This is a genomic window from Patescibacteria group bacterium (assembly GCA_041665365.1).
In the GTDB taxonomy this organism is placed as follows: domain Bacteria; phylum Patescibacteriota; class Patescibacteriia; order UBA9570; family UBA9570; genus UBA9570.
This window is the reverse complement of the sequence record JBAYIY010000002.1, coordinates 57,672-146,552: the sequence shown is the minus strand read 5'-3', so window position 1 is coordinate 146,552 and position 88,881 is coordinate 57,672. Positions and strand designations below refer to the sequence as shown.

At 41.7% G+C, this 88,881-nt stretch carries 106 protein-coding genes and 5 tRNA genes (1 of these 111 cut by a window edge); 95 read left to right on the top strand and 16 right to left on the bottom strand.

Annotated elements, in window-relative coordinates:
* The 4 genes from WCV88_01925 to WCV88_01910 all read right to left on the bottom strand — a co-directional run.
* Positions 1-362 (bottom strand): hypothetical protein (locus WCV88_01925; protein MFA6474939.1); only part of this gene is annotated, 362 nt, incomplete at its 3' end.
* Positions 349-708: a hypothetical protein gene (locus WCV88_01920; GenBank protein MFA6474938.1), complete on the bottom strand. Its 360-nt coding sequence runs from the start codon at positions 706-708 to the stop codon at positions 349-351. The genes WCV88_01925 and WCV88_01920, both read right to left, overlap by 14 nt.
* 24 nt (positions 709-732) lie before the next feature.
* Positions 733-819 (bottom strand) — tRNA-Ser (locus WCV88_01915).
* A gap of 32 nt (positions 820-851) precedes the next feature.
* Positions 852-938, bottom strand: a tRNA-Ser gene (locus WCV88_01910).
* 58 nt (positions 939-996) lie between these two features.
* Here WCV88_01910 and WCV88_01905 point away from each other — a divergent pair.
* Together WCV88_01905 and WCV88_01900 are read left to right on the top strand one after the other, a co-directional pair.
* Positions 997-1,485 (top strand): hypothetical protein, encoded by a 489-nt coding sequence (locus WCV88_01905; protein ID MFA6474937.1) that lies wholly within the window; start codon positions 997-999, stop codon positions 1,483-1,485.
* 29 nt (positions 1,486-1,514) lie between these two features.
* Positions 1,515-1,587: transfer RNA gene (locus WCV88_01900), tRNA-Arg, on the top strand.
* Between the two features lie 29 nt (positions 1,588-1,616).
* Here WCV88_01900 and WCV88_01895 read toward each other — a convergent pair.
* From WCV88_01895 to WCV88_01865, 7 genes are all read right to left on the bottom strand, one after another.
* Positions 1,617-2,210 carry a phosphoribosyltransferase family protein gene (locus WCV88_01895; protein ID MFA6474936.1) on the bottom strand — a complete coding sequence of 198 codons (594 nt, stop codon included), beginning with the start codon at positions 2,208-2,210 and terminating at the stop codon, positions 1,617-1,619.
* A complete protein-coding gene (locus WCV88_01890; protein ID MFA6474935.1) occupies positions 2,195-2,740 on the bottom strand; it encodes a transposase in 546 nt (181 codons plus the stop codon). The genes WCV88_01895 and WCV88_01890 overlap by 16 nt, the downstream gene beginning before the upstream one ends.
* Positions 2,741-2,861: 121 nt before the next feature.
* Positions 2,862-5,315 carry an ATP-dependent Clp protease ATP-binding subunit gene (locus tag WCV88_01885; GenBank protein ID MFA6474934.1) on the bottom strand — a complete coding sequence of 818 codons (2,454 nt, stop codon included), beginning with the start codon at positions 5,313-5,315 and terminating at the stop codon, positions 2,862-2,864.
* Positions 5,293-6,075 carry a hypothetical protein gene (locus WCV88_01880; protein ID MFA6474933.1) on the bottom strand — a complete coding sequence of 261 codons (783 nt, stop codon included), beginning with the start codon at positions 6,073-6,075 and terminating at the stop codon, positions 5,293-5,295. Before WCV88_01880 ends, WCV88_01885 begins: the two co-directional genes overlap by 23 nt.
* A 9-nt stretch (positions 6,076-6,084) precedes the next feature.
* Positions 6,085-6,969: a M48 family metallopeptidase gene (locus tag WCV88_01875; GenBank protein ID MFA6474932.1), complete on the bottom strand. Its 885-nt coding sequence runs from the start codon at positions 6,967-6,969 to the stop codon at positions 6,085-6,087.
* Complete coding sequence (locus WCV88_01870; GenBank protein ID MFA6474931.1) at positions 6,969-7,532, bottom strand: LemA family protein; 564 nt, start codon at positions 7,530-7,532, stop codon at positions 6,969-6,971. The genes WCV88_01875 and WCV88_01870 overlap by 1 nt, the downstream gene beginning before the upstream one ends.
* A 17-nt stretch (positions 7,533-7,549) precedes the next feature.
* Positions 7,550-8,014, bottom strand: a complete 465-nt coding sequence (locus WCV88_01865; protein MFA6474930.1) for a hypothetical protein — start codon at positions 8,012-8,014, stop codon at positions 7,550-7,552.
* 69 nt (positions 8,015-8,083) lie between these two features.
* Between WCV88_01865 and WCV88_01860 the strand changes: the two genes are divergently transcribed.
* The 65 genes from WCV88_01860 to rplU all read left to right on the top strand — a co-directional run bounded on the left by WCV88_01860 (position 8,084) and on the right by rplU (position 59,834).
* The gene (locus tag WCV88_01860; GenBank protein MFA6474929.1) at positions 8,084-10,216 is read left to right on the top strand and encodes a hypothetical protein; all 2,133 of its coding nucleotides are present in this window, start codon (positions 8,084-8,086) and stop codon (positions 10,214-10,216) included.
* Positions 10,217-10,439: 223 nt separating this feature from the next.
* Positions 10,440-10,856 carry a hypothetical protein gene (locus tag WCV88_01855; GenBank protein MFA6474928.1) on the top strand — a complete coding sequence of 139 codons (417 nt, stop codon included), beginning with the start codon at positions 10,440-10,442 and terminating at the stop codon, positions 10,854-10,856.
* A 255-nt stretch (positions 10,857-11,111) separates the two neighbouring features.
* A complete protein-coding gene (locus tag WCV88_01850; protein ID MFA6474927.1) occupies positions 11,112-12,287 on the top strand; it encodes an ATP-binding protein in 1,176 nt (391 codons plus the stop codon).
* 281 nt (positions 12,288-12,568) lie between these two features.
* Positions 12,569-13,021, top strand: coding sequence for a putative metal-binding motif-containing protein (locus WCV88_01845; GenBank protein MFA6474926.1), 453 nt, complete (start codon positions 12,569-12,571; stop codon positions 13,019-13,021).
* Positions 13,022-13,323: 302 nt separating this feature from the next.
* A complete protein-coding gene (locus tag WCV88_01840) occupies positions 13,324-13,734 on the top strand; it encodes a hypothetical protein (GenBank protein MFA6474925.1) in 411 nt (136 codons plus the stop codon).
* 196 nt (positions 13,735-13,930) lie between these two features.
* Positions 13,931-14,122, top strand: coding sequence for a hypothetical protein (locus tag WCV88_01835; GenBank protein ID MFA6474924.1), 192 nt, complete (start codon positions 13,931-13,933; stop codon positions 14,120-14,122).
* Positions 14,123-14,358: 236 nt separating this feature from the next.
* Positions 14,359-14,586 (top strand): hypothetical protein, encoded by a 228-nt coding sequence (locus WCV88_01830; protein MFA6474923.1) that lies wholly within the window; start codon positions 14,359-14,361, stop codon positions 14,584-14,586.
* On the top strand, positions 14,565-15,245 hold the full coding sequence (locus WCV88_01825; GenBank protein MFA6474922.1) for a nucleotidyl transferase AbiEii/AbiGii toxin family protein: 681 nt from the start codon (positions 14,565-14,567) through the stop codon (positions 15,243-15,245). Before WCV88_01830 ends, WCV88_01825 begins: the two co-directional genes overlap by 22 nt.
* Positions 15,246-15,265: 20 nt before the next feature.
* Positions 15,266-17,737: a hypothetical protein gene (locus tag WCV88_01820; GenBank protein MFA6474921.1), complete on the top strand. Its 2,472-nt coding sequence runs from the start codon at positions 15,266-15,268 to the stop codon at positions 17,735-17,737.
* A gap of 28 nt (positions 17,738-17,765) precedes the next feature.
* Positions 17,766-18,878, top strand: coding sequence for a pilus assembly protein PilM (gene pilM / locus WCV88_01815; GenBank protein ID MFA6474920.1), 1,113 nt, complete (start codon positions 17,766-17,768; stop codon positions 18,876-18,878).
* Between the two features lie 5 nt (positions 18,879-18,883).
* A complete protein-coding gene (locus tag WCV88_01810; GenBank protein ID MFA6474919.1) occupies positions 18,884-19,864 on the top strand; it encodes a hypothetical protein in 981 nt (326 codons plus the stop codon).
* Positions 19,848-20,426, top strand: coding sequence for a hypothetical protein (locus tag WCV88_01805; GenBank protein MFA6474918.1), 579 nt, complete (start codon positions 19,848-19,850; stop codon positions 20,424-20,426). The genes WCV88_01810 and WCV88_01805 overlap by 17 nt, the downstream gene beginning before the upstream one ends.
* A complete protein-coding gene (locus WCV88_01800) occupies positions 20,423-21,322 on the top strand; it encodes a hypothetical protein (protein MFA6474917.1) in 900 nt (299 codons plus the stop codon). The genes WCV88_01805 and WCV88_01800 overlap by 4 nt, the downstream gene beginning before the upstream one ends.
* On the top strand, positions 21,312-23,030 hold the full coding sequence (locus WCV88_01795) for a GspE/PulE family protein (GenBank protein ID MFA6474916.1): 1,719 nt from the start codon (positions 21,312-21,314) through the stop codon (positions 23,028-23,030). Before WCV88_01800 ends, WCV88_01795 begins: the two co-directional genes overlap by 11 nt.
* An 8-nt stretch (positions 23,031-23,038) precedes the next feature.
* A complete protein-coding gene (locus WCV88_01790; protein ID MFA6474915.1) occupies positions 23,039-24,034 on the top strand; it encodes an ATPase, T2SS/T4P/T4SS family in 996 nt (331 codons plus the stop codon).
* A 6-nt stretch (positions 24,035-24,040) separates the two neighbouring features.
* Positions 24,041-25,252, top strand: a complete 1,212-nt coding sequence (locus WCV88_01785; protein MFA6474914.1) for a type II secretion system F family protein — start codon at positions 24,041-24,043, stop codon at positions 25,250-25,252.
* 77 nt (positions 25,253-25,329) lie between these two features.
* Complete coding sequence (locus WCV88_01780) at positions 25,330-25,872, top strand: prepilin-type N-terminal cleavage/methylation domain-containing protein (protein ID MFA6474913.1); 543 nt, start codon at positions 25,330-25,332, stop codon at positions 25,870-25,872.
* A gap of 232 nt (positions 25,873-26,104) precedes the next feature.
* Positions 26,105-26,632, top strand: a complete 528-nt coding sequence (locus WCV88_01775; GenBank protein ID MFA6474912.1) for a prepilin-type N-terminal cleavage/methylation domain-containing protein — start codon at positions 26,105-26,107, stop codon at positions 26,630-26,632.
* 96 nt (positions 26,633-26,728) lie between these two features.
* On the top strand, positions 26,729-27,502 hold the full coding sequence (locus WCV88_01770; GenBank protein ID MFA6474911.1) for a prepilin peptidase: 774 nt from the start codon (positions 26,729-26,731) through the stop codon (positions 27,500-27,502).
* Positions 27,477-28,001 (top strand): prepilin-type N-terminal cleavage/methylation domain-containing protein, encoded by a 525-nt coding sequence (locus tag WCV88_01765; protein MFA6474910.1) that lies wholly within the window; start codon positions 27,477-27,479, stop codon positions 27,999-28,001. The genes WCV88_01770 and WCV88_01765 overlap by 26 nt, the downstream gene beginning before the upstream one ends.
* 4 nt (positions 28,002-28,005) lie before the next feature.
* Positions 28,006-28,656 (top strand): hypothetical protein, encoded by a 651-nt coding sequence (locus WCV88_01760; GenBank protein MFA6474909.1) that lies wholly within the window; start codon positions 28,006-28,008, stop codon positions 28,654-28,656.
* Positions 28,643-29,194 carry a prepilin-type N-terminal cleavage/methylation domain-containing protein gene (locus WCV88_01755; protein MFA6474908.1) on the top strand — a complete coding sequence of 184 codons (552 nt, stop codon included), beginning with the start codon at positions 28,643-28,645 and terminating at the stop codon, positions 29,192-29,194. The genes WCV88_01760 and WCV88_01755 overlap by 14 nt, the downstream gene beginning before the upstream one ends.
* On the top strand, positions 29,184-29,993 hold the full coding sequence (locus tag WCV88_01750; protein MFA6474907.1) for a hypothetical protein: 810 nt from the start codon (positions 29,184-29,186) through the stop codon (positions 29,991-29,993). Before WCV88_01755 ends, WCV88_01750 begins: the two co-directional genes overlap by 11 nt.
* Positions 29,990-31,981, top strand: a complete 1,992-nt coding sequence (ligA, locus tag WCV88_01745) for an NAD-dependent DNA ligase LigA (GenBank protein MFA6474906.1) — start codon at positions 29,990-29,992, stop codon at positions 31,979-31,981. The genes WCV88_01750 and ligA overlap by 4 nt, the downstream gene beginning before the upstream one ends.
* A gap of 5 nt (positions 31,982-31,986) precedes the next feature.
* Entirely contained in the window at positions 31,987-32,286 is a 300-nt protein-coding gene (gene gatC / locus WCV88_01740) for an Asp-tRNA(Asn)/Glu-tRNA(Gln) amidotransferase subunit GatC (GenBank protein MFA6474905.1), read from the top strand.
* Positions 32,267-33,676 (top strand): Asp-tRNA(Asn)/Glu-tRNA(Gln) amidotransferase subunit GatA, encoded by a 1,410-nt coding sequence (gatA, locus tag WCV88_01735; protein ID MFA6474904.1) that lies wholly within the window; start codon positions 32,267-32,269, stop codon positions 33,674-33,676. Before gatC ends, gatA begins: the two co-directional genes overlap by 20 nt.
* 5 nt (positions 33,677-33,681) lie before the next feature.
* Positions 33,682-34,050: a response regulator gene (locus WCV88_01730; protein ID MFA6474903.1), complete on the top strand. Its 369-nt coding sequence runs from the start codon at positions 33,682-33,684 to the stop codon at positions 34,048-34,050.
* Complete coding sequence (gene ndk / locus WCV88_01725) at positions 34,047-34,511, top strand: nucleoside-diphosphate kinase (GenBank protein MFA6474902.1); 465 nt, start codon at positions 34,047-34,049, stop codon at positions 34,509-34,511. Before WCV88_01730 ends, ndk begins: the two co-directional genes overlap by 4 nt.
* A gap of 20 nt (positions 34,512-34,531) precedes the next feature.
* On the top strand, positions 34,532-35,104 hold the full coding sequence (locus WCV88_01720; protein ID MFA6474901.1) for an aminodeoxychorismate/anthranilate synthase component II: 573 nt from the start codon (positions 34,532-34,534) through the stop codon (positions 35,102-35,104).
* 1,666 nt (positions 35,105-36,770) lie between these two features.
* On the top strand, positions 36,771-37,835 hold the full coding sequence (locus WCV88_01715) for a M20/M25/M40 family metallo-hydrolase (protein ID MFA6474900.1): 1,065 nt from the start codon (positions 36,771-36,773) through the stop codon (positions 37,833-37,835).
* Positions 37,828-38,961: an alcohol dehydrogenase catalytic domain-containing protein gene (locus tag WCV88_01710; GenBank protein ID MFA6474899.1), complete on the top strand. Its 1,134-nt coding sequence runs from the start codon at positions 37,828-37,830 to the stop codon at positions 38,959-38,961. Before WCV88_01715 ends, WCV88_01710 begins: the two co-directional genes overlap by 8 nt.
* Before the next feature lie 138 nt (positions 38,962-39,099).
* Positions 39,100-40,284: a glycine C-acetyltransferase gene (locus WCV88_01705; protein MFA6474898.1), complete on the top strand. Its 1,185-nt coding sequence runs from the start codon at positions 39,100-39,102 to the stop codon at positions 40,282-40,284.
* A gap of 2 nt (positions 40,285-40,286) precedes the next feature.
* A complete protein-coding gene (locus WCV88_01700; protein ID MFA6474897.1) occupies positions 40,287-40,568 on the top strand; it encodes a 2Fe-2S iron-sulfur cluster-binding protein in 282 nt (93 codons plus the stop codon).
* 2 nt (positions 40,569-40,570) lie between these two features.
* The gene (locus tag WCV88_01695) at positions 40,571-41,209 is read left to right on the top strand and encodes a site-2 protease family protein (GenBank protein MFA6474896.1); all 639 of its coding nucleotides are present in this window, start codon (positions 40,571-40,573) and stop codon (positions 41,207-41,209) included.
* A 36-nt stretch (positions 41,210-41,245) separates the two neighbouring features.
* A complete protein-coding gene (gene rpsL / locus WCV88_01690) occupies positions 41,246-41,665 on the top strand; it encodes a 30S ribosomal protein S12 (protein MFA6474895.1) in 420 nt (139 codons plus the stop codon).
* A gap of 3 nt (positions 41,666-41,668) precedes the next feature.
* Complete coding sequence (gene rpsG / locus WCV88_01685; GenBank protein ID MFA6474894.1) at positions 41,669-42,133, top strand: 30S ribosomal protein S7; 465 nt, start codon at positions 41,669-41,671, stop codon at positions 42,131-42,133.
* A 51-nt stretch (positions 42,134-42,184) separates the two neighbouring features.
* Entirely contained in the window at positions 42,185-42,631 is a 447-nt protein-coding gene (locus WCV88_01680) for a hypothetical protein (protein ID MFA6474893.1), read from the top strand.
* 169 nt (positions 42,632-42,800) lie between these two features.
* Positions 42,801-44,966 carry an elongation factor G gene (gene fusA, locus WCV88_01675; protein ID MFA6474892.1) on the top strand — a complete coding sequence of 722 codons (2,166 nt, stop codon included), beginning with the start codon at positions 42,801-42,803 and terminating at the stop codon, positions 44,964-44,966.
* Between the two features lie 168 nt (positions 44,967-45,134).
* Positions 45,135-46,325: an elongation factor Tu gene (tuf, locus tag WCV88_01670; GenBank protein MFA6474891.1), complete on the top strand. Its 1,191-nt coding sequence runs from the start codon at positions 45,135-45,137 to the stop codon at positions 46,323-46,325.
* 49 nt (positions 46,326-46,374) lie between these two features.
* Positions 46,375-46,680 carry a 30S ribosomal protein S10 gene (rpsJ, locus tag WCV88_01665; GenBank protein MFA6474890.1) on the top strand — a complete coding sequence of 102 codons (306 nt, stop codon included), beginning with the start codon at positions 46,375-46,377 and terminating at the stop codon, positions 46,678-46,680.
* Between the two features lie 95 nt (positions 46,681-46,775).
* The gene (gene rplC, locus WCV88_01660) at positions 46,776-47,402 is read left to right on the top strand and encodes a 50S ribosomal protein L3 (protein ID MFA6474889.1); all 627 of its coding nucleotides are present in this window, start codon (positions 46,776-46,778) and stop codon (positions 47,400-47,402) included.
* Positions 47,403-47,405: 3 nt separating this feature from the next.
* On the top strand, positions 47,406-48,041 hold the full coding sequence (rplD, locus tag WCV88_01655) for a 50S ribosomal protein L4 (protein ID MFA6474888.1): 636 nt from the start codon (positions 47,406-47,408) through the stop codon (positions 48,039-48,041).
* Entirely contained in the window at positions 48,028-48,369 is a 342-nt protein-coding gene (locus WCV88_01650) for a 50S ribosomal protein L23 (protein MFA6474887.1), read from the top strand. Before rplD ends, WCV88_01650 begins: the two co-directional genes overlap by 14 nt.
* A gap of 3 nt (positions 48,370-48,372) precedes the next feature.
* Positions 48,373-49,209 (top strand): 50S ribosomal protein L2, encoded by an 837-nt coding sequence (rplB, locus tag WCV88_01645; GenBank protein MFA6474886.1) that lies wholly within the window; start codon positions 48,373-48,375, stop codon positions 49,207-49,209.
* A gap of 4 nt (positions 49,210-49,213) precedes the next feature.
* Positions 49,214-49,546: a 30S ribosomal protein S19 gene (gene rpsS / locus WCV88_01640; protein MFA6474885.1), complete on the top strand. Its 333-nt coding sequence runs from the start codon at positions 49,214-49,216 to the stop codon at positions 49,544-49,546.
* Positions 49,547-49,549: 3 nt separating this feature from the next.
* On the top strand, positions 49,550-49,897 hold the full coding sequence (gene rplV, locus WCV88_01635; GenBank protein MFA6474884.1) for a 50S ribosomal protein L22: 348 nt from the start codon (positions 49,550-49,552) through the stop codon (positions 49,895-49,897).
* A gap of 3 nt (positions 49,898-49,900) precedes the next feature.
* A complete protein-coding gene (gene rpsC, locus WCV88_01630) occupies positions 49,901-50,674 on the top strand; it encodes a 30S ribosomal protein S3 (protein ID MFA6474883.1) in 774 nt (257 codons plus the stop codon).
* Between the two features lie 4 nt (positions 50,675-50,678).
* The gene (gene rplP, locus WCV88_01625; GenBank protein ID MFA6474882.1) at positions 50,679-51,086 is read left to right on the top strand and encodes a 50S ribosomal protein L16; all 408 of its coding nucleotides are present in this window, start codon (positions 50,679-50,681) and stop codon (positions 51,084-51,086) included.
* On the top strand, positions 51,083-51,331 hold the full coding sequence (rpsQ, locus tag WCV88_01620; protein MFA6474881.1) for a 30S ribosomal protein S17: 249 nt from the start codon (positions 51,083-51,085) through the stop codon (positions 51,329-51,331). The genes rplP and rpsQ overlap by 4 nt, the downstream gene beginning before the upstream one ends.
* Positions 51,328-51,699 (top strand): 50S ribosomal protein L14, encoded by a 372-nt coding sequence (rplN, locus tag WCV88_01615; GenBank protein ID MFA6474880.1) that lies wholly within the window; start codon positions 51,328-51,330, stop codon positions 51,697-51,699. The genes rpsQ and rplN overlap by 4 nt, the downstream gene beginning before the upstream one ends.
* Entirely contained in the window at positions 51,699-52,007 is a 309-nt protein-coding gene (gene rplX, locus WCV88_01610; GenBank protein ID MFA6474879.1) for a 50S ribosomal protein L24, read from the top strand. The genes rplN and rplX overlap by 1 nt, the downstream gene beginning before the upstream one ends.
* Positions 52,008-52,015: 8 nt before the next feature.
* On the top strand, positions 52,016-52,555 hold the full coding sequence (gene rplE, locus WCV88_01605) for a 50S ribosomal protein L5 (GenBank protein ID MFA6474878.1): 540 nt from the start codon (positions 52,016-52,018) through the stop codon (positions 52,553-52,555).
* 4 nt (positions 52,556-52,559) lie between these two features.
* Positions 52,560-52,745, top strand: coding sequence for a type Z 30S ribosomal protein S14 (locus WCV88_01600; GenBank protein ID MFA6474877.1), 186 nt, complete (start codon positions 52,560-52,562; stop codon positions 52,743-52,745).
* 24 nt (positions 52,746-52,769) lie between these two features.
* Positions 52,770-53,162 carry a 30S ribosomal protein S8 gene (gene rpsH / locus WCV88_01595; protein ID MFA6474876.1) on the top strand — a complete coding sequence of 131 codons (393 nt, stop codon included), beginning with the start codon at positions 52,770-52,772 and terminating at the stop codon, positions 53,160-53,162.
* A 5-nt stretch (positions 53,163-53,167) separates the two neighbouring features.
* The gene (gene rplF, locus WCV88_01590) at positions 53,168-53,710 is read left to right on the top strand and encodes a 50S ribosomal protein L6 (protein MFA6474875.1); all 543 of its coding nucleotides are present in this window, start codon (positions 53,168-53,170) and stop codon (positions 53,708-53,710) included.
* 15 nt (positions 53,711-53,725) lie between these two features.
* Entirely contained in the window at positions 53,726-54,079 is a 354-nt protein-coding gene (rplR, locus tag WCV88_01585; GenBank protein MFA6474874.1) for a 50S ribosomal protein L18, read from the top strand.
* Positions 54,080-54,084: 5 nt separating this feature from the next.
* Positions 54,085-54,567: a 30S ribosomal protein S5 gene (rpsE, locus tag WCV88_01580; protein ID MFA6474873.1), complete on the top strand. Its 483-nt coding sequence runs from the start codon at positions 54,085-54,087 to the stop codon at positions 54,565-54,567.
* A gap of 4 nt (positions 54,568-54,571) precedes the next feature.
* Positions 54,572-54,985, top strand: a complete 414-nt coding sequence (locus WCV88_01575; GenBank protein ID MFA6474872.1) for an uL15 family ribosomal protein — start codon at positions 54,572-54,574, stop codon at positions 54,983-54,985.
* Entirely contained in the window at positions 54,970-56,244 is a 1,275-nt protein-coding gene (gene secY, locus WCV88_01570; protein MFA6474871.1) for a preprotein translocase subunit SecY, read from the top strand. Before WCV88_01575 ends, secY begins: the two co-directional genes overlap by 16 nt.
* Before the next feature lie 10 nt (positions 56,245-56,254).
* Positions 56,255-56,887 carry a nucleoside monophosphate kinase gene (locus tag WCV88_01565; GenBank protein MFA6474870.1) on the top strand — a complete coding sequence of 211 codons (633 nt, stop codon included), beginning with the start codon at positions 56,255-56,257 and terminating at the stop codon, positions 56,885-56,887.
* On the top strand, positions 56,884-57,633 hold the full coding sequence (map, locus tag WCV88_01560; GenBank protein MFA6474869.1) for a type I methionyl aminopeptidase: 750 nt from the start codon (positions 56,884-56,886) through the stop codon (positions 57,631-57,633). The genes WCV88_01565 and map overlap by 4 nt, the downstream gene beginning before the upstream one ends.
* A 12-nt stretch (positions 57,634-57,645) precedes the next feature.
* Positions 57,646-58,047: a Holliday junction resolvase RuvX gene (gene ruvX / locus WCV88_01555; GenBank protein ID MFA6474868.1), complete on the top strand. Its 402-nt coding sequence runs from the start codon at positions 57,646-57,648 to the stop codon at positions 58,045-58,047.
* Entirely contained in the window at positions 58,044-59,120 is a 1,077-nt protein-coding gene (locus WCV88_01550) for an MraY family glycosyltransferase (GenBank protein MFA6474867.1), read from the top strand. Before ruvX ends, WCV88_01550 begins: the two co-directional genes overlap by 4 nt.
* Positions 59,086-59,499 (top strand): DUF192 domain-containing protein, encoded by a 414-nt coding sequence (locus WCV88_01545; protein ID MFA6474866.1) that lies wholly within the window; start codon positions 59,086-59,088, stop codon positions 59,497-59,499. Before WCV88_01550 ends, WCV88_01545 begins: the two co-directional genes overlap by 35 nt.
* Before the next feature lie 23 nt (positions 59,500-59,522).
* Positions 59,523-59,834 (top strand): 50S ribosomal protein L21, encoded by a 312-nt coding sequence (gene rplU, locus WCV88_01540; GenBank protein MFA6474865.1) that lies wholly within the window; start codon positions 59,523-59,525, stop codon positions 59,832-59,834.
* A 65-nt stretch (positions 59,835-59,899) separates the two neighbouring features.
* Here rplU and recR read toward each other — a convergent pair whose 3' ends face one another.
* From recR to dnaB, 3 genes are read right to left on the bottom strand one after another with little or no spacing between them, the layout of a single operon-like run.
* A complete protein-coding gene (gene recR, locus WCV88_01535; GenBank protein MFA6474864.1) occupies positions 59,900-60,505 on the bottom strand; it encodes a recombination mediator RecR in 606 nt (201 codons plus the stop codon).
* The gene (locus tag WCV88_01530; protein ID MFA6474863.1) at positions 60,505-60,816 is read right to left on the bottom strand and encodes a YbaB/EbfC family nucleoid-associated protein; all 312 of its coding nucleotides are present in this window, start codon (positions 60,814-60,816) and stop codon (positions 60,505-60,507) included. The genes recR and WCV88_01530 overlap by 1 nt, the downstream gene beginning before the upstream one ends.
* Positions 60,817-60,830: 14 nt before the next feature.
* The gene (dnaB, locus tag WCV88_01525; GenBank protein ID MFA6474862.1) at positions 60,831-62,174 is read right to left on the bottom strand and encodes a replicative DNA helicase; all 1,344 of its coding nucleotides are present in this window, start codon (positions 62,172-62,174) and stop codon (positions 60,831-60,833) included.
* A 63-nt stretch (positions 62,175-62,237) separates the two neighbouring features.
* On the opposite strand from dnaB, the gene WCV88_01520 reads away from it, so the two are divergent.
* The 14 genes from WCV88_01520 to gap all read left to right on the top strand — a co-directional run bounded on the left by WCV88_01520 (position 62,238) and on the right by gap (position 74,797).
* A complete protein-coding gene (locus tag WCV88_01520) occupies positions 62,238-62,906 on the top strand; it encodes a DedA family protein (GenBank protein MFA6474861.1) in 669 nt (222 codons plus the stop codon).
* Between the two features lie 18 nt (positions 62,907-62,924).
* Positions 62,925-62,996: transfer RNA gene (locus WCV88_01515), tRNA-Lys, on the top strand.
* Between the two features lie 87 nt (positions 62,997-63,083).
* Positions 63,084-63,353, top strand: a complete 270-nt coding sequence (locus WCV88_01510; protein ID MFA6474860.1) for a GIY-YIG nuclease family protein — start codon at positions 63,084-63,086, stop codon at positions 63,351-63,353.
* A 114-nt stretch (positions 63,354-63,467) separates the two neighbouring features.
* Positions 63,468-64,607, top strand: a complete 1,140-nt coding sequence (locus tag WCV88_01505; protein ID MFA6474859.1) for a hypothetical protein — start codon at positions 63,468-63,470, stop codon at positions 64,605-64,607.
* A 52-nt stretch (positions 64,608-64,659) separates the two neighbouring features.
* Positions 64,660-64,863, top strand: a complete 204-nt coding sequence (locus tag WCV88_01500; protein MFA6474858.1) for a hypothetical protein — start codon at positions 64,660-64,662, stop codon at positions 64,861-64,863.
* Complete coding sequence (locus WCV88_01495) at positions 64,850-67,474, top strand: HAD-IC family P-type ATPase (protein ID MFA6474857.1); 2,625 nt, start codon at positions 64,850-64,852, stop codon at positions 67,472-67,474. The genes WCV88_01500 and WCV88_01495 overlap by 14 nt, the downstream gene beginning before the upstream one ends.
* Before the next feature lie 21 nt (positions 67,475-67,495).
* Positions 67,496-68,791, top strand: a complete 1,296-nt coding sequence (asnS, locus tag WCV88_01490) for an asparagine--tRNA ligase (GenBank protein ID MFA6474856.1) — start codon at positions 67,496-67,498, stop codon at positions 68,789-68,791.
* Positions 68,792-68,795: 4 nt separating this feature from the next.
* Positions 68,796-70,187: an amino acid--tRNA ligase-related protein gene (locus WCV88_01485; protein MFA6474855.1), complete on the top strand. Its 1,392-nt coding sequence runs from the start codon at positions 68,796-68,798 to the stop codon at positions 70,185-70,187.
* Positions 70,171-70,872: a segregation/condensation protein A gene (locus tag WCV88_01480; protein ID MFA6474854.1), complete on the top strand. Its 702-nt coding sequence runs from the start codon at positions 70,171-70,173 to the stop codon at positions 70,870-70,872. Before WCV88_01485 ends, WCV88_01480 begins: the two co-directional genes overlap by 17 nt.
* Positions 70,863-71,456: an SMC-Scp complex subunit ScpB gene (locus tag WCV88_01475; GenBank protein MFA6474853.1), complete on the top strand. Its 594-nt coding sequence runs from the start codon at positions 70,863-70,865 to the stop codon at positions 71,454-71,456. The genes WCV88_01480 and WCV88_01475 overlap by 10 nt, the downstream gene beginning before the upstream one ends.
* Positions 71,431-72,129 (top strand): pseudouridine synthase, encoded by a 699-nt coding sequence (locus tag WCV88_01470; protein ID MFA6474852.1) that lies wholly within the window; start codon positions 71,431-71,433, stop codon positions 72,127-72,129. Before WCV88_01475 ends, WCV88_01470 begins: the two co-directional genes overlap by 26 nt.
* A 3-nt stretch (positions 72,130-72,132) precedes the next feature.
* Positions 72,133-72,969, top strand: a complete 837-nt coding sequence (locus WCV88_01465) for a hypothetical protein (GenBank protein ID MFA6474851.1) — start codon at positions 72,133-72,135, stop codon at positions 72,967-72,969.
* A gap of 30 nt (positions 72,970-72,999) precedes the next feature.
* Positions 73,000-73,749: a hypothetical protein gene (locus WCV88_01460; protein MFA6474850.1), complete on the top strand. Its 750-nt coding sequence runs from the start codon at positions 73,000-73,002 to the stop codon at positions 73,747-73,749.
* A gap of 37 nt (positions 73,750-73,786) precedes the next feature.
* Positions 73,787-74,797 carry a type I glyceraldehyde-3-phosphate dehydrogenase gene (gene gap, locus WCV88_01455; GenBank protein MFA6474849.1) on the top strand — a complete coding sequence of 337 codons (1,011 nt, stop codon included), beginning with the start codon at positions 73,787-73,789 and terminating at the stop codon, positions 74,795-74,797.
* A gap of 5 nt (positions 74,798-74,802) precedes the next feature.
* On the opposite strand, the gene WCV88_01450 is transcribed toward gap, so the two are convergent.
* Positions 74,803-75,978, bottom strand: coding sequence for an ATP-binding protein (locus WCV88_01450; GenBank protein MFA6474848.1), 1,176 nt, complete (start codon positions 75,976-75,978; stop codon positions 74,803-74,805).
* A gap of 101 nt (positions 75,979-76,079) precedes the next feature.
* Here WCV88_01450 and WCV88_01445 point away from each other — a divergent pair.
* The 3 genes from WCV88_01445 (at position 76,080) to WCV88_01435 (ending at position 77,980) form a co-directional block, all read left to right on the top strand.
* A tRNA-Glu gene (locus WCV88_01445) sits at positions 76,080-76,151 on the top strand.
* Between the two features lie 4 nt (positions 76,152-76,155).
* Entirely contained in the window at positions 76,156-76,392 is a 237-nt protein-coding gene (locus tag WCV88_01440) for a GIY-YIG nuclease family protein (GenBank protein ID MFA6474847.1), read from the top strand.
* 67 nt (positions 76,393-76,459) lie between these two features.
* Positions 76,460-77,980 carry a hypothetical protein gene (locus tag WCV88_01435; GenBank protein MFA6474846.1) on the top strand — a complete coding sequence of 507 codons (1,521 nt, stop codon included), beginning with the start codon at positions 76,460-76,462 and terminating at the stop codon, positions 77,978-77,980.
* Between the two features lie 30 nt (positions 77,981-78,010).
* Here the strand turns inward: WCV88_01435 and WCV88_01430 are convergent, their stop codons facing one another.
* On the bottom strand, positions 78,011-78,763 hold the full coding sequence (locus WCV88_01430) for a hypothetical protein (GenBank protein MFA6474845.1): 753 nt from the start codon (positions 78,761-78,763) through the stop codon (positions 78,011-78,013).
* 96 nt (positions 78,764-78,859) lie between these two features.
* On the opposite strand from WCV88_01430, the gene WCV88_01425 reads away from it, so the two are divergent.
* The 11 genes from WCV88_01425 to dnaK all read left to right on the top strand — a co-directional run.
* Complete coding sequence (locus tag WCV88_01425) at positions 78,860-80,653, top strand: RecQ family ATP-dependent DNA helicase (GenBank protein MFA6474844.1); 1,794 nt, start codon at positions 78,860-78,862, stop codon at positions 80,651-80,653.
* A gap of 99 nt (positions 80,654-80,752) precedes the next feature.
* Positions 80,753-81,175: a response regulator gene (locus tag WCV88_01420; GenBank protein MFA6474843.1), complete on the top strand. Its 423-nt coding sequence runs from the start codon at positions 80,753-80,755 to the stop codon at positions 81,173-81,175.
* A 153-nt stretch (positions 81,176-81,328) separates the two neighbouring features.
* Positions 81,329-82,705 carry a hypothetical protein gene (locus WCV88_01415; GenBank protein ID MFA6474842.1) on the top strand — a complete coding sequence of 459 codons (1,377 nt, stop codon included), beginning with the start codon at positions 81,329-81,331 and terminating at the stop codon, positions 82,703-82,705.
* Positions 82,706-82,822: 117 nt separating this feature from the next.
* Positions 82,823-83,857 carry a histidine kinase N-terminal 7TM domain-containing protein gene (locus WCV88_01410; GenBank protein ID MFA6474841.1) on the top strand — a complete coding sequence of 345 codons (1,035 nt, stop codon included), beginning with the start codon at positions 82,823-82,825 and terminating at the stop codon, positions 83,855-83,857.
* Between the two features lie 3 nt (positions 83,858-83,860).
* Complete coding sequence (locus WCV88_01405) at positions 83,861-84,790, top strand: EamA family transporter (protein MFA6474840.1); 930 nt, start codon at positions 83,861-83,863, stop codon at positions 84,788-84,790.
* A 25-nt stretch (positions 84,791-84,815) separates the two neighbouring features.
* Positions 84,816-86,450 (top strand): HAMP domain-containing sensor histidine kinase, encoded by a 1,635-nt coding sequence (locus WCV88_01400; protein ID MFA6474839.1) that lies wholly within the window; start codon positions 84,816-84,818, stop codon positions 86,448-86,450.
* Positions 86,451-86,454: 4 nt separating this feature from the next.
* Positions 86,455-86,856: a response regulator gene (locus WCV88_01395; GenBank protein ID MFA6474838.1), complete on the top strand. Its 402-nt coding sequence runs from the start codon at positions 86,455-86,457 to the stop codon at positions 86,854-86,856.
* A 76-nt stretch (positions 86,857-86,932) separates the two neighbouring features.
* Positions 86,933-87,655, top strand: coding sequence for a hypothetical protein (locus WCV88_01390; GenBank protein ID MFA6474837.1), 723 nt, complete (start codon positions 86,933-86,935; stop codon positions 87,653-87,655).
* A 3-nt stretch (positions 87,656-87,658) separates the two neighbouring features.
* Positions 87,659-88,147, top strand: a complete 489-nt coding sequence (locus WCV88_01385) for a nucleotide exchange factor GrpE (GenBank protein ID MFA6474836.1) — start codon at positions 87,659-87,661, stop codon at positions 88,145-88,147.
* 86 nt (positions 88,148-88,233) lie between these two features.
* Positions 88,234-88,599, top strand: coding sequence for an Hsp20/alpha crystallin family protein (locus WCV88_01380; protein MFA6474835.1), 366 nt, complete (start codon positions 88,234-88,236; stop codon positions 88,597-88,599).
* A gap of 45 nt (positions 88,600-88,644) precedes the next feature.
* Positions 88,645-88,881 carry the start of a molecular chaperone DnaK gene (gene dnaK / locus WCV88_01375; protein MFA6474834.1) on the top strand. 1,683 nt of this gene lie beyond the right edge of the window, so 237 of the gene's 1,920 nt are visible here — the first part of the coding sequence; the start codon lies at positions 88,645-88,647; the stop codon falls past the right edge of the window.

Sequence of the window (88,881 nt, the reverse complement as noted above, 5' to 3'; positions counted from 1 at the left end):
CCCCCTCCACCGCCGCCTTCCCCGCCGCCTCCACCGCCGCCTTCACCGCCGCCTTCACCGCCGCCTTCACCGCTTGGACTTACCCGTGAAGTGGGTTGTTTCTGAGTAGGTTTTTTATTTGTCAAGGCCGGTGACAATTCAGCTGTAGCCGCACTAGAAGCGTTATCAAAACTTTTCGCCGTGCCTTGATTCACATTGTTTCGGAGTTGTTCAATGGCCACAGTAATAGTGACCGTCGAATTTGGTGGTAGATTGGAAATATCATTAGTCAGCGCTGTCATTAACTGGTTACGTAATTCCGGAGTAACCGGAACAGGTAGTTGGTTCAAACCTTGATTGATAGCATTACTAATGTTGAACATAATAGGTAATATCGGCTATGACTTGTTTACATTCATTAAACAAAGCCTGAATCTGAGTTGGTTTATCACTATCAGAAATTGTAAAAGATAATTGGATAATACGGGCACGATAGTAATATATTTTCACCAACTCAGCCACAATCTGGTTAAAGTATTGTTCTTTAACCCGTGGGTCAGTGAGGTTTTGTATAATTGGTAGCTGGTCTAATAAATGATTAAACTCAGCTGTAATTTTGTGTGCTTGCGGTATGTTTGAAAACCACTTTGGTTGTTGTATATCATCATCACTGACAGTGGCCTGGCTATCCCTTTTCGCTGCCGCTAACTGATGTTGCCATTGATCCATGTTCAGATTATAGCATTATTTCTGCGGAGAGGGAGGGATTCGAACCCTCGGTACCCGTGAAGGTACTGCAGTTTTCAAGACTGCTGCGTTCAACCGCTCTGCCACCTCTCCAAATTATACCTGGCTATTGCGGATTTATCCTGCGGAGAGGGCGGGATTTGAACCCGCGAGGGCGGTAAAGCCCTACCTCGTTAGCAGTGAGGCGCTTTCGACCACTCAGCCACCTCTCCAGGCAGTCGTGAGTATAGTGAAATAGACGCTTTTAGGCAAGTGATATATACTGGAGTCATGATCGGAGAAAATACAAAATATGGTCGCATTTTGGCTGAATGGAACATCCCTGAGTTCATTCAATATGAACACACGATTGGTTGGTATATTGTTGTGGGTGGTTTAGGAATTGTGTTATTAATTCAGGCACTGGCCACAGGAAATTTCTTATTTGCTATTATCATTTTGTTAGCCGCCGCCATTGTTTATATGCATGAACGGCGGCATCCGGAGATGCTCGAGTTTATGATTTTAGAAGGTGGCATTATGCTGGGTACAACTTATTATCCCTATAAAGATCTCAAAACTTTTTGGGTAATTTACGAACCAGGCGTGAAACTGCTATATTTTGGTGTTAATCAAGTGCTGCGTAAAGAATTGCCGATTCACTTAGAAGAACAAAACCCACTAGTGATTCGGCGCATATTGCTCAATTATTTAGAAGAAGATATTGATAAGGAAGATGAGTCAACCGAGGAGGCTCTTGCCCGCTTCATGCGTTTATAGTAGCATACTAGAGCTTAACAGCGTGTTTTGCCCTCGTAGCTCAGTGGATAGAGCGTTCGGTTGCGGTCCGAGAGGTCATAGGTTCGATTCCTACCGAGGGCACTAGGTAAGAAGTAAATAGTAAAGCGGTTTCAAGAAGTGGATACTATTTCAGTGCTTTTAAAATTGGCTGAATAAGCTAACACCGCCACTTGTACTTGTTTAGCACCAGCTTGATAAAGTAAATTTGTACAAAGTTGTGTAGTAGTTCCTGTCGTATAAACATCATCGATTAACAAAACCCTCCGGCCAGTAATATACTGGGCGTAGGGTTGGTTAATTGTAAATGATCCGGTTAAGTTTTTTAGTCGGTCTTGGCGGTTCAAAGTGGCTTGAGCTTGGGTGGCTCTGATTTTTTTCAAAGCCGGCCAAACGGGTTTAGGAAATTGTTCAGCAATAATCTGAGCTTGATTATAACCACGCGCCCAACGTTTTTTCCAATACATCGGTACAGGCACAATCACATCATAGCTAGCCTCCGGAATGCGGTGGGCGAGGGTTTGTCCCAAAATAACAGCGATTGGTTTACCGCCACCATATTTCATGATGTGCAGCGCCTTTTTCAAAACCGGATGATGGTATTCTCCGGGTAAATCTGGAATACAATGTGCACACAACCACACATCGTATGTACCACACCCCAAACATTGAATCGGGAATAATATCCCAATTAACCATGGCCACATAAATATTTTTTTGGGTTATTAATTATATACCGTTGAATATTATGAAATGCCTGTTCATTACGAATGATATGTTCATAATATCTGGGTTGCCATTGGAAACCGGATTGATGTTGTCGACACCAACGGGTGACGGCGGATTTGTATTGATTAACAATCATCGGTATCGATTGGGATATTGGTTTTGAAAATTTATTGAATTGATGATCATAATGTTTGATTTGATCCGCGTGTAGAGACATGCCATGGCATGTCTCTACCGGTTCACGAATCCATATGATTCCATGCATATGATCCGGCATAATAACAAATACATCCAATGATACATTTGGAAAATGTTTGGGAATATCAAACCAATATCGATGCGCCATGGTACCGATGTTCGATAAACACATATATCCGTTTTTTATATAACCAAACGGTTCTCTATACCGTTGTTCGACGCAAATGGTAATAAAATAATAACCAGGTGTGCGATAATCCCAATTTGATAATCTAATCGATTCTACACGATATCTGCCTTTGTATAACATAAAAACGCCCCCTCACATTGGGCGGCGCTTTCTCATAACGATATTATCACAGACAATTATTTTGTGCAACAGATCGTAGAGACGTCCCGCCGGGACGTCTCTACGATCTGTTATCTATTTATTATTTAACCGTCAAGTTTATGGCACCATTTCTAAAACCAATGGCCACGGTATTACCGGCCTTGGCTTTATCCGCCAACATATACTCCGCGAGTCGGTTTTCGATGTGTTCTTGAATTGTGCGACGAATGGCGCGGGCGCCTTGTTGTGGGGTGTAACCAATGGCGGCAATGTGTTTCACCAACTGTTTGGTGTAAGTGAGGGTTAATGATTTTTCTTTAGCTCGGTCACTTAATTCTTTGAGTTGTAATTCCACTATTTGTTGGATCGCCGTTAGATCCAATGGTTTAAAGACAATGGTTTTATCGATGCGGTTAAGAAATTCCGGACGAAACTGACGGTTTAATTCTTGTAAAACTTTGTCTTTTACCACATCATAACCCGGTGTGATTGTGGTGGTATGAGCCGAATTAAAGCCAAGAGCCGCGTGATCTTGAAATTCACGCAGACCAATATTTGACGTCATGATAATAATCGTATTTTTGAAATTCACTTGTTTACCAGTGGCATCAGTTAGGTGTCCTTCATCCAGAATTTGTAAAAGCACATTAAAAATATCGCGGTGTGCCTTTTCAATTTCATCAAATAAAATTAAACTATATGGCCGGTGACGCACTTGGTCGATCAGTTTAGAACCCTCTTTGTAGCCGACATAACCGGCTGGAGCACCAATCAGTTTTGAAGCGGTGAAGGGCTCGGAAAATTCAGACATATCTAAGCGAATCAAGCTTTTTTCGTCACCAAACACGGTGGCGGCTAAAGTTTTAGCCAGTTCAGTTTTACCCACTCCAGATGGACCTAAGAATAAAAACGACCCAATTGGTCGATCCGCCTGCGTTAAGCCAGCGCCAGAGCGCCGGATAAACTCAGCTACCGCCGTAGTGGCTTCAGTTTGACCAACAACGTGCTCATTTAAGATGTTCGCTAGATTCAGTAAATTTTTCTTTTCAGGAGCCAACAGATTCTGGATAGGTATTTTTGTAATGCGTGCTACCACAGTGGCGATATCTTCAGCTGACACTGTTCCTAGTACCAGTTGATCTTCCTTGGTAATACGTTTTTCGAGTTGAGCTAATTGGCTACGTAAATCAGCTTCCGTTTTTTTGTCTTGTTGCACCGCTTTTATTTTTTCGGTGAGATCACGATAGGCTTCGTCCAACGGGTTAGCCGGACGACGGATGCGCAGGCGAGCGGCACCTTCATCAATTAAGTCAATCGCTTTATCGGGTAGCCATTTATCTTGAATATAGCGCACGGATAATTTTACCGCGGCTGTGATGGCTTCATTGGAAATGCGCACATGATGGTAAGTTTCATAGCTGTCTTTAATGCCTTGTAATACCTTAATGGCATCTTCCATACTTGGTTCTTCTACAATAATGGGTTGGAAGCGTCGTTCTAAAGCTGAATCAGCTTCAATATAACGGTGATATTCTTTTAGGGTAGTCGCGCCAATACAACGAATTTCACCGCGGGCTAAACCGGGTTTTAAAATATTAGCTGCATCCATTGTGCCACCACCACTGCCGGCTCCAACCACAGTATGAATTTCATCGATAAATAAAATAATATCTGGGTTATCAGCCAATTCTTCAAGAATTTGTTTAAAACGTGCCTCAAATTCACCACGAAACATGGTGCCGGCTACCACCAAACCTAAATCCAGGCGAAAGATAGTTTTATCTTGCAATACGATTGGGACAGATCGATTAACGATCCGTTTGGCTAAACCTTCCACAATGGCGGTTTTGCCCACACCTGGTTCACCTAACAACACTGGATTATTCTTCGTGCGGCGCGATAGAATGTGAACCAATCTTTCAATTTCATCATCTCGGCCCACCACTGGGTCAATCTTATTTTGTACATTGGGTTCAGTTAGATTAGTTCCAAAAAAATCTAGCGCCGGTGTTTTTGAAGTTGGTTCTTCGGTTGGTTCACCTGGCTGTGATTGTTTTACTTCGGCCAGTTCTTCCTTAAACAGAGCGGCCATATCTGGAAAGCGTGAGGTACTATTTAACAGATTGATAACTTGTTGGCGTAATTGGGCAGTATCGACATGTTGATCATGATAAGTCTGTTCCAGGAGTTCATCGGGCAACTCAACTAAGCTAAGCAGTAAATGCTCGGTGCCGATAAACTTGTGTTGATGTTCAAACGCCACTACCGCCGCATGTTCCAGTACGCGCACTGTGTCATCGGCTAGTTGCGGCAGAGCATAACTGGCTTGATTGTTAGACTCCGCCAATTTGTTTAATACAATATGAAGTTGTTCTGGCGTGATGGCATTTTTTTCCAGCAATTCATGCGCGACACTGCCGGTTTGTTCACTTAAACTAATCAATAAATGTAACGGCAAAACAAACGGGTGTTTCAGCCGAATCGCCAAATTAATCGCTCGCACCAAAGTATTTTTTAGGTTGGTGGTGAACTTATTGAGAATGTCCAGCGCCATTGAACTCTTGGTAGACAAAATAATTATAGACTGTCAGTAAAACAGTGCCGAAAATATAAGACAGTATTCCTCCCACAGAAGGAATGAATTGTAAGACAAATGACACTAATATAATAATAGTAGCAATCAGGAGAACGCGCATGACCACTGATACAAGATGATGCCAGACTAAATTAATACTTTTTAATATGGCCGGCCAAGCTTCAATATTTTGGTCAATCAAATAGTATGGAGCAAACTGTAACAATATCGCGTAACTGATTAACGCTAAACTCGGGACAATATTAGATAATGTATCCACTGTTGTGCCGATCAAACCAATGTTGAACAAACCAATCACAGTGCTGATGAGCATAATAATTAAAAAGCTCCCAATTTCAATTAAAATGGCACCCACAATAACGATGATTGATAATACAAAATATGACCAAAAATATTTAACGGTTTTGGGTAATAGATTGGTTAAGGTGATTTGATCAGTCTTAATAGTAATAAGCGGTCCAGCGATCCACCCCATAATATTGATTGCCAATACTATTACGGCCGTGATCAAAAATGAATAGGTGAGTGGATTACCAAAAGAAAAGAGTTGCACAAACTCGTCGTATGATGCGGTGCTTTTAATGCGATTAATGGTAACACCAATCGTCAGCCATAATAAAACATAGGATAGTAGCAGGGGCACAGCACTGGCAATTACTAACAGTAAAAGGTGCTTTCTAATAAATGAGGCGGTGTTTTGAAATAGGGTAGCGATCATACGGGTATATTACGCCATTGTGCGCAAGGCGGCAACGCGGTCAGCAATGGGTGGGTGAGTGGAAAACAAATTGGTCCACCGGCGTTTTTTGCCAAACGGGTTAGCAATAAACAAATGAGCCGTAGCACCATCGGCGTGTTGCATGGGCTGAGCGGCCTGGTCGATCTTTTCTAAAGCACGGGCTAAACCATCTGGAAAGCGGGTGAGCAGTACTCCGGAGGCATCGGCGAGAAATTCTCGTTTGCGTGAAATGGCCAGTTGAATGAGCTTGGCTATGAGAGGGGAAAATATTAGTAAGATAATACCCAGTAGGAAAAATATCAAACCTAATTGATTGTTTTTACGATTACCACCTAAACCACCAATGCGAAAAAAAATCTGTGCCATGATACTCACAATTCCTACACACACAATCACTACTGTCATCAACCGGGTATCGTAATTTTTAATATGTGATAACTCGTGCGCCACCACACCTTCCAGTTCTTCATTTTTCAGTAATTGAATAATACCAGTAGTAAAAGCCACCGAGGCATGTTGTGGGTCGCGTCCCGTAGCAAAAGCATTGGGAGCACTATCTTCAATTAGATAGACTTTGGGCATGGGAATTCCAGCGGTAATAGCGACATTTTCCACTAAGCGATATAAGTAGGGATTTTGTTCTTGAGTAATCGGACCATGTGCACCATTGGTGAGCAAAGCCACTTTATCACCGCCATAATAACTAAATAATGCCATTACTACAGCGATAATAACGGATAATACTACACCGCCAATCCCACCTTCAAAACCATAAGATAAAATAATACCGAGTAAAACAATACCAACAAAAAACATCACCACCAACAGGTTACTTTTAAATTTATTCGCAGAAATTTGTTTGTAAGCGGTCATCAGAATTTCACCGACACATTTTCGCGCTCAGCCGCATTCTCTATTTCAAAAAACTCCCGGGCTTTAAAACCCAAACTTGAAGCTACCATATTTGAGGGGAAGACTTGCATTTTGATGTTGAAATCACGCACCACACCGTTGTAGAACCGGCGCGCCGCTTGGATTTTATCTTCGGTATCGGCTAATTGATCCATTAACTGCACCATAGTTTGATTAGCCTTCAAATCCGGGTAAGCTTCAAAGGCTACCCGTAAATTACCCAATAAATTACCTAAATTACCTTCAGCTTTGGCTAAACCTGCCGTATCACCACTGGCTTGTGCCGACATAGCTGTCGAGCGCGCTTTGGTGATATTTTCCAACAAGGTGCGCTCATGCGTCATGTATCCTTTGGTACTTTCTACCAAATTTGGAATTAAATCATGGCGGCGTTTTAATTGTACATCAATATCTGACCAACCTTCATCAACCTGATTTTTTAGTTTGATTAAACCGTTGTAAATCATTACTACCCACAGTACTATCAAGACGATAGCACCGAGGATGATAAATAGGGGAATCATGAACATATGTTTGTTTGTTAGGAATTAGTTATTTTGCTATCTATTATTTTTTGCACTTTTGTCACGTGTTTATCGGTGGCGGTTTTAATATTTTCTTGAGTATATACCGTGATATAGTCACCGACTAATAAATCAGCTGGTGTAATGTCAGTTTCTATGGCTGAGGGTGAATTGTATTCATCTACACCGGTGGCGAGTGTAGCATATAAGGTGGCATCTGTCAGGATAAAACCAATATTATCCACAGTGATATGATCTTTTGTAATGGTTGTGATCTTACCAGTATAACTGTGTATCTCGAAATCACCACTGGCGGCCTCAAGTGAAGAATCAGGACGCAGGCGATCAACAATCTCAGCCTGAGTGATCTCTTTGTTTATATCCGGCTCGCTATTTAAGTTAATACTTGGTGGTATAACTACAAATCGATCGCGGTAAGTGTAGCCTAAACCAATACCCAGCACGAAGGCCAGTAAGATCACGATTATAGTCAGATTCCAACGACGTAGCACCAGGTGATTATAATACGGATTTGTGTTATAGTAAATGGCATGAAACGGGGAGTATTATTAACTCTATTATTAGTTGTCTGGCCGGCCACCAGTTTTGCTACTTGGGTTGACCCAACCTGTGATCCAGCCACTGATCCGACAACATGTAATATTTTACCCCCACTCAATGTTTCTAGTGTCACTCAAGCTAAAGACGGCACCTTGCAATTAAATGGCAATGAAGTATCCGACACGTTTACTTTTTCTGGTTTGGCCGCTAATTTTTCAATAACAGCTAATTCGATTGATGATGCTGAGGTATCAGATACATTGACTGCCTCGAAATTTGTTGGTCCAGGTTCAGCTAGCCCAGTCGTTGATCTTGATACTTTAGAAGTGAACGGTACATTACCATCCGGTTCTGTCACCGATGTGTGGGTGAATACAACCGGTGATACTATGACCGGTACTTTGGATATTGAGATTCCTAGTTCTTCTTCAGATAAAGGGATTAATATTCTGTCACAATCAACTACTAGTAGTGCCATCGCCTTGAGTGTTATGACAACCGATGCTGTGGCCAAAGCTGTCTCGGTGGTTAATACAGCCACGTCTGGTTACGGAGTTTATTCACTGGCGCTTGGTACCAGTGGTATTGGTGTGTATGGCAATGGTTTTTCTACTGGAGGCACAGGTGTGTATGGTACTGGGGAAGCCTATGGTGTGAAAGGAACTTCCACCGATGGAAATGCAGGTTACTTTTCAACTACTGGCAATCAATCTACCACTGTTTATGTATCAAACACAGGAACACCATCCGAGACTCCGTCTTATGGCGTAGATATTAGTACCGTTGGTGCTATAGGTATTAGAGCCCAAAGTGATAGTGGTACAGCTGGTTATTTTAAATCTACTACCGGTGCAGCCGGTGAATTTGAATCTTCGAATAATATTGCTGGTAAATTTACTGCCACCTCAGGCACGGCAGGTTATTTTAAATCCACTTCTGGTACAGCCGGAAATTTTATCAGTACCAGTGGTACAGGTGTAAATGTAGACGTAGGGGATTTCGGTAAAGCCATCGAGGCTAACGAAGGGGATATTCACAATGCCGGTAGCTTTACTGGTGGGCAGTTTTATCCGAATGCTTTAGCTGGTAACGGAGCCTTTCCAAATGTTGCCCTTGAGGTGTTTAGCAGTAAAGATGTTAGTGTGTATCATCCGTTTCAAATTGTTTATGATGGTAATCAAGTTTTTTTAGCGACGTATCATGATACTGCCACAGGTACTTTTCAAATTTATGATCAATCAACTGGTGCACAAATTCGGTCTTATGATCATGACTTGGTAGCGAGTATTGCCGGTATGACAACGTACGGTAAATACGTTTATGTGTTTGATAGTGGCTCGGATAGTTTTTTTCGATACAATCGTTTATCTGGTGTGACGGTAAGCGGTGGTACAACCGGTGCGACCACTTATCCTACGACGGTGGCGAGTGATGGTGAAGTGATGTGGATTGGTACAGCCACCACTTTACAAACTTGGACGGGTTCTGGCACTCCCACTACGCGTGTATCTAGCTTAAATAGCATTACTGATATTATTACTACCGATAAGTATATTTATGCCAGTTCCAGTAGTGCTGGAGTAATATATAAAGTATTACGAGCCAGCCCTTATACTAAATCAACTATCACTACCGGTGGATTGCCGGTTGGTAAAATGGTTTATGATGGACAATATATTTGGGTAGCTGATAACGGTGCTGGTTTGATTAGAATAAATACAGCGAATAGTAGCTTAACTACTTATAGTGTCTCGAGTGGGGGATATTATCCAAAAACGTTGGCCTTTGATGGAGTTAATTTATGGATTGGTTTTAATGGTCCATTGATCGGTAAATATAATATCGCTAGTGGTACTATAGTTGATACTGAAACATTAACGTATGGTGGATCTGGCCCACTAATTAGTAGTATATTATTTGATGGGACATATATCTGGGCAGGCGTTTCAAGTAGTACTGGTGGATATCTTTACCAACTACCGGCCGGTACTGGTCATGGTACAAGTACAACTACTATTAGGCGCGGGTTGATGATGTACAATGTCGATGGTAATCCATATTGTGTTTATTTGAACAGTTCCGGTGCACTAACAACTTCAGCTACTACAACCAATTGTTTGTAAAAAAATATCAGGGTGTAGTATGACAGTTGGCTTGACATAATGGCTTATTTTTGTTCAGATTGTCTTGTATTTAGTGTTCTTTAATAATCCATCACGGCATTTCCGGAATGGTTTCTGTTGTCTGATGGTGCAACTATGATTTGAGCTAATCCCAAATCATGATTGCACTATCAGAACCTAACCATTTCCGGTTCGGGTTCTCGCATAGGAGAAATAAATCATCATGTCACGCTATTTCGTGGTCTCTTTCGTTTTTTGTCTTTCCTGTGTTGTCGAGGGGATGACCTTCCCTGTCGGCACTGATACCGCTTTTGATACCGCCACCGACGACTCCCCGGATTGCTTGGCCGGGTCGAAGTCTTTTTTCGTCGTCGTTGACGGTGGGGAGCACGCGCCCCAGTACGTCGTTGTTTTTCCGAACGAAATTTCGTTGACCACCCACGACGGGTGGCTCGAGGTGTTGTCGGGAAACGACTGGGGGCTGTCCTTCCGGGTCATCACCCCGGACGGTATTGAACTCTCCACCGAAGAGGTGGTGGAGATGTTCCAGGTTCTCCCGGTTTGGGAGGATTACAGCACCGGGCCGAGCCTGGTGCCCGAGCCCGACCCACCATGGGTCGACTGGGTCTGCCCGCCGTGATGGCCCGAGAGTCGATTTGAAGAACAACACGTGTTTCTTCTTTTCGGCTCTCGGTGTTCGTCTTTTAAGATTTCAGCCGCCAAATGAGGCGGTTTTTTTGTGATCTTTTTTCAGTGCCTGCCCGACAGTGCCAGTCATGACAGGCGGGTTTTCATCTTTATTCATCTATTCAGCGATCCGTCGGAGTGGATATGTGATTTTTCTACTGAGGTAGAAAATCTTTACAAGATTATTTGACTATGGTAGAATAATCACATGATCAATAAAAGGTATCTTTCTCAGTATATTATTGATGATTTATCCAATAAAATGGTGTTTATTGGTGGTCCTAGGCAGGTAGGAAAAACTACCTTGGTACAGCACTTGGGTCAATCAGTCTATCCAGATTACCAATATCTGAATTGGGATAGACAATCACAGCGTCAAGCCATTCGGGCAGAACGGTTTGAGGCATCGGCTAAATTGTTGATTTTTGATGAATTGCATAAATATCGTCAGTGGAAAAATTATGTGAAAGGCATTTATGATACCCAAAAAGAGCAGTACCATATTTTAGTAACTGGCAGCGCTCGCTTGGATCTGTACAAAAAAGGGGGAGATTCACTCATGGGACGTTATCATTATTATCGCTTACATCCATTTTCAGTCGCTGAATTATTACAACACCAGGTGTTACCCGAACCCTTTACCGAATTGCAATTTGTACATTATCCGACAGCCCCAGCATTATTTACGGACTTATTGAAATTTAGTGGTTTTCCTGAACCGTTCTTTGCCAAACAACCACGTACCCTACGGCGGTGGCAAAATACCAGGTTAGATCGTTTAATTAAAGAAGATGTGCGGGATATTGAATCAATTCGTGATCTATCCGCTCTGCAAGTGTTGGCGGAATTATTACCACAGCGTGTGGGTAGTCAATTATCATTAAATGCGTTACGGGAAGATTTGGGTGTGGCTCATAAAACGGTGGCCTTGTGGATGGAGGTGCTCGAGCGCTTCTATTATCACTATAGAATCTATCCATTTATGCAACGTGGTTTTGCTGCCCTGAAAAAAGAACCAAAATTGTATCTGTGGGATTGGACACCAGTGACTGAACCTGGAGCTCGGTTTGAAAATATTATTGCCTCACATTTATTAAAGTTCGTGCATGGGTTACATGATATCTTAGGGCACAAGGCGGTGTTGTGGTATATCCGAGATATCTCCGGTCGGGAAGTAGATTTTTTGGTGACAGTTAATAATCAGCCGTGGTTTGCCGTAGAAGCTAAATTGTCTGATCGAACTCCCAGCAAACCTTTGCGTTATTTTCAGGATAAATTACACATACCCTATGTTTATCAAGTGGTAGCTGAAACCGGGATTGATGAACGCGTAAAAAATATTCGTGTCCTAAGTGCTGACTTATTCTGTACGGCTTTATTGTAAAAACTTGAATATCGCATTGGGGTAATATGATACCTGGCTTGACAAATTTGCTGGATACTGTTCAACTTATATAAGCAAATGGGAAATAGTAGTAATTGACCCTTTTGTGTTCTTTGAGAAATAAATCATCCACCACTATTAAGCTTAAAAAGTAGCTATGGTTAGCTTCGTGGTGAACAAAAAGGTCATGTATCCATACGTGGTTTTTTTGTTCACTACGGACGACCTGGCTATTAAGCAGGTCGTCCCTTCACTTGAAGGGTTCAAACATGTTCGCAACTATGTTTGTGATGTTCTTCTCGTGTTCTTCTTCCACCCCGGCGACCATTCGCACCCCCCCGACCCCGACCGTGCAGACCGACTGCGCCCACGTCGATCCGGCCACCCACCCGGAGTGTCCGCACTCCGGGAACCAGTGGAACGTCCCCAATCCCAGCAAGGAAGCGCTGGTAGTCGCAGTGATCTGGTCTCTGACCGCCAGGTCCAGGTACGGCACCAGCGGTCCATCGGAAGACGCCCACAGTGATCAGTTCACGAACTGTCACGACGGCTCGCCCGACGACATCGACGACGATGGCGACGGGTACACCGAAGAGCAGGGCGACTGCGATGACTGCGAGCCCAGAAAATACCCCGGCGCCGTCGAGATCTGCGACATGCTCGACAACGACTGCGATGGTCACGTCGACAACGACGCGATCGATGCGAACGAGATGGGGTACTGCGACCAGTAGCCAAGTAGTTGGTGGATGAGCCGGGGAGTTGATTTTGATAGTGGATTTGTTTCGTACAACAATCCACATCAATTCAACTCCTCGGTGTTCGTCTCTTTTTAAGAAAGAGAATTAAGAATAATGAATTAGGAATTAAGGATAGAAGGAATAGTAGATAGGGATTAGTAGCTAGTAGTTAGGGGTAGAAAAAACAATCAAATATAATAACACAGCCGCCAGATGAGGCGGTTTTTTGATTTGACGATAAGTTTTTCTTATGGTATGTTAATTTTGTAGTAAGCGCTGCCTAACGGGGCGCTTTTATGTTTATTTTTCAGTCTAGTTTTGGTAAATTATCTGGTAGTAATTATTCTGAAGTATTAGCCCAAGCTTGGCTGTATTATTTACCTATAAAACGAAAAACTAAACGTCGACCATATGTTCGATCTTGTTTCTTTCAAAAAGATAAAATATTTTTAGATAGATTTTGGTCACATTTAATGGAAAAGAGCTGGTCTGATCGTACTAGACGTTTAAAGTTTTTTGCTTGCGGATTAGATTTATTGCAACATTCACATGCCGCGCCATCTTCAAAAGATAATCCAAATAAACACCAGGAAATATTACATCGTTTTTCAGGAATAACCAGGGATGGAGAATTATTTTTTGTACAAGTTCGTGAAAATACGGTAACCAGCCAAAAGAGTCTGATTTCAATATTTCCTGGAGATTAAAAGAAAAAGACCTCCCGCCAAGTGTGGTGTATAAACCACGGCCGAAAGCCTTTTCAAGAATGATATTATCATATAAATTGGCTTTGTCAATGGTAATTATTAAATAGTAGATAGGTAGTAGTAGCTAGTAATCAAGAGGCGGTTTTTTGATTTGGTAGCCCTTGATTTATTGGGTGGTTTTTGCTAGGATGTTTTTATGACACAATTGCAACTGCAAAAAAAAGTAATGAATCTTGAAGCCGAACTGGCTGTTTTACGTGTGGCTATACAATCAGAACCAGATAATTTGATTGATGAAAGTAATTGGAAAAAAATTCAACCGACCGTTAAGGCTGTACGGGCAAAACTGTATAAGCAGCGCTATGGCAACATTGTACGCATTTATTAACATTAGATAATGATTTTTTTCAACCGGAGGTATTAGATGCGATACAATCTTATGATTTAATCATACTTAAACCGCAACAACTTATTCACAGTCTACGTGTAGATAGGGTGTAGTAGTTAGGGGAGAAGAAAGACAATAAAATATAACAACACAGCCGCCAGATGAGGCGGTTTTTTTGATTTTAAAGTCCATAATTTCTATTTGTAATTGTAGTTGAAATATGGTACAATTCATTTATGAAAATGAAGTTTAGGCAAAGCTTATTTTGGGATGTTGACCCAAAAACTATTGATCCAAAAAAACATGCTCGGTATATAATTGAACGCATCATGGATTTTGGTAATGACAAGGAAGTACGCTGGATGTGGCACAATTATACAAAACCAAAACTGCGCGATGTTGTAGTAACATCCAGATCTTTATTACCTAGAAGTCGTGCTTTATGGGAAGAAGTCGTCAAGTAATACCTCAACTGGGTCAGTGGCAGACACAAGTTTTACCAAAAGCTACTCAAAAAGCTTTACAGTATTTAGCTGGACAAGCCTGGTTGAAGCAGTCTAGTTGGTATTTAGCCGGTGGTACAGCTTTAACTTTACATTTTGGACATCGTCAGTCAGTTGATTTAGATTTTTTTACACCACAAAAGAATTTTTTAGCTCGACAACTAGTTGGTCATTTCACTGATGATATTTGGCAGGTTGACATTCTGACGGATGATACTGTTTATGGAAAACTACACGGAGCCAAAGTGAGTTTTATTGCTTATCCATTTTTTTTCCACCAACAACCATATCATTGGGTTGGGCACGTTCGAATGCTTGATCCGAAGGATATAGCGGTTATGAAAATTATCGCTATTAGCCAGCGGGGACGTAAGCGCGATTTTCTTGATTTATATTGGTATGTCAAACAGCAAGAATCTTTAACTGATATATTATTACGTTTGCCAAAACAATATCCAACGGTCGCTCATGATTATAATCATATATTAAAAAGCCTCATGTATTTTGTTGATGCCGAAGAAGATCCGATGCCACAACTATATTTTACCGTTTCATGGGAGGAGATAAAAAAATATTTTAAAAAAGAAGTCCCAAAGATTTTAAAAAGTTTTGTATTTTAAGTAATGTTTAATTTTATTTCATGAAAGTTAATTTGCACCACCTTACAGTAGGGGGGATAAGGAGGTGTTTTAGTCTGTTTATAGTAGTAATCGGATGTTTCTTTAGTTTTTCTCACCCGGTTCAAGCGGTCAACTGGAGTGATTGTGCAACTGAAAGCGGTACAACAACGATTACTAATGGTAATTTAAATTATACACTGACTCCGGTGACGGCGATTCCGGATACAACGCAGGCGTTTGTTTTAGTGCGCAGTTCTGGTGACGTCAGCGTATTTTCTACTAGCCGGCATTTGGTGACGGCCACAATTACCGGTACTGGCACAGTGCAATTTGATCGACAGAATAGTAATGGTAATGCTCAGGTGAGCTATACCATCGTGCAGTGTCGTAATAGTGATAAAATTTCTGTACAAAGAGGCACGATTACTTTAAATAGTGGAGCCAGTAGTAATACTGGTGCACTGACCACACCGGTGGTTGCTGCCAATAGTCTGGTACTGGTTTCAATTAGATCAGATGAGCCAGTGGCCAAAGATAGTTCCAGTTTAGCCACGGCTAGTTTACAGGATGATGCTACGGTGGTTGTGCAGCGGGCCACAGGCAGTACTAGCACGGTACAGGTGAATTATCAGGTGGTTGAATTTCTCACCGGTAGCGGTGTCTCAGTTCAGACTAGCGAAGTAACACTTGGTTCTGGCTCAGCTAGTACTACAACTACGTTAGCCACCGCTGTGGCGAGTGACCGAACTTGGGTATATTGTTCTTACGATGCCACTAATGATGGTTTAACTCAAACCAGTGTGGCCTGTAATTTACAAGATGCTTCTACTGTAACCGTACAAAGAGCTGCGGCTAGTGCCTACACTAACCGGGTGCGGGTTTATGCTGTTACCTGGCCAGAGAAAACTGTCACTGTTTTGACTGGAACCACTACATCTGACCCAACCGCTAGTGATGGTACGTTAGTGACTGAAGATATCGCCTTAGGTTCTACTACCGCCGCCGATCCGGTGCATTCATTTTCTTATGTTACTACCAATGTTTCAGGAACCAGTAATGACTATCCACGTAATCTGTGGTTGGATTATATCTTTGATGCTAGCACATTACGCACCAAGTTATGGCGGAGTGAAGCCGCCGGATCAACTGATGCTAATACAAAATACTGGCAGGTGATAAATTTTCCCACACCGTATCGCGCAAGTGGTTTAGGTTGGATTGGGAATTCAGTTGATGATAGTAATGGTACAGCTGTGATTAGTTTTTCTGGAACCAATTATGGGGTACGGTTAGAGCATGGTGGGTGTGGGACAGATTGTGCGGTATCTGGCCAAGCCTGGCTGAGTGATGAGATGGGCTGGATAGATTTTAGCCCAACCATGACAGGTAATCCGGCGGGGGATCCGATTGAGGGAGCACATTGGAATGAAGAAACCGGTGAGTTGTATGGCTGGGCGCGCATTCGCATGTTACGAGATTATGAGACCAGTTTGGGTCGAACCGAAGATGCTTGGGGTTGGGTTAAGTTGCAAGGGGATATATCATCCGCTGGGGCAGAATATGGTGTAAAGTTTGACGCGGATACTTTGGCTTTATCCGGCTGGGCTTGGAACGGTGATCCGGATAGCGGGTTTGGTTGGATTAAATTTGATCTAAGTACGTCAGGAATATTGGCCACTAAAGCCTGGTTAAGAACCATGCAGGGTGACGTGTATAGTTTACAAGGATTCAATGCCACCACGGCAGCACCGAGTGGCGAATATAATGCCACCTATCAGATATTAGCCAATGGATCAATTACTAACTTTTCTAATCAACCTGGTTATACTAAAAGTGAAGAAACAGATTTAACAGATTTAGGTGGTGTACCAACAAACAATACCAGAGGGGTGTATCGGGGTGATTTAGGATCATTGCATGTGAATGAATTAATTAAACAAGCTCAAGATGAGGGTACAGCAGCGCTGCCGGGTGATTGTACGGAAACTATTATTACCGGTGGGACAAATCCGTTAGGTGGAGCCGTTTATTATTGTTCTGGTAATCTCACGATAAATTCAAACCTAACATTTTATAATGGTACCGGCACAGCCGATGGCAGTGCCACATTTGTAGTGGGCGGTAATTTAATACTCAATGATAATTTAAATTATTATAACAACGCGATCGATACATCTATTGCTAATTTAGCGTCGGTTGCCTTTGTAGTGCAAGGCGGTGTGACTGTAAATCCACTTGTAACGCATTTAGTTGGTGCCTACATTGTGTTAGGGGATACCGCGTCGGATTTCTCCACCGGCGACAGTACCTTACCTTTGCGGCTCGATGGTTTAGTGATGGCGCGTAGTTTTGCTTTGCAACGCAAGGCTCTAGGTAGTACATCATCTCCACAACCCAGTGAAGATATTCATTACGATGGTCGAGTGGTGGCTAACACTCCACCGGGATTATCTGATCTGACCGCCACGTTGCCGGAGCGCACTATACAGTAATATAAAAAAATGGTATAATTTTTTCACTATGGCATTTCGTGGATCACAAACCTATATTGGTATCGACATTGGTGGGGCATCTCTGAAAATTGTTGAATTAAAGAACGAAAAAGGCCGTCCCAAACTACAAACGTATGGTTACATTGAAAAACCTACCCCAGTTTTAAAAATTGAAAGTACTGAGGCGAAACAAAAAATTGTTGAAACACTGAAAAAAGTGTTGGATAAAGCTAAAGTGAGCACTAACCAAGTGGTAGCGGCTTTACCGAGTTATACCGTGTTTTCATCGGTGATTACTTTGCCGGACATGAAAGCCAAAGAGCTTGATGCGGCGGTGCATTGGGAAGCCAAAAAGATTGTGCCCATGCCGCTGGAAAAAATGGTGTTGTCTTATGATGAATTGACTAACTATGACGATCACGAACATATTCCATCACAAAACACTCAACCAAATACTCAAACGAAAGATAGTGCCAGTACCTTAAAGTCTACTCCAAAAAAATATAAAAAGATTTTGTTAACCGCCGCGCCAGCCGATTTGGTGAATAATTATGTTGAGTTGTTCAAAATGGCCGGTTTGAATTTAGTGAAACTGGAAACTGAAGCCTTTGCTCTAGAAAGAGCCTTGGTGGGGCACGATCGGGCACCCATTATGATTGTTGATATCGGTGCCACCACCACCAGTATTAGTGTAGTAGTAGCGAGTGTACCGGTGGTGAATCGCAGTATCGATTTAGGTGGGCAAACTATTACTAAGACCATTGCCAGTAGTTTGAATGTTGATGTGGAACGGGCTGAACAATTTAAACGTGATTTTGGTTTGATTGCCACTGGTTCCAGCACTAACCAAATTCCGAAACGGATTGAATTCATGGTGTCTTCAGTGGTTACTGAAATTAATTATGTATTGAATTTGTATCACAATCAAAGTTCGGCGCGGATTGAGAAAATTATTCTCACTGGTGGTTCGGCCTGGCTACCAAATTTACCAAACTACTTAGCCCAAGTATTGAACGTTAAAGTGTTAATTGGTGATCCTTGGGCGCGGGTGATGTATCCAGTAGAGCTTAAACCGGTGTTAGCCGAAATTGGCCCACGCATGTCGATTGCGGTTGGTTTAGCCATGCGCGAAATTGTTTAACTGCTATGGCAGTGGATTTTATTAGCACAAGCAACAAACGGTCGTCAACCAAGCCTGGTGCGTATGAGGTTGAATATACCGCACCAGGTAGTACTCAACCTGTGACACCAGTTAAACCACAGCAATTACCACCGGCTCCACCGCCGCCTGTTCCGGCACCAGTAGCTTTACCAGTGGCACCGGTTCAACCAAAACCGGTGGCACTGGTTTTACCGACTCCACCTGTTCCACTAGTTCCAGTAAAACCAGTAGTGAAACCAACTCCACCGGCGGCTCCGGCGCCTACACCTATACCAGCGCCTACACCAATGGCGGCATCATCACGTCATGCCACCAATGTGGGTGAAGTTGTAGCGCAAAATGTTAGCCATATGCGTGGTGCCATGACGCAGCCGGCTGCACTGGTACCGGGAGCGATCGGTGTAAATTTACTCCCCAATTCCATTCAACAGCCACTCCAACAGCAGGCTAGTTTATATCGGTTATTGCGGCTGAGTACGGTCACGGTTTTGTTAGTCACCTTAGTGTATTTAGGTATGGTGGGGTATCAAGCGTGGTTTCTATTTAAAGCGCAAGCGGCGATTGAAGAATTGAATGTGGTTGATCAAAAAATATTAACCTACACAACATTACAAAATGAAGTGAACGCCACTAATGACACTTTAGTGGCGGTACAAGGTTTATTGGATCAGCAAATGTATTGGACACAATGGTTGCAAATGTTAGAACAAACTACTTTACCGAGTGTGGGCTATTCCGGATTTTCTGGTAATGCTAGTGGCGTTATGACTTTACAAGCTGTGGCACCAGATTTTACTACCATTACACAACAGTTGGCCGTGTGGCGGAATAATCCAGCGGTAACAGAAGTTAGTGTGACCAATGTGTCACGATCGGATAGTGGAGTGCAGTTTAATTTAAGTTTGCAGGTTGATCCAGCCGTCTTAAAATTCCAACCCAACGGAGCCTATGAACAGTCGCAGTGAACAATTTAATTTATGGTTACAGCGCTATTATAGTTATGTCGCGTTAGTATTTATTATTATTATTGTGGGTGGGTTAGGCTATGGTTTACTGTGGCCACAATATCAACGCATGCAAACGGCCGGCAGTGTGACCTATAGCAATATTATCGATATTATTAGTCAGCATCAGTTGTATGTGAAGCAATTAGACGCCATGCAAACTAATTATGAGCAACTTGATCGGAGAGTTTTTAGGGTGGTGGATGTGATATTACCAGCGCAGTACAGCGAAGGGTTAGTTTATGCTGAAATGGAACAATTATTATCGGGTACTCAGTTTGTGGTTGATAGTGTCAACGTTTCAGCCACACCTAATGAACCACCAACTATCTATGAGCCGGTCACTCTTAGTCTTAATGTGACGGCGACGTCTGAAGAGGTAACATATGAAGATTTTAAAGCCCTCGTTCGTCACTTGGAACAATATCCACATTTGATGACACTGGATAGTTTGGCTTACAGCCCGGGCACAACGAGCTTTACATTTGTGTTAAAAACTTATCAACGCACACCCACCTTATGAGTGTCCAACGCCGCGTTCATTTTTTACGCTGGAGCGTGATTCTACTCATGACCGTGAGCTTGTTAGCGGCAGGGATTGGTGGGGTGCAACTGTATTTGTTGCGCCGAGCCGATCAGTTTAATGTTATTCAGCAAACAGCGCCCACGGCCACGCAAGCTCAAGTTGTCAGCAATTTACCGGTGGCCAATGTTTTATCCGGACAGTGGTTTGATCATCAAGGAAATTATTCACCGGATTTTGCTAAACAAATGTCTGGTATTGCCAATAAGATTGGAGTGCCTTTGCCGCCAACCCAAATTTCAGCCCTGGATACAAAATTGGGCAACCGCGTGCTAATTCAATGGTCGGTACCATTAGGGCAAGATTATACTGGCATCGAAATAAAGCGTGATGAACAAGTTATTGTCACCGATGGTTTGGGCAAACAAGGTAGTTATTTTGATACTACAATTATAAATAATACTAAATATTCTTATACATTAAGATCTTATAATCTGGATGCCACTAGTACAAAAGTTTACTCTGAGTGGAGTAGTCCAGTGACAGTTATTCCAACTGATGTCACACCACCGGCGGCACCATTAGTAGTATCAGTTGTATCTGATACTACAGACACAGCCTTATTGATCACTTGGCAAGCCAGCCAAAGCAGTGATGTCACGGCTTATCGCTTATATCGGTCAACCACCGCCGGCCAATTAGGCCAAATGTTAGTGGAAACCACAATTGATGTTTGGTCAGCCCGTGATACCAATGTCACACCCGGGGTATCATATTATTACACCGTTACAGCCTTAGATCAGGCCAAGAACGAATCGACTAAAAGTATTATGACTACTCAACCAGGGCACGCCGCACCATTTTTGACGCCAGAGAAAACACCCAATGCCGAATAATTTCATCACTTCAGTTTTACAGTACCTGTTGGCGCAACATATTATTACGGCCATACCGACCGGTACGGATCAAGCTGAAATTTTAGCTAAACTAGAGACGAATCATTTAGCGACAGCTGAACAAGTGGCTCAAGCCAAAGCGGCTGTTTTGAGTATCCAATATGTCAATTTAGAAGGGCAGCAGGTACCAACCGATGTCTTACACGTTATTCCACCGGAGATTGCGGAAAATTATCAGTTGGTGCCGTTTAAACTAGAGGGTGGAATAGTTAGTGTGGCGTGTGTTAATCCGGAAGATTTTCGCGCAGTGGAGGTGTTAGATTTTATTGGTCGGCAAGAGCGACTGCGGTTTCAATATTTCAGTGCCACGACAGAATCGGTGCGACAGGTATTACATCAATATGGCAATATGGATAGTTCTGTGCAGCAAGCCATTGCCAATACCACGACTGATGATGTGGATTTAACGAGTGAAACTGAAGTGGCAGCGGGTGAAGTGATGCACACAGCACCGGTGACTAAAATGGTTCAAGTGATTCTAAAACATGCCATTGAAGGGAAAGCCTCGGATGTACACATTGAACCAGTCGGTAAAGAATCACGCGTGCGTTACCGCATGGATGGGGTGCTGCATACCTCATTGGTGTTGCCCTTAAAAGTACATAAATCATTAATTGCGCGTATTAAAGTATTATCTAATATGAAATTAGATGAAACCCGTTTACCGCAAGATGGGCGTTTCAAAATGCGCTTTGATGGACGCGATATCGAATTTCGGGTCTCGACTTTACCATTACTGGATAATGAGAAAGTGGTGATGCGTATTTTGGATACTTCAGCCAGTGTGGTGACTTTACAGAATCTTGGTTTTACCGATCATAGTTTAGATCGCATCAATAAACATTTACTTGATCCACACGGTTTAATTTTAGTCACCGGCCCAACCGGGTCTGGTAAAAGTACCTCACTGTATTCCATGTTGGTGATGTTAAACCAAGAGGGGGTGAATATCATTACTTTAGAAGACCCGGTGGAGTATAATCTACCTGGTATTGCGCAATCACAGATGCGTCCGGAAATTGGTTTAACCTTTGCCAATGGTTTACGCTCCGTGTTGCGGCAGGATCCAGACGTGATTATGGTGGGAGAAATTCGTGATAACGAAACCGCCGAGTTAGCCATTCACGCGGCTCTAACCGGCCATAAAGTTTTATCCACTTTGCACACTAATGATGCCTTTGGCGCGATTCCACGTTTGGTTGATATGGCCGTAGAACCTTTCTTGGTGGCTAGTGCCCTCAGCTTGATTGTAGCGCAACGGTTGGTGCGAAAAATTTGTGAACATTGCAAACAACCCATTACGGTCGATAAAAATCGCGCAACGGAAATGATGGCCGAAATAAAAACCATGCCCATCAGTTACTTACCGAGAGATGTAACATTATTGCCGCCGTTTAAACTGTATCAAGGTAAAGGCTGTAGTTTCTGTGAGGATAGTGGGTATCATGGTCGGATTGCGATTTGTGAAGTTTTAGAAAACACACCCTCATTACGTAAATTAATTAGTGATGGTGGTGTCAACGATGCCGATCAGATTAGTGCCGAGCAAAAGGCTCAGGGTATGTTCACAATTCGCCAAGATGGTTTAATTAAAGCGCTGCGTGGGTTGACCACGCTGGAGGAAGTTTGGAATGCTACTAAAATATAACACATAATATGCCAGGTTTACTTGATACCACAACTGAATTACGTCTGACCAAATTGCTAGCTAGTGTAGCTGAATACAAAGCCTCTGATTTGCATTTAACCGTCGCTAATCCACCTAGTCTGCGTATTGCCGGACGTATCCAACCTTTAACCAGTGAACCATTATTAACGAATGATTTTATTATTACTGTGGTGCAAGCCCTACTATCCGATCAACAGTGGGAACAATTTCAGTTAAAGAAAGATATTTTAGTAACATTAACCTTTAAAGGTAAGACACGGTATAAATTTCACGCCTATGCCCAGCAGGGGAATATCAGTGCCAGTTTTCGTTTAATACCGGCTGTGGTGCAACCCTTAACACGTTGGACAATTCATGATGCCGTAAAACAATGTGTCTCCATAAAACAAGGTTTGATTGTTGTAGCCGGAACATACGGCACGGGTAAAAGCACCCTGGTATCTGGTATGGTTGAAGAATACAACCAGACATTAGCGGCACACATTATGACCTTCGAACAGCCGATTGAATATCGTTTTACCGACAATAAATCAATCATTGAGCAAGTGGAAGTGGGCACAGATGTGTCAGATATGCCGAGTGCTTTATCCAGATTATATCAAGAAGATATAGATATCGTGACAGTTAATGTACCGATTGATGCCAGTGTTGTGCGGACAGTTCTACAGATCGTGCAATCAGGTAAATTAGTTATCTTAGAAGTATTGTCACCAAATGTTGCCTCTGCTTTATCAAGCATTGTAAATTGTTTCCGGATGGATGAACAAGCCAGTATTCGGGAAGTTTTAAGTAATCAATTAGAAGCGGTGATAGCGCTAAAACAAACCAATGTCGGGGGACAAGTGACCATCGCCTGTGAAGTACTGCGCAAAAATGCCGCTACGATAACAGTTATTAAAAAAGATTCATTTGATAAAATCGGTATGTTGATTGAAAGTGGCCGGAATGATGGTATGATAACCTTTGATCAATCATTGACTTAACATAATATGGCACTGTTTGTTTATAAAGCGCGCTCGGCTCAAGGTCAATTAACCAAAGGGGTGATTGAAGCACCAAGTTTAGATGTGGCTAACGAAGAATTACGTGAACGGCAACTGATTGTTATCGAATTAGCTGAACGTTCCACAATCACACTAGCGGAACGATGGGAACAGTTTTCGCACCGCATTTCCGTGCGGGATATCACTTTTTTTGCCAGACAATTATCAGTTTTAATTAATGCTACTGTGCCAGTAGTGCGCGCTCTAAAAATATTAACTCGCCAAACGGAAAATAATTTCTTAAAAAAGATTATCGCTGATGTCGCCTCTGAAGTGGATGGGGGTGCTAAGTTATCCACCGCGATGGGGAAGTATCCAAAAGTGTTTGATCAATTTTTTACCCACATGATTCGCGCCGGTGAAACCACTGGCCGGTTGGATGAGGTCTTTGAGTATTTAGCTACGCAAAAAGAAAAAGATTACGCTCTCATGAGTCGGGTGCGCGGGGCCATGATTTATCCGGCGTTTATTATTAGTGTGATGTTGGCGGTGGGCGTTATCATGTTAATTTATGTTGTTCCGCCCATTACAGAAATTATTACCCAAAGCGGTGCCAAAATACCTTTACCAACCCAGATTATGATTGGAGCGAGTTATGCTTTACAACATTTTTGGTGGTTAATATTAATACTTGTCGTGGGTACGGTGGTGGGTTTCAGATTTTTTATCAGTACCGAGAGCGGTCGTTATTCGGTTGATTATTTCAAAATCAAAGCGCCTATTATTGGACCGATTTATCAGCGTATTGTGCTCGGTCGGTTTGCCATCAGTTTATCCAATTTACTCAGCAGTGGTGTGCCCTTACCAACGGCTCTTAATATTGTGGCTGATATTGTCAGTAATTCTGTGTATAAAGATTTAATAATTCATACTATCAAGGAAGTTGAAGCCGGTAACGCTATCTCGGCGTCTTTTTTAAAGAGCACCGTCATTCCGCCCATGGTGGCACAGATGATGAGTGTCGGTGAAGAAACCGGCAAGCTTGATGCTATCTTAATGAAGTTAGGCAATTTTTATGTGCAAGAGGTTGATACTAGTTTGAGTAATATCACCAGTTTAATCGAACCGATTATTATTATCACTCTTGGGGTAGGGGCATTCATTATGGTCTATGGGATTTTAGCGCCAATTTATGGTGCCACCAATACCATTTCCTAAGGCGGACTATTGCTTAGGTTTAAGCGGTATGGTATACTATCGATATATTAACTAATCAAATCCTTAATAAATTTGCTATGACAATAAGTCGTACACAAACAAATGAACAAGGTTTTACCTTGATCGAACTTTTAATCGTTATCGCGATTATCGGTTTATTAGCCACCTTAGCCATCGTGTCGTTAACCACGGCGCAACGTAAAGCCCGTGACACCAAACGTTTAGCTGATGTGAAACAACTACAGAATGCTGTGGAGTTGTTTTATAGTGAAAGTTCAGCTTATCCATTAAGCACAGATACTACTAACGAAACATGGACTGAATTCGGGTCTACAACTGGCATTGGTAATTACATTACTAATATACCGGTTGATCCAACAAATAGTGGTACATCAATATATACGTATGGTGCTAACTCAGTCGGTACAGAGTATTTTATCGGTGCTAAGTTAGAAGATACCAGTCACACTGCTTTAAGTGGAGATGATGATGGTAGTTATATAGTCGGCACTACTGCAGGCTGGCTTGCCGGTGTTGATTATGTATCATCTAATGATACTGGCGCTACTGACTTGAACACATTTAGTTGTGCCGATCCAATCTATTGTGCTTCTGAGTGATGTTTAATAAATAATGTCATCAAGTGTACAGAGACGTCCCGGTGGGGCGTCTCTGTTGGTTTTTGTGGGAAAGGATCGCTGAATAGATGAATAAGACATGAAAACGCTGAAAAAGAATGTAATATAAATAAATCTTCTTCAGCGTTTTCAGACCCTTCATCTTTTCAGCGATCCTTTTGTCTTTTTCACATTTATGCTATAATCACAGCAATTAATCAATAACAAATCTGTTATGACCTTTAAGAGGACACAAACTGACCAAACTCAAGGTTTTACCTTGATCGAACTTTTAATCGTGATCGCGATTATTGGTTTATTAGCCACTTTAGCTATAGTTTCATTAACTACGGCGCAACGTAAAGCGCGGGATACCAAACGGTTAGCTGATGTGAAACAAATTCAGAATGCGGTAGAGATATATTATAGAGAAAACAACACTTACCCATTAACCGATGATGTTAATAACACCACCTGGACTGAATTTGGCACATCACTCGATCCTTACACAACCGCTTTACCAATCGATCCGACTAATACTAGCCCATATGTATACACTTATGGCACTAATGCAGCCGGAATCGAGTATTTTGTCGCGGTAGAATTAGAACAAACTGATCATAATGCCTTAAATGGTGATGATGATAACGCCTATGCCGTTGCTGATGCTGGTTGGGAAGCCCCAGTCAGTTTTATATCATCTGATGGTAACAGTGCCGTCGCATTAGATTGTGTCGATCCAATGTATTGTTTGTCGGATTAAGAAATCCAAATATTAATAAAACCAGTAGAGACATGCCATGGCATGTCTCTACTGGTTTTTCGCCTCCCTAATGATTTTATGTGGTATAATCTCCTCATGGATATAACCATTTTTGTCATCGTTTTTTTGGCTCTAACCGGTTTGGCCATTGGCAGTTTTGTAAATGCAACAGTATTACGGATCAATCAATCCCAATCATTACAGGGTCGATCACAGTGTCCACATTGCCATCACACTTTATATTGGTATACCTTAATACCGTTATTATCATACATTGGATTACGCGGGAGATGTTTATTTTGTCAGCAATCAATTTCCGTACAGTATCCATTAGTTGAAGCGGTAACAGCCGGATTATTTATTTTATTAGGGATATTTTTTTATACCGACCCCGTCCGTCTAACTATTTACTTGATTTTAGTATCAATTTGTCTAGCTATATTTTTATCGGATTATCTGTTTAGTACCATACCAGATGTTTTTTCTCTATCTGGTATGGTTATTGCTCTAATTGGTCAGGTGTTGTTGGGTGGGTCTATGTTTGATATTGGTGTGGGTGTGGCTTTAGGTGGTGGAATATTTTTGGCACAATATGTGTTATCAAAAGGTCGGTGGGTGGGGAGTGGGGATATTCGTTTAGGAGTGATGTTGGGTGTGATGTTAGCCTGGCCAAACATTGTGGTCTGTTTGTTTTTAGCGTACGTCGCTGGAGCGTTGGTAGCCTTACCATTATTATTAATAAAATCAAAAAAAATGGGTGATGCATTACCATTCGGCACATTTTTAACCGGAGCCGGTGTTGTAGCACTTTTATGGGGTAATCAAATAGTTCACTGGTATTTGTATGCATTTCTTAAATTGCCAATCTAAACATCAACCCAGTGGGTTCACTATAGTTGAGTTAGTTGTCACACTGGCGATTTTAATTGTGATAACATTGGGCGTTGTTATGCAGGTGAGGCGTTTATCTCCCTCCCAAGCTTTGGAAAATGGTAGTGATGTAGTGCGTGCCGAATTGATTTTAGCCAGAACCAAAGCCTTTACCGGGCAAAGCTGTTGTGGTGGTATTATGCCCACCGCTTATGGTATATCTATTACATTAGGTAGCAGCACCGTACAACAAATAGCCGATACAACTACACTCAGTACTACCATTTTACAGGATAATGTCATTGTTTTATCGTGTGAGCAAAATGGCGATGTCAGTACAACAGGTGATTGTATAATAAAATTTAATACCAGTTCAGACCATAGTGTATTGTATAACGGTGGATTAGACCCGAATACCATTATCCTCACTGTCCGTGAACCAAAATCTATGACTGTTTCTACAATTAAAGTATATCCAGCGGTGGCTGTGATAGAATAAAGTTATGCATCGTTCTCTCTCAGTTGGTCAAACATTAATTGAAGTGTTATTATCGATTACTATTATTATCACCGGTTTGGTGACATTAATCACCACTTTAGTTAATGCGCAAGCCTCTTCAAATACTACGGTACAAGATGTCGTAGCTTTATATTTGGCGCGTGAAAATGTGGAAGCGGTACGGTTTATTCGAGATAGTAATTGGCTAAAGCGAGACAATGGTCTAACGGTTGTGTATGATGATGGGCTGCATAGTGGCACTGAAACAGATGATTATACTGGTATCTATTTATGGAAACAAACTTTAAGTGATCCTGGAACGGCTCTGAGTTTAGATTTTACATCAGATAGTATTACAGCGACACAAGCGACTATTTATCAAAATGGAGCGGGGCTCTATCGTCAATTTTTGGCTCCGCCCGGAAGTGGTTGGACAACCACACCGTATCGTCGGTTTGTCACCCTTTATCCGATCTGTTCAACCGATGGTGGTGTGACACAAGTTTTATTATCGGCTGACGAGCAAAATTGTGGTTCGTTATCGCAGCAGATTGGCATACAAGTAAAAGCCGAAGTACAATGGGAGAGTCATGGTAGTACCCACAGTCGGGTGATTGAAGAACAGTTATATGATTGGAAATATGCACAATCGTAAAGGGTTTACCTTGGTTGAATTACTCGTTGCGGCGGCGCTGTTTGCTACGGTGATGGCTGTCACGGTTAATTTATTTATTTTAGCATTACGTAAACCACTCACTGGGATTGATACTCAACATGTGCAAGAAGAGATGAATTTTTTTCTAGAAACTTTAGCCAGTCAAATGACTAGCGCTGAAATATCCTATTCTAGTTATACAATTATACCACTGGTGAATCCGGTGAATGATCTGTACTTAGCTGTGTCAGACACCGGTGGGGTGGTAACATATCGCTATTTTTTAATGGGTGGCCAGGTGATCAGAAAAAATGTGGCGACTGATATAGACACACCGATCACAACTTCCGTGCATAACGATGTAGTGATCGATGCTTTGTCTTTCTATATTTACCCCCAGACTAATCCAACTGATCCAACCTTGAATATTAATTATCAGCCAAGTGTCATGATATTAATCACCGGACATAGTGTCAAAGATGCGAGCCAAATATATAAATTACAGACATTTTTAACCACCAGACAGTATGCTCGTTAAACGTTCCGGTTCCACTATTATCTTCGTACTGATGGTTATGTTAATAGCCATGGTTATTACCACTACTGTGGTGACAGTCATTTTAAATAATGTGCGCACCACAACTGCCTATAATGAGCATGCGCGCGCCACCTTTGCCATGGAAAGTGGTTTAGAAAGAGGCTTGTATTATTTACAATATGCGCGTAATGCTAAAACGATCGATGCTACTACTGGATTAGCTACCATCGCCGATTTTACTAGTACGTTATCGAATGCTTCCAGTTACACTCTCACTACTAGTTTTGTGTCAGATCATAGTTATGATTTAGCCCAGAATGAGGTGGTGCAATGGGATGTGAGTGACGGTTCTCAACCAATTGCTAATATGGCTAATCTTGCCATTACTTGGGTAGAAAGTAGTTCGTGCGATGCCGGTCTGTCACATGCTGAAGTAAGTTATTCCAGTTGGACAGAAGATACTTGGATTGATATTTCTAAACCAACCATGCCAATCACACACTATGAAGTACCATGTACTGGTACAGCACCAGTATGTGACGGATATACTTTGGAGGTTGATAGTAATTACCTCTACAAAGTCCGGGTTAAAGCCATGACCTGCCCGATCACAGCTGTCTTAGTTACTCCGTTAGACAGCGGTGGTTTACCTTTAACGCTCAAAAATTATGTGCAGATTGATAGTACGGGGACATATGCGAAAAGCCAATCCCAGGGGAGCGTGACCGCACCGTGGAATACAACGTTGAATCCGTATCTTGATTTTGTTTTATTCTCTGAACAAACTGTCACCAAATGAACCAAACCGCCGCTCAGCAAAGAATCAATCAACTCAAACACGAGATTGAACAGCAACGCTATTTGTATCATGTGTTGGATAAACCAGCTCTGTCTGAAGCAGCCTTGGATTCCTTAAAACATGAATTAACCCAATTAGAGCAACAGTTTCCGGAATACCTAACACCAGATTCTCCCAGCCAACGGGTGGGTGGTCAGCCGCTACCAGACTTTAAAAAAGTTACTCATAGTCAGGCGATGTTATCTTTAAATGATGTTTTTTCTATAGAAGAATTAAGTGATTGGGAGATAAAAATAAAAAAATTAGTCTCCGGTGACATTAGTTATTATGCTGAAATTAAAATGGATGGCTTAGCCGTGAATCTGCGTTATGAGCATGGTATGTTTATACAGGGAGCCACGCGGGGAGATGGAAAAATCGGTGAAGATGTCACTGCCAATTTGAAAACCATCGAGTCGATTCCACTAAAATTACACGGGGAATTTCCGGCGGTGTTAGAAGTGCGCGGAGAAGTGTATATGACGAAACAACAATTTGAACACCTCAATAAAACCAGTGTGGAAAAATTTGCTAATCCACGCAATGTGTCAGCTGGCAGCATTAGGCAGCTCGATCCAACTATTGCGGCCAGCCGTAAGTTATCTTTTATGGCCTATGATTGCGTGACTGATCTAGGTTTAAAATTACACTCGGATGTGCACGCGGCGTTGGTTAAATTTGGTTTTCCATCTAACCCGCATAATGTTTTATGTGCTAATTTAGAACAGGTAAAAAAATATCATAGTCAAATAATAAAAAAACGGGATAAATTACCGTACTGGACTGATGGCATAGTGGTGAATATCGATCAGTTAGCTGTGTTTAAACAGTTGGGTGTAGTCGGAAAAGCACCACGTGGAGCGATTGCTTATAAATTTCCAGCTGAACAAGCCACTACTGTTGTGGAAGATATTCAGGTGCAAGTGGGCCGCACCGGAGCACTTACTCCGGTGGCACATTTGCGCCCTGTGTTTGTCGCTGGTTCAACTGTGTCGCGCGCTACTTTACATAATGCCGATGAGATTGAACGTTTAGATGTGCGGGTGGGGGACACGGTCATAATTCAAAAAGCGGGTGATATTATCCCAGAAGTAGTTCAAACCTTACCAAATTTGCGCGCTAAAAAAAGTCAGCCATTTCAGTTTCCAAAACTGTGTCCGGCCTGTGGTGCTAAAGTTGGGCGAACAGACGGGGAGGTGGCGTATTATTGCACCAATCCAAAATGTTTTGCTCAGGAGCGTGAACGTTTATATCATTTTGTCTCAAAGGGCGGATTTGACATTGAGGGCTTAGGACCAAAAATAATCGATCAATTAGTTGCGGCTGGCTTAGTGAAGAATTTTGCTGATCTGTTTACATTAACCATTGGTGACGTTGAACCATTAGATCGCTTTGCAGAAAAATCGGCGGTTAATTTAATCAGCGAGATTCAAGCGAAACGAACAGTACCCCTGGCCAGATTTTTATATGCTTTGGGTATTCGTCATGTTGGTGAGGAAACGGCGGTTATATTGGCGAATCATTTTGGAACCATCCCGGTCGATACGATCCCTGTAGAGACGTTGCATGCAACGTCTCTACAGGGGATTCCCGGTATCGGTACTATTGTTTCCCAAAGCATTTATGAATATTTTAATGATAAAAAAAACCAAAATAATCTAAATGAATTATTGAAATATGTCACATTGCAAAAACCAGCATCAGGTAAAGACGCGAAATTTCGCGTCTTTACAAATAAAACGTTTGTTGTAACAGGCACTTTACAAGGGTATTCACGTGATGGTATCAAACAGGTAATAAGAGATCATGGTGGAAAAATCTCCAGTAGTGTTAGCACTAAAACTGATTTTGTTGTAGCCGGTACCGAACCAGGTTCAAAGTATGACAAAGCCAAGCAATTAGGGGTTAAAATTATAAACGAGACACAATTTAAAGATATGCTATACTAGTCGCCATGGCTTTATCTCATGACGAAGTAATCAGAATCAGCCATTTAGCGCGCATCTCTTTAACTGAGACTGAAGTAAAACAGTTTCAGGTAGAACTATCGCGGATTTTAGATTATGTTGATCAACTCAATCAGTTAGACACAACTGGGGTAGTACCAACGGCCAGTGTCACCGGTTTATCGAATAGACTTCGGCCAGATGACATAACCGATGAATTTACCCGTGACCAGATGTTAGCCAGTGCCATTGAAACAGCCGAGGGACACATTAAAGTAAAAAGTATCCATGTTAAAACAACTGCGTGAACAATTAGATAGTGGTCAAACTACTGCCACCAAGTTAACGACCGAATATTTAACACAGATTAAAGAAAAAAATCCTGCGTTGAACGCTTATGTTTTAGTAACAGAAGAACTAGCCTTACAGCAAGCCACTGCAGCCGATAAACTTATTCAAGCCGGTAAACAATCTTTATTTACCGGAATTCCTTATGCTGCCAAAGATATTTATTGTGTAAAAGATATTGAGACCACAGCTTGTTCAAATATTTTACGTGGCTACAAACCACCCTATACTGCTACAGTTATAAATCGGTTAACCGGTGCAGTGTTGTTGGGCAAAACTAATGCCGATGAATTTGCCATGGGTTCATCTACTGAAAACTCATGTTTCGGGGTAACTAAAAATCCAGCTGATATTACTCGCGTGGCTGGTGGTTCGTCTGGTGGTTCGGCGGCGGCCGTGGCGGCTTCATTAGCACCTTTTGCTTTTGGTAGTGATACAGGAGGTTCAATTCGTCAGCCAGCTTCATTTTGTGGTGTCGTGGGTATGCGCCCAACGTATGGTTTGGTACCACGTTATGGAGTTATTCCCATGGCGTCATCATTTGATACAGTTGGCCCTTTAACTGAATCAGTCGAGGATTTAGCCATGATTATGGAAACCATCGCCGGGCCAGATCAACATGATAGTAACGTGCCAGAAAACTTAGTGGTTAATTACACTGAAAATCTTGAACAACCCATAAGCCAACTAAAAATAGGTCTAGCCAAACAATATTTAGAAATTGACGGTTTAAATCCGGCCGTGAAGAAAATAGTGCATGACTTAGTGAATCAGTTAAGTAAACAAGGTGCTGAGGTAATAGAGGTAGACATGCCACATACGTCCTATGCCATGCCCAGTTATTATATATTAGTGCCATCAGAAGTTAGTTCAAATTTAGCGCGCTTTGATGGTATTAGATATGGTTTTCGGAGTAATAACACCACCGATTTACTAAGTGTTTATATGAACAGTCGGGGAGAGGGGTTTGGCGCCGAGGCGAAACGGCGCATCATGTTAGGTACTTATGCCTTATCGTCTGGTTATTATGATGCCTATTATCTCAAAGCGATGAAAGTGCGCAGTTTGGTGCGGCAAGATTTTACAGAAGCGTTTAAAAAGGTAGATGTGTTAATGACACCACCGTGTCCGGGTACGGCCTTTGTGATTGGTGCGAACAGCCAAGATCCTTTACAAATGTATTTGGAAGATGTTTATACTATTCCACCATCTTTAGCCGGGGTACCAGCTTTAGTAGTGCCAGCGGGAAGTGTTGATAATTTACCGGTGGGTGTGCAGATTATTGGGCCACAGTGGAGTGAAAGTAAGTTGTTGCGGGTTGGACGAATGGTAGAGCAGGTGATATACTGAAAGATATGTATAAAGTACTATTAGTCGAAGACGACGAAATGCTTCATGGGATGTATACCCGGAAGTTTAAAACCCAAGGGTTCGAAATATTGTCGGCCTATAATGGTGCCGATGGTATGCAGTTAGCCACCAGTGAACATCCAGACGTGATACTGTTGGATGTTATCATGCCAAAAATGGATGGTTTTGTGGCTTTAAAAAAACTTAAAAAGGATCCAACCACAGCCAAGATCCCAGTAATTTTACTCACCAATTTGGGCCAAGAGGAGGATGTGCGCAAAGGTCGTGAGTTAGGTGCGGTGGATTATTTTATTAAAGCCAATCATACACCGCAAGAAGTGGTGGATAAGGTTAAATCTCTTTTGCACAAATGAATCAACGCTCACTCATTATTGTAAAGCCAGATGCTTTGCAACGTAATTTGCTTGGTGAAATTATCCATCGTTTTGAACGGAAAGGTTTAAAGGTAGTTGGTTTAAAAATGATACGTATTGATGATACCAAAATAGTTGAGCATTACTCACATCATGCCGATAAGCCTTTTTTTGCTGATTTGAAACGGTTTATGCAATCGGCTCCAGTGGTAATGATGGTGTTAGAAGGGTATGAAGCGATTGATGCCATTCGTTTAATTGTTGGTCCTACTAAAGGTCGTGCCGCCGATGCCGGTAGTATCCGCGGTGATTTTGCCATGAGTGTGCAATATAATATTATCCATGCGTCGGATTCAGCTGAATCAGCCAAGGCTGAAGTGAGCCGTTTCTTTAGTGATACCGAGTTGTTCGCCTACGAAAAAATGGATTACAACTGGATCTACGGCGGCGACGAGCGATAATCTAGTATATTGGAATATTTATGAAAACCATCGGGTTGATTGATAATCACGATTCTTTTACGTATAACTTGGTAGCCTATTTGCGCCAATGTCGAGCAAAAGTGATTGTGAAAAATAATACTACTCCGGTCAGTGTTATTAAAAAACTAAAACCAGATTTATTAGTCTATTCACCTGGCCCGGGTAACCCAGCTCAAGCGGGGAAGCTACTAACTTACATAAAAAAGTTTTCCGGAGTCATTCCGCAATTTGGTGTGTGTTTAGGCATGCAAGCCATGCTTGAAGCTTTTGGTGGCAGCTTACAAGTGTTACCCAAGCCAGTGCATGGGCGAGGTTCTGTTATTACCCATGATGGTTCAGGTATATTTCAGGGTTTACCAAAAACATTATTGGTCGGTCGCTATCATTCTTTAGCCGCTGATTATGTACCAGATTGTTTTGTTGTCACCGCTAAAACTAAAGATAATATTGTGATGGGTATTAGCCATAAAAGTTTATCCATCACAGGTGTACAGTTTCATCCTGAATCTATATTAACTAACCCGCATTACGGTCTAAAAATGATACGTAATGTTCTTGAACAAAAAAATTAAACCGGTAGAGACGTGCCGCCGGCACGTCTCTACCGGTTTAATTTCACCGTCTGTGGATAACTACGTACAATAATACTTTACAAAATTTTAATCATTGTGTAGTCTGGTCGCCAAGTATGCTGTACACGCAAACTTGGAAATTAACAGTAAAATCTCTCACACTCATTGTGCGTCGTTCTACTATTACACCAAGTCAGCGGGTACAGACATACAACTAGATGCAGAGGAAATCTAGGTTGAATCCAGAAATGTCTAACCCGCTTACCCAGCGGGATTTTTAGTAGATATTTCAATGGTTCATTGACAATCAGTAAAGGATAACGTAGATATGTTCCGGCCGCTGTATTAGCCGGGAGCTGAGTGCTGAACTTAAATCATTTCTGTGTACACCTTCCCCAACCCTTCCTATTCTAGGAAGGGAGTAAGATAGGTTGTTCTTATTCCCTCCTACAATAGGAGGGCTAGGGAGGTGTAACCGGAGATGTGAATAAAAGTCAGTAGCCAGCTCCTGCCGCTAGCCTGCGGTTTGGACAACCGGGATCATCTGATCCCAGGAGGTGTCCCGTGACGCGAGAGCGCCCCCAAAAGGGGCAAAGTTTTAGAGGGTTTCTTTAAAAAACTCTCATCCAACCTCTTTCACTGAAAACACACCAATCAATAATTTTGTTGTGTTGTCAGGGAAAGAGATCATGGAGATCTCTGTGTCCCAGGAGAGACCATGCCGACCGAAGAACGTGAACCTCGTCGTCGCCCGATCCCTGATAATTCTCACGACGGAGGGTGGAACCCGCCACCCCAGCCGCCGCAGCGTCGTCGTTCCCCGCCGAAACCGGCCACCGAGCCGGTCGACACCGATCCGCGCTGGATCGGCACGGGTTACGGGGGTGACTGAGTCGCCCCCAAAAAAAACTGGTCGGTGTTGAGCACGTGATACGCTCCGCCGACCAACCATTTCTACTGACTTTTTTCCTTGCTACCACAAGATTTGTGACATCAAGGAGAGGGGTCATTCAGATTCCTGTGTTCTGGAGACAACATCGTGGACGAAATGTTGGAACAAGTAACCAAAAACGGGGTTACGGCCCTGTGTGAAAAGGGTACGAACGTGCCCTTCTACTTCAAAACCGCGAACGGTCAGTACGTGTCGGGCTATCACCCGGTACATGCCGAAACGTTCCGGAAGATGAACGAAAAATTCGAAGAAAAGGAGAGGTGACCGATGTGCTACAACGGCTCGTGGGAGATCGGGGACGTTCTCCCCGAAGCTCCCAAAAAAACAGAACCGAAAAAGCCGGAGGAGTCGCCTCCCCGGCTGCCGCCCCCACGGGTGGACGATGATGCGGTGGAGTTCACTGCTCCGCCGCGTCGACCGTCCCATCCAATGGACGGTGATGACGACACCGACATCGACGGCAACCCCGTCGATGACGACACTGATGGATACGACGACGCCGAGGTCGATGATTTCGACATCGGGTCGCCACCCCCGCCACCGCCGAAGCGGGGAAGTCAGCAGCCCAGCATGGGTTGCTGATCCCAAGCCAGGGAGTTGAAGTGCAGCACGACGCACTCCTCCCTGGCCAACCTACCCCATGAGAGGGGTTATTTTTTTTGAAATTATTAAACAATAAAATCATCAATATAAATTTTGTGTTATCATACCAACATGACCCGTCTCGTAAAAACATTTTTAAAATATGTCAAAATATCTAGCCCATCACACCACGAGGCGGCTTTGAGTCGGGTGATCAAAAAAGATTTAACCGCCCTGGGTGTAAAAACCAAAGTGGATAAAGCCGGAAACCTAATTGGATATCTGCCGGGTAAAGGGGTGCCGTTGTTGTTAAATGCGCATATGGATACTGTTCAGCCATGCCAGCGCATCCGGCCGGTCGTGCGGGGTGATGTGATTCAAACCGATGGTACCTCCGTATTGGGCGCTGATGATAAAGCGGGGATTGCTGAAATTATTGAAGCCATCACGCTTTTAAAAGAACGTGGTGTAAAACATCCACCCTTGGAGATTATTTTTACCACCAGTGAAGAAACTTTTTCTGAAGGAGCGGCGGCGTTGGATTTTAGTCAGATTCATGCACCGGTCGCTTATGTGATAGATGGAGGCGGCGTTGGTGAGCTAGATTACCATTCGGCATATTTAGCCGATATTCGGGTCAACATTCGTGGTAAAGCGGCTCATTCAGGGGTTGATCCGGAAAAGGGCATCAGTGCGATTAAAATTGCGGCTACAGCCATTCACCATATGAAACTAGGACGAATTGATCAAACAACTACAGCTAATATTGGTATCATTACTGGTGGTAGTATTCGTAATTCTATTCCAGCTGAAGTTTTTCTGCATGGTGAGGCGCGCAGTTTTTCCAAACGGAAAATAGAAGATCAAATTGAGCACATGAGTAAAACCTTGCAAGATGCTTGTGAAACATATGGTGGATTACTGGAATTATGCAGTAATGTGGCGGTGGATGGGTATAAGTTAAAAAAATCTGATCTATTACTCAAACATGTCATGAGTGTCATGACCGATTTGAATATTGTACCAAATTTAGTGGCTTGTGTTGGTTCAACGGATGCCAATACGTTTATTAAACATGGGATTAAAGCTGTAAATATTGGTACAGGCGGCTGTAATTTACATACCGTAGATGAATATATCAAAATATCTGATCTCGCGAAAAATGTAGAGTTGTTGTATACTCTGGTGCATGACTAATATTCAAGCTCTCACATTAGATCTTAAACAAGACGGTTGGAGTACATCAAAAGGCTTCATCAAACGGCCAATTGCGGTGCCGACATTAACCGAAGCTACCCATGTGCTGGTAAAAGTTAAATATGCCGGTGTCTGTGGGTCAGATCGTGGCATTTGGAATCGCGTCGCTTTTTCTGAAGTATTTGCCAATTCACTAGACAAACAGCATAAAACGTTGCGTATTTTAGGACACGAGTTTGTCGGTGAGGTCACAGCAGCGGGCGAGCAAGTAGAAAAATTATATGGTATTAAGGTTGGAGATACAGTGTCAGGTGATTCACATGTTACCTGTGGAAACTGTTATCAGTGCAAGTTAGGTGAAGCGGAAGTATGTCAGGATCAAGCCATTTTAGGTATCAGCACCGATGGTATTTTTGCCGAACAAGTAAACTTACCTGCCAAAAATCTGTGGCCGATTGATCTGACAAAATTACGTCCGGAAATTGCTGCGATTTGTGATCCATTTGGTAATGCCGTACACAGTTTAAGTAAGGTAGATGTGCGCGGTAAACAGGTGGTCATTTATGGCTGTGGGCAAATTGGTATGTTTGCCATTTTATTGGCGCGTCAGTTTGGAGCTAGCCAAGTAATTGGAGTTGATACCAACCAACATAATCTGGATATTGCTAAACAATTAGGCGCTCACCAGACAGTGTTAATTCAGCCAAAAGGGGATAGTCAGGCTTGTGCTGAGGTGTTGAAACTCACCGCTGGTCGAGGGGCTGATATCACTATGGAAATGGCTGGTTTTAACTCATCGGTGAATAATTGCATCGCCACTACCCGGTTTGGCGGAGAGGTGATTTTATTCGGTATCAAAGACGGCGATTTTACGATCAACAAATTTTCCGGCATGATCATGAAGGGTTTAACGTTGCATTGTGTGATTGGTCGACAGATTTTCAAAACCTGGCAAACGATTGATAGTGTGTTATCTGACAAGTCTAACGGTGTCCAAGATAAAATTTGGAATATAATTCTCAATGGTGGTAAAGATACGGTCATTAAATTTTCTGAATATACACCCGAACTCATGGAACAACGCATGCGCGATTATCCAAAATTAATTTTTGATGTGCAAAATTGACACGAACCGTATCTTATCTACCAACTAATATTTACCCCCTTAGTCCCCCTTGCAGGGGGAAAAGATAGAATAAAAAAAATCTTCTCTTAGCCCCCTGCAAGGGGGTTGGGGGTAAAGAAAGATTATTATAATAACCATATGAATCAACGTCTCAACGAAGTTTGTAATCAAGTTCTATCAGAAATAAACCAGGCTGGTTTAACCAAAACTCAACGCGTGATTAGTTCACGGCAGGGGACAAAAGTAGTGGTTGACGGAAAAGAATATTTGAATTTTTGTGCCAATAATTATTTAGGTTTATCGGGTAAGCAAGAGTTAGTCGAAGTGGGCAAACAGGCTTTGGAAAAGTACGGTTTTGGACTATCCAGTGTGCGGTTTATTTGCGGTACACAGACCATTCATCAAGAGCTAGAAGTCAAACTGGCACAGTGGTTTCATAAAGAAGCGGCGATCACTTTTACGTCATGTTGGGATGCCAACGAAGCAGCGTTTGCTACTATATTGACCGATCAGGACGCCGTGATTACCGATGAATTGAATCATGCCAGTTTGATTGATGGGATACGTCTGTGTAAAGCCGAGCGGCATATTTTTAAACACATGAATTTAGCTGATCTTGAGCAACATTTAAAAGATACGCAGAGTAAAAGATTGCGCTGTGTTGTTACCGATGGTGTGTTCAGCATGGATGGTGATGTGGCGCCACTGCAGGGTATCTGCGATCTGGCTGAAAAGTATGATGCTTATGTAGTAGTAGACGATTCCCATGCCTCAGGTTTTATGGGTCAAACTGGCCGAGGCAGCATTGAACAAGCCGGTGTGCTGGATAGAGTCGATTTGATCACCACCACGTTTGGTAAGGCTCTAGGTGGGTCTAATGGCGGCGCCTTGGTTGGCAGTAAAGCTATGATTGATTTATATCACCAACGCGCACGCACTACTTTGTTTACTAATTCACTATCACCGATGATTGCCACTGTGACCATGTTTGTGTTGGATTATATCGATCAACATCCCGAACTGCGTGAGACATTATGGAAAAATACGCTGCACTTTAGAAATTTAATGCAGCAAGCTGGTTTTACTGTACCTGTTTCAGAACATCCAATTGTGCCAGTGATGATAGGTGATGGTAAAGCGGCCGGTGATATGGCGAAAGACATGTTAGCGGAAGGTATCTATGTCGTTGGTTTTAGTTATCCAGTAGTACCCATGGGCAAGGCCAGAATCCGTGTGCAAATTTCAGCCTTGCACACCACTGAGCAAATTGATACACTCGTGGCTGCTTTTACCAAATTAGGTAAGAAATATAAGATCATTTAACCATGCCTAAAGTAACATTCATTACAGATAATAAAACAGTCGAAGCTCAAGCGGGAGAATTACTACGTGAAGTTTGCCAACATAATGGGTTAACTTTACCATTTGGATGTGAGAATGGTTTATGTGGTACCTGTTTAATATCAATTAAAAAAGGCGCGGAAAATTTAACTGATAAAACCGATCAAGAAAAAGATACACTAGAGGTGTTGAATGCTTATCCAGAGCAACGCTTAGCCTGCCAGTGCCACCTCAAAGACGGTGATGTAACCTTCGATTTGGATTAATTATGTTTTTTCAGTTATTAACTGAGAAGCCACTTTTTATAGTGCCATGGATTCTGGCTGTGTTGTTAGCGATCGGTTGGCATGAGTTTGCTCATGCCTTGGCCGGTTACTGGCAAGGTGATGACACTGCCCAACGCTCTGGTCGACTAACTTTAAACCCACTCGCCCACATTGATTGGATGGGTTTTATTTTGTTGCTGTTAGTAGGTTTTGGCTGGGGAAAACCAACCCCGTTTAATCCCTATAATCTCAAATTTAGAAAGTGGGGTAGTGCCATCGTGGCCATAGCCGGTCCGTTATCTAATATTATTATGGTGGTGATAGCCTTATTACTGTATCGCTTACTTGGTTTTGCAGCCCTAGATTGGTCAGAAACTGGCAATTTATTAGAGGTTTTCTTACTTTTTATGGCAGAATTAAACCTCATGTTATTTGTGTTTAATCTCATTCCAATTCCGCCATTAGATGGCTCAAAAGTGCTGTTTAGTTTGTTGGGTCCAAGCCACCAAACTACAATATTGTTTTTGGAAACGCAGGGTCCGTGGTTATTGCTAATCGTGGTGTTTTTTGGTCAGGGTATTTTAGGTTGGCTTATGCAATTTGCCTTTGTTAGTGTTTATAGTTTATTCGGGTTGATTTGACAGTTAAAAGTACTATCTGGTACAGTAACGCGCGCTATGCCAACAATTAATCAGTTAGCCAGAAAAGGCCGCAAGAAGACAAAGCACAAATCTAAAGTGCCAGCTTTGTTGAGTACGTTTAATGTCATCCAACGTCGGCGGAAGGATTTACCGAAAGGGAGCGCGTTTAAACGTGGTGTTTGCACTAAAGTAACCACTACTACACCAAAGAAGCCGAACTCAGCTTTGCGTAAGATTGCTCGGGTGCGTTTATCAAATGGCATGGAAGTAACTGCTTATATTCCAGGTGAAGGGCACAACTTACAAGAACACTCCATTGTTTTAATTCGTGGTGGTCGGGTACATGATCTGCCGGGTGTACGTTATCATATTGTGCGCGGTGTCTATGATACTGCCGGAGTAGAGAAGCGTAACCGCAGTCGGTCTTTATACGGTACGAAACGACCTAAAAAATAATTTATGCGTGGAAAACCAGCTGTCCGTCGTGAAATATTATCTGATCCAGTGTATAACAGCACTGTCGTGGCTAAGTTTATCAATTATTTAATGCAGAACGGTAAGAAGTCTGTGGCGCAGAGTTTGTTTTATGGTGCCATGGCAGCAATCGAGAAGAAAATGGGTGAAAAAGGCTTAGATGTATTCGATAAAGCCATTAAAAATGTCTCACCGTTAGTTGAAGTAAAGGCTCGCCGCATTGGGGGTGCTAATTATCAAGTGCCTATCGAAGTAAGAGGTGAGCGTCGTTTTAATCTGGCTTCACGTTGGATTATTGGTGCTGCCAGAAGTAGAAAAGGTAAACCAATGGCTGAAAAATTAGCTTTAGAGTTAATGGATGCCGCTAGTGAACAAGGTGAAGCCATTAAGAAGAAAATGGATGTGCACCGCATGGCCGAAGCCAATCGTGCATTTGCTCATTTTGCCTAGAACTGGTATAATTACAGTCTATTTAATTTTTAACGCACAAAAAGCGTTTTTATGCTCAAATTATTTCGCAATTTCGCACTGAGTTTAGGCTTGGTGTTGCCAGTGTTAGCGTTTGCTCATGCTGGTCAGGCAGTCAGTTATGATTACAACAGTGATTATAACTACGATTATAATACAGATTATAATTATGACTACAACACAGACTACAATTATGATTACAACAGTGATTCTTCAGCTGGCGTAGCCGCTGCTGGATTAGGCATTGTGTTTATTATCATCGCAATGATCGGTGGTTTAATCGGATTACTGCTATTTGTTTTTGAAATCTGGATGGTGATAGATTGTGCCAAACGCACTTTTGACAACAAGACATTGTGGATGGTGATATTGATTGCTGGTTTTTTCTTTGGCTTTGGTCCAATTGCCGCGATCATCTATTTCTTCGTTATCAAACGCAAGAATATTGGTGGTAAACCAGCCGGAGTAGTACAGAAATAATTTTTTTTGCATTAATACAACTGTAGAGACGCATTAAAAACAAGTAGAGACATGCCATGGCATGTCTCTACTTGTTTTATGTTTTGACAGTTTTATGTAATATCTTTACATTTTAATAAGCATTTGGTAAGGTATGACTCTGTAAATTATTAGATAAAATTATTTTCACATGGATACCTCAGAGTTCAAATTAGATCAGGTGCGTAACATTGGCATCATTGCTCATATTGATGCAGGTAAAACAACCGTCTCAGAGCGAGTACTATTTTATGCTGGTAAGAAACATAAAATCGGTGAAGTTCATGAAGGATTAGCCGAAATGGACTGGATGGAGCAAGAACGAGAACGTGGTATTACTATTACAGCTGCTGCTACTACCGTATTTTGGCCGTATCCTAAATTTTTAGGCACCGGCCAAACTTGGATCAATTTAATTGATACACCAGGTCACGTTGATTTTACTGTTGAAGTGGAAAGATCATTACGTGTGTTAGACGGTGGGGTAGTGGTATTTGATGGTGTCGCTGGCGTTGAACCACAATCAGAAACAGTGTGGCACCAAGCGGAAAAATATAGTGTGCCGCGCATGTGCTTTATCAATAAATTAGATCGTACCGGAGCTGATTTCTATAAAGATTTAGCCTCCATTCACGAACGCCTCAGTAAACTGGCTGTGCCAATTCAATTGCCAATTGGTGTGGAAGATAATTTTAAAGGTGTCATCGATTTAATTGAAAATCATGCCGTTATTTATAATGATGATTTAGGTAAAGATGTTCAAATTATTGACATTCCTGATGATTTAAAGGCCAAAGCAGCTGAATATCGAGCTAAATTAGTCGAAGCAGTGGTCGAACAAGATGAAACATTAATGAATGCTTATTTAGACGGTAAAGAACCGGACATTGATAGTATTAAAAAAACTTTACGTCAAGCGGTTATTAAAAATCAGCTGATTCCGGTGTTGTGCGGCAGTGCGTTGAAAAATAAGGGTGTTCAGTTATTACTGGATGCAGTAGCTAGTTATTTACCATCACCATTAGATAAACCACCCCTGATGGCACATGATTATGACGATAATGAGAAGGAAATTGAATTACGTCCGGATAAATCAGCTCCATTAGCTGCTTTGGCGTTTAAAGTGGCCACCGATCCGTTTGTTGGTCGATTGATATTTATTCGGGTTTATTCGGGTAAATTAACCTCAGGTTCATACGTCTTTAACGCCACCAGTGGCAGCAAAGAGCGTATTTCTCGAATTGTGCGGTTGCATGCTAATAAACGTGAAGAAATTAATGAGGTACAAGCGGGAGATATTGCTGCTGTGATTGGTTTGAAAGATACCATAACAGCTGATACTTTATGTGACCCAGATCATCCATTGATTCTTGAAAAGATTACTTTTGCTCAGCCGGTAATTTCAATGGCGATTGAGCCAAAAACTAAGGTTGATCAAGAAAAAATGGGTGTGGCTTTACAGAAATTGAGTGAAGAAGACCCTACTTTCCGTGTGGAAAGTAACGAAGAAACCGGTCAAACCATTATTGCCGGTATGGGTGAATTACATCTCGATGTTTTAGTTGATCGTATGAAACGAGAATTTGGTGTGGAAGCCAATGTGGGTGCACCTCAAGTATCATATAAAGAAACGATTCGTAAACGCGCTGAGGCGGAGGGAAAATATATTAAGCAAACCGGTGGTCGTGGGCAATATGGTCATTGTTTTCTAACTGTTGAACCGCTGACCGATGCTGATCGTGAAGAAAAAAGCAAAGATAAGGATAAAGACAAAGGGAAAAATGTTGGTAAAGACATTACCTTTATGTTTGTTGATGCGGTTAAAGGTGGTCGTATTCCTCGTGAATACATCAGTCCGATCGAAAAGGGTATTAAAGAAGCCCTGACTAGGGGAGTAGTAGCTGGATATACTATGTTAAATATCAAGGCCACGGTGACCGATGGTAGCTATCATGAAGTCGATTCATCTGAATTAGCCTTTAAAATGGCCGGATCTATTGCCTTCCAAGATGCCTGTAAAAAAGCCGATCCAGTTATTCTCGAGCCGATTATGTCGATAGTTGTCACCACACCAGAAAATTTCATGGGTGATGTGATTGGCGATTTAAACTCCAAGCGAGGCCAAATTTTGGAAATGACCGATCGTGGACAAGCCAAAATCATTACAGCTTTGGTACCGTTATCAGAAATGTTCGGTTATGCCACCTCTTTACGATCTATGACACAAGGTCGAGCGTCTTCTTCTATGGAATTCAAGCAATATAGTGAGGTTCCGCGCCATGTACAGTTGGAATTAATCGAGAAACGCAGTAAATAATACAATTACGTAGAGACGTGCCGGCGGCACGTCTCTACGTAATTAACAACTTATCCACACGGTTGGCAACCCCTTATCTTTACAGGAAAAAAAAGCCTGGTATAATAACCCGGCTATAAAAAAGAGTTAAAATATTTAGTAATCAATCAATAAATTCAATAAATCCATATGGCAGATGTATTTGATCGTTCCAAGCCGCACTTAAACGTTGGCACATTAGGACATGTTGACCACGGTAAAACAACTACCACCGCTGCTATTTTGACAGTGTTAAATGCTAAGGGTGGTAAAGCAATGAAGCGATCAGTTGATCAGATTGATAACGCTCCTGAAGAAAAGGAACGTGGTATTACGATTAATACTGCTCATGTTGAATACGAAACCGAAAAACGCCACTACGCTCATATCGATTGTCCAGGCCATGCTGACTATATCAAGAACATGATTACTGGGGCTGCACAGATGGATGGAGCTATTTTGGTGGTATCAGCCGCCGATGGTCCAATGCCGCAAACCCGTGAACATATTTTGTTAGCTCGTCAAGTTGGTGTACCTACTTTTGTCGTGTTTTTGAATAAAGTTGATCAAGTTGAGGATGAAGAGTTATTAATGTTAGTTGAAGAAGAAATTCGTGATTTATTGAAGAAATACAAATTTGATGGCGATAATATACCAATTATTCGTGGATCAGCCTTAAAAGCGTTACAAAATCCAACTGATGAAGCCGCCATTAAACCAATCATTGATCTTTTGAATGCTCTAGATACTTTTATTCCTGAACCAAAACGTCCAGTTGATAAGCCATTCTTAATGGCCATTGAAGACGTTATGTCGATTGAGGGTCGCGGTACTGTAGTAACTGGTCGGATTGAAACTGGTATCGTTAAATTAGGTGATGAAGTTGAAATCGTCGGTGTACGCGATACTTCCAAAACCACTGTCACAGGTATTGAAATGTTCAATAAAACTTTAGATGAGGGTCGAGCTGGTGATAACGCCGGTATATTGCTCCGTGGTACGAAAAAAGAAGATGTTGAACGTGGTCAAGTATTGGCTAAGCCAGGTACTATTACACCTCATTCAGAGTTTGAAGCTGAGGTATATATCTTATCGAAAGAAGAAGGTGGTCGTCACAAACCATTTATGAGTGGTTACAAACCTCAATTTTATATGCGTACTACTGATGTGACTGGTGAAGTTGTTTTACCTCAAGGAACAGAAATGGCCATGCCGGGTGATACTTTAAAAATGGTTATTAAGTTAATTGTGCCGGTAGCGTTAACCGAGAAGCAAAGTTTCTCGATTCGCGAAGGTGGCCATACGGTTGGTGCAGGCGTAGTAACCAAAATAGTGAAATAAACAATAATCTGTGCCTGTAAAGAAAGCTCTTGTACAATCTGAAGATGAGATCGAACAACGTATCCGGGTGAAAATCCGCGCGTACGATAGTAAGATTATTGATCAATCTTGTCGAACGATTATTGAAACGGCGCAACGCACTGGGGCACGTGTGCAAGGGCCCATCCCATTGCCAACTGAACGCACTCGTTATACAGTGCAACGGTCAACTTTCATCCATAAGAACGCCCGTGATCAATATGAGATCAGTACACACAAAAGATTGATCGATATATATAAGCCCACTGCCAAAACTATTGATGAACTGTCGCACTTGAACTTACCAGCCGGAGTCGATGTCGAAATAAAAATGTAACAAAATTGCACCATTTATAAGCCACTGCCGTTTGCGCTGAAGTGATCCCGAGCAAGACAAGGGATATCGTCAGACCAAGCACTGCAGATTTTTTTATGAAAAAACCCACTACCAAATTTCTCCTAGCTAAAAAACTTCACATGTCACAACTGTTTGATGATAACGGTAATGTTGTGCCCGTGACTATTTTAGCTGTCAGCCCAAATATGGTAACGCAATTAAAAACTGTTGAGTCAGATGGCTATGTGGCTGTTCAAGTTGGTTGTGAGGAACGTCGGGCTAAGACAACTTCAAAAAGTTTAGTGGGACATACCAAAGGATTAAATAAAGTATTTCGCAATTTTTCAGAGTTTCGGGTTGAAGATGTGTCTGGTTATAAAGTGGGCGATGTCATAACAGTCGAGAAATTTGCTGTAGGAGATAATGTAAAAGTTATTGGTTACAGCAAAGGTCGCGGTTTTCAAGGTGTTGTTAAACGTCATGGTTTCCATGGACAACCTGCCAGTCATGGTCATAAGGATCAGTTGCGTGCCTCTGGTTCGATTGGAGCCGGTGGTGTGCAGCGTACTTTTAAGGGGTTGCGTATGCCTGGTCGCATGGGCAATGCCAAAGTATCTATTTCAAATTTGAAAGTTGTGAAAGTTGATGCTGCTCAGAATGAAGTTTATTTAAAAGGAGCTGTGCCAGGTGCCAGGAATGGTTTAGTTTGGATTTATCAATAATTTATGGCCACTGTAAAATTATATAATGTATCAGGAAAAGTAATTGGGGAACAGAAGTTGTCTGATGGTTTGTTTGCTGTACCAGCTAAAATGCAAGTTGTCCATCAAGTAGTGGTGGCACAACAAGCCAATAGTCGTGTTGCCATTGCTCATACACTGACCAAAGGGGAAGTGCGTGGTGGCGGTCGTAAACCATGGAAACAAAAGGGCACTGGTCGAGCGCGGCAAGGCTCAACGCGTAATCCACAGTGGCGTGGCGGTGGTGTAGTGTTTGGTCCGCGCAGTGATCGTAACTTCAGTTTGAAGGTGAATAAAGCGATGAAAAAAACGGCTTTGGCGATGGTGTTGTCTGATAAAGTGGTGAGTGATAAGTTAATTGTAGTTGATCAATTTATGCTAACAGCTTCGAAGAGTAAACAATTAAGAGAAGTTTTGCAGGCTTTACCTTGTGCCGGACAAAAGAGTTTAATCAGTTTAGGTGCCATTGATAGCAATGTGATTCGAGCCAGTAAAAATTTAACCAAAGTCGGTTTATGTGCCGCCAATAGTTTGAATATTGTTGATCTACTCAAGTATGATTATTTTGTGGTAGATGCCGCTGGGATTGAACAAATTGAAAAAACTTATGGGAATATTTAGTAAAAAAACTGACAAAACACCATCTGTCGAACCGGTGGTAACTGAAACAAAGCCAACTGTAACGGTCAGTGTTTTAGTTCAACCAGTTATTACAGAAAAGTCTACCAAAAATGGCACTTATGTTTTTAAAGTAAACAATGCAACAACTAAAAATGAGATTAGAAAAGCGTTTAAGAAACAATATGGTAAGGAACCAAGAAAAGTGAATATTGTTAATGTCATGGGAAAAACTAAAATTCGTGGTAGAATTGTGGGCAAGCGTCAGAATTGGAAAAAAGCCATTGTTTATTTAGTAAAAGGGGAAACCGTTGAGATCAATCAAAAATAATATATGGGAATTAAACTGTACAAACCAACTTCACCAGGTCGACGCAATTCCAGCGTAGATGATTTTAGTGATGTCACCGCTGATAAACCATACAAACCTTTAACGTTGCACTTGAAGAAGCATGCCGGACGTAACAGTCAAGGTAAGATAACCGTGCGTCATCAGGGCGGTGGTGCCAAACAACGTTATCGTTTGGTAGATTTTTCCCGACGTGATTTTCTCGATCAGATAGCTACAGTGGAAACGATTGAATTCGATCCAAACAGAAATGCGCGGATTGCTTTAATTGCCTATGCTGGTGATAAAAAAAGTTATATTATCGCTCCAGATGGGTTAGCGGTTGGTCATAAAATCGTGACATCATTGCAAAAACAAGATGTTAATGCCGGAAACAGAATGCCATTGGAATTTGTGCCAGCCGGTATGATGGTTCATTGTGTTGAATTAGAACCGGGCAAGCAAGGATTATTAGCGCGCGCCGCCGGTAATGGTGTTACTGTGATGTCGATGGAGGGGCAATTTGTTCAAGCGAAATTACCATCTGGTGAAATTCGGATGTTTGATAAAAATTGTTTAGCCACCATTGGTCAGGTTAGTAATGCCGAACATCGCACCATTCGCTGGGGGCGTGCCGGTCGACAACGTCATCGTGGGATCAGACCAACCGTGCGTGGTAAGGCGATGAATCCGGTCGATCATCCACATGGTGGTGGTGAAGGCAATCAACCAATTGGTATGAAGCATCCGAAGACGCCACAGGGTAAACCAGCCTTAGGTGTGAAGACACGGAAACCAAAGAAGGCTTCAAACCGTTTTATTATTAAACGCCGACGTGGGTAATTGTATGGGACGAAGTTTAAAAAAAGGTATATATATTCACCCGAGCTTGATTAAGAAAGTCCAACAAGCAGTGGCTGGAAAAAGCAAAGCGGCGATCAAAACTTGGTCACGGTCTTCCACAATTACTCCAGAAATGGTTGGGTTGCATTTCAGTGTCCATAATGGTAAACAGTTCATTGATGTGTTTGTCACAGAAAACATGGTCGGTCATCGCTTGGGCGAATTTTCTCCCACCCGCAAATTTGTCCGCCATGGTGGAAAAATGCAGAAAGAACAAGAAAAAGCTGCCTCTGATGCTGAAAAAGCTAAAGCGGCTGCTCCAGCGCCAAAAAAATAATATATGGAAGTTAAAGTACACTTACGTCAACTCCGCATCGCTCCACGCAAAGTTCGCTTAGTGGCCAGCTTGGTGCGTGGTTTGTCAGTAGTGCAGGCTGAGCAACAATTACGCTTTGCCAATAAGGCGGCCGCTAATCCGATCTTGAAGTTATTATTGTCAGGTGTCGCCAATGCGGCTTCCTTACATAAAGTAACCAAAGATCAACTGTATTTGAAGTCTATCTCGGTCGGTGACGGTACTACTTTAAAGCGTTGGCAACCGCGCGCGATGGGACGAGCGACGCCAATTCGTAAACGCGCGTCACATGTTATACTGGTGTTAACTGATAAACCTGATAAGAAGAAATAATTTATGGGCAAGAAAGTTAATCCAAAGATTATCCGGCTGAATACGACAACGACACACTTGTCGAAGTGGTTTGCGCCGAAACGTGAATTTGCCAAACTCCTGCAACAAGATGTACAGATGCGTAAATTTATTCGGACACGTTTACGTGATGGTGGTATTTCACGAGTAGAAATGCGCCGTGCTAATGATCAATTAACGCTGCACATTAGAACATCAAAACCAGGTATGATTATTGGTCGGAGTGGGGTTGGTATAGAAGATTTAAAGAAACAGATTAAGAAGAAATATTTTGGATCAGAAAAGATTAACATTCACATTGAAATTGAGGAAGTGCGTCAACCAGATCTCGATGCTGAATTAGTTATGCAGGGGATTATCTATCAGTTAGAAAAACGGATTCCATTTCGGCGGGCAATGAAACGTGGCATTGAACAAGTGATGGGTGCTGGTGGTAAAGGGGTAAAGATTATTGTTTCCGGACGGTTGAATGGTTCTGAAATTGCTCGGGTTGAAACCTTGAATCAAGGGTCTGTGCCAACTCATACATTACGAGCCGATATCGATTATGCTCGGGGTGCGGCGCGCACGATCTACGGAGCCATTGGAGTAAAAGTTTGGGTTTATCGTGGTGAGGTATTCGCTAATGAACAACCAAAGATTCCAGTGATTGAGCAACCAAAACAGGCACATCGTGGACGTCAACCGGAACGTGACCGTGGCAAATCTGTAGCCGGCAAAGCTAAACGAACAGTGGTAAAGTCAAAGAAGAAACAATAATATTATGTTAACTCCACGCAAGATAAAACATCGTAAATGGCATCGCGCGCAGGTGCGCGGGCAAGCTACCCAGAAAACTGTCCTTAATTTTGGCGATTACGGTTTAAAAGCATTAGAAGGTGCCTGGATTACGGCTCGCCAAATTGAATCATCGCGTCGCGCCATGACACGTTTTGTCCAGCGCGGTGGAAAAATCTGGATCCGTATCTTTCCGCATAGCCCAGTGACGCTGAAAGGTGGAGAAATCCGGATGGGTGGTGGTAAGGGAGCGGTCGATCACTTCATTGCCGAAGTTAAGCCTGGTACTGTATTATTCGAGATCGGCGGAGTAATAGAAAAAGACGCCAAAGAAGCTCTACGTTTAGCTGCCCATAAATTACCAGTGAGAACTAAATTATTAACTCGCGTATGAAACAAACAGTCCATCGGCATTTTCAAGGAGTGGTGGTGTCTAATAAACAGTCGAAAACTGTCGTGGTTAAAGTTGATCGCTTACGGTTTCATCCCATTTACAAAAAACGATTTACGATGAGTAGTAAATTTCATGTCCATGATGAGCGTGAACAATATGAAGTTGGAGACACAGTTGAATTTGTTGAGTGCCGTCCGATTAGTAAGACCAAAAAGTGGCGGGTAGTGTATAAGAAAAATATATGATTCAATTACGTAGTTATTTATCAGTTGCCGATAATAGTGGAGCCAAGGTAGTCAGTTGTATTATGGTACACGGCGGTTATCAAAAACGTTATGGGCACATTGGCGACATTATCACTGTATCTATTAAAGAAGCCCATCCACATACCCAGATGAAAAAGGGAACGATTGGTCATGCTGTGATCGTGCGCACCAGAAAAGAAATTCGGCGTAAAGATGGCAGCTATATCAGATTTGATGATAATTCCTGTGTGATGATTGATAAGAAATCAAAAGAACCGATTGGTACTCGTATTTTTGGACCGATACCGCGCGAAATCAAGCTTAAAGGATTTACCAAAATAGCCTCATTGGCACCAGAAGTTTTATGATGAAAATTAAACAAGGAGACATGGTTAAAGTAATGAAGGGCAAAGATTCCGGTAAAACCGGTAAAGTGGTTCAGGTATTATTGCAAGACCATAAAGTGGTGGTGGAAGGTTTGCACATATTGAAAAAACACATGAAGCCAACCAAGCGGGGAGAGAAGGGGCAACGGATTGAATTTTCTGCGCCAATGCAACTGGCTAATGTGCAGCTGGTGTGTAGTAAATGTAATAAAGTCACCAGAGTGGGCATGAAAGTATTAACTGATGGTAAAAAACAACGCATTTGTAGTAAATGTAAAGAGGTATTGTAAATATATATATGACACGACTAGAACAACGCTATAAAGATCAAATAATTCCCAGCCTCATGGCTAGCTTCGATTTGAAGAATAAAAATGCCGTACCAAAACTGACCAAAGTAACTATTAATGTTGGCTTTGGAAAGGCCAATGGTGACAAAAAAATAATTGATGCCGTTAGTCATACTCTGACACGTATTTCCGGACAGAAACCGATTTTGACTAAAGCCAAAAAATCAATTTCAAACTTCAAATTGCGCCAAGGTATGGTGATTGGTGCCATGGTCACTCTGCGCAAGGATCGGATGTACGAATTTGTCGATAAGTTAATTAATGTTAGTTTACCCCGGGTACGTGACTTTCAAGGCATTAAACGTACGGCGGTTGATCAGGATGGTAATTTGAATATTGGCTTAAAAGAACATTTGGTGTTTCCGGAAATTAAATCTGATGGGGTTGAGCATGTGCATGGGCTAGAAGTGGCCATTACGACCACAGCCGATAATCAGAAGCAAGGTATGAAGTTATTTGAATTATTAGGTATACCATTCAAGAAATAATCCTATGGCAAAAACCTCACAAGAAGTCAGCGCACGGCGCAAGCCAAAATTTTCCACCCGTCGAGTGAATCGTTGTTGGCGATGTGGACGGCGCCATGGTTTTATGAGAGATTTTAAACTGTGCCGGATCTGCTTCCGGGAATTGGCTGAACAAGGCGCAATTCCAGGAGTTAAACGCGCTAGCTGGTAAAGACTTATTAAGTAATACACATCCATGACCGACCCAATTGCTGACATGCTTACAAGAATTCGGAACGCCGCCGCGGTTCGTAAACCGACTGTTGTGATACCGTTTTCTAAACTAAAAAATAAGTTAGCTTTAATTCTCAAAAAAGAGCATTACATTGAGAATTTAGCTACAATCCAGGTGGCTGGAAGACCTAATTTGGAGTTGACTTTGCGTTATTTACCGGATGGTCAATCTGCGATTCAGGCGGTTAATCGGATTAGTAAACCGGGTCGACGGGTTTATGCCCAAAAGAAAGTTTTGCCTTATGTTCAGAATAATTTCGGTCTGGCCATAATTTCTACCTCACAGGGTTTGATGACTAATAAACAAGCGCGCCAAAAGAATTTGGGCGGAGAAGTGATTTGTGAAATTTATTAACACCTATGTCTCGTAAAGCCAATAAACCCATTTCAATTCCTACCGGTGTCACCGTCACTGTCGTAGATCACCTGGTCACAGTTAAAGGGCCAAAAGGTGAATTGCAGCAAAAAATTCATCCACTAGTCACAGTGACTGTTGAAACTGATGGCGTGCACGTTTCTGTGCAGCAGCCGGATGAGAAATTTCAGCGTTCGCTGTGGGGTACAACCGGAGCCTTGATCAGTAATATGATAGTTGGTGTTGTTACTCACTATGCTAAACAACTTGAAATAAATGGCGTTGGTTACGGCTTTGAAGTAAAGGGTAAGCAATTGCAAATCAAGGCTGGTTATTCCCATGTGGTTTTGATGGATATTCCTGAAGGAGTAGCCATTAAACAGGAAAGAAATTTGATTACCTTGAGTTCACACGATAAACAATTATTGGGGCAATTTGCCGCCGAGGTGCGTAAAGTCCGTAAACCAGAACCATATAAGGGTAAAGGTATAAAATATGCAGATGAAGTTATTATTCGTAAGCAAGGTAAACAAGCCGCGAGTGCGTAATTATAGAATCATTATATGAACAAAAAACTTCTCTTATCTAAACAAGCGCGCCGGCAACGTCGGCAACACCGGGTTCGGGCTAAGCTTGTCGGTACAGCCGAACGACCACGTTTATCAGTGCGTCGGTCGTTACAGCATATCAGTTGTCAGTTGGTGAATGATATTATTGGCAAAACCATTGCGGCCACATCAGATCAGAAATTAACCGGCACCAAAACGGAACGAGCGACAGCGGTTGGTACGACAATAGCTGAATTAGCTAAAAAACAAGGTATCAATCAGGTGGTATTTGACCGATCCAGTTATCTTTATCATGGTCGAGTTAAAGCTTTAGCCGATGCTGCCCGTGCAGCCGGATTACAATTTTAATGTCTATGTCAAAACAAGGAAACCGCAATTCAAAACGTCAACAACCCAAAGATGAGTACGATCAATACACTGTGGATTTGGCGCGGGTAACACGCGTCATGGCCGGAGGTAAACGGATGCGTTTTCGGGCTTGTGTCGTGGTAGGAAATAAAAAAGGTGTCGTCGGAGTGGGCTTAGCCAAAGGTCAGGATGTGACAGGAGCAGTGCAAAAAGCTGGTCTGAAAGCACGTAAACACCTAATTCGTGTGCCAATTGTCAATGAATCTATACCACATCCAGTATTCATGAAATTTGCCAGCGCTAAGGTGTTATTAAAACCAGCTCAAAAAGGGCGCGGTTTGATTGCCGGCGGGGCAGTGCGAGTAGTATTGGAAGCAGCTGGTGTACCAAATGTAGTTAGTAAAATGATGGGTTCGCGCAATAAAATTAATAATGTTTATGCCGTGATCGAAGCGTTGAAAACTCTTCGAGCTGAGCGTATTAAATAATGTTATGTTGACACTTACATCACTTCAACCTAAATCTAGAAAACACAAACGGCGCATTGGCCGTGGCAATGGTTCTGGCCGTGGTACATTTTCCGGCCGAGGCATGAAAGGACAAAGATCACGCAGTGGTAGTAGAGGTGGTTTAAAATTGCGTGGCTTAAGAAGTTTAATGAAGGCTATTCCAAAAGTACGTGGAGGAGCGCGACGCTTCCATGCTGAACGTCTCACGACTGTAACCTTGGCCTATTTAGAGCGCAAATGTTCCGCGAATACGACGATTGAATTGCGCGGTAATAAAGTTTTGGGTAGTGGAGAAATTACCAAACCATTACTTGTTAAAGCCAGTGCTTTTTCTGCGTCTGCCAAAGCTAAAATAGAAGCGGCTGGTGGTAAAGCAATTCCATGTGGCAAGCAGTAAATAAAATTGTCGGTAATGCTGATTTGCGCAAAAAAATTGCCTATGTGTTAGGGTTGTTAGTTATTTTTCGTTTGGCCGCTCATGTGCCAATTCCTGGGGTGGACGTTACAAACTTAAAGGCGTTTTTTAGTAGCAATGCGTATCTTGGTTTGTTAAATGTATTTTCTGGTGGTGCGCTTGAAAATTTTTCTCTGGTAATGCTTGGGGTCGGCCCTTTCATTTCTGCTTCGATTGTTTTTCAACTGTTGGGCATGATTGTGCCCAAGTTTGAGGAGATGCAAAAAGAAACTGATGGGCAAAGGCAAATTCAACAATGGACACGTTATTTAGCTGTACCCATGGCCATCATTCAAGGTTATGGCACCATTAGTTTATTACAACGTACCGGCGGTGGTATTATCGGTCAGTTATCTACCTGGCAAATGGTTACGGCCGTAGTGTTGATCTGTGGTGGTAGTATCTTTACTATGTGGTTAGGGGAGTTAATTACCGAAAAGAATATTGGTAATGGTATTTCAATAATGATTTTTGCCGGTATCGTGGCGCAATTGCCCGTGGCCATACAACAATTGTTAGCCACCTATGACAGTGCGCAATTACCCAGCATTATTTTATACGTTGTCATCGCCTTGTTAGTTATCTTTGGGGTTGTGTTTGTGACTCAAGGGCAGCGTAATATTCCCATTGCAACAGCGCGCCAAATGCATGGACAAAGCTTAGCTGGTCGAGAAACGCATTTGCCACTCCGCGTGAATCAGGCTGGTGTAATTCCAATTATCTTTGCCGTTTCTCTAGTATTTATTCCACCGATTATCGGGCAATATCTGGTGACTATATCAATTCCATGGGTGGCGACCTTTGGTCATTTCTTAATTGATGCCTTTAACAATAAAACCGTTTATGCGGTGCTATATTTCACCTTTGTCTTTATTTTTACTTATTTTTATACGGCCGTAGTGTTCAAACCGGAACAAATTGCGGAAAATTTGCAAAAACGAGGGTCGTTTATACCAGGTGTGCGTCCGGGTAAACCAACCGCCGAGTATTTACAGTTTATTTCAAATCGCATTGTCTTATTTGGTGCTTTATTTTTAGGTCTGATTGCGGTTTTGCCAACGGTGTTGCAGTCTTTTTCTTCCAGCTCAACCAGTAGCGTCGTAATTGGAGGCACATCGTTATTGATTGTGGTATCGGTCGCTCTGGAAACAGTGCAGCAAGTGCAAGCGCAAATTAAAGTTCGTGAGTACGAATATTTTTAAGGGTGTAACCATGGCGCGCAATATCTTATTGTTCGGTCCACAAGGTTCTGGTAAAGGGACACAAGGTGAACGCCTCAGTGTTCATTTGGGATTACCGTTTATTGTGACTGGCAATATATTTAGAGAACATATCAAAAATAATACAGTCATTGGGCAAGAGATTAAGAGCTTTATCAAGGCTGGTAAACTAGTGCCTGATCATGTCACTAAGGCTGTGATTAATGATCGTTTACAAAAACCTGATTGCCAAGCTGGTTTTATTTTAGATGGCTATCCGAGAAACTTAATACAAGCGGAGGCTTTGGATAAAATAACCACAGTGACACATTTGATCTATATTGCTTTATCTGATGCTTCCGCCATTGATCGAATCGCCGGACGCCGCACGTGTGTAGCAGCTGGCCATGTTTATCACATTAAACATAATCCACCCAAACAAATGGGACTGTGTGATCAAGATGGGTCAGCTTTGTTACAACGTGATGATGATACAGAAGCGGCCTTACAAAAGCGTTTAGAAATTTACCATCAAGACACTGAACCGGTGTTGGAGCATTATCAGACACAGGGTGTTGTCCATACTGTTCATGGTGAAGAGACGATAATAACAGTTTGGGAAGAAGTCAAAGCCATTTTTGCATGATCCATATTCATACGCCCGGTGAGCAAACTAATTTACGCGCCAGTGGTAAATTACTGGGGGATATTCTTCGGCAATTAGTGGCTTTCACTAAACCGGGCGTAACCCTACTGCAAATAGAACAATTAGCCCAGCGTTTAATTCAAAAAGAAAAAGCCAAACCGGCTTTTTTGGGTTATCATGGTTATAAAAATATTTTATGTACGTCCGTCAATGAAGAGGTGGTGCATTGTCCGCCAACTGGCCGTGTCTTATTAGATGGAGATATTTTATCAATTGATGCTGGTGTGATAGTTCATGGTATGTACTCCGATGCGGCGGTGACGATTCCGGTTGGTAAAATTTCTGCTACAGCCCAAAAATTAATTGACGTGACACGAACATCCTTATATGAAATCGGCGTGGCGCAAATAAAGCCGGGTAATAAAATAGGGGATATTGGTCATGCCATTCAAACTTATGTAGAGCAGCATGGCTTTAGTGTAGTGAAACAGTTAGTCGGCCATGGCATTGGTCGGCATCTCCATGAGGATCCGGCCATACCAAACTATGGTGAAGCGCATATAGGTGCCATCTTAAAACCGGGCATGGCCATTGCCGTTGAACCAATGGTTAACGTTGGTAAGGAAGACGTCATCTTTGAAGACGATGGCTGGCGTGTGGTGACCACAGATGGTACACTAAGTGCACACTTTGAGCACACTTTTTTGGTAACGGATACTGGGTGTGAAGTGCTAACCAAGTTTTAATTTCACCTAATTATGAAATGTTTAGCCTTAGATTATGGCAAAGCCCGTGTCGGTTTGGCGCTGGGTGACAGTGACACAAAAGTGGCCGTGGGCAAAGGTGTGTTGAAAAGTCTCAGTCAAAATAAAGTGATTGAGAAAATTAAAGCCATTGTCAATTTGGATCATATTGATCGGGTGATTGTTGGCTTACCGGTAAATTTACATGGCGAGGCGACTGAGATGACCATTGAAGTACAACGGTTTATAGAAAAATTACGTAATCATATCAGCGTACCGGTGCAGACTTTTGATGAGCGTTATACATCCGCTATGGCCGATCGCTTACTGGCAGGTCAAACCGTGCCACCGGGCAAACAAGATGAAGTGGCGGCTCAGATCATTTTACAAAATTACTTAGATTCTTTGGTAGTATGATGGTTTGGTCTAGTTTGCTGGCAGTGGCTGCGGCAACTGGGGTGAGTTTTTTGATACGCAAAATTGCCTTACACTATAAAATTGTCGATCGACCAGATTTGTCTCCGCAGCGTAAAGATATTAAGAAACGTGTGCCACTATTAGGCGGTACGGCGATCTGGTTAGTTTTTTTTATTATCACCGCATTACAATTAATTGATTTAACCTCAGGCTATTTATTGCCTAAACATTTAGCTGGTATCTGGCTGGCCGGTGGCATTATTATTATTGGTGGAGGTTTAGATGATGTGTTTAATTTATCACCACTGAAACAATTAATTTTCCCGTTGGTGGCTTGTTTGGTGATAATTGGTAGCGGTATCGGTGTGGCCTATATTTCAAATCCCTTTGGTAATACTATATCTCTGACGCAAATACAATGGGTATTATTTACTGATCATGGTTTGCCTTACCAAATCACTGTGTGGGCAGATATTTTTACTGTAGTTTGGTTGATGTTAACGATGTATACCACTAAGTTGCTAGATGGGGTGGATGGATTAGTTAGTGGTATTGGGGCGATTGGCGGTATTATAATTGGCTTGCTCTGTTTAAGCACTACTGTACAGCAACCCGAAACTGCCAGTTTGGCCTTCATTTTTGCCGGTGCCTGTTTGGGTTTCTTGGTTTGGAATCTAGCACCGGCGCGACTTTATTTAGGTGAAGGCGGAGCTTTATTTATTGGTTTCATGCTGGGTATTCTAGCGATATTATCAGGTGGGAAAATAGCCACGGCTTTACTGATTTTAGGTTTACCACTCCTTGATTTACTAGCTGTTATAATTAGACGAGTAGTTATTGAACATAAATCACCGTTCAAGGGTGATTTATCTCATTTACACTTTCAACTACAGCAACGTGGCTGGAAAACCGGTCAGATTATCTTGGTTTATTATGCGATCACACTAGCTTTTGGTTTAAGTACACTGATATTTGGTGGTGTGATAAAAATAATCATGTTAGGAATCTTATTGGTGTTAGGACTAAGTTTAGTGCTGTATGCTTCGTTACATACTACTCAGTCTCAGCGTTAGTTTAGTATTATCTGGCTGTGTTCAATCAAAAACACATGTAAAAGTGAGTAATCATGTTTACTCTGTTTGGGTAGCCGACTCACTGTTTGAACAAGCTACAGGTTTGGGGGATATAGCACATTTAGAACCTGATCAGGGTATGATCTTTATTTTTCCACAGGAAACTGAGCAGGTATTTTGGATGAAAGATGTTGCATACCCCATCGATATTATCTGGATAAATGATGGTAAGGTGATAGGTAGTGTCACGGCTCAGCCGGATATAACCTTACGGTTTAAATCCCCAGATCTGGTAAATATGGTGTTAGAAGTACCGGCCGGAACAGTGGCGCGGGATGGCATTAAAATAGGGGATAAGGTAGCCCTTGACGAATCTTAATCAGTTACGTACTATACAGCCCTATGATCGCAGTTATTAAAACCGGTGGTAAACAACTCGTTGTTTCCCCAGCAGAGGTAATCACAATAGAGAAGATTCCAGGTGAGGTTGGCTCCACTGTAGTGTTTGATCAGGTGTTGCTGGTAGCAGACACGGATGGTCAAAACATCCAGATCGGTAAACCAAACTTAACCACTAAAGTGACTGGTACCATTACCAAACAGTATCGGGCGAAGAAAATTCGCATTGTGAAGTTCAAACAGAAAGTGCACTATCGCCGCAATCAAGGTCACCGGCAACACCAAACCCAGGTCACCATTGGGGAGATTAAATAAGACACATTTATACAAAATAACAAGAAGTGGACGAATATTATTCGTCCACTTCTTGTTATTTTGTTTTATTGTTGGATCATTTTCCGATCCACCAGTGCGGCCGTCAGTGTGACATCATCGGCGTATTCAATGTCGCTGCCAGTCGCTAAACCTCGCGCTAAACGGCTGATTGAGACCGGGCTATCTTTGAGAGCATCAATGATATATAAGGTAGTGGCTTCACCAGTCATGTCCGGATTTAAAGCAATAATCACCTCAGTGATACCGTGCGTGTGAATGCGAGCGACTAGTTCAGCCACATGCAGTTGATCTGGCCCAATGCCTTCTAACTGATTAACCGTACCACCTAAAATATGGTAAGTGCCATGATAGACGCCAGTCTGTTCTAAGGCTTGAATTGATGTCCCGTCAGACACAACACATACGACAGTTTGATTGCGTTGTGGGTTTTTACAGATATCACACAGGGCAAGATTGGAAAAATTAAAACAACGTTCACATAAACGAATCGACCGGCTCGCTGCCTGCAGATTAGCCAAGAGTTGCCCAATCACTGCCGGTGGCTGTTTTAGTAAATATACCACGTAGCGCTCAGCCGTTTTTCGTCCCACTCCCGGTAGAGTAGTAAAGGCTGTAATTAATTGCTCAATCGTAGCGGGATATTTGGACATTACTTCAGGCTGGATAAATCCGGCATCGTCATTTCACCACTCTGGATTTTTTTGGCCATAGACTTTTGGAGATCTTTACTGGCACCACTAATGGCATCAATCACACCTTGTTCCAGTTTCTTTTTCTCCGTGACGGTGAGTAAGCTTGAATCAATATCGAGTGATAAGATTTTTTGGGTACCATCCATGACAACATTTACTTTACCACCAGCGCCACTCCCATGAGCCGTTTCTTGAGCTAAAGCTTGTTGCATAGTTTTAGCCTGGCTGCGCAGATCTTTAAATTGTTTTAACTTTGAGAGCATGGACATAGTGGTGGCAAATATTAGTCGTTAAATGTTTTTTCTAAATTTTTAAAGCTGGCTTTTTCAATGTCGAAGAATAATTCGACTTTGCCGGTGGGACCATTACGATGTTTGGCTATAATCACATCGGCAATGTGTTTACGGTCAGTATCTTGCTTATAATATTCTTCCCGGTAAATAAATATTACCACATCGGCATCTTGTTCGATAGAGCCAGATTCACGTAAATGAGCCAGTTTTGGAATTGGAACAGTTTGGTTTTCTACCGCCCGAGATAACTGAGATAAAGCCAAAACCGGCACCCCTAACTCACGTGCTAAACCTTTCAGTGAGCGGGAGATTTCAGCAATTTCTTGCACACGATTATCGCTATTGGATGAGCGCCCTTCCATTAACTGCAAATAATCCAATACAATCAAGCCTAAACCATGTTCCATTTGTAGACGTCTGGCTTTGGTGCGAATCTCCATAATATTACTCATTGGACTATCATCAATATAAATTGGTGCTTCAGATAAGACACCCATCGCTTGTCCGATTCTGGGAAAATCATCATGGCCGGGGGCATCGGATAGTTTACCGGTGCGCATTTTCCATAAATCTACACCGGCTTGAGCACAAAGTAGCCGATCCACTAATTGATCGCGACTCATTTCCAAACTAAAAATACCCACTGGGATTCTTTCATTAACAGCCACATGGCGAGCGATGTCTAACGCCAATGAGGTTTTACCCATCGATGGGCGAGCGGCTAAAATAATCAAATCGGATTTTTGTAAACCACCCAGCTTGTTATCTAAATCGATATAGCCACTGGGAATACCCCGGAGCTTGCCTGAATCTTTATGGATTTCATCTATCCGATCAAAAGCATCGGCTAAGATACTACTGATGGGGGTGAAGTTTTGCCGCAGATGTTTTTGTGATACCGCAAACAACGCCTGTTCAGAATTATCTAATTGGCTACTCACATCATCGGTGGAATCATCATAAGCGGTTTGTAAAATCTGATGGGCGGCTTTAATCAATCGCCGCAAGGTGGCTTTGCGCTGAACGATGTTAGCATAACTGACAATATTAGCGGCCGATGGCACCATCGCCGTGAGAGACACTAAATAGCTTCTACCACCAACCACTTCAATACTCCCCATTTCAGTGAGGCGATTGGTAATACTAACAATATCCATCGGATCATGCTGGGAATAAATATCTTGCATGGCCTGATAGATAAGCCGGTGTTTATCACTATAAAAATCGTCTGGTGCCACAATATCAGCCACCTTAATAATGGCATCTTTATCGATCATTAATGAGCCTAAACAGGCTTGTTCGGCTTCTAGATTATGTGGGGGGAGTTGCTCCATAGGTGGAGATATAGTATACGCACGTTTTGACGGAAGTCAATTCTGCTGTACAATTGACAGGCTATGTTAACAATAGTTGAATTTTTCTTACATATTGATGAACAATTAAGTGTTATTATTGCTCATTATGGGGCTTGGACCTACGCCTTGGTGTTTGTGGTTGTGTTCTGTGAAACTGGGTTAGTTGTCACTCCTTTCTTACCGGGAGATTCTTTATTATTCACCTTAGGAGCGCTGTCCGCCCGGGGGGATTTAAATATTTGGCTAGTAGCTGGCTTATTGTTTGTGGCGGTGTTTTTAGGAGATAATGTTAATTATTGGATTGGACGAAGATTGAGCCCTAGTCTGTTTTCCGGAAAAAAAATTCGTTGGATTAACGAAAAACACTTACATGAAACCCAAGAATTCTACCGCAGACACGGTGGAAAAACGGTGATTATTGCCAGATTTATTCCCATTGTCCGCACCTTTGCTCCGTTTGTAGCTGGGATTGGAAAATTTTCCTATGATAGATTTTTAGCATATTCGCTAGCTGGTTCTGGCTTATGGATTCTAGCCGCGGTGGGTGGGGGATTCTTTTTTGGAAATATACCCATTGTGCAGAAAAATTTTAGTATAATGGTTATTGGCATTATTATTATTTCTCTGTTGCCAGCTGGAGTAAAATTTTTTCTGATGCATCGTCAAAGTAAAGCATCGGCACAACGCGTTGACAGTGATCAGGCCAGTTGATAGAATAGCCACGTTTTCGGGACGTTAGCTCAGGGGTAGAGCAATTGCCTTTTAAGCAAATGGTCGCTGGTTCAAATCCAGCACGTCCCACCTTCGTCCACCACAGCCTTCGGCGACGGTGGACTGCGGTGGGCAAGCCCACTACAGTGCAATGAATTTTTAAGAATAAAAATTGTTATGCATTATACTTACGTATTGCGTAGTCTAAAAGATCATATGCTATATACGGGCATGACCAATAATATTGAAGAACGTTTACAACGGCATAATCAAGGTTATGAATTAGCCACAAAATATCGTCGACCATTCGAGTTAATATTTTATGCTGCATTTCGTACTCGGTTAGAAGCGGCTGAGTTTGAAAAATACCTTAAAACAGGTTCTGGAAAACGTTTTATACAAACCAAGGTTCATGGCGCTGGTTCAAATTTACCAACCGCAGTGTAGCGGAGGATGGTCCAGCACGTCCCACCTTCGTCCGCCACAGCCTTCGGCGACGGTGGACTGCGGTGGGCAAGCCCACTAGACTAATATTAAGCTATCGATTAATGTGTATCCAATATGCGTGAATTATTCAAAAAAGGGCTTATAGGTATAGCTTTAGCTGGTGAACCAGATGCGTTAGCAGTAGATCCGGTACCAATACATGCAGTTCCAGTCACAAGAGAAGAAGTGCAGAGAATAGAAGCACAAAGACAAGAAGTTATTAACCACTACTTAGAGCAAATTTTTGATAAAGAAGATTCTGAACGTTTGCAAAAAGTTTTTATGAAAGATGGGCAAGGTGATCTTCTATATTATAGTGCGGTGGCTTTTAACAATGAAGATAAATATAAGGAATTTTCCTTATGGTTGAAAATAATACAAATTTTGGATGTACAGAAGACAAAAGAATGGCCTAGAGAAAAAGCGGAACGATATATAACCCATTTGATAGGAACGTTTGATGGTGGAGTAAATTTTATTGAACAGGATTTTGATGCTTTATGTAAAGACATAGTCGATAAGTCCTGGTTGACAAGTATGACAGGTGACAGTGACATGATGGTAGCGTTGAATGACTTTCTGCATAAGCAAAGGTTCGCTGAAAAAACCCCAGAGCAAATATTGGATTATATATACAGTGGTCGGCCAAAATCAGTTCATGGTGACGATTTGTCACAGTCACGTTTATTAACGATTATAAATTTATATCATTTAAGTGGTTGGATGTATGAAGTAGTTAGTGATAATAAGGAACGTGTTTTTTTCTCCAAGCAAACAGAAGTATTAGGTGTTGCTTTAGGAAAATATTATAAAGGTGAAGCTTCAATTGGTGATTCTTTTGAAACTAGTTTTGGCACTGTTCACACGGAAGACAACGGTTCGATCGCAGTGAAATATTTTGAGGAAACTGGTCGATTAGACTTGGCCAATGAACAAAAAAATAGTAACGTGCGATATTTGTCGGCCAAAATAATGACAGATATGATGAACATTAGTGATAAAATCAATGAATTCAATCCGCTTGAGCCAAGTTTGGAAAAACATTTAACGGCATTGGAGGTAGCGGTGGATTCTATTAACCCTCCTCTGAGCCCAGAGATATTGGATGCTAGTCTTAATATTGTTATGGTTCGTTATGAGCAATATCCATTTATTAAGCAGCGTATTGATAAAATTAGACAAAGCAACACAGAGCGCTTTCAGGGCAAAAAATAAATCACCCGAAGTCAAAAGTGTAGCCTTATAAAAAAAATGCTATACTGTCTTCATGCTTAGTTTCTTGAAAACAACTATTATTAAGTGGTTAAAGCGGCCGTTTGCGCATAATCCATTAGTGGAAACGCCAAGTTTGTATTTAGCTAAAGTCGGACAGGCTTATTATATTTGGTTAGCCTGTATAGTGGGTTGTTTTGTCTTAGCCTTTGGCGGCATTATATTATTTGTGGTGGGAGTCATTCATGGCTGGTTCTAAATTATTTTATACTTTAACCGTCAAACAAGCCCTGGCCGCAGTTGAGGCGAGCCAGGCTGGTTTAACCACCAAGCAAGCTAATCTGCGTCTCAGCCAGGCTGGAGCTAATACTCTACCAATGGCTAAATTAAAACATTGGTGGGAGGTGTTAGGTGAGCAGTTTAAGAGCCCGTTGGTATTTGTTTTGTTGGGAGCATCTTTGATTAGCTTGTTATTAAACGAACAAGTTGATGCGGTGGTAATTGCGGCGGCGGTAGCCATTCAGGTGATCGTGGGTTTTATTCAGGAATATAAAGCCCAGACAAGCCTGCAAGCTTTACAACAGGTCATTGCTTTATCCGCGCGTGTGTGGCGCGATGGTCATGAACAAGTTATGGCCGCACAGGAATTAGTACCAGGCGATATTGTGTTACTAACAGCCGGAGACAAAGTGCCAGCCGATGTACGGTTATTAGAACACGACGATATTGAAATAAATGAAGCGGCCTTAACCGGTGAAGCCGAACCAATAAAAAAAGATCACACTGCCATTTTAGAAGCTGATGCTACTGTAGGGGATCGTCTGAACATGGCGTTTTCTGGCACGGTTGTAACTAAAGGGTCGGCGCGTGGTGTGGTAGTACACACTGGCTTAGACACAGAAATGGGTGGTGTAGCCAGATTGATTAAAGAGACTGACGAAAATGCGACACCATTACAATTACAACTAGCTGGTTTTGCCAAAAAAATGAGCATTATGGTGGTATTAATCGCTGTGGGTATATTTTTGTTTGGTTATTTTGTTTTACACAGTGTAGTGGAGATGTTTACGGTGGCTGTAGCGGTGGCGGTCTCGGCGATTCCGGAAGGTTTGGCGATTGCGGTAACAATTATTCTAGCGGCCGGGATGCAACGCATTTTAAAACGTAAAGCCTTAGTTAGAAAACTAGTAGCGGCAGAAACGTTAGGCTCCACTAATGTTATTTGTACGGATAAAACTGGCACACTCACCGAAGGTAAAATGCAAGTAACCGATATTCTCACCTCAGATTCTGATAAAGACACCATGTTTGCTTTGCGCCTGGGTGTACTCTGTAATGACGCGATGGTAAATAACCCGGATGATATGGTGGAGGAGTGGGTGATATCTGGCAACTTAACCGAGCGGGCTTTATTATTGGCCGGTACACAAGCGGGTTTACATTATCAACAACTGCAAAAAATGGCGCCAAGAGTTGATACAATACCATTTGATTCCAGTATTAAATACATGGCCTCACTACACAGAGAAGCGCAGGGGAGAATGTTATATGTGAAAGGAGCTCCAGAAGTGATTGAGGCAAATTGTACACAAGTATTAGATGGCGGAAAGATTATGCATTTCTCTGAAGAAAAAAAGAAGCAATTTGATGCAAAATTTCGAAGCTTATCGGTGCGTGGTCTTAGAATTATCGCCTTAGCTTACAAACCCTGTGCTAGTCATGCTAAAAGCATCACACCAGACATGATGAGTGAATTGGTGTTTGTGGGTTATATTGGTATTAAAGATCCGCTGCGCCCAACGGCGAAACAAACTGTGGCCGAATGTAAACAAGCCGGAATAAAACTAGTGATGATTACCGGTGATCATAAATTAACCGCCAAAGCCGTCGCGGAAGAATTAGGCATCGCTGTTAGCCAGCCGGAAAATATAATGGAAGGTAAGGAGTTAGATGCCTTATCACAGTATGAATTAAAACAACGTGTCACCAATGTTAATGTGTATGCCCGGGTCACACCACAACACAAATTGCGCATCGTGCAAGCCTGGCAGAGCCATGACATGGTGGTAGCCATGACGGGAGATGGCATTAATGATGCTCCAGCCATTAAAGCCGCCGATATTGGAGTCGCCCTTGGGTCTGGTTCTGATGTGGCTAAAGAAACCGCTGATATGGTTATTTTAGATGATGACTTTAGTAGCATCGTAGCGGCTGTCGAAGAGGGTAGAGGTATTTTTGATAACATTAAAATAACCGTCTTGTATTTATTATCAGACAGTTTTACGGAGGTGTTGTTGTTGGTAGTTACTTTGTTAATTGGTCTGCCCGTGCCAGTGACGGCCGCGATGATTTTATGGATCAATATTGTAAATGATTCTTTTCCGAGTTTAGCCATGACACAGGAACCAAAAGAACCGCAAAACATGTTAGAGCAACCACGTGGGCATCACAATACCATTCTTGATACCGAAGTTAAAACATTAATCGTAGTGGTTAGTTTGATCACCGGATTATTTAATGTGGCTTTGTTTGCTTATATGTATCATCTAACCAATGATCTAGCTTATGCGCGTACGGTTATTTTCTTATCGATGGGGATAGATTCTTTATTATTTATGTTCAGTTTGCGCTCACTGCGACACATGATTTATCAAACCAATCTGCTGCGCAATCCATGGTTAATTGTATCGTTTTGTGTGGGAGTGATAGCTCAAGCTTTGCCGATCTATGTGCCGGTTCTACAGGTCTATTTTGGCACTAAAGCTCTGGATTATCAGGCTTGGGGGATTGTTATGGCTCTAATTGTGGTGGAATTGGTTATTATTGAGGTCAGTAAGTACTGTTTTCTGCGAGTAGCCAAAACGGTATAGTTTGCTATACTACTGGCCACTATGACTACACTTATTAAAGATTTTGCCACCCAGGTTGATGCCGAGGTGACAATGCAAGGTTGGGTATATAATTTACGGTCGTCTGGAAAAATCATGTTTTTACAGATGCGCGATGGCAGTGGGTTTACGCAAGCCATTGTTAATCAAGCCACTGTGTCGGCTGAAGTATGGGCAGCGGCGAATAGTTTAAATGTTGAATCTTCAGTTACACTCATTGGTAAGGTTTCTAAACATCCGAAAAAAGAGGAGTATGAATTACAGGTTAGTACAGTTGCGGTCATTCAAAACCCAATTGCAGAGTACCCCATTGGCAATAAAGAACACGGTCCGGATTTTTTGTTAGAACACCGGCACTTATGGTTGCGGTCACCGAAGCAGTGGGCGATTCAGCGCATTCGTAATTCAGTTATCAATGCTACTTACCAGCATCTCAATAATGAAAACTTTATAAAAATAGACTCACCAATTTTAACACCAAATTCGTGTGAGAGTGTGACTGAATTGTTTCAAATGGACTATTTTGATCTGGGTAAAGCTTATTTAACGCAATCTGGTCAACTTTACATTGAAGCGGCAATTTTTTCCCATGGTCGCGTGTTCGATTTTGGCCCAGTGTTTCGCGCTGAGAAATCCAAAACCAGACGCCATCTGACTGAGTTCTGGATGATGGATGCCGAAATGGCTTTTGTAGATTATATCGGCAACATGGATATTCAAGAAAAGTTGATTAAAGCCATTGTGAAATATGTGTTAGAACATAATCAGTATGAACTAACCGTGTTAGAACGAGATATTAAACCTCTACAAACTGTATTAGAGAAACCGTTTGTTAGAATCACCCACAGTGATGCTGTCAAAGAATTACGCAAACTGGGTAGTGATATCAAAGAAGACGATGATATGGGGGCCGATGATGAAACCATGATTACCAGTCAACACGATGCACCAGTGTTTGTGATGAAGTACCCAGCCAAAGTAAAAGCCTTCTATATGCAACCCGATCCAACTGATGCAGCCCATGTGTTGTGTTCGGATTTATTAGCTCCAGAAGGTTATGGTGAAATTATCGGTGGTTCACAACGCATTCATGATTATGATTTACTCTCCAAAAAATTAGATGAATATAAATTACCCCGTGCAGAGTATGAGTGGTATCTAGATTTACGTCGCTATGGCTCTGTCCCACATTCCGGTTTTGGTTACGGTTTAGAGCGCATCACCGGCTGGCTCTCTGGCACCAAACACATTCGCGAAACCATTCCATTCCCAAGAATGATTAATCGGATTTATCCATAAGATCATGCAACGAACCTGGATTATTGAGGCGGCCAAAAAAATTGGGGAGGAAGTACGCCTGCAGGGGTGGGTGCACCGGCGGCGCAACATGGGTAAGATGGTGTTTATTGATTTACGCGATCAAACCGGTATTTGTCAGGTAGTGTTTTTAACCAATCATGTCGAAGCCCTAACTGTAGCGGGTAATTTGAATCATGAAGATGTTGTTACCATTGTTGGTAAAGTTAACGCACGGCCAGCTAAACAAGTGAAGGCTGACCAACCGTGTGGCAGTTTTGAAATCGAAGCGTTAGAATTAGACATCATTAGTGCCGCCACACTGCCACCGTTTGAAGTGAATAAAAATACCAGTGAAGTGGGGGAGGATTTACGCTTAAAGCATCGTTATCTTGATTTACGCAGTGAGCGCATGCATCGCAATATAACTTTGCGCAGCCAGTATGTACAAAAAGCACGTGAGTATCTGTATGCCAGTGGTTTTATAGAAATTGAAACGCCTTTATTAACGAAATCCACCCCGGAAGGCTCACGGGATTTTTTGGTACCATCCCGCCAACACCCCGGTTCGTTTTATGCTTTGCCGCAATCACCGCAACAATATAAACAATTGTTAGTCGGAAGTGGGTTTGAAAGATACTTTCAATTAGCGCGCTGTATTCGTGATGAAGATTTGCGCGCCGATCGTGGTTATGAACATACTCAATTAGATCTTGAAATGGCCTTTGTGGAATATAATGATGTGTTGGATTTAGTGGAAGGTATGGTAACTTCAGCCGTTGAGGCGCTTGGTTTTACGATCAAACAAAAACCATTTCCACGGGTGACTTATCAAGAATCGATGGCCAAGTATGGGGCCGACAAGTTTGATTTGCGCGATGCGGAAGATAAAGCCAATGGTGTATTAGCCTTTGCTTGGGTGATCGAATTCCCATTCTTTGAAAAGACCGACGATGGTAAATGGACGTTCACGCATAATCCTTTCTCCATGCCGAAACCAGAACATTTAGAGTGGCTATTACAGGGTAAAAACATTGAGCAGATTATTACTCAGCAATATGATTTAGTTTGTAATGGCTATGAAGCCGGTGGTGGTAGTATTCGCGCCCATCAACCGGAAATTTTACGCGCCACTTATAAAGTAATGGGCTACACTGATGCCGAAATTGAAGCGAGTATTGGCCACATGTTAGAGGCTTTTAAATATGGTTTTCCACCCCATGGTGGCATCGGTTTAGGAGTAGAGCGCATGTTGATGAATCTAACCGGGGAAGATTATCTTAGAGAAGTACAGGCCTTTCCTATGACTACTCATGGTCAAACAGCTGTGATGTCGGCTCCTGCCCCCATATCGGAAGAACAATTAAAAGAGTTACATCTCAATGTCATACGAGATTAAGCTTGCACAATATCAAGGCCCACTTGATGTCTTGTTACAATTTATTGAACAGGAGCAGTTATCGATTACTGACATTGCCTTAGCGCAGATTACCGATTCTTTTATAGTTTATCTTGATACGGTCGAGGAATTATTTCCCGAAGAGTTGGCGGATTTTTTAGTAATCGCTACCAGATTATTGTATTTAAAATCTCGTGAGTTGTTACCCTATTTAATTACTGAAGATGATGAACCGGCCACCAATTTGGCGGAACATCTAAAAATGTATAAAGAGTTTCGGGATGCCAGTAGCGTGTTGGAAGATCGTTTAGCGCACGGTCAATATGCCTGTGTGCGGCCGGTTAGTTTAGCGCGGTTGGATACTGTAGAATTTAATCCGCCAGCTGGCATTGCCACTCATCATTTATATGAACTTTATGAAGGTGTGTTAGCGCGCTTAGATACTGTCATCAAAATACCCCAAGCGGCCATCCGGAAAGCGATCACCTTAAAAGAAAAAATTGCTACGCTTTACTCAGTTTTGCAACAACACAAGCAACTTCAGTTTTCCGATCTGATTCAAGATAATAAAGATCGCATGAATGTTGTTATAACTTTTTTGGCTATTTTGGAACTAATGAAACAAAATAATGTCACCGTGCAACAACCTAAGCAATATAGTGATATACTAATCGTATGCAATTAATGCCACAGTTGGAAGCTATTTTATTTGTGCTCGCTAAACCAGTTAGTTTTAGTAAACTCGCTAAATGGACTAATACTAGTATTCCAGAAGTTGAGGAGTCATTAAAACAGTATGCTGCCATGACTGGGGAACGGGGGATAAATATAACTTTAACTAATAGTGAAGCCCAATTAACTACCGCACCGGCGGTACATGATATTGTTAGCCAGGTGGTGAAAGATGAACGCACCGGTGATTTGACCAAACCATCTCTAGAAACTCTGTCGATTATTGCTTATCGTAGCCCCATTGCCAAAACCGAATTGGAGGCCATTCGCGGTGTGAATTGCAGTTTAATTATTAGAAATTTATTGATTCGCGGTTTAGTCACAGAAACCTTTGATAAACTCAAGGGGATTGAAGTGTACGATATCACTCCGGAATATTTACAATTATTAGGTGTGCAAACTGTGCAGGATTTACCGGAGTATGAACGGTTACATCGCGATATTCAATTAGGGGAGCGGCTAGCCTTTTTAGACAAACCGGGAGATTTTTTTACAAATAATATTACCAACGATGGCTCAGACACTCCGACTGAATAAATTTATTGCGGCGCATAGTCAATACAGCCGCCGGGCGGTGGATGAGCTGTTGGCTAAAGGCAAAATCACCGTGGCCGGTACGGTAGCGACCGTGGGGATGAAAATTGATCCGGATCATTTACCGGTTATAAAATTAAATGGCAAATCCATTATAGAACATGATCAAACCATGACCTATGTGTTGTTAAATAAACCGAAAGGTTGTGTAGTAACACGGGCTCATTTTTTGACCGAACGGAGTGTGATGACATTGCTGCCCAGTAGTTTGCAACATCTGCGTCCAGTCGGTCGTTTAGATAAACATAGTACCGGATTATTATTGTTAACCAATGATGGTGAAATAATTAATCAGTTCACCCATCCGCGTTATGAACATGATAAAGAATATATTGTGACGGTGAAGTATCCATTAAAACCAGATGATATTACCGCGTGGCGACGAGGAGTGCACTTAGAAGAGGGTTTTACTGGGCCAAATGCTTCAGTTGAGCAATTAGATGATAATCGTTTCAGAATTGTCTTACGGCAAGGCTGGAATAGACAAATTCGGCGGATGGTGGAATTGCGGCAAAATCGAGTCTTAGAATTAGAGCGCATCAGACTTGGTCAGATGGTGTTGGATAATTTGCCGTTAGGTAAATGGAAAGTAATTCAGCGCGCCGCTATTATTTAGTTTATGTTACAGCAAGTGTTATGGTCAATCTTGGTTTGGGGAGTAGTCTTTGTGCCCACCGAGTGGGTGATGGTGCCAACACATCATCTTGACGAACCGGCTAATACGCAACGTTTGCCGGTGACTGTGTGGCGCACAGTGCCGCGTCCGGTGGATAATGAGCTCGGACCAATTTTGCAAGCCAAATCCGCCATTGTGTTAGATGTGACCTCAGGGATGGTTTTGTGGCAAAAAGAACCTGATGAAGTTTTACCCATGGCGAGTCTGACAAAATTAATGACCGCCTATGTGGCTCAACAGCAGATCGATGATTGGACAACCAACCAAGCGGATCTTTTAAAATCTGCTCTGATTGGTTCGATAAATGATGCTGCGGTGCAATTATCCCAGAGTACGAATTTATCTGAGGATGAGTTTATTACAACAATGAATGATCAAGCCAAAGTGTTAGGCATGGTCAACACTCACTATCAAGATCCAACCGGTTTGTCTGAGCAATCTGTTTCCACCAGCCGCGAGTTGAGTTTGTTATTTCGGACTATTATTCATGACCAGTTTTTACTACAACCCATGACTCAATCTGAGCATCGCATGGTGGTAAATAATCATGAAGTCATTGTAAAAAGTACTAATCAGTTTTTACTCAATCATGCGCCTCATATGGTGGCCGGTAAGACTGGCTTTACCTATGAAGCCGGTGGGTGTTTAGCCACGTTAGCCGAGAACGATGCCGGTAATCAGATCATTGTTATTCTATTAGGGGCTACTGACGAAACCGCCCGGTTTAATGAAACCGAGCAGCTAGTCAACTGGACATTTGATCATTACAATTGGCCTTAAAATAATCATTAATTAATTTTAAAAAATTTTATGGGAAAAGTTGTTCAATTTCCAACTAAAGGAGCGGAAACAGAATTTGAGAAAAGATTAAAACAAAGACAAGAAGGTAAAGGAGCTATATCATTAGGAGAAACTGCTCATGTAGCTGAAGTTTCAACTGGTGAACAAGTTGAAATAGATCCGGTGAGATTTAATAGTGTATGGGATATTTATAAAGTGATAGAACGTAATTTTAAGAATAAAGATTCGGCAGGCCGAGAGCAAGCGTTAGGTGAATTACAAAAATCATTAGGGGTTGAAGTAACTGTTGCTAATGAAACAACTCCAGATGAGGCCGCCCCAGATACTGAATTAAAACGACTAATTCATAAACTGGCCGAAGATATTTATGATGCGTTAGAAAATTGTCGCGACACGATTGCTGCAATTAAACCAGAAACCATTGGCGGTAAAACCGTCAGCCGTTTAGATCAAAAAGGTGATGCTAATTTTGTTGTCGCCGCTGGTAAGGGTAAAGAACTACTCAGTTCGATGAAGCAACAAAACGGTGCCTTTGATGTGGTCCATGAAAATAATTATGGGTTTGTGCTCGAGAATAAACAGGTCGGTTTTCGCGTCATGTTTATTTATCAGGAAAGATTAAACCAAGATGGGAGCCCAAAAACATTAGAAGAGATAAAAGATGATACTACTCCTGATGAAGATACTAATGCAGATTCTCAACATACTATAAATACACAAGCGGCCAATAATAATACTCGTTTTGGTACACAAAACTAGTTGGCATATTTAATCATAATGTGATACATTAATCCCTATGAAAACACGTATTGCAATCAATGGTTTTGGTCGAATCGGTGCTGCGGCCTTCCGCATCGCCCTTACCCGCCCAGACCTCGAAGTCGTCGCTATAAATGGCCTAGGTAGTCTTACCATGGCCGCCCATTTATTAAAATATGACAGTGTCTATGGCCCATATGATAAAACTGTCACCACCGACGGAGAAGATTATTTAGTGGTTGATGGCAAGAAATATCGCCGTTTTTCGGAAAAGGATCCGAAGCAAATTCCTTGGGGTAAAGTGGGTGCTGATATTGTACTCGAATGTACCGGAGTATTTTTAACCCGGGAGTTAGCCAGTCAGCACTTAACCGCCGGTGCCAAGCACGTCATAATGTCTGCGCCAGCTAAAGATAAAGACATTGGTACTTATGTGATGTCTGTTAACCAAGCTGATATCGGTAAAGATACCATCTCGTCCAATGCCTCTTGCACCACAAATTGTATCGCTCCAGTGATGAAAGTGATGATGGAATCTTTTGGTGTTGAGAAGGCGATGATGACAACCATTCATTCTTACACCGCTGATCAAAATTTAGTAGATGGGACACACAAGAGTGACCTACGTCGCGCTCGAGGGGCAGCCTTGAATATCATTCCAACTTCCACCGGAGCCGCTCGAGCAGTAGGTAAGACCATGCCTGTGTATCAAGGCAAGTTTGATGGTTTCGCTGTGCGCGTGCCAACTCCCGCTGGATCATTATCAGACATCACTCTGTTATTAAAAAAAGATGTCACAGTTGAAGAGGTGAATCAGGCTTTAACAGAGGCTTCCCAAAAACAAGATTTTAAAGGTATCTTAGCTGTGACTAATGAGCCGATCGTGTCATCTGATATAGTTGGTCGCAGTGAATCTTCGATTGTTGATTTAGCTCTCACCATGGTGGTAGGTGGCAGCCTCGTTAAAGTAGTCAGTTGGTACGATAACGAGTTCGGTTACGCCAATCGTTTGGTCGATATGGCCATAGCCGCAGGGAAAAAATTGTAAAGATTTTACCACTCTACCTGATGCCAGGGTTTCACAGTGACGCCACTCTTCATGATCGATGGTTCCGACACGGGGGCTAGAATGGATTTGTGTAGTGGGCGCTGTAGTAATTCTTCGGCTAGGATTAAATTTTTTGTAGTAAAAGTGGTGCGGGTGCGGGAAGATTTTATTTCGCGAGCCATGATCTCTACACCTTGTTCAATGAATAGATCAACTTCAATTCCATCTTTGGTGCGAAAGTAGGAGAAGGTTGAATTTAAACCGTTCATGCTAGCCCATTTAAGATGTTCTAGCACAACAGCGGTTTCAAATAAATGTCCAAGAAATGGCCCTTGTAGTAAAACTTCAGGATCATGAATTCCCATCAAATATGAGGCTAAAGCAGTGTCGCCAAAATAGATTTTCGGAGCCTTAACTAAGCGTTTAGAAATACTCGCGTGATAGGGTTCCAATAAAAACACTTGGTAGCTGGCTTGTAACACCGATAACCACCGCGTAATCGTTGGTACGCTGACATCAACATCACGCGCTAGATCACTGGTATTTAAGATCTGCCCAGTGCGAATCGCCACATGATGGACGAATCTTTCGAAGGTCGTTAAATCAGTGACATTAATCAACTGGCGCACATCACGTTCAAGATAGAGTCTAATATAACTTGAACACCAAGTGGCCCGATCTAGTTCTGGGCGATTGCGCAGTTCTGGATATCCACCACGCAATATCCAATCCGCTACAGCCGTAGTTGATGAGCGTGGTTTAGCAGTTGAGCCATCTACTTCTTGGACAGCACAAGGATAAAGCGTTAAGAGAGCTGCACGTCCGGCTAAGGATTGGGCGACACGTTCCATTAGTAAGAAATTTTGTGAACCAGTCAAAATGTATTGTCCATATTTGGTACGATGTTCGTCAACAATGCCTTGAATATAACTGGGCAGATCTGGAGCATACTGAATTTCATCCAGAATCACTGGAGCAGGAAAATTTTGTAAAAATGTCCGGGGGTCTTCGATAGCCTGGCGACGAATGTCTGGATCTTCCAATGATACATAGCGATGGGTGTCATGCAACAGGGTTTTGCACAAGGTGCTTTTACCCGTTTGTCGTGCACCGGTCAGAATAACCACGGGAAAGGTTTTGACGCTGGCCAAGAAGCGTTTTTCTATGGTTCGTGTATACATAGTGATAGTATAGCATATCCAAATTTAATATTCAATGTTAAATTTGGATTCTTTACGACTACTTGGATTTTGTATACAATAGCCCAACGTTTGTTCAGTATGGCCTTATCGTCTAACGGTTAGGACGGAGCGTTCTCAGCGCTCAAATCGGGGTTCGATTCCCCGTGGGGCTACTTTATGTATACTGTCTACATTCTTTGCTGTTTAGACGGTAGTTTGTATACCGGTATCACAAATGATTTACCCAAACGGTGGGCCAGGCATCAGGCCGGTACGGCTAGTCGCTATACCCGATCCCACCCGGTCGAGCGGATTGTGTATACGCAGCGGTGTCGCACGAAAGGCAGTGCGTTAAGACGCGAAATTCAAATTAAACAATTACGACGGACTGATAAATTGAAACTTATTAGTTAATAACCTAAGACTTAGTCTACTGCATTCTAGATTGACAAAAGTCATTTTTTTTGATAGAATTTTGAACATGACAAGGCGTGAAATACCGCGTGCAGAGATCTTGGATAGAGAAAATCAAGAAATTATTGAAGCTGCCAGACTTGCGGAACAAGCGGCTGTTTTTTTGTCTAACGCTGAAGAAGGTGCACACACTTCTGGTGATACTGCTGCGCTCGCTCGTTTGGCGTATCAGCTACATAAAGGTGGTATTGCTATTGCTGTATCCAAATTGCTGGCGGAAATTAAACAGAGAGTTACTACGGATGATCGCATTACCATTCCACAGCGTCATGATAGGGCAAATGATCGAGATTGGGAGTTGATGGATATTGGTGCTTGGCAGTATTTGGCTGGTGATACTGTTTCGGCTGAGCAGACATTACAAGTTATCACTGATCCCACTATTCAAATTGATATGCTCTGTCGAGTTGCTGAAAAGAAATCGGATCTGGCATTGCTCGCTCGGGCTGAAACGATGATTGATACGTTACCGGAATCTAGTCGAATTGATAAAGCCAATTCAATCATTGATTACTATGCCAGGCAAGGGGATCGTGCCACAGTGGAACGTTTAATTAACAAATACTACGCCGATCCTAGCAAACATCGTGAAAAATTATTGTCTAGTGCTTTACTACTAAGTGAGCATGGTTGTGTGGTTGATGATATCGTGATGGCCGAGTATCAAACCGATTTTTCAGATCGTGAGTCGTTGATTGAAGGGTTAGTAAAAATTGGACGTATATCTGAAGCAACTGAGTTGTTATCGGGATCGCCAGAAGAAGATAGTCCAGATTTCATCAAGGCAGCTGGTCTAGCCGCAGCGCGTTTAGGAGATATTCCCAATACGCAAGCCATGTTGCAATTACTAAGCACAAAGATCGTACGAGCAGTGGGTGCAGGGCGACGCTACAATGAAGTAAACTTTCAGACTGATCAGGATGATATTAATGGAGAAGTAGCATTACAATATGTTGAGCGCCCACATTCAGCTAGCGAACGAACAGCGCTAGTCGCTCATTTTAAAGAGCCGATCGCACTAGGGGTAAAAAAGTTAATACATGAAACTGTTGCCAATCCCTATAAACAGGTTAATTTTTTAATACGATTAGGTGATAGTTTAGCTAAACATGGTGCCAACCCAAATTTTGGTGGAGTGGTAGATGCTGCTGAACATATAATGCAGACAAACCCAAAAACATTTCAAACCGATGATATCATAGCACTGGAGCTTGCGACTGCTAAACAGTTAGCCGAGCTGTCCTTTAGTAGTAACTCACATCCAGACATTTTGGTGCGCGATGTTCAGGTATACCTGAAAAAGGCTGAGAAACTATTGGAAACGGCAAACCTTGAGCCAATTAATTTAGCTTATTATCGAGAAGAAGCTTGGGTGGTTCAAGCAAAATTAGCTGCGGGCTTAGGTCAACAAGCCAGAACCTTACTAGGAAGTGGTCATAAAACGAAGGCCCGTATTACCTCTCAATTACGCAAAGCGGAAACGTCTCCAGCAGCGCGGAGTTTTTTACAAGCACTACAGCCCAACTAATCCCTTAACGCCCGTAAAGACAATAGTCTACTAAAAACTTTCAGGCGCCCCTGCTTTTTTTTCCAAAATAGTATATAACCTTGCTTTGTCACCAAGCGGTCGGCGTTTATATACTACGTCTATGTGTTGCTCCTTTAAAGTATCAAGTCTCGTTTCCATATCTGTCAAAGTTGTCGCATCAAGCCAGGGTGACTGAACCAGCATTATGCCCCGTTCTGAAAGCAGGCGATACCAACGAGTGAATACTGCTGTCATGAATCCAGGTTCAGTATACGGACCATCGCTGATTGCCCCTTCCATCCTTTCGAAGATAAGATCGGCCTTTTGGCCATTTAACCACTTGTTTATAGTTTGCTTTCCCTCTGTTGAAAATACATCCGCAGTTATAACTTCGTGATGACGTAAAGCGTCTTGTGCCTGTTGTGGATGTGACGCGCTTCTATTGTCACTTAGTAGAACTCCTAGACTTCTTTCAATAAAACCTGGAGTAAATTGTGAAAAAAGTCTTGATGCTCTGCCGCCAAGCTCAATACCGATCACTGGTTTTGATGCTAAACGTGCCTCAAGGTATGTTTTTAAATCTGTAAACTCTTCCGGGTACATGCCTCTAAAATCAAACTCACTATCATAAGGATGCTCGAATCCTGATGCACGTTTAGAAGGATCAACTATTAATGCAGAGTCTTGTATTCCCCAATCTCCACCTGTTTCATACATTCTATGCTCATCAGTTTTTTTCCGTACTTGTCTAAAAGCGTCTCGAAAATGTTTATATTCAGTCATAGCGATATGATAACAATAAATATAGGTTATAGCTATTGACAGGATCTTTGAGTTTGCTATTATCACTCACAAGCGCCCCCAAGAGGCGTATTTTTTATGAGAACACTACTGAAAAAACATTTTGGTTTTGAGGAATTTAGACCATTGCAAGAAGAAATCATTAACCACGTCATGGCGCAACGGGATTGTTTGGTGTTAATGCCAACCGGTGGGGGAAAGTCATTGTGTTTTCAGATGCCGGCAGTCGCTGTTGAGGGGGTGACAGTGGTGATATCGCCATTGATTTCTTTAATGAAAGATCAAGTAGATCAATTGCGCTCCAATGGCATTGAGGCGGCTTTCTTAAATAGTACACTCACTGCCAATCAGATTGAGGATATTCAAGAACAAACCCTACATGGGCATGTTAAACTATTATATGTGGCACCAGAACGGTTAGCCACGTCTGGTTTTCAGGAATTTCTGCATAGTTTACCAATTAGCTTAATCGCCATTGATGAAGCACATTGTATTTCAGAATGGGGACACGATTTTCGGCCGGAGTATCGTAATTTAAAAAAACTCCGTGGTGATTTTGCTGATGTGCCGATTATTGCTCTCACGGCCACCGCCACTGAAACAGTTCGTGCGGATATTTTAAAGCAATTAAACTTACATGAGCCGAAAGTTTTTATTTCCAGTTTTAACCGGCCAAATTTAACCTACTCGGTTCAGCCTAAACAAGATACCTTTGGGCGCTTAGTGAAATTATTACGGCATTATCAAGGAGAGAGTGTTATCATCTATTGTTTTTCGCGGAAGGGCACAGAAGAATTAGCCGAACGGCTGCGGAGCCTAAAATTTTCGGCTGCCCCCTATCATGCTGGTTTAACTAGCGCTGTGCGGCAACAGACACAAGAAAAATTTATTCGTGATGAGATCAATATTATTATTGCTACCATTGCGTTTGGTATGGGGATAGATAAACCCGATGTGCGTTTGGTGGTGCACTATGATTTACCAAAATCCGTGGAAGGGTATTATCAAGAAACCGGTCGGGCGGGGCGGGATGGTTTACCGGCGGAGTGTGTGCTGTTTTTTTCTTATGCGGATAAACGTAAACATGCTTGGTTTATTGAGCAAATGGCCGATCAAGCTGAGCGTGATAAAGTTTGGCAGCAATTAAACTGTGTCATTAAATATGCTGAACTGCAGCGTTGCCGACGGCAGTTTTTATTAAACTATTTTGGTGAATCCTATCCATCAGGTAAATGTGCCAGTTGTGATGTTTGTACTCACCAAACTAGTGATGAAACAGTTGAGGAACCTGCCTATGATGCAACTCTTTTTAATGAATTAAAAAACCTGCGTAAACAACTAGCCGAGCAGTTAGGCGTGCCACCTTATATTATTTTTGGTAACACGAGCTTGCAGGAAATGGCCACCTATTTTCCACAAAGTCAGACCAGTTTTGTGCAGATCACTGGTGTCGGTACAAAAAAACTGACTCAATTTGGAGATAGTTTTTTAACGGTCATTAAAACCTATGCCCAAACGCACAATTTAACCGAGCAACCGAAACCAGCTAAACCACCTAAAGAAATCTTTGTCTTCACCGGCTCCACTTATGATTTAACTAAGCAGTTACTTCAACAAAAACTCACCATTGCCGACATAGCCAAACAGCGTGAGGTTGCTGCGAGTACGATAGTTAGCCATATTGAAAAATTATTAATCGTTGATCCGCAACTTGATATTGCCTATCTAAAACCAGATGGGCCACGTGTTGCTACTATCATTCAAGCGTTTAAAAAAATTGGTGGCGCTATGACTCTTAGCCCCGTGCGCACCCTACTAGGGGAGAGCTATAGTTATGATGAATTACGGTTAGTGAGACTGTTTGTGAAGTAAAAAACGGATCGCTGAAAAGATGAGAAGAAACTGAAGACGCTGAAGTAAGTAGTAAAAAGCCTATGGTCATTGCTTGATAAAACTGTTACAATTATTTTTATGAATGGAATTAAACCCAAAGTTCTACTAATTGACGATGATCAGATGTTGATTGACATGTACAAACACAAATTCTTAGTGGATGGCCAGTGCCGTTTGTCAACGACTACAGATACAACTCAGGCCATATCTTTAGCCGAAACTGAACAACCGCAGCTAATTCTGCTCGATCTGGTTTTGCCTAAACAAAGTGGTATACCCGATGCCATAAATAAGGAGGTTGGTTTTAATCTCTTGAGTGCATTGAAAAATAATCCACAGACTAAAAACATTCCCGTTGTTGTATTTACTAACCTTGATGAGGGTATAAAAAACGAGAACTTAGAGCGCGCGCAAAAACTAGGGGCAGTAGATTTCTGGGTGAAGGCACGGTATCAACCCAGTGAGGTGGTTGATAAAGTGAAGAAATTGGTGAAAATTTGATTCAACGTGCGACGGCGCTAACAAAGTTTTTAGCCAAATTTGCCATAGTTTGAGTAGTTTTTTCAACAAAAATTTCAGCGACGGCGCTAAAAGGTATTGTGTAATTTTGTGAATGGTGTAGTGTGTGGGCATTCAAATTTAAAATAATCAAATATGCTTCTCATCACCATTCTAAAATATGTTCTACCAATCACCATCGCCTTTGATGCGATTGTATCAATTATACTAATTGCTAAAGGTCGCTGGAACAAAACTATCTTGTGGTTTAGCATCGCGTTGAGTTCCATGGTTATCTGGGAAATATTTTTTTGGTTTTCTCAATATACCGATCATGGCATATATGGTAATAATTTTATTGATAGAGTAGAATTTTTATTTGGGTATTTAATTATGTTTAGTACTTTAGGTTTTTTAGTAAACTATTCAGAAACAAAAGTGTTGCCATGGATTAAAATGATTGGTTTTATTGTGTTAGTTCTTGTGTGTATGATGATACCAATAATTGGTGTCGGTTCACGTCTTTATGTTGGTTCTAAATATCATAACTATATAATAGAATCAAATTCTTGGGGGATGATGTTTTATTATGGGGCATTTGCTGTCATGATAACATTGGCACTCTATTTATTATTTTTTCGCGTAGTTAAATCTGGAACATCTAAGTTAGAAAATGCCAGACAATCATTAGTCCGTAATAGTTTATTATTTTCATTATTAGCTACTCTTTGTACGATTATTATCCCGTTAATATTTGGTATCATCTGGCCTGATAAACTTTACTTATTGGGTTCAGATCAATTTGTTAGTGTGCTGATTTTAAGTGCCACCATAACCAGTGTTTGGACAACCACTACAGCTTATGCCATAACTCGGTATCGTTTGTTTGATATCACTATTCGTTTACGTGGGCAAATAATTCTTGGATTTATTATTAGCATGTTGGTTATTGTATTGATTGCAGTATCATATCTAATACAGCAGTTTACAAATTTATTTGTTGTACAGGCGGTTGTGTTATTTGTAATTGGTGTAATTGATATGGTTATATTGTTACATTTTAGTCATTATCTCAGTAAACAATCATCGCTGTGCTTTGCTTTACCGGAACATCGGCCGATGGATATGTCCGTGGAATGGTTGATACAAAGAATAAAACTATACTTAGTTGATGAATTTGACATTGTTACCACTGATATTTTTCTATTCGATTCCCAAAACAATACCTTTTTTAAGGTGGGGGACGAACTGGTTCAAGTGCAACCTGATGATCATATGACGAATCTTCTAAAAAATAACACCATGCTATCGATCGACGCTGTTTCACACAAATTTATGAAACAACTTAATTCTAATACTCAATACATCCTTCCATTACTCAATAATGACGTTTCCGTGGGTTTCGTTGGGGTTATCTTGCCAAAAATAACCCCTAATCATAAGGTTGATCAGGGTGTAACTGACGCCATGCGTCGCTTTGCCGGTTTTTTGCATCAAGCCATGGCTGTGGCGAGTGTGCAGTATAAGAAATAAGTTTGATAAAACAGTTTTGTATGCTACAATTTAACTTAAAGAGTAAACTAGATCGTACAATTCATTCATGTGAACAAGCCTGGATACCATAAATTTTGAAAGTGTACTAAGAAAAAAATGGAAAAGCGCACTAAAATAATTTTATACTTTTTTCTACTCGCTGGGGCCATAGCAATTAGTGCTTCTTTTTATAGGAATATTGTCGTGGAAGATATTTCGGTTTTATTGGTTAAGGGAGCCACACCTGTACCTATTGCAACTGTCAGCGCTGAAATACAGGCCTGTGAATGGTCACCTGTGTACTTTTTCTTTTTTTCAGAAAATGTGTTTGATCAAGTCGTCTACTACTCCCATTTCATACCAGCACTATTGTCGCTCATTTTTGGATTATATGTTTTTCGCAAAAGCAGAAATAATCCTCTGACCCGCGCATTACTGATCATTGTATCCTTGTTCTTTATTTGGTCTATGGCGGATATGATTGTCTGGGCGACAGATCAACCTCAGTATGTCATGTTTTTTTGGGCAATAACTAATCTTATCGATCCGCTGATTTATTTTGTCTGTCTTTATTTCACCTACCTTTTCCTCAATAAAAAGCCTTTGTCATTTCAATCCGCTATGATTGCAGGGGTTCTTCTTTTACCGACTTTTATCTTGTTGCCCACGCATTTTAACTTGGAGAGCTTTGATCTCACAAATTGTGATCGTAATGCAGTGGAAGGAGCATTGGTCTTCGCCAATTATTATATTGAAACCATCTTCATGGGGTGGGCACTAGTCTTGGTGCTTAAAAAATATTTTAACTCTAAAGAACAGGCTCAAAAATCGGAAGCTTTAACTGTATTATGTGGGCTAATCTTCTTCCTGATCTCGTTCGCACTGGGAAATGTTGTCGGCAGCTACACCGGCAACTGGTCCTACGGCCAATATGGTTTGTTTGGTATGCCGTTTTTTATAGGTTTCCTTGTCTACAATATAGTAAGATATAAAAAGTTTATTCAACAGATGAATGCAAAGTCAACAATTTTAATGGTGATTTTGATAGTTAGCGTGCTCGTTTCAATTTCAATTTTTTTTACCTATAAGAGATCTTTTGTGGATCGAAGTTTTGCAATTGTTGAAGGAGAAATATCGGGGGAAAATCAATAATTTATGCCGAACTGGTTTATATTGTCACTAGTAGCTCCGACTCTCTGGGGTGTTGTTAATCATATTGATAAACATATTCTTTCTAGATATCAAGAGGGCAGGGGTGTTGGTGCTATTCTTATTTTTTCTTCCCTTTCTTCATTTATTATTTTACCATTTATTGTCTACTTTCATTTTTCTGCAATTTTCAATATATCTCTAAACAATTTTTTTGTATTGTCATTTATTGGTTTCTTGGGTGCTATGGCTTTTTATTTTTACTTGAAAGCAATGGACATAGAAGAAGCCTCAACAGTAATCCCATTGTTTCAGCTTGACCCTATTTTTGGTTATATTTTAGGTTATTTTCTTCTTGGAGAGTCACTTAACGTACCTCAGATCTTTTCTTCCTTATTAATTTTATTAGGTATTTTAATGCTTTCCGTGGAGATTGATATAAATAACAAATTTACTTTAAAAAAGAAAGTCCTATCGTTAATAATTTCTGCTTCCTTTTTATTTGCTGTCAGTGGAGTTTTATTTAAAAAATTAGCTCTTGAGAATGGTTATTGGGTATCGATTTTTTGGCAATATGTTGGGCTGACAATTTTTGGAATAGTAGTTCTAATTTTTTATAAAAAATTTAGACAAAATTTTATCGCTATGATTACTGCGCCGAAACTAAATGTCTTGTCTCTCAATGTAGTAAGCGAGCTTTTATATATAGTTGGTGGCCTTGCAAACAATTTTGCTATATTGATCGCCCCTGTAGCCCTGGTGTTTGTTGTAAATAGTTATCAATCCCTTTTTGTTTTTCTTAGCGCCGTACTATTAACAATATTTTTTCCAAAGTTTATATCTGAGAAAATCTCCAAAAAACATTTATTCCATAAGATTATTTCTATCGGAACTATCTTAATAGGTAGTTACTTCTTATATTCAACTTCCCATTAACAACATTTACATGTAGAATACAGTTATGGAACAATTATGTCCCTGGGAAACAGCTCAATACTTTATTTATTCAAGTAACATACCTACTCTTTTTTTCTACTCACATATTCCAGCTATAATTGTAGCATTACTTGTAGGATTTCTTGTTTTTTATAGAAGTGGTAAATCTAAAGTAGGAATATCTTTACTGACAGTTAGTATTTTGTTTTCTTTATGGTGTTTATTTGATTTGATAGTATGGGCGACAAATAGACCAGATGTTGTTTTGTTCTTCTGGTCGTTACAAATCTTAGTTGAACCGTTCGTCTATCTAATATGTTTCTATTTAGCGTATATATTTATTAAAAACAAAGACTTGTTATTAAAATGGAAACTGTTAGCTATACTTTTATATTTGCCTGTAGTTTTACTTTTACCGACCAACTATAGTCTGATTGGTGTAAATGTAAGTACATGTAATGCCATAGAAGGTTTTATGGCTCAATATTTTACTTATATTATTGAATCAGTATTTATATTGTCAATTACATTTCTGACTATTTTTGAATACAGAAAAATTTCTACCCCTACGAGAAAGAAAGAGGTAATGATCTTTGGTATTGGAATCGTACTATTTTTAATAGCATTTTCTTCGGGTAACCTAATAGGAAGTTTTACAGAGAACTGGACGTTAGCACAAGTTGGTTTGATAGGCATGCCTATATTTATCGGTTTCCTTATGTACGGCATAGTAAAATATAAAACGTTTAACATCAAACTTGTAGGTTCTTTCGCATTGGTATTTTCTTTAGCCACGCTGAATTTTTCCATGATTTTTATTAGTCAAGTTGAAACACTACGTATTGTGACGACAGTTACATTTTTACTGACTATAATATTTGGTATTGCATTGATCAAAAATATTCTTCTAGAAATCAAACAAAACCAAGCCATCGAGCAACTCATTAAAGCGCGATCTGATTTTTTGACAGTGGCATCCCATCAACTCCGTACGCCTGTATCCCTAATCACCGGTACACTATCGTTGATGCAGGACGGAACAATAGACCAACTACCGCCAGACCAGAAGGCCAAGTTACTTGAAGGTATTTTTGTAAAATCCAGGAAACTCACTTGTATCATTAACGATATTTTGCAGGCATCAGAAATGGATATTATGAATTTTCACCTGTCCAAGGAAGCTATTAAACCGTTAGATGTGCAGAAGCTATTAAAAAAAGTTTATACTGATCTTCAAGAAAAGGCCGACGCAAGCAAAATTACCCTTACCTATGAGCAGGTAGCGAGTGACAAGGCTGTCATGGTTTCCGGCAATGAGCATTATCTTGAAAATGCTTTGTTTAATATCGTTGATAATGCCATCAAATATACACCCAAAGGCTTTGTAAAGATGGAACTACTATTACCTGAAATAGGGACTAACAAAGTCATTGTAAAAATTAGTGATTCAGGTATTGGTGTACCCGTAGATGATCAACCCAAGATATTTGAGAAATTTACACGTGCGAGAAATGCTGTTAACTCTTATGCTGATGGGTCTGGCTTAGGATTATTTATTGTAAAGAAAATCATTGAAGCTCATCCGGGTGGTAAGATTTACTTCATTAGCCCAGGTGAAGGCAAAGGAACGACATTTTACGTTGAACTGACCAAATCGTAATGATATGACTAAGCAAGTGCTGCTAATTGAAGATGACCTTGATCAAGCAATGCTTTACTTCATTGCATTTCAGCATGTCGGGATGAAACTAGAAACGGCGGATGGTGGTAATTACGGCCTAGCCCAAGCTCGCGCTCTTCACCCTAACCTAATCTTGCTTGATATTATTATGGAGGATATGAGTGGTATTGAGGTTTTAAAGAAACTGAAGTCAGATACTACTACCAATAATATTCCTGTTATTATGCTATCAAACCTGGCCGGTCGGGAGATTATGGAACAAACCAAAAATTTAGGTGCTTTGGCATTTTGGGAGAAAACTAAGGTGATGCCTACTGAAATTGCTACGAGGTGTAAAAGAATGATGGGTGTTGTACCCTTGGACAATTTACGTCATTATCGCTGAGTTACAAAAGAAATACTTGATCAAACATATAATTAGCACTCTTGACAGGGGAGTGCTAATTATTTATCATACAGTTATGGCTGCCTTATCTGATAGAAAACAAGCGCTTTTATTGGGGATTATTGAAGAATACGGCGTTGAGGCCAAACCGGTTCCTTCACAATTGCTTGTGGATAAGTTGGGTTTAGATCTATCTTCAGCGACAATTCGCAATGAAATGAAGGAATTAGAAGACGCTGGCCTGATTATTCAGCCGCATACATCCGCCGGGCGGATACCAACCGAACAAGGGTATCGCTATTTTTTGGAAGAATTCTTGGATAGCAAAAACGAATTGGATACAGCTAGCCAAGAAGAGTTAAGACAATTAACCAAAGTGGTGTCCGATCAAGGCACAGAGGGGATGATTAAAACTGTCATGAAAGGCGTGGCGGCGAAATCACAAGAGGCGATACTGATTAGTTTAAACCGGAGTAGTTTCTTTTATACTGGTATTTCAAACTTATTTAGTAAGCCAGAATTTAAGAGCGTTAATGAGATGTTACGCTTTACTCAATTAATTGATCACTTAGATGATGTCATGATGAAATTGCACAGCACCGAGCCAGATGATGATATTACGTTTTATGTCGGGAGTGATAATCCTATTAGCCGGTATTGTAGCGTGTTGGTGACACCCTATCGTGCTGCCAATGTGGCCGGCACCATGGCGTTGCTTGGCCCGATGCGCATGCAGTATCAGTATAATTACGGGCTAATGAAATATACCAAAGCACTATTAAACACTTATCAACCATAAAATATGACTGAAACAGAACCAATTGAACCGGCCGTCGAAGAACAGGCGGAAGAAACGCCGGAAGAACCAACTGAAATTGATTATAAAGAAGTGGCGCAACGAGCCACGGCCGATTACAGAAACTTACAACGGGAAACAGACGAACGTTTAAAACATATTAGACAATTTGCCAATGAAGATTTACTGCAGGAACTTTGCCCACTGGTAGATTATTTCGATAGCGCTTTCCAAGCTATTCCACCGGAACAACTGACGCAACCTTGGCTGCAAGGTGTTAAGCACATTCAAACTTATTTACTCCAAGTTTTAAAAAACCATTCGGTTGAACGAATGGAGACGGTTGGTAAACCGTTTGATCCACACCTCCATGAGGCGGTGGGTGAAGAAGCCTCCGAGCAACCCGATCAAACCATCGTGCGTGAAGCCCAAGCTGGTTTCATGATGCACGATAAAGTGATTCGTCACGCCAAAGTCATTGTGGCGAAAAAATAAATCAATTAATAACATTAATAAACATACCTATGAGATTAGTAAAATGGTCACCCGTTAACCCGCCCATGTTTCAGGATTTCAACAATATGTTCGAAGATTTTTCTGGCAATTTAACGGCTGGTAATTTCTCTCCAGCGGTTGATGTCTATGAAAAAGATAATCAAGTGGTGGTAGAAACTCCATTACCCGGAGTGGATGCCGACAAGTTAAAAATTTCAATTGAAAACGATGTGTTATCGATTGAAGGGAGTAGTGAAAAACAATCCGAAGTCGATGAAAAAGATTATTATCGCAAAGAAGTGCGTTATGGATCTTTCCATCGCGCGGTGGCTTTACCTTGCAGCGTGGATGGCGATCAAGCCAAAGCCGATTATGTCAGTGGTATGCTAAAAGTTAGTATCCCCAAAGCGACTGTGGCACAGAAAAAGACGATTAAAGTTTCAACTAAGTAACTTAATTAGTAAAGACATGCCATGGCATGTCTCAATAAAAAATTTATGGGAAAAATTATCGGAATTGATCTTGGTACTACCAACTCCTGCGTGGCAGTGATTGAAGGTGGACAACCAAAAGTATTAGAAAATTCAGAAGGACTGCGCACGACTCCGTCAGTGGTAGCCTTATCGAAAAATGGAGATCGTCTGGTGGGGCAAGTGGCCAAACGTCAGGCCGTGACCAATGCCGATAATACTATCTTTTCGGTGAAGCGTTTAATTGGCCGCCGGTTTGGTGAA

What these genes read in the sequence shown, in the direction of transcription:
- WCV88_01730 (MFA6474903.1), top strand. Translation starts at nt 33,682, where the DNA reads ATGTATAAAGTACTATTAGTCGAAGACGACGAAATGCTTCATGGGATG.
- WCV88_01520 (MFA6474861.1), top strand. Translation starts at nt 62,238, where the DNA reads ATGTTAACAATAGTTGAATTTTTCTTACATATTGATGAACAATTAAGT.
- asnS (MFA6474856.1), top strand. Translation starts at nt 67,496, where the DNA reads ATGACTACACTTATTAAAGATTTTGCCACCCAGGTTGATGCCGAGGTG.
- WCV88_01805 (MFA6474918.1), top strand. Translation starts at nt 19,848, where the DNA reads ATGAACAGTCGCAGTGAACAATTTAATTTATGGTTACAGCGCTATTAT.
- WCV88_01485 (MFA6474855.1), top strand. Translation starts at nt 68,796, where the DNA reads ATGCAACGAACCTGGATTATTGAGGCGGCCAAAAAAATTGGGGAGGAA.
- ruvX (MFA6474868.1), top strand. Translation starts at nt 57,646, where the DNA reads ATGAAATGTTTAGCCTTAGATTATGGCAAAGCCCGTGTCGGTTTGGCG.
- WCV88_01530 (MFA6474863.1), bottom strand. Translation starts at nt 60,816, where the DNA reads ATGTCCATGCTCTCAAAGTTAAAACAATTTAAAGATCTGCGCAGCCAG.
- WCV88_01870 (MFA6474931.1), bottom strand. Translation starts at nt 7,532, where the DNA reads ATGATTCCCCTATTTATCATCCTCGGTGCTATCGTCTTGATAGTACTG.
- WCV88_01770 (MFA6474911.1), top strand. Translation starts at nt 26,729, where the DNA reads ATGGATATAACCATTTTTGTCATCGTTTTTTTGGCTCTAACCGGTTTG.
- WCV88_01480 (MFA6474854.1), top strand. Translation starts at nt 70,171, where the DNA reads ATGTCATACGAGATTAAGCTTGCACAATATCAAGGCCCACTTGATGTC.
- rplX (MFA6474879.1), top strand. Translation starts at nt 51,699, where the DNA reads ATGAAAATTAAACAAGGAGACATGGTTAAAGTAATGAAGGGCAAAGAT.
- WCV88_01790 (MFA6474915.1), top strand. Translation starts at nt 23,039, where the DNA reads ATGCCAGGTTTACTTGATACCACAACTGAATTACGTCTGACCAAATTG.
- WCV88_01830 (MFA6474923.1), top strand. Translation starts at nt 14,359, where the DNA reads ATGAAAATGAAGTTTAGGCAAAGCTTATTTTGGGATGTTGACCCAAAA.
- WCV88_01600 (MFA6474877.1), top strand. Translation starts at nt 52,560, where the DNA reads ATGGCAAAAACCTCACAAGAAGTCAGCGCACGGCGCAAGCCAAAATTT.
- gatA (MFA6474904.1), top strand. Translation starts at nt 32,267, where the DNA reads ATGTTAAAACAACTGCGTGAACAATTAGATAGTGGTCAAACTACTGCC.
- WCV88_01890 (MFA6474935.1), bottom strand. Translation starts at nt 2,740, where the DNA reads ATGTTATACAAAGGCAGATATCGTGTAGAATCGATTAGATTATCAAAT.
- WCV88_01880 (MFA6474933.1), bottom strand. Translation starts at nt 6,075, where the DNA reads ATGATCGCTACCCTATTTCAAAACACCGCCTCATTTATTAGAAAGCAC.
- ndk (MFA6474902.1), top strand. Translation starts at nt 34,047, where the DNA reads ATGAATCAACGCTCACTCATTATTGTAAAGCCAGATGCTTTGCAACGT.
- WCV88_01825 (MFA6474922.1), top strand. Translation starts at nt 14,565, where the DNA reads ATGGGAAGAAGTCGTCAAGTAATACCTCAACTGGGTCAGTGGCAGACA.
- WCV88_01875 (MFA6474932.1), bottom strand. Translation starts at nt 6,969, where the DNA reads ATGACCGCTTACAAACAAATTTCTGCGAATAAATTTAAAAGTAACCTG.
- WCV88_01700 (MFA6474897.1), top strand. Translation starts at nt 40,287, where the DNA reads ATGCCTAAAGTAACATTCATTACAGATAATAAAACAGTCGAAGCTCAA.
- WCV88_01575 (MFA6474872.1), top strand. Translation starts at nt 54,572, where the DNA reads ATGTTGACACTTACATCACTTCAACCTAAATCTAGAAAACACAAACGG.
- WCV88_01440 (MFA6474847.1), top strand. Translation starts at nt 76,156, where the DNA reads ATGTATACTGTCTACATTCTTTGCTGTTTAGACGGTAGTTTGTATACC.
- WCV88_01425 (MFA6474844.1), top strand. Translation starts at nt 78,860, where the DNA reads ATGAGAACACTACTGAAAAAACATTTTGGTTTTGAGGAATTTAGACCA.
- rpsS (MFA6474885.1), top strand. Translation starts at nt 49,214, where the DNA reads ATGGGACGAAGTTTAAAAAAAGGTATATATATTCACCCGAGCTTGATT.
- rpsE (MFA6474873.1), top strand. Translation starts at nt 54,085, where the DNA reads ATGTCAAAACAAGGAAACCGCAATTCAAAACGTCAACAACCCAAAGAT.
- WCV88_01785 (MFA6474914.1), top strand. Translation starts at nt 24,041, where the DNA reads ATGGCACTGTTTGTTTATAAAGCGCGCTCGGCTCAAGGTCAATTAACC.
- WCV88_01750 (MFA6474907.1), top strand. Translation starts at nt 29,184, where the DNA reads ATGCTCGTTAAACGTTCCGGTTCCACTATTATCTTCGTACTGATGGTT.
- rpsH (MFA6474876.1), top strand. Translation starts at nt 52,770, where the DNA reads ATGACCGACCCAATTGCTGACATGCTTACAAGAATTCGGAACGCCGCC.
- secY (MFA6474871.1), top strand. Translation starts at nt 54,970, where the DNA reads ATGTGGCAAGCAGTAAATAAAATTGTCGGTAATGCTGATTTGCGCAAA.
- WCV88_01715 (MFA6474900.1), top strand. Translation starts at nt 36,771, where the DNA reads ATGACCCGTCTCGTAAAAACATTTTTAAAATATGTCAAAATATCTAGC.
- rplR (MFA6474874.1), top strand. Translation starts at nt 53,726, where the DNA reads ATGAACAAAAAACTTCTCTTATCTAAACAAGCGCGCCGGCAACGTCGG.
- WCV88_01385 (MFA6474836.1), top strand. Translation starts at nt 87,659, where the DNA reads ATGACTGAAACAGAACCAATTGAACCGGCCGTCGAAGAACAGGCGGAA.
- pilM (MFA6474920.1), top strand. Translation starts at nt 17,766, where the DNA reads ATGGCATTTCGTGGATCACAAACCTATATTGGTATCGACATTGGTGGG.
- WCV88_01420 (MFA6474843.1), top strand. Translation starts at nt 80,753, where the DNA reads ATGAATGGAATTAAACCCAAAGTTCTACTAATTGACGATGATCAGATG.
- gatC (MFA6474905.1), top strand. Translation starts at nt 31,987, where the DNA reads ATGGCTTTATCTCATGACGAAGTAATCAGAATCAGCCATTTAGCGCGC.
- map (MFA6474869.1), top strand. Translation starts at nt 56,884, where the DNA reads ATGATCCATATTCATACGCCCGGTGAGCAAACTAATTTACGCGCCAGT.
- WCV88_01775 (MFA6474912.1), top strand. Translation starts at nt 26,105, where the DNA reads ATGACCTTTAAGAGGACACAAACTGACCAAACTCAAGGTTTTACCTTG.
- WCV88_01795 (MFA6474916.1), top strand. Translation starts at nt 21,312, where the DNA reads ATGCCGAATAATTTCATCACTTCAGTTTTACAGTACCTGTTGGCGCAA.
- tuf (MFA6474891.1), top strand. Translation starts at nt 45,135, where the DNA reads ATGGCAGATGTATTTGATCGTTCCAAGCCGCACTTAAACGTTGGCACA.
- WCV88_01755 (MFA6474908.1), top strand. Translation starts at nt 28,643, where the DNA reads ATGCACAATCGTAAAGGGTTTACCTTGGTTGAATTACTCGTTGCGGCG.
- WCV88_01760 (MFA6474909.1), top strand. Translation starts at nt 28,006, where the DNA reads ATGCATCGTTCTCTCTCAGTTGGTCAAACATTAATTGAAGTGTTATTA.
- WCV88_01510 (MFA6474860.1), top strand. Translation starts at nt 63,084, where the DNA reads ATGCATTATACTTACGTATTGCGTAGTCTAAAAGATCATATGCTATAT.
- rplP (MFA6474882.1), top strand. Translation starts at nt 50,679, where the DNA reads ATGTTAACTCCACGCAAGATAAAACATCGTAAATGGCATCGCGCGCAG.
- rpsL (MFA6474895.1), top strand. Translation starts at nt 41,246, where the DNA reads ATGCCAACAATTAATCAGTTAGCCAGAAAAGGCCGCAAGAAGACAAAG.
- WCV88_01695 (MFA6474896.1), top strand. Translation starts at nt 40,571, where the DNA reads ATGTTTTTTCAGTTATTAACTGAGAAGCCACTTTTTATAGTGCCATGG.
- WCV88_01430 (MFA6474845.1), bottom strand. Translation starts at nt 78,763, where the DNA reads ATGACTGAATATAAACATTTTCGAGACGCTTTTAGACAAGTACGGAAA.
- WCV88_01475 (MFA6474853.1), top strand. Translation starts at nt 70,863, where the DNA reads ATGCAATTAATGCCACAGTTGGAAGCTATTTTATTTGTGCTCGCTAAA.
- rplF (MFA6474875.1), top strand. Translation starts at nt 53,168, where the DNA reads ATGTCTCGTAAAGCCAATAAACCCATTTCAATTCCTACCGGTGTCACC.
- WCV88_01810 (MFA6474919.1), top strand. Translation starts at nt 18,884, where the DNA reads ATGGCAGTGGATTTTATTAGCACAAGCAACAAACGGTCGTCAACCAAG.
- rplU (MFA6474865.1), top strand. Translation starts at nt 59,523, where the DNA reads ATGATCGCAGTTATTAAAACCGGTGGTAAACAACTCGTTGTTTCCCCA.
- WCV88_01840 (MFA6474925.1), top strand. Translation starts at nt 13,324, where the DNA reads ATGTTTATTTTTCAGTCTAGTTTTGGTAAATTATCTGGTAGTAATTAT.
- rplN (MFA6474880.1), top strand. Translation starts at nt 51,328, where the DNA reads ATGATTCAATTACGTAGTTATTTATCAGTTGCCGATAATAGTGGAGCC.
- rpsG (MFA6474894.1), top strand. Translation starts at nt 41,669, where the DNA reads ATGCGTGGAAAACCAGCTGTCCGTCGTGAAATATTATCTGATCCAGTG.
- WCV88_01765 (MFA6474910.1), top strand. Translation starts at nt 27,477, where the DNA reads ATGCATTTCTTAAATTGCCAATCTAAACATCAACCCAGTGGGTTCACT.
- ligA (MFA6474906.1), top strand. Translation starts at nt 29,990, where the DNA reads ATGAACCAAACCGCCGCTCAGCAAAGAATCAATCAACTCAAACACGAG.
- WCV88_01720 (MFA6474901.1), top strand. Translation starts at nt 34,532, where the DNA reads ATGAAAACCATCGGGTTGATTGATAATCACGATTCTTTTACGTATAAC.
- rpsC (MFA6474883.1), top strand. Translation starts at nt 49,901, where the DNA reads ATGGGCAAGAAAGTTAATCCAAAGATTATCCGGCTGAATACGACAACG.
- WCV88_01800 (MFA6474917.1), top strand. Translation starts at nt 20,423, where the DNA reads ATGAGTGTCCAACGCCGCGTTCATTTTTTACGCTGGAGCGTGATTCTA.
- WCV88_01470 (MFA6474852.1), top strand. Translation starts at nt 71,431, where the DNA reads ATGGCTCAGACACTCCGACTGAATAAATTTATTGCGGCGCATAGTCAA.
- WCV88_01410 (MFA6474841.1), top strand. Translation starts at nt 82,823, where the DNA reads ATGGAAAAGCGCACTAAAATAATTTTATACTTTTTTCTACTCGCTGGG.
- WCV88_01710 (MFA6474899.1), top strand. Translation starts at nt 37,828, where the DNA reads ATGACTAATATTCAAGCTCTCACATTAGATCTTAAACAAGACGGTTGG.
- WCV88_01500 (MFA6474858.1), top strand. Translation starts at nt 64,660, where the DNA reads ATGCTTAGTTTCTTGAAAACAACTATTATTAAGTGGTTAAAGCGGCCG.
- WCV88_01450 (MFA6474848.1), bottom strand. Translation starts at nt 75,978, where the DNA reads ATGTATACACGAACCATAGAAAAACGCTTCTTGGCCAGCGTCAAAACC.
- WCV88_01845 (MFA6474926.1), top strand. Translation starts at nt 12,569, where the DNA reads ATGTTTGTGATGTTCTTCTCGTGTTCTTCTTCCACCCCGGCGACCATT.
- WCV88_01835 (MFA6474924.1), top strand. Translation starts at nt 13,931, where the DNA reads ATGACACAATTGCAACTGCAAAAAAAAGTAATGAATCTTGAAGCCGAA.
- WCV88_01415 (MFA6474842.1), top strand. Translation starts at nt 81,329, where the DNA reads ATGCTTCTCATCACCATTCTAAAATATGTTCTACCAATCACCATCGCC.
- WCV88_01550 (MFA6474867.1), top strand. Translation starts at nt 58,044, where the DNA reads ATGATGGTTTGGTCTAGTTTGCTGGCAGTGGCTGCGGCAACTGGGGTG.
- WCV88_01855 (MFA6474928.1), top strand. Translation starts at nt 10,440, where the DNA reads ATGTCACGCTATTTCGTGGTCTCTTTCGTTTTTTGTCTTTCCTGTGTT.
- rpsQ (MFA6474881.1), top strand. Translation starts at nt 51,083, where the DNA reads ATGAAACAAACAGTCCATCGGCATTTTCAAGGAGTGGTGGTGTCTAAT.
- WCV88_01680 (MFA6474893.1), top strand. Translation starts at nt 42,185, where the DNA reads ATGCTCAAATTATTTCGCAATTTCGCACTGAGTTTAGGCTTGGTGTTG.
- WCV88_01850 (MFA6474927.1), top strand. Translation starts at nt 11,112, where the DNA reads ATGATCAATAAAAGGTATCTTTCTCAGTATATTATTGATGATTTATCC.
- dnaB (MFA6474862.1), bottom strand. Translation starts at nt 62,174, where the DNA reads ATGGAGCAACTCCCCCCACATAATCTAGAAGCCGAACAAGCCTGTTTA.
- WCV88_01390 (MFA6474837.1), top strand. Translation starts at nt 86,933, where the DNA reads ATGGCTGCCTTATCTGATAGAAAACAAGCGCTTTTATTGGGGATTATT.
- gap (MFA6474849.1), top strand. Translation starts at nt 73,787, where the DNA reads ATGAAAACACGTATTGCAATCAATGGTTTTGGTCGAATCGGTGCTGCG.
- WCV88_01435 (MFA6474846.1), top strand. Translation starts at nt 76,460, where the DNA reads ATGACAAGGCGTGAAATACCGCGTGCAGAGATCTTGGATAGAGAAAAT.
- rplV (MFA6474884.1), top strand. Translation starts at nt 49,550, where the DNA reads ATGGAAGTTAAAGTACACTTACGTCAACTCCGCATCGCTCCACGCAAA.
- rplC (MFA6474889.1), top strand. Translation starts at nt 46,776, where the DNA reads ATGAAAAAACCCACTACCAAATTTCTCCTAGCTAAAAAACTTCACATG.
- WCV88_01565 (MFA6474870.1), top strand. Translation starts at nt 56,255, where the DNA reads ATGGCGCGCAATATCTTATTGTTCGGTCCACAAGGTTCTGGTAAAGGG.
- WCV88_01505 (MFA6474859.1), top strand. Translation starts at nt 63,468, where the DNA reads ATGCGTGAATTATTCAAAAAAGGGCTTATAGGTATAGCTTTAGCTGGT.
- WCV88_01920 (MFA6474938.1), bottom strand. Translation starts at nt 708, where the DNA reads ATGGATCAATGGCAACATCAGTTAGCGGCAGCGAAAAGGGATAGCCAG.
- WCV88_01465 (MFA6474851.1), top strand. Translation starts at nt 72,133, where the DNA reads ATGTTACAGCAAGTGTTATGGTCAATCTTGGTTTGGGGAGTAGTCTTT.
- WCV88_01905 (MFA6474937.1), top strand. Translation starts at nt 997, where the DNA reads ATGATCGGAGAAAATACAAAATATGGTCGCATTTTGGCTGAATGGAAC.
- recR (MFA6474864.1), bottom strand. Translation starts at nt 60,505, where the DNA reads ATGTCCAAATATCCCGCTACGATTGAGCAATTAATTACAGCCTTTACT.
- WCV88_01705 (MFA6474898.1), top strand. Translation starts at nt 39,100, where the DNA reads ATGAATCAACGTCTCAACGAAGTTTGTAATCAAGTTCTATCAGAAATA.
- WCV88_01780 (MFA6474913.1), top strand. Translation starts at nt 25,330, where the DNA reads ATGACAATAAGTCGTACACAAACAAATGAACAAGGTTTTACCTTGATC.
- WCV88_01405 (MFA6474840.1), top strand. Translation starts at nt 83,861, where the DNA reads ATGCCGAACTGGTTTATATTGTCACTAGTAGCTCCGACTCTCTGGGGT.
- WCV88_01495 (MFA6474857.1), top strand. Translation starts at nt 64,850, where the DNA reads ATGGCTGGTTCTAAATTATTTTATACTTTAACCGTCAAACAAGCCCTG.
- WCV88_01885 (MFA6474934.1), bottom strand. Translation starts at nt 5,315, where the DNA reads ATGGCGCTGGACATTCTCAATAAGTTCACCACCAACCTAAAAAATACT.
- rplE (MFA6474878.1), top strand. Translation starts at nt 52,016, where the DNA reads ATGACACGACTAGAACAACGCTATAAAGATCAAATAATTCCCAGCCTC.
- WCV88_01895 (MFA6474936.1), bottom strand. Translation starts at nt 2,210, where the DNA reads ATGTGGCCATGGTTAATTGGGATATTATTCCCGATTCAATGTTTGGGG.
- WCV88_01460 (MFA6474850.1), top strand. Translation starts at nt 73,000, where the DNA reads ATGGGAAAAGTTGTTCAATTTCCAACTAAAGGAGCGGAAACAGAATTT.
- rplB (MFA6474886.1), top strand. Translation starts at nt 48,373, where the DNA reads ATGGGAATTAAACTGTACAAACCAACTTCACCAGGTCGACGCAATTCC.
- WCV88_01650 (MFA6474887.1), top strand. Translation starts at nt 48,028, where the DNA reads ATGGGAATATTTAGTAAAAAAACTGACAAAACACCATCTGTCGAACCG.
- WCV88_01400 (MFA6474839.1), top strand. Translation starts at nt 84,816, where the DNA reads ATGGAACAATTATGTCCCTGGGAAACAGCTCAATACTTTATTTATTCA.
- WCV88_01820 (MFA6474921.1), top strand. Translation starts at nt 15,266, where the DNA reads ATGAAAGTTAATTTGCACCACCTTACAGTAGGGGGGATAAGGAGGTGT.
- WCV88_01860 (MFA6474929.1), top strand. Translation starts at nt 8,084, where the DNA reads ATGAAACGGGGAGTATTATTAACTCTATTATTAGTTGTCTGGCCGGCC.
- fusA (MFA6474892.1), top strand. Translation starts at nt 42,801, where the DNA reads ATGGATACCTCAGAGTTCAAATTAGATCAGGTGCGTAACATTGGCATC.
- rplD (MFA6474888.1), top strand. Translation starts at nt 47,406, where the DNA reads ATGGCCACTGTAAAATTATATAATGTATCAGGAAAAGTAATTGGGGAA.
- WCV88_01545 (MFA6474866.1), top strand. Translation starts at nt 59,086, where the DNA reads ATGCTTCGTTACATACTACTCAGTCTCAGCGTTAGTTTAGTATTATCT.
- WCV88_01395 (MFA6474838.1), top strand. Translation starts at nt 86,455, where the DNA reads ATGACTAAGCAAGTGCTGCTAATTGAAGATGACCTTGATCAAGCAATG.
- WCV88_01380 (MFA6474835.1), top strand. Translation starts at nt 88,234, where the DNA reads ATGTTCGAAGATTTTTCTGGCAATTTAACGGCTGGTAATTTCTCTCCA.